The organism is Micromonospora sp. NPDC000207, from assembly GCF_040300925.1.
Taxonomy (GTDB): Bacteria; Actinomycetota; Actinomycetes; order Mycobacteriales; family Micromonosporaceae; genus Micromonospora.
Genome location: NZ_JBEPEQ010000005.1, coordinates 1 through 85,834 on the forward strand (window position 1 = coordinate 1; position 85,834 = coordinate 85,834).

The following is an 85,834-nucleotide window of genomic DNA, read 5'->3' on the forward strand; positions in this document are numbered from 1 at the left end:
CGCACGCGGACGCCGCGTTGAGCGCGGGCCGGGCCGCTCTGCTGGTGCACGCGCTGACCGCAGACGCGACCCTGCTGCTCCCGGCCACCGTCGACCGGCTGCACCAGCACTACCGTGCCGCAGGCATGCCGGAGACGTATGCCCTGGTGACAGCGTTGCGGGAAGCCGGTGTTCCGGCCGTGGTCAGTGGGGCGGGCCCGACCGTACTGGCCTTCGTCGATCCGGGCGAGGGCTTCGACCCGGGAATGGATTGCCAGATCTGGCGGTTGCCGATAGACGTCAGCGGAGCCCGGGTCCACCGGGGTAGACTGGGACACGCCGAGCGGGACCCTGTTGCCGCAGGTCGGAAGAGTTGATTACGCTCTAGGCCTAGCACAGCCGCGAAGCACGCGATCTCCTGCGGGTCGGCGCACCCCCGAAGCTCTCGGCGGTCAGCCCGTCACCCCTGCCAAAGGCCACGCCGCACCGCAGTTTCCACAGGTCGTCGCAGACGGCGAGACCCGACCACCGACGCCGGTGACCGGGGAAACCGTCCGGCTGCTGTGTCACAGACTCCCGCGACGCGTCATGCGAGGCGGGTGCACCGAGGCCGCCCGGCCACCTGGTTACGACTCCGGGCAGTCCGGCCTATCGAGGGAAGGAATCCATTGAGCGACACCACCGACGTGACGTCGGATGTTTCCAACGTCGCTGGCGAAGCCGCCGCCGCCCCCACCCGCCGCCGGCGCAGCGGTACCGGCCTGTCCGCGATGCTGCTGCCGGAGTTGCAGAGCCTCGCCGCGTCGCTCGGCATTTCCGGCACGGCTCGCATGCGTAAGGGCGAGCTGATCAGCGCCATCTCCGAGCGGCAGGGTGCCGCCGCCGGCACCCCTCGACCACGGGCCGAAGCGGGGGCCGCAGGTGCTCGCGAGGAGGCGGCGCGGGAGAGCGCTCCCCGCCCGGACGCCGACCGCGGTGCCGCCGAGGCCGCACCGGCGGAGCCGGCGCCGGCCGCGACCGAGAGTCGCCCCCGGACCCGGCGGAGCCGGGCCGCTGCCGCTGCCGAGGCACGGGCCGCCGCGGAGGCGCGTCCCGAGGAGGCGCGGGCCGAGACCCGGCCGACCGACGAGCCGACCGCCCCGGCGAACGAGCGTGGCGAGAGCCGCGACCGGACCGAGCGGACCGACCGCGTCGAGCGTTCCGACCGTTCCGAACGTTCCGAGCGGACCGACCGGGCCGAGCGTTCCGACCGGGGTGACCGGTCCGACCGCACCGAGCGGGCCGAACGTTCCGAGCGGACCGACCGGGGTGACCGGTCCGACCGCAACGAGCGGGCGGAGCGTAACGACCGGGACCGCAGTGACCGGTCGGACCGCAACGAGCGGGCTGAGCGCGGCGACCGGGACCGTAACGACCGCAGCGACCGGGACCGCAGCGACCGGGGTGACCGGTCGGACCGCAACGAGCGGGCCGAGCGCGGCGACCGGGACCGTAACGACCGCAGCGACCGGGACCGTAACGACCGGGGTGACCGCAACGACCGCGACCGCAACGACCGGGGACAGCGGGCCGAGCGGGACAACGACGGTGACGACGACGGCGACGGCAGCGGCCGTCGGGGCCGACGCAGCCGGTTCCGGGACCGCCGTCGGGGTCGGGGCGACCGTGCCGACGGTGCGGAGACCGGTGGCCGCGAGCCGCAGGTCAACGAGGACGACGTGCTCGTCCCGGTGGCCGGGATCATCGACGTGCTTGACAACTACGCGTTCGTCCGGACCACCGGCTACCTGGCCGGCCCGAACGACGTCTACGTCTCGATGTCCCAGATCAAGAAGTACGGCCTGCGCCGAGGTGACGCGATCACCGGTGCGGTACGCGCGGCCCGCGAGGGAGAGCAGCGGCGCGACAAGTACAACCCGCTGGTCCGGCTGGACACGGTCAACGGCATGGAGCCCGACGAGGCCCGGCACCGTCCCGAGTTCTACAAGCTGACCCCGCTGTACCCGCAGGAGCGGCTGCGGCTGGAGACCGAGCCGCACATCCTCACCACCCGGGTGATCGACCTGGTCACCCCGATCGGCAAGGGCCAGCGGGCGCTGATCATGTCCCCGCCCAAGGCCGGTAAGACCATGGTGCTCCAGGCGATCGCCAACGCGATCACGCACAACAACCCGGAGTGCCACCTCATGGTGGTGCTGATCGACGAGCGGCCCGAAGAGGTCACCGACATGCAGCGGTCGGTCAAGGGCGAGGTCGTCGCGGCCACGTTCGACCGTCCCCCGCAGGACCACACCACTGTCGCCGAGTTGGCCATCGAGCGCGCCAAGCGCCTGGTGGAGCTGGGGCACGACGTTGTCGTGCTGCTGGACTCGGTGACCCGGCTGGGGCGGTCGTACAACCTGGCGGCACCGGCCAGCGGCCGGATCATGTCCGGTGGTATCGACTCCACGGCGCTCTACCCGCCGAAGCGCTTCCTCGGCGCGGCCCGCAACATCGAGAACGGTGGCTCCCTCACCATCCTCGCCACCGCCCTGGTGGAGACCGGTTCGGTGATGGACACGGTCATCTTCGAGGAGTTCAAGGGCACCGGTAACGCGGAGCTGAAGCTGGACCGGAAGATCGCCGACAAGCGGACCTTCCCGGCCATCGACATCCACACCTCCGGTACGCGTAAGGAGGAGATCCTGCTCGCGCCGGAGGAGCTGGCGATCATTCACAAGCTCCGCAAGGTCCTGCACTCGTTGGACTCGCAGGCGTCGCTGGATCTGCTGCTGGACAAGCTCAAGCAGACCCGGACCAACATCGAGTTCCTGATGCAGATCGCGAAGTCGACACCGGGCGAGTAACGCAGCACGTACGAACAGGGGCACGGCCGTCGGCGGTGCCCCTGTTCGCGTACCACCCCACCGACCGGCACCCCACCGACCGGGGCGTCGGGCGGATCGACACCCCTGCCCGGGGCAAAACGGTCATTCGCCCTGTCCGGGTCGTCTCCGTCGCCGCCTACCGAGCGCCTGGCGGCGGGGGTGTGTGGCCCCGGCCGGGATGGGAATGCGGGACCGGGGACTGCGGGTTGTCAGAGGCAGCACAGGGTGCGGCCCGGTTGTCGGGTCGCTTCCCGGGCATGGCAAACTGGTCAATCGGCCACTGGTACCGGTTCACGCCCGTCACGACGTCCGTCGACACCAGGGCGACCCGGCGACCACCAAGGAAAGGACCGAGGCGACATGAAGTCGAACATCCACCCGGAGTACGTGACCACCGAGGTGACCTGCTCCTGCGGCAGCTCCTTCACCACTCGTAGCACCGCCAAGGGCGGCTCCATCCACGTCGAGACCTGCAGCGCCTGCCACCCGTTCTACACCGGCAAGCAGCGCGTCCTCGACACCGCCGGCCGGGTCGCGAAGTTCCAGCAGAAGTACGCCAAGGTCCAGCCCGGCAAGGGCAACCAGGAGAACAAGGGCAAGTAACCACGCGTAGTCGGCGCCCGCGTCCGGTCTCCCGGGCGCGGGCGCTGCTTGCATGGTCGCCGGTGCTCACTGTCGTAGTCACACCGGCACCCCGCCCGTAGCGGGACCGGCCGGTCACCCGGTCCGTTCCGCCGGTCAGATCCTGCCCGGTCCACCCCCATCGTGGTCGAAGGAGCATTACCGCATGAGCAGCGAGCGCCTCGCCGCCCTCCTCGACGAGTGCGCCGCACTGGAGAAGCAGCTGGCCGATCCGGCGCTGCACGGCGACCAGAACGCCGCCCGTCGGGTCGGCCGCCGCTACGCCGAGCTGGTGCCGGTGCACAAGGCGGCCGGTGAGCTGGAACAGGCCCGCGCCGACCTGGCCGCCGCCCGGGAGCTGGCAGTCGAGGACCCCTCGTTCGCCACCGAGGTCGAGTCCATCGCGGCGACCCTGCCGGTGCTGGAGGAACGCCTCGCGGAGCTGCTCATCCCGCGTGACCCGCACGACGCCAAGGACGTCATCGTCGAGATCAAGGCCGGCGAGGGCGGTGAGGAGTCGGCCCTGTTCGCCGGTGACCTGCTGCGGATGTACACCCGCTACGCCGAGCGGCGGGGCTGGGTCACCGAGGTGATCGACGCACAGGACTCCGACCTCGGCGGGGTCAAGGACGTCTCGTTGGCGATCAAGACCAAGGGGGTGCCCGAGGGCGGCAACGGGGTCTGGTCCCGGCTGAAGTGGGAGGGCGGGGTGCACCGGGTGCAGCGCGTCCCGGTCACCGAGTCGCAGGGCCGGATCCACACCAGCGCCGCCGGGGTGCTGGTGCTGCCCGAGGCGGAGGACGTCGACGTCACGATCGACCCCAACGAACTGCGGATCGACGTGTTCCGGTCGTCCGGCCCCGGGGGGCAGTCGGTGAACACCACCGACTCGGCGGTACGGATCACCCACGTACCCACCGGCATCGTGGTGTCCTGCCAGAACGAGAAGTCCCAGCTCCAGAACCGGGAGCAGGCGATGCGGATCCTGCGGGCCCGGCTGCTGGCCGCCGCGCAGTCCGAGGCCGACGCCGCCGCCTCCGACGCCCGCAAGGCGCAGGTCCGTACGGTGGACCGTTCGGAGCGGATCCGCACCTACAACTTCCCGCAGAACCGGATCACCGACCACCGTATCGGTTACACGGCGTACAACCTCGATCTGACCCTCGGGGGCGAGCTGGACGGGGTGCTCGACGCCCTCGCCGAGGCCGACCGGGCGGCCCGTCTGGCCGGCGATCCCGACCTCGGCCGCCGCTGACACAGTCGCCGCAGGGTCAGTCGGTACGGGGCTGGGAGCGGGTCCGCAGGATGGCCCGGCCCGCCTCGGAGAAGGCGGCGTGCAGGGCGTGGCGTACCGCCGGTCCCGCCCCGCTGACCTGGGCGAATCCGACGCTGACGCCGACCGGGGTGCCGGGGACGAGGGACTCCCAGTCCTCGGCGCGGACCGCAGCCCGGATCCGGTTGCCCACCTCCACCGCCTGGGTCATGCTCGCCCCGGGGAGCACCACCACGAACTCGTCCCCGCCGTAGCGGGCGACGAAGTCGCCCCGGCGCATCACCCGGTTGATCACCCCGGCCACCCGCTGGAGCACCAGGTCCCCGGAGTGCTGGCCGTGCCGGGTGTTCACGGCGTTGAACCCGTCGAGGTCGCAGACCCCGATCACGACCTGCTCGCCCCGGTCGACGGTCGCGGCGATGTAGCGTTCGAGCCGACGTCGGTTGGGCAGCCCGGTCAGCGGGTCGGTGAGCGCCTCGCTCTCGTAGCGGGCGGCCTCCCGGCGCATCTCCTCGTGGTCGATCCGGGCGGCGACGCCGTCGATGTAGACGTCGCGGAGCCGGTCGTTGCGCTGGGCGGCGAGGCGGAACGCCAACCTGTCGCTCTGGTGTGCCGCCGCGTGGTCGCCGGCTCGGGCGAGGGCGATGCTGCGCAGTCGGGCCGACTCGGCGGCGCCGAGGGTCTCCTGGGAGACCCGGGCCTGGTCCAGTCGGGTCACCGCCTCGGCCGGTCGGTCGGCCACGACGGCCAGGCAGACCTGCCCGAGTTGGCGCATGTCCCGGGCGCGGGCGCTGTCCCCGCCGTGGCCGAGCAACCGGGCCGGGTCGTTGTCCCCACCGGTCTCGGCGGGGTCGCCGAGGCAGGCCCGGCGGGCGGCGGCGTACCCGTACGCGGCGAGGCTGCTCGGGCGCAGTTCGGCCGCGTGGCCGTCGCGCCGGTACCGGTGCAGGTCGACGGCGATGTCCCGGAGCACCCGCAGGCAGCCGTCGCTGTCGCCGTTGTGGTCCAGCGCCACCGCGTTGCGCAGCCGGATCCCCGGCGCGGCGAAGGTGGCCTCCGGGATCCCGACGGTCCCGGCGAGCTGTCGGGCCCGTTCGATGGCACCGAGGGCGTAGCCGTGGAAGCCGAGGTACGAGTAGGCCATGGCGAGGTCGTGCCAGCCCCATGCGGCGTCCCGGTCCGGGCTCTCCACCGCCCCGAGCGACCGGGCGGCCCGGACCAGGTGGACGACGCACCGGTCCAACGCTCCCTGGTGCTGCGCGGCGACGGCGGCCAGCGCGTCCAGGTGCCCGTGCAGATAGGGTTCGGGCAGGTCACGAACGGTGCCGGAGGCCTCTTCGATGGCCCTGGTGAACTCTGCGGTACGACCGAGATTGATCAGTGCCGACAGGCGCTGCACCAGGGCGTCGGCCCGCGCGTACGGGTCACTGGTGGTGCGGATCACCCGGTCCAGGATGGCGTACGCCTCGGCGGAGCAACTTGCTTCCTGCAAAGACCGGGCTTGCCTCAGGGCATCAACCTGGTCGGTGACCCGGTCGAGCCAGCCCACCCGCACCCCTCTCGTCGGTGTGTGCCATGCGTCCGCGATTCGCCGAGGACGCTCCGGACCCATCATGATTATCCCGTGACAGCCGCTCAAGGACACCCCCGTGGGGGTACGGAACCACAACGACCCTCGGTCGCGGTGGCCGCGGCGGCTCGGCGACTCGCCTCGGCCGGCGTCGAACCGGCCCGAGTCGAGGCGGAACTCCTCGTCGCCCACGTGCTCGGAGTGCCCCGGGGGCGGCTGGCGCTTGCCGATCCGCTCGGCCCCGACCAACTCGCCCGGCTGGGGGAGCTGGTCGACCGTCGGACGGCCCGTGAGCCGTTGCAGCATCTCACCGGGCGGGCGCCGTTCCGGCACCTGGAGCTGGCTGTCGGTCCCGGGGTGTTCGTCCCCCGACCGGAGACCGAGCTGCTCGCCGGATGGGGGGTCGACCGGGCGCGAGCGGCGACGGGCGACACCCCGGCCCGGCCAGGGGGCGACGTCACCGGCGAGGCGGGCGGACCCCTGGTGGTGGACCTGTGCAGCGGCTCCGGGGCGATCGCCCTCGCGGTGGCCCACGAGGTGCCGTCGGCCCGGGTGGTGGCGGTCGAGCGGTCGCCTGCGGCCCTCGCCTGGCTGCGTCGTAACACCGCCGAGCGGGCCGCCGCCGGGGACCGGCCGGTGACTGTGGTCGCCGCCGACGTCACCGACCCCCACCTGCTCACCGAACCCGATCTGCTCGCCGACCTCGTCGGCACCGTCGACGTCCTGCTCTGCAACCCGCCGTACGTGCCCCGGTCGGTGGGCGTGCCCCCGGAGGTCGCCGGGCACGACCCGGACCAGGCGGTCTTCGCCGGGGCCGACGGCCTGGAGGTGATCCGGCCGCTGGTCGCGGTGGCCGCGCGCCTGCTGCGGCCGGGCGGGGTGGTGGGCGTGGAACACGACGACACACACGGGCTCGCGGTCCCGGAGCTGTTCGCCGCCGACCGTCGGTTCACCGCCGTCGCCGGGCATCCGGACCTGGCCGGACGCCCTCGGTACGCGACAGCGTCCCGCCGGTCGGACGCCAGGGACGCCGCAGCCGATCTGACGTGGCAGACTTTCTCCTCGTGATGCTCTACGACTGCCGGTCGCCCGCCGACCGCGACCGCGGCATCGCCGCGGCCATCGAGGCGATCAAGAACGGCGAACTGGTCGTCCTCCCTACGGACACCGTCTACGGGATCGGGGCCGACGCCTTCACGCCGTACGCGGTGAAGGCCCTGCTGGACGCCAAGGGGCGGGGCCGGCAGATGCCGCCGCCGGTGCTGATCGGCTCCCGACACACCCTCGACGGGCTGGTCTACACGCTGCCGCAGGCGGCTCGTGACCTGGTCGAGGCGTTCTGGCCGGGTCCCCTGACCATCGTCATCGAGCACTCGCCGAGTCTGCGGTGGGACCTCGGCGACAAGACCGGCACCGTTGCGGTCCGGATGCCGCTGCACCCGGTGGCCCTGGAGGTGCTTCGGGAGACCGGCCCGATGGCGGTCTCCTCGGCCAACCGGACGGGCGAGCCCGCGGCGGTCACCGCCGAGCAGGCGCGCGATCAGCTCAGCTACTCCGTCCGCACGTACCTGGAGGCCGGGCCGTGCCCGGACCCGGTGCCCAGCTCGATCGTCGATCTCACCGGCGACGTTCCGCAGCTGCTGCGGGCCGGAGCGGTCAGCCTGGAGCGACTGCGCGACGTGGTCCCGGACATCGTCGAGAGTCAGGTGGGGTAGTGCCCCCGTTCACCGTCCTGCACGTCTGCATGGGCAACATCTGTCGTTCTCCGATGGCCGAGCGGATGCTGGCGCGGGCCGTGCAGGAGCGGTTGGTCACCGCCGAGGTCGACCCGGTGCGCGCCGACGAGCTGGTGCACAGCCACAGCGCCGGCACCGGTGGGTGGCACGCGGGGGAGGAGATGAACCCTCCGGCCGCCCGGCAGGTCGTCGCGCGGGGCGGCAGCGTCGACGGGTTCGCGGCCCGGAAACTGCGCTCCGACCAGATCGAGGCCGCCGACCTGGTCCTGACCGCCACCTCCGACCAGCAGGAGTACGTGGTGGCGCTGCGTCCCGACGCCGCGTCCCGCACCTTCGTGCTCGGTGAGTTCGGTCGGCTCCTGGGGGCGCTGGACACCGCCGCCCTGCCACCGACCGGGGCGACCCCGGACGCGGTGTACGCCAGGGGGGTGGCCCTGGTCGAGGCGGTGCACGCCGCCCGCGACGGCGCCTCGGCGCTGCGCACCGACGACCTGGACGACCCGTGGGGGCGGGGTGACCAGTGTTTCGACAGGGTCGCCGACGAGATCGAGGAGACGGTGCGCCCGCTCGCCGCAGCCCTGCTTTCCTGAGCTGTTCCCAGGTCCCTCGAAAGCGTCCTTTTTACGAGCTTTCTCCAGGTTGATGGGTGATTCCCGGGCTGTCGCGCCTCCGGGACGGCCATGCTGAGCGGGTCCCAGCCACTGGCTCCTGCGGGGGAAGCTGATGATCCGGACCCGGGCCCGAACCCGACTCGACAAGGTGGTGACGGCGCTGCTCGCCGGCCTGCTGGCCGGGCTGGCGCTGGCGGTGGCCGCCCTTCCGGCCGCCCTGGTCCTCGGCATCGGGGTGCAGTCCACCATCGGGGCGTACGCGCAGCTGCCCCAGTCGTTGCGGACCCCGCCGACAGCCCAGCGGTCCAACCTGTACGCCAACGACGGGGTCACCCTGATCACGTCGTTCTACACCGAGAACCGCACCGACGTACGCCTCGCCGAGGTGGCACCGATGCTCCGGCATGCCGTGGTGGCCGCCGAGGACCTGCGGTTCTACCAGCACCGGGGAGTCGACGCGCGGGCCGTCCTGCGGGCCTTCACCGCCAACCAGCGCGGCGACGGCCCCCGACAGGGCGCCTCCACGCTGACCATGCAGTACGTGCGCAACGTGCTGCGCAGCGACCCGCGTCTGACCGAGGAGCAGCGGCAGGCGGCCACCGAGATCAGCACCGGCCGCAAGCTCCAGGAGATGCGGTACGCCCTCGCCGTGGAACGGGAACTGAGCAAGGACGAGATCCTCGCCGGATACCTGAACATCGCGTACTTCGGTGCCGGGGCGTACGGGGTCGGGGCGGCCAGTCAGCGCTTCTTCTCCAAGTCCCCCCGGCACCTCACCCTCGCCGAGTCCGCCCTGTTGGCCGGGCTGCTCCAGTCGCCCGACACCGACGAGCCGATCCACGGCGACGCGGAGGCGGCACTGTCCCGCCGGTCGTACGTGCTGGACCAGTTGGTGGCCGCCGGGCAGGTGACGGCCGTCGACGCCGACCGGGCGCGGATCGAGCCGCTGCGGCTGAACCCGAGCGAGGTGCCGAACGACTGCACGGCGGTGTCGGCGCAGCGCAACGACTGGGGCTTCTTCTGCGACTGGTTCACCCGCTGGTGGAGCACCCAACCGGAGTTCGGGGCCACCCCGCAGGAGCGGCAGCGCACCCTGCGACAGGGCGGGTTCCGGATCGTCACCACCCTCGACCCGACGGTCCAGGCCGCCACCCAGACCGAGGTGCTGCGGGTGTACGGCGTCGACCACCCGCACACCGCCCCGACGGCGGTGGTGGAGCCGGGGACCGGGCGGGTGCTCGCCCTGGCGGTGAACCGGCGCTACGGCGTCGCGGAGAACCCGGCGGGACTGCGTAACCGCCCGCACACGGTCAACCAGCTCGTGGCCGGCGGCGGGGACATCGTCGGCTACCAGGCCGGGTCGACCTTCAAGCTGTTCACCATGCTCGCCGCGTTGGAGGCGGGGTTGCCGCTGCGTACCACCTTCGACGCCCCGACCCAGCTGGTCACCGGGTGGAAGATCACCGGGGCCAACAGCTGCGGTGGCTTCTGGTGCCCGAGCAACGCCAACCCGGCCGGGCAGAACGGCCCACGGACCATGTGGGACGCCTTCGGTCTCTCCGTCAACACGTACTTCGCCTGGCTGGCCGGGCAGGTCGGGGCCGACCGGGTGGTGGCGATGGCCGAGCGCCTCGGCATCGTCCTGCGGGCCGAGGAGGACGCCCGACTGGCCCGGTACGGTGCCCGGGAGTGGGGTCCGTTCACCCTGGGCGTGGCCGCCACCACCCCGCTCGACCTGGCGGGGGCGTACGCCACGGTGGCCGCCGAGGGGATGTACTGCAAGCCGACACCGGTGCTGTCGGTCACCGACGGTACCGGCCGCCCGGTGGCCGCCGGCGGCCCCGCCTGCAAGCAGGTGCTCGACACCGAGGTGGCCCGCGCCGCCGTCGACGCGGCCCGCTGCCCGGTGGGGGACCAGTCGATGTACGCCGCCTGCACCGGCGGCACCGCGACAGCCCTGCGGGCGAAGCTGGGCCGTCCGGTGGCCGGCAAGACCGGCAGCTCCGAGGGGTACGGCACCGAGACTGTGGTCGCCTTCACCCCGCAGGTGGCGGTGGCCACGATGGCGGCCAACCCGGACGACCCCGGGGACCCGGTGGGGCTGGCGGTGCAGAGTCGCCTCGTCGACCTGGTGGGACAGGTCCTCACCACCTCGCTGCGTCACGAGCCGGTACGCGACTTCGTCCCACCCGGCGCGGTGACCGCGAACCAGGTCACCGGCCCCCGCGCCGGAAACTGAGGCCACCGCCCCCGGAGCCGTCGAGGGTCTGTCCTCGCGGCGCTCCGGGAGCGCGGGCGGTCTAGCCTCCGACGGCCCGGTCGACGCCGTCGGCGGCCTGCCCTTCGGCGCCCCGGGCGATGTTGCGGGCCATTCCGCCGAAGACCACAGCGTGGAACGGGGCCACCCCCGCCCAGTACGCGTGACCTGCCAGTCCCCGGGGAAGGAAGACGGCCCGCTGGACGTACCGGCTGTGCCCGGTGGTCTCGTCGGGTTCGACGCGCATCTCCAGCCACGCCCGACCGGGCAGCCGCATCTCGGCGCGCAGCCGCAGCAGCCGACCGGGGACGATCTCCTCGACCCGCCAGAAGTCGAGCGCCTCGCCGATCTGGAGCCGGTGCGGGTCCCGCCGACCCCGCCGCAGTCCCACCCCGCCGACCAGGCGGTCCAGCCATCCCCGCACCGACCAGGCCAGCGGGAAGGAGTACCAGCCGTGCTCCCCACCGACCCCCTCGATCACCCGCCACAGGGCCGCCGGGGGTGCGGCGACCGATCGTTCGCGTACGTCGGTGTAGACCGAGCCGCCGGACCAGTCCGGGTCGCTCGGCAGCGGCTCGGCCGCCACGTCCGGCCCGCTCGCCGTCGACCATCGGGTCTCCACGTCGGCGTCCCGGATCCGGGCCAGGGCCAGCCGTACCGCCTCGTCGAAGCCGGTCAACCCGCCCTCGGGGTCGGGGATGTGCCGGGCGATGTCGTGTTCGTGGGCGACCGCCTCGTGGACCAGGCTCTCCACCAGGGGACGGGCGATGCCGCTCGGCACCGGCGTGATCAGGCCCACCCAGTGCGAGGAGAGCCCGGGGGTGAGGGGACGGACCGGCACGATGATCCGTCGACGCAGCCCGGCGGCGCGCGCGTACCGCTGCATCATCTCGCGGAAGGTCAGCACGTCCGGTCCGCCGATGTCGAACGCCCGGTCGACCTGCGGCGGAAGGGTCGCGGCGGCACAGAGGTAGCGCAACACGTCGCGGACCGCGATGGGCTGGATCCGGTTGCGTACCCAGCGCGGGGTCACCATGACCGGGAGCCGTTCGGTCAGGTAGCGGAGCATCTCGAACGACGCAGACCCGGAACCGATGATCACCGCGGCCCGGAGCACCACCGTGGGCACCTCACCGGCGAGCAGGATCCGCCCCACCTCGGACCGGGACCGCAGGTGGGGCGAGGTCGTCGTGCCCACCGGCTCCGGCCCGCCCAGGTAGACGATCCGGCGCACGCCCGCCGCGTGCGCCGCGGCGGCGAAGTTCGTCGCGGCCTCGCGGTCGGCGGCCTCGAACCGGTCCTGGCCGAGCGAGTGCACCAGGTAGTAGGCGACCTCCACCCCGTCGAAGGCCGCCGGGAGGGTCTCCGGACGGCGGAGGTCCCCCTCGACGATCTCGGCCCCGGCAGCCCAGGGCACGTCCCGCAGTCGACCGGCCCTGCGGGCCAGGCAGCGGACCGTGTGCCCGTCGGCCAACAACCGGGGCGCCAGCCGTCCGCCGATGTACCCCGTCGCCCCGGTGACCAGACATCTCACGGTCTCCAGTGTGCGGCCCCATAGACTCGGGCGCTGTGGACATCGCAACGCCCACCTTCTGGGGGCCGGACTTCGCAGAGCTCAGCGCCGTCGACCCGGAGATCGCGCAGGTGGTCCTGGGGGAGCTGGACCGGCTTCGCGGCGGTCTGCAACTGATCGCCAGTGAGAACCTGACCTCACCGGCGGTCCTCGCCGTGCTCGGGTCGACGCTGACCAACAAGTACGCCGAGGGATATCCCGGGCGGCGCTACTACGGCGGCTGCGCCGAGGTCGACAGGGCCGAGCAGATCGGCATCGACCGGGCCAGGGACCTCTTCGGGGCCGAGCACGCGAACCTCCAGCCGCACTCGGGGGCGAGCGCCAACCTGGCCACGTACGCCGCCCTGGTGCAGCCCGGTGACACGGTGCTGGCGATGGAGCTGCCGCACGGTGGGCACCTGACCCACGGCAGCCGGGTCAACTTCTCCGGCCGGTGGTTCGACTCGGTCGGCTACCCGGTCCGGCCGGACACCGAGCTGATCGACTACGACGAGGTACGGGACCTGGCCCGACTGCACCGGCCGAAGATGATCATCTGTGGGGCGACGGCGTACCCGAGGCTGATCGACTTCCGTCGGTTCCGGGAGATCGCCGACGAGGTCTCGGCGTACCTGGTGGTGGACGCCGCGCACTTCATCGGCCTGGTGGCCGGCGGGGCGATCCCCTCCCCGGTGCCGTACGCCGACGTCGTCTGCGCCACCACGCACAAGGTGTTGCGGGGTCCCCGGGGCGGGATGATCCTCTGCCGGGAGTCGTTGGCCCAACGGATCGACAAGGCGGTCTTCCCGTTCACCCAGGGCGGCCCGCTGATGCACGCCGTCGCGGCCAAGGCGGTCGCCCTGCGCGAGGCCGCCCAGCCGGAGTTCCGGGCGTACGCCGCCCAGGTGGTGAGCAACGCCCAGGCCCTCGCCGCCGGACTGGCAGCGGAGGGGATGCGCCCCGTCTCCGGGGGCACCGACACCCACCTGGCCCTGATCGACCTGCGGGGGCTGGGCGTGACGGGTGCCGAGGCCGAGGCCCGGTGCGACGCCGCCGGCATCACCCTGAACAAGAACGCCGTCCCGTACGACCCGGAGAAGCCGACTGTCGCCTCCGGCATCCGGGTGGGTTCCCCCAGCGTCACCACCCAGGGCATGCGGGAGGGCGAGATGCGGCGGATTGCGGCGTTGATCGGGGAGGCGGTCCGCACCGACCCGGCCGATCCCGGCGGAGCGGACACTGCGACGCGGATCGCGGCCGAGGTGTCCGAGCTGGTCGCCGAGTTCCCGGCGTACCCCCGATGAGCGCGCCGGAGGCGGGTCGCCCGTCCACGCCCGAACCGCCGGCGGTCCGCTTCCCGTCGGACGCGCCGCCGGCCGGGCAGCCGGGGGCGATCCGGGCCCGACTGCCGTTCCTGCGGTTCACACTGGTCGCCTGCGCGGTGCTGGCGGTGCTGGCGGTGCCCGGGGCGGCACTGCTGCGCGGGCCGACGAGCGCGGCCGGGGTGGCCGCCGGGATCGGCCTGGTGGTCGCCAGCTACCTGATCTCCGGGCTCTCGGTCGCCTGGGCCGACGCGGTGAACCCGAAGCTGATCATGCCCTTCGGTCTGGTGACGTACGGCATCAAGATCGTGATCCTCGGTGTGGCGATGTCGGCGGTCGCCGCCACCGGATGGGCCGGGCTGACGGACATGGGAGTGGCCATCATCGCGGCTGTGATCGTCTGGACCGGAGCCCATCTGACCTGGGCTCTTCGCACCCCGCTGCCGTACACCCAGCCGGCGGCGGGCGACAGCGGGGGACCGGGTGGAGGGCCGAGGTCGGGGTCGTAGCAGAAGATCTCGGTGATGCCGGTGTGATGTCGGATTTCTGTCCGGCCGGTCGGGATGCCCTGTCGCGCGGTACAGGAGTAGTCTTGGCCGCGGTTGACGCGCCTGCCGTACGCCCGCACGCTTTTGCAGTGTGGGGGGTGCCGCACACTCCAGCGCGCCCCTGCTGATATTCTTCGCCACGTCATGGGCGATGACCTTCACTCTGGAAAATCCGATGAGCACTCGTCGGAAGGTGCGGCCGGTGCCGTCGTTGGCTACCTGCTCGCCGGAATTCTGGCGTGGGGGTTCCTCGGGTGGTTGGCGGAGCGCTTCCTCGGTCTGCCGAACGGTCTCGGGGTCGCCGCCGGCATGATCCTCGGCGCAGCCGGAGCGATCTACCTGATCATGAAGAGGCTCAGTGCTTGAAGTGCCGGCACGTGCGGGTCTGTCGAGTGCGGAGGAAGACACGGTGAGTAGAGAGCTGGTCGCAGCCGAGGGCCTACCATGGCCCCCCAGCGTCGGGGACTTCTACCCGCCGGAGCTGGCCGGTCCCTGGGTGACCAAGTTCGGCTTGATGGTCTGGTTGGCCGTCGCCCTGATCATCATCTTCTTCATGGTGACCTACCGGAACCCGAAGCTGGTTCCGACAAAGGGTCAGTGGATGGCCGAGTCGGTCTACGGCCTGGTCCGGGACAACATCGCCCGGGAGCAGATGGGCAAGGACGGCATCCGCTTCGCCCCCTACTTCACGGTTCTGTTCTGCTTCATCGCGGTGACGAACCTGTTCGGGGTCACCCCCCTGTTGCAGATTTCGCCGAACTCGCACATCGCGTTCCCGATCGTGCTCGCGGCGATCACGTTCTTCATGTACATCTACATCGGTGTCCGGAAGCACGGATTCGGCCGCTACATCAAGCAGAGCCTGATCATCCCGGGCGTGCCGTGGCCGATGCACGTCCTGTTGATCCCGATCGAGTTCCTGCAGACGTTCATCAACCGGCCGGTCACCCTCGCGGTCCGACTGTTCGCGAACATGTTCGCCGGTCACCTGATCCTGCTGGTCTTCACCGTCGGTGGCTTCGTGCTGCTGGCCTCGGACAACATCCTCATCCAGGCGACCTCCGTGTTCGCCTTCCTGATGGCGATCGTGATGGCCTTCTTCGAGGTCCTGGTCTCCCTTCTGCAGGCGTACGTCTTCGTGACGCTGAGCGCCAACTACATCGGGTCGTCGCTGGCCGACGAGCACTGATCCCCGCTCGGTGGGCCGCCCGGCCGACCAAGCTTCTGGTACCGACCGCGACGCGTGAAAGCTCACGCGCCAAACAGGAGGAATACCCGCAATGGACGTTCTCGCCGCTATCAACGGTAACGTCAACACCATCGGATACGGCCTCGCCGCCGTCGGTCCGGCGATCGGTGTTGCCCTGATCTTCGTGGCGTACATCAACTCCAGCGCCCGTCAGCCGGAGTCGGCCGGTTACAACCGGACCTGGCTGGTCCTGGGCTTCGCCCTGGTCGAGGCGCTCGCCCTGTTCGGCCTGGTGCTCGCCTTCGCCGTCAACTGACCGTCCGCTCTTAGACCCGGAGGTCCGACATGTTTCTCGCCGCCGAGGGCCACCACCCACTCGTGCCGATCTGGCAAGAGATCGTCATCGGGTCGATCGCCTTCGCCCTGCTCTGCTTCGTCCTGATGAAGTTCGTCCTCCCACGTATGGAGGACATGTACCAGGCGCGGGTCGACGCGATCGAGGGTGGCATCAAGCGCGCCGAGGCGGCTCAGGCCGAGGCGAACCAACTGCTGGAGCAGTACCGCACCCAGCTCGCCGAGGTACGGACCGAGGCGGCGAAGATCCGGGACAACGCCCGGGCCGACGCCGAGGCGATCCGCACCGAGATCCTCGGCAAGGCCCGCGAGGAGTCCGACCGGGTCATCGCCGCAGGCCGCGAGGCGCTCGCGGTGGAGCGTGAGACCCTGGTGCGCGAACTGCGTGCCGAGGTCGGCGGGCTCGCTGTCGATCTGGCCAGCAAGATCGTCGGTGAGTCCCTCGCCGACGAGGCCCGTCGCAAGGGCACTGTCGAGCGGTTCCTGACCGGTCTCGAGAGCGCGGGGGCCCGCTGATGCAGGCCGCCAGCCGGGAGTCCTACCGGGCCGCCGTCGAGCGACTGGAGACGTACGTCCGGGGCGCACAGCCCTCGGCGATCGCCGCCACCGCCGACGAGCTGCTCGCCGTGGCTGGTCTGCTCCGTCGGGAGCCCCGGCTGCGCCGGGCGCTGTCCGACCCGGCCCGTCCCGGGACGGACCGGGCCGCCCTGGTCGCCGGAATGCTCGGCGGCAAGGTCGGAGCCGCCACTCTCGACCTGGTCGGCTCGCTCGTCGCCGGCCGCTGGTCGACGTCGTCGGAACTGCTCGACGGTGCCGAGCGGCTCGGTGTGGACGCGCTGCTGGCCGGCGCCGAGTCCAACGGTGACCTCGGTGAGGTCGAGGACGAGCTGTTCCGCTTCGGCCAGCTGGTCGACGCCGAGCCGCAGCTGTCCAACCTGCTGACCGACCCGATCGCGCCGGTAGCCCAGCGCGCCGGGCTGGTGCGGGACCTGCTGGCCGGCAAGGCACGTCCGGCTACCGTCGCCCTGGTCGAGGTGGCACTCGCCGGTTTCGGTGGGCGGTCCCTGCATGGGGCGCTCACCCGGCTGGTCGAGCTCGCCGCCGACCGGCAGGACCGGCAGGTGGCGTACGTCACCGTGGCCGCACCTCTGGGTGACGACGAGGAACGCCGACTGGGCGACCAGCTGGCGCGGATATACGGTCGGCAGGTCGACGTCAAGCAGAACGTCGATCCCGCCGTACTCGGCGGGGTCAGCGTTCAGGTCGGCCCCGACCTCTACGACGGCACCGTCCTGCGTCGCCTCAGCCAGACCCGCAACGCGCTCGCGAAGCGCTGACCGGCTCAGCCGCACAGCGCCCTGAACGACAGACGCCATTCGGACCGGTCGGTACTAGGTATCCCGGGCCCCTGATACTTAAGGAAGCAGAGGATGGCCGAGCTGACCATCTCGACGGAGGAGATCCGTGGCGCCCTCGAGCGCTACGTCTCCTCCTACTCGCCCGACGTCTCCCGTGAAGAGGTCGGCACCGTCACCGACACCGGTGACGGCATCGCCCACGTCGAGGGGCTGCCCTCGACGATGACCAACGAGCTCCTCGAGTTCGAGGACGGCACCCTCGGCCTGGCGTTGAACCTCGACGTCCGGGAGATCGGTGTCGTCGTCCTCGGCGACTACTCCGGCATCGAGGAGGGGCAGCGGGTCAAGCGCACCGGCCGGGTCCTGTCGGTGCCGGTCGGCGACGGCTTCCTGGGCCGCGTGGTCGACGCGCTCGGCGCGCCGATCGACGGTCTCGGTGAGATCGCCAACGAGGGCTACCGCGAGCTGGAGCTCCAGGCTCCGAACGTGATGTCCCGTAAGTCGGTCGAGGAGCCGCTGCAGAGCGGCATCAAGGCCATCGACGCGATGACCCCGGTCGGTCGGGGCCAGCGGCAGCTGATCATCGGTGACCGTAAGACCGGTAAGACCACTGTCGCGCTCGACACCATCCTCAACCAGCGGGACAACTGGGCCTCCGGCGACCCGAAGAAGCAGGTCCGCTGCATCTACGTCGCCATCGGCCAGAAGGCCTCCACGATCGCCTCGATCAAGGGCATCCTGGAGGAGGCGGGCGCGATGGAGTACACCACCATCGTCGCCTCCCCGGCCTCTGACCCGGCCGGCTTCAAGTACCTCGCCCCGTACACCGGCTCCTCCATCGGGCAGCACTGGATGTACGGCGGCAAGCACGTCCTGATCGTCTTCGACGACCTGAGCAAGCAGGCCGAGGCGTACCGGGCGGTCTCGCTGCTCCTGCGTCGTCCGCCGGGCCGTGAGGCGTACCCGGGTGACGTCTTCTACCTGCACTCGCGGCTGCTGGAGCGCTGCGCGAAGCTCTCCGACGAGCTGGGTGGCGGTTCGATGACCGGCCTGCCGATCATCGAGACGAAGGCCAACGACATCTCGGCCTTCATCCCGACCAACGTCATCTCGATCACCGACGGTCAGATCTTCCTGGAGACCGACCTGTTCAACCAGGGCGTCCGTCCGGCGATCAACGTCGGTACCTCGGTCTCCCGGGTCGGTGGTGCGGCGCAGGTCAAGCCGATGAAGAAGGTCGCCGGTTCGCTGCGGCTGAACCTGGCCCAGTACCGGGAGCTGGAGGCGTTCGCCGCCTTCGCCTCGGACCTGGACAAGGCGTCCCGGGCGCAGCTGGAGCGCGGTGCCCGACTGGTCGAGCTGCTCAAGCAGCCGAACTACTCGCCGTACCCGGTGCAGGAGCAGGTGGTCTCGGTCTGGGCCGGCACCGAGGGCAAGCTCGACGACATCCCGGTCGGCGAGATCCGGCGCTTCGAGTCGGAGTTCCTCCAGTACCTGCGGCACAAGCACGAGGGTGTGCTGGCGACCATCGCCGACAACAAGTGGGGCGACGACGTCATCTCCTCGCTGGACACCGCGATCGCCGAGTTCAAGCAGCTCTTCCTCGGCAAGGAGGACGAGCGTCGGGTCAACGAGGCACCGGCCGAGCCGCTGGAGGGTGAGCAGGACCGCGAGACGGTCACCCGCTACAGCAGTGGCGCCCCGGCGCAGAAGAAGTAGGGCCGGGAGATGGCCGCGCAGGTACGCGTTCTTCGCCAACGGATCCGTTCGGCGAAGGGGATGAAGAAGATCACCAAGGCGATGGAGCTCGTGGCGACGAGCCGCATCGCCAAGGCCCAGGCCCGCGTGGCGGCGTCCCTGCCGTACTCCCGGGCCATCACCGGCGTGCTCTCCGCGCTGGCGTCCAACGCGCAGCTCGACCACCCCCTGCTCACCGCCCGCCCGCAGGTTCGGCGGGTCGGCGTCCTGTTGGTCACCTCCGACCGGGGTCTGGCGGGTGGGTACAGCTCGAACGCGATCAAGACGGCCGAGTCGCTGCTCGCCCGGCTCAAGGCCGAGGGCAAGGAGCCGGTGCTCTATGTGATCGGGCGTAAGGGAGTCGGGTTCTTCCGGTTCCGGGACCGGCCGATCGAGGCGAACTGGACCGGCTTCTCCGAGCAGCCGACCTTCGCCAACGCCCGGGAGGTGGGAGAGACGCTGATCAAGGCGTTCACCGCCGGCGCGGACGACGTGGTGGACGGGGCCGGGCCGGACGGGGTGCACGGGGTGGACGAGTTGCACATCGTCTACACCGAGTTCCACTCCCTGATGACCCAGAACCCGGTCACCCGGATCCTCGGCCCGATGCAGGTCGAGGAGCGGCCCCGGTCCGAGGCGAAGGCGGAGCAGTTGCCGCCGGACTACGACTTCGAGCCGGACGCGGAAGAGCTGCTCGACGCCCTGCTGCCGAAGTACATCAACACGCGGATCTACGCGGCGTTGCTGGAGTCGGCGGCGAGTGAGTCGGCAGCTCGGCGGCGGGCGATGAAGAGCGCCACCGACAACGCCGGAGAGATGATCGAGAAGTACACGCGTGAGATGAACTCGGCCCGCCAGGCCGGGATCACCCAGGAGATCAGTGAGATCGTCGGCGGCGCGAACGCGCTGGCCGCGTCGGGAAGTGAAGTGTGATGACTGTTTCCGCAGTTGCTGGTGGACCAGCTGAGACCAAGACGGCCACCGGTCGGGTGGTCCGGGTCATCGGCCCGGTCGTCGACGCCGAGTTCCCGCGCGAGGCCATGCCGGAGCTCTTCAACGCCCTGCAGGTGGACGTGACCCTCGCCGGCGGCGAGAAGACGCTGACCCTGGAGGTCGCCCAGCACCTGGGCGACAACCTGGTCCGCGCCATCTCGATGCAGCCGACCGACGGCCTGGTCCGTGGGGCCGTGGTCCGGGACACCGGCAAGCCGATCAGCGTGCCGGTGGGTGACACCGTCAAGGGACACGTGTTCAACGCGATCGGGGAGTGCCTCAACCTCACCGAGGGCGAGACCCTGAGCCCGGACGACCACTGGGGTATCCACCGCAAGGCCCCGGCCTTCGCGGACCTGGAGCCGAAGACCGAGATGCTGGAGACCGGCATCAAGGTCATCGACCTGCTCGCCCCGTACGTCAAGGGCGGCAAGATCGGCCTGTTCGGCGGCGCGGGTGTGGGCAAGACGGTGCTCATCCAGGAGATGATCACCCGAGTGGCCCGGAACTTCGGTGGTACCTCGGTCTTCGCCGGGGTGGGGGAGCGGACCCGTGAGGGCAACGACCTCATCGCCGAGATGACCGAGTCCGGCGTCATCGACAAGACCGCCCTGGTCTTCGGCCAGATGGACGAGCCGCCGGGCACCCGGCTCCGGGTCGCCCTCTCCGCCCTGACCATGGCGGAGTACTTCCGGGACGTGAAGAAGCAGGAGGTGCTGCTCTTCATCGACAACATCTTCCGCTTCACCCAGGCCGGTTCCGAGGTCTCCACCCTGCTCGGCCGGATGCCTAGCGCTGTGGGCTACCAGCCGACCCTGGCGGACGAGATGGGCGAGCTCCAGGAGCGGATCACCTCCGTCCGGGGCCAGGCCATCACCTCCCTCCAGGCGATCTACGTGCCGGCCGACGACTACACCGACCCGGCCCCGGCGACCACCTTCGCCCACCTGGACGCGACCACCAACCTGGAGCGGTCGATCTCCGACAAGGGCATCTACCCGGCGGTGGACCCCCTGGCGTCCTCCTCCCGGATCCTCGCCCCGGAGTTCGTCGGCGAGGAGCACTTCGCGGTGGCGACCGACGTGAAGCGGATCCTGCAGAAGTACAAGGACCTGCAGGACATCATCGCCATCCTCGGTATCGAGGAGCTCTCCGAGGAAGACAAGATCGTCGTGCAGCGCGCGCGGCGGATCGAGCGCTTCCTGTCGCAGAACACCTACGCGGCGGAGCAGTTCACCGGCCAGCCGGGTTCGACGGTCCCGATCGCCGAGACCATCGAGTCCTTCAAGAAGATCAGCGAGGGGGAGTACGACCACTTCCCCGAGCAGGCCTTCTTCATGTGCGGTGGCCTGGAAGACCTTGAGGCCAAGGCCGCGGAGCTGATGAAGAGCTGACCACCGGCTCGCCGAGTAGGTGGATCGAAGGCCCATGGACGAGGACCGTCCCGGAAACACCGGGGCGGTCCACGTTCATCTGGGTGGCCTATGATCCCCGGGTCCGGCTCCTCGACGCGACGCTCCCCCGAAACGCGAGGTACCGTCGACCCGCAGCGCCCGTGGCCGTACGGGCGTTGATCCGTGCAACGAACCGACTGCGTACGTCCGTCCCTCTCCGACGGCGTGACGAAGGAGATGCTCGTGGGTAAGGGCGGCAAGCGCGGTGGTAAGCGTTCCATCTGGACGGGTGTGCCGCGGTGGGCGCAGGTCTGCACCATCTTCGGCATCGTCCTGATGATGTTCAGCGGCACGACGCTCGTCGGTGCCGAGGCGTTGATGTCCCGGTACGAGGGTGCCGTCGGCAAGGGCGACCTCTTCGGTGACCAGGCGGCGGGTGCCGCCCGCAAGAGCGACATCAAGGGGCCGGTGAACATCCTGCTGGTCGGCATCGACCCGCGCGACGACACGACCCCTCCGTTGGCCGACTCGATCATGGTCCTGCACGTACCGGCCGAGATGGACCGGGCGTACCTGTTCTCGATGCCCCGTGACCTCTACGTGGAGATCCCGCCCTTCGAGAAGGCCAACTGGAACGGTGGACGGGGTCGCCTCAACGGTGCCATGTCGCACGGCAGCGTCGTGCCCGGGGAGAATCCCGACCCGGCGCGCGGCTTCGAACTCCTCGCGACCACAGTCCAGCAGATCACCGGGATCAACCGGTTCGACGGCGGCGCGATCATCAACTTCACCGGGTTCCGCAAGATCGTGGACGCGATGGGCGGTGTCACGATGAACATCGAGCGGGAGGTCCGTTCCGAGCACCGCGAACCCAACGGCAAGCACCGCAAGGGCAACCCGAACGGGCCGGGTTACATCGGGCCGCAGGCGGTCTACCCCAAGGGCGAGCAGCACCTCAGTGGTTGGCAGGCGCTCGACTACGTCCGGCAGCGGTACCCGAAGAACGGTGTCCCGGACGGCGACTACGGCCGTCAGCGGCACCAGCAGCAGTTCGTCAAGGCGATGGCGAACCAGGCGTTGAGCGCGGACGTGGTGACCAACCCGATCAAGCTCGACCGGGTGCTCCGTGCGGCCGGTGAGTCACTGATCTTCAACGGGCGGGGAAACACCATCGCCGACTTCGCCTTCGCCCTCAAGGACATCCGGCCGGACTCGATCAACATGGTGAAACTGCCCGGAGAGAACATCGGGACCGGCAGCGCGTACCAGGGTGAGCGACTGGTGCCGGAGGCCCAGGACTTCTTCCGGTCGGTGCAGAACGGGACGGTCGACGCGTTCCTGTTGGAACATCCGGACTTCCGAAACAAGGACAAGTAGCGACACGGGTGGTGTTCACCACCCGCGTACCAGGGACGCAGCCGGCGGGACTAGACTTTTCGCAATCCCCGCCGCCGCAGCAAGGAGACAGCGTGGCAAAGCAGCTTCACGTCGAGCTTGTAGCCGTCGAGGAGAAGGTCTGGTCCGGCGAGGCCGACATGGTGATGGCTCGGACGACCGAGGGGGAACTCGGCGTCCTGCCGGGGCACGCCCCGCTGCTCGGCCAGCTCGCCGAGCCGGGTCGGGTACGGATCAAGCTTCCCGGCGGCGAGCAGGTCGCGTACGAGGTGGCCGGCGGTTTCCTCTCGGTGAACGAGGGCGGGGTGACCGTGCTGGCGGAGAGCGCCACCCGGGTCTCCGTCACCGAGCAGAGTCACTGAGCCGGACCGCCGATGGAGATCGTGGAGGGCATCGGCATCGGCGTCGCCGTGCTGGTCGGCGCGGTTCTGATCCTCTTCCTCCGGCGTGCGGTGGTCACCCGGAGCGGGGGGATCATCCGGCTCAGCGTCCGGACCTCCACGATGCTCAACGGGCGGGGCTGGTCACCCGGCTTCGCCCGGTTCGTCGGTGACGAACTCCGGTGGTACCGGATGTTCAGTTTCGCCCTCCGCCCCAAACGGGTCCTCTCCCGTAAGGATTTCTCGGTGGAGCGCCGACGGCTTCCGGAGGGTCAGGAACGACTCTCCATGCCGTCCGACTGGGTGATCCTGCGATGTGCCAGTCGACATGCCCCGGTGGAGATCGCGATGGCGAGTTCCACGGTGGCCGGATTCTCCTCATGGCTCGAGGCCGTCCCTCCGGGGCCGGTCTCGTCCCGTTTCGCCTCCGAGAACTGGCCGGCCGCCTGAGACCTGACCTCCCCGGTCAGCTGGTCCGCTCCCGGTGACGGGCCCCTCCCCCGCCCGCCCGGGGCGGGGGAGGCCGACCCAGCCCCGAGCCGCCGGCCTCCCCGCGTGATCCGGCCCGGCCCGCCCGCCGGCCTCTTCGCCGTGGTTCGGGCAGGCCCGAGCCGGGACTCTCGTCGGGGTCAGCGCTTACCGCCGGGGACCCATAGCACATCTCCTGCCGGATTTGCCGTTCTTGACAGGATAAAGAGCAGATCCGAGAGCCGGTTGAGATACTTTGCCGGGAGAGTGGCGGTGCGGTCCGGGTCGTGCGCGACCAGGCCCCAGGCCGCCCGCTCGGCTCGCCGGGCGATCGTCCGTGCCACGTGCAGCAGTGCCGCTCCTGCGGTGCCGCCGGGGAGGATGAAGGAGTCGAGCTTGCTCAGGCGCGCGTTGTACTCGTCGCACCAGCCCTCAAGGCGCTCCACGTACTCCTCGGTCACCCGCAGCGGGGGGTACTTCGGATCGGGCTCGATCGGGGTGGAGAGGTCCGCCCCGACGTCGAACAGGTCGTTCTGGATCGACCCGAGGACCGCTCGAAGCTCCTCGTCGAGGTCACCGAGGGCGAGGGCCACGCCGATCGCGGCGTTGCACTCGTCGACGTCGGCGTACGCGACGATGCGCGGATCGGTCTTCGCTACCTGCTCGTTGTTGCTCAACCTGGTCGTGCCGGCGTCGCCGGCCCTGGTGTAGATGCGCGTGAGGTGGACGGCCATGTCGCACAGCCTACGGATTCCCGACCTGTCGATCCCGCCACGACCCGATCCCGCCGCCGGGGCGGGGGTGGTCGGCGACCCGGCGACGGGTGACGTCGACGTCATCCGGGTCGAGGGTGGCGCCCGGCTGGCCGGGACGGTGCACGTCGTGGGGGCCAAGAACTCGGCGTTGAAGCTGATGGCCGCCGCACTGCTCGCCCCCGGCCACAACATGATCACCAACGTGCCCCGGATCACCGACATCGCCATCATGGGCGAGGTCCTGCGTCGTCTCGGCTGTGACGTACGGTTCGACGCCGACGACCCGGTCGACCCGATGGCCGCCGCAGGTGGGGCCGCCCGGTCCCGTTCGGTGAGCATCGGGGTGCCCGAGGCCCCGGGTGTGGAGGCCGACTACGACCTGGTCCGGCGGCTGCGGGCGTCCATCTGTGTCCTCGGCCCCCTGCTGGCCCGTCGGGGGCACGTCCGGGTGGCCCACCCGGGCGGGGACGCCATCGGCTCCCGTGGGCTGGACATGCACATCGCCGGGCTGACCCGGATGGGTGCCGAGATCTCCGGTGAGCACGGGTTCGTCATCGCCGACGCCCCGAACGGTCTACACGGCGCGGAGATCATGCTGGACTTCCCGAGCGTCGGAGCCACCGAGAACCTGGTCATGGCGGCGGTGCTGGCCGACGGCGTCACGGTGATCGACAACGCCGCCCGGGAACCGGAGATCGTCGACATCTGCTCGATGTTGATCCGGATGGGTGCGAACATCTCCGGCGAGGGCACCTCGACACTGCACATCGAGGGCGTACCGGAGCTCAGGCCGGTGCGGCACGCCACTGTGGGGGACCGGATCGTGGCCGGGACGTGGGCCTTCGCCGCCGCGATGACCCGTGGCGACGTCACTGTGACCGGTGCCGATCCGGCCTTCCTGGAGGTCGCCCTGGACAAGCTGATCTCGGCCGGCGGGTTGGTGGAGACCCGGCCGGACGCCTTCCGGGTCCGGATGGACGACCGTCCGACGGCGGTGGACGTGGTGACCCTGCCGTACCCGGGTTTCGCCACCGACCTGTTGCCGATGGCGATCGGGCTGGCGGCGGTGAGCGACGGGGCGTCCCTGATCACCGAGAACATCTTCGACGGTCGTTTCATGTTCGCCAACGAGATGATGCGACTGGGTGCCGACATCAAGACCGACGGCCACCACGCCGTGGTACGCGGGCGGGCGCAGCTCTCCGGCGCTCCGGTGCAGGCCACCGACATCCGGGCCGGGGCCGGACTGATCATCGCCGGGCTCTGCGCGGACGGGGTCACCGAGGTTTCCCACGTGCACCACGTCGACAGGGGTTATCCGGACTTCGTTGCCGACCTGCGGGCCCTCGGCGTCGAGGTGCGGCGCGGCCGGGCGGCCGAGGAGCCGGTGCTGGAGATCTGAGCCGACTGAGGCATCGTTCAGGCTCGCCGACTAGGGTGCTGGGAGACATCCATTCGGGCGAGGGAGGAACAGATGACGGGTCGACTCGCGGTCGTCGGTGCCGGGCTGATGGGGTCCGGTATCGCCCAGGTGGCGGCGCAGGCGGGCTGGCAGGTGACACTGCGCGACCTGGACGAGGCGGCCACCGGGCGGGGCCTGGCCGGTATCCGTACCTCGCTGGAGAAGTTCGCCGAGAAGGGCCGGATCGAGGCCTCGGAGGTCGACGCGACGCTGGCGCGGATCACCCCGACCACCGACCTGGAGGCGGTCGCCGAGGCCGACCTGGTGGTCGAGGCGGTCTTCGAGAAGCTGGAGATCAAGCAGGAGGTGTTCCGCGCCCTGGACAAGCTCTGTGGGGCGGACACGGTGCTGGCCACGAACACCTCCGCCATCCCGGTCACCCAGATCGCGGCGGTCACCCAGCGGCCGGAGGCGGTCGTCGGCACCCACTTCTTCTCGCCGGTGCCGATGATGAAGCTCTGCGAACTGGTCCGGGGCTACAAGACCAGCGACGCGACCCTGGCCGTGGCCCGGGACTTCGCCGAGGGGATCGGCAAGACGGTCGTCGTGGTGAACCGGGACATCGCCGGGTTCGTCACCACCCGGTTGATCGCCGCGCTGGTGATGGAGGCGGTGGCGCTGGTCGAGGCCGGGGTGGTCTCGGCGGAGGATCTGGACACCGCCTGCCGGCTCGGGTTCGGCCATGCCATGGGGCCGCTGGCCACCACCGACCTGACCGGGGTCGACGTGCTCCTCAACGCCACGAAGAACATCTACACCGACACCGCCGACGGGAAGTTCTTCCCCCCGGAGCTGCTCCAGCGCATGGCCGCCGCCGGTGACCTGGGCCGCAAGAGCGGCAAGGGCTTCTACACCTACTGACCTCAGCCGTCGCGCTTGCCGGTCCAGCGGAAGGTGGTGAGGCAGAGAACCAGCCCGACCATGCACCAGGCGACCAGGACCAGGGCGACCCGGCCGAGCTCGAAGGAGCCGCCGGGTTCCTGGGCGCCGAAGCTGTCCGGCAGGAAGACCGAGCGCAGCCCCTGGCACATCCACTTGAGCGGGAAGATCGCCGCCACCTGCTGCATCCAGCTGGGCAGGCTGGTGAAGACGAAGAACACCCCGGAGATGAACTGGAGCACCAGGGCGACCGGGGTGACCACGGCCGAGCCGCTGCGGGCGGTCCGGGCCAGCGAGGAGATGGCGATCCCGAGCAGGGTGCAGGCGGTCACCCCGAGCACCGAGACCCAGCCGAAGGTCAGCCACTTCGCTGCGGTCCCCGGTAGTTCCAGGTCGAACAGGGCGACCGAGAAGGCGAGCAGCAGGGCGATCTCCGCCACCCCGATGGTCACCACCATGATCACCTTGCCGGCGAAGTACGCCCACTTCGGCATCGGGGTGCCCCGGTACCGCTTGAGGATCCCCCGGTCCCGTTCGATCGGGATCCAGATGCCGAGGTTCTGGAAGCTCACTGTCATCAGGCCGGTCGCGATCATGCCGGTGATGAAGTACTGCGTGTAGCTGACCCCGGGCGCGATGTCGTCGTTGAAGATCGACGCGAAGATCAGGATCATGATGATCGGGAAGCCCATCGTGAAGACGACGGACTCCCGGCTGCGCAGGAACTGGGTGATCTCCAACCGGCCCTGCCGCAGGGCCAACGCGACCGGGCTGGTCGTCGCCGACCCCGGGGCGGTGACCGGGGTGGCCGACTTCGTGGTGGCGGTCATCAGTGTCCGATCATCCGCAGGTAGATGTCCTCCAGGGTGGGCCGGGTGACGGTGAGCCCGGGCACCTCGCCGTCGAAGCGCCCGGCCAGCTCCGCCACCAGCGCCGTCGGCGTCGCGCTCTGCGTGCTCTGCACCACCCCGTCCGGCGTACGCCAGGAGACGGTGGCCAGGGCCTGGTGCCTGTCGCCCAGCCGGTCCGGGGTGGCCACCTCGATCACCCGACCGGCGGCGATCACCCCGACCCGGTCGGCCAGCAGCTCCGCCTCGTCCAGGTAGTGCGTGGTGAGCAGGATGGTGGTGCCACCGGCGGAGAGGTCCCGGATCAGCTCCCAGAACTCCCGACGCGCCTCCGGGTCGAAGCCTGTGGTCGGCTCGTCGAGGAAGAGGAGTTCGGGTCGGCCGACGATGCCCAACGCCACGTCCAGACGGCGCTTCTGTCCGCCGGAGAGCGTACGGGTCCGGGCCCGCTTCTTGGCCCCCAGGCCGACCCGCTCGATGACCTTGTCCGGGTCGTCGGCGTCGGCGTAGAACCCGGCGAAGTGCCGGACCACCTCACCGACGTTCAACTCGTCGAACTCGCCGGTGCCCTGCAACACGATGCCGACCCGGGACCGCCAGTCCGGGCCGGGTCGGGCCGGGTCGACACCGAGCACCGACACCTCACCGGCGTCGCGTCGGCGGAACCCCTCCAGGATCTCCACCGTCGTGGTCTTGCCCGCCCCGTTCGGCCCGAGCAGGGCGAAGACCTCACCGCGCCGGACCGCGAGATCCACGTCGGCCACCGCGACGTTGTCGCCGTACGCCTTGCGCAGTCCGCGTACGGAGATCGCCAGCTCCTCGTCCATGCGACCAAGTGTTCCTCGTACCGAACCGCTGGTGACCGTCGGGGTGCCGGCCGTCACGTCTCCGGTCCGTCCCTCGGGCCTGCGGCTGCGCCCCGGCTCACCCGCCCCCGGCCAACACCTCGGACAGCGGTGCCGGGGTGAGGCCGCGTTCGGCGAGCCCGGCCAGGATGTGCGGCAGCGCCTCGTCGGTCATCGGCGCGTTCGCCTCGGTGACGTGCAGGACGATCACCGAACCGGGGCGTACGCCGTCCAGCACCGCCTTGACGATCGGCTGCCAGGCGGTGGCGAAGGGGTCCCCGCTGACCACGTCACCGTCGACGACAGTGACCCCGAGCGGGGCCAGCGCCCGGAGTGCGGCCCGGTCGTGACAGAGCCCGGGGAACCGGAAGTACCGGGTCTGTCGGCCGCCGTAGGGCGCGATGACGTCGAAGGTCCGGCTCGCGTCGGCGGTCAGCGCCTCGGCGGGCCGGTACGGCAGTCCGTAGCAGTCCCTGACGAACGCATGGTGGGCGTACGTGTGGTTGGCCAACTCGAAGCGGGGGTTGTCGGCGAGTCTCCGGGTCACCTCGGGGTACTGCTCGACCCACATGCCGGTGAGGAAGAAGGTGGCCGGCACCCGCTCCCGCTCCAGCAGGTCGATGATGGCCAGGTTCGCGTACGACCGCACCGCCCCGCTGCGTAGCTGGTAGCGCATCGCCTCGGTCATGTCCGCGTCGAAGGTGAGCGCGACCAGGTCACCCCGCCGGGGACCGTGGTCGACCACCGGTGGCCGACTCCCCACCGGGGAGGCGCCCGGGACCGATCCCGGCTGGTCGGGGCCGCCCGTCGTCGGTCCGCCCCCGGGGCCGTCGCCGTCCGGGCCCGTCTCGCCCCGCCCGCCGTTCCCCGATTCCCCGCCGTCCGGCCCGCCGCCGCCGGGGACACCGGTCGGCAGGACGAACTCCGCCTGCGCCGCCTCCCGCTGCGGCCCCGCCCCGACGAACAGCAGGGTGGCCGCCGCCACGACCGCCGCGACGATCCCCACGGAAACGTGTGACTTTCTCACCGACACCGGCAGATCATCGCAGCGCCCCGCCCCCGGCCGGACCCCGCCCGTCCACCCGGCCGCGTCAGCAGGGCGGACACCCCGACCGGTGGGGGTATCCGGTCCTCAGCTCCGGAGGTGACCCTGCCGGGCGGCCCGGCGGTCCCGACGCCGGTCGGCGCGGCGGCGGAGGAACCAGGCGACGAAGAACACCAGACCGACCAGGAAGACGAGCACCAGTACGGGCAGCAGGATCGCGGCCAGCGAGACGATCACGCTGGTGGCGTCCTCGGCGGTGCTCGCCACCGGGGCCCCGACCCCGGCGGTCGCCGCGTTGATCACCGGCCGGGCGGCCGACTTGAGCAGGTGTACGCCGAGCGCGATGAGCACACCCACCAGCACCGGCACCCACTGGTGGGTGGAGACGAACTCGCCGGGGTCGGTGACGGTGACCGTCTCGGAGCCGGCCCCGGCACCGAAGGCCAACCCGCCGGCGGTCGGCCGGACCACCGTCTGCACCACGTCGTTGACGTGGTCGACCACCGGCACCTTGTCCGCCACCAGTTCGACCACCAGCAGCACGGCCAGGATCGCCATCACCCACCCGTTGCCGAGCCACTGCCAACCACCGGGGAGCGCGATGGCGTCGGTGTAGCGGGCCAGCAGACCCATCACGAGCAGCGGGATGTAGGCGTTGAGCCCCGCCGAGGCGGCCAGGCCGGAGCCGGTGAGAACTTCGAGCACCATCTCAGCATGGCACCGGCACGCCAGTGCTGCTCTTGGGCGAGGGGGCGGGCCCTGGGCTACCCTCCTCGGGTGCGGTTGGTGATTGCGAAGTGCTCGGTGGACTATGTCGGACGGCTCTCGGCTCACCTGCCGCCGGCCACTCGTCTGTTGATGGTGAAGGCCGACGGGTCGGTGTCCATCCACGCCGACGACCGGGCGTACAAACCCCTGAACTGGATGAGCCCACCCTGCCGGTTGCAGGAGTCGCCCGGCGTCTGGCGGGTGGTGAACAAGGCCGGCGAGGAGCTGCGGATCACCCTGGAGGAGGTCTTCCAGGACACCTCGTACGAGCTCGGGGTGGACCCGGGGTTGCGCAAGGACGGGGTGGAGGCGCACCTGCAGGAGTTGCTCGCCGCCAACCCGACGGCCCTGGGTGAGGGGTACACGCTGGTCCGGCGGGAGTACATGACCGCCATCGGCCCGGTCGACCTGCTGTGCCGCGACGCCGACTCCGGCGCTGTCGCCGTCGAGGTCAAGCGGCGCGGTGAGATCGACGGCGTGGAGCAGTTGACCCGCTACCTGGAGCTGATGAACCGGGACCCGCTGCTCGCCCCGGTCACCGGCGTCTTCGCGGCCCAGGAGATCAAGCCGCAGGCCCGGGTGCTCGCCACCGACCGGGGGATCCGGTGCGTGGTGGTCGACTACGACAAGTTGCGTGGCATCGAACGCGACGAGCTGACCCTGTTCTGACCACAGTGTCCCTCACCCGGGGGACCACAGTGTCCCTCACCCGGGGAACCACCGCCGCCCCTCAGTCAGGGGACCCGCGTCGCTCACGCGGGGGACCACCGTCGCTCACGCAAGAGACCACCGTCGCTCACGCGGGGGACCCGCGTTGCTAGGCCGCCGACCGGCGTCAGCGGCCGTAGACGGCCTTGGTGACCTTGACCAGGCGGGCGACGTCGGCGTCGGTGCGGTCGAAGGTGGTCGCGGGGAGCAGGGAACGGGCCCGGCGACGGGTGATGGCCTTGGCCCGGGCGAACTCCCGGAGTCCGTCCTCGCCGTGGATCCGTCCGAACCCGGACTCGCCGACCCCGCCGAAGGGGAGCGTGGACATGCCGGCGAAGGTGAGCGCCGAGTTCACCGACGCCATCCCCGACCGCAGCCGTCGGGCCACGGCCACCGCCCGTCGCCGCCCGAACACCGCACCACCCAGCCCGTACGGCAGGGCGTTGGCCCGGGCGAGGGCCGTGTCCGCGTCGGGTACCCGGTCGACGACGAGGGTCGGGCCGAAGGTCTCCTCCCGTACGGCGTCGGCGTCGGCGGGGACGTCGACGAGCACTGTCGGCCTGACGTAGGGCGGCTGGACCGCGTCCGCCCCGCCCAGCACCGCCCGACCACCCCGGGCCAGCGCGTCGTCGATGTGCCGCCGGATCACGTCCAGTTGGGCGGGCATGGTGATCGGTCCGATGTCGGCGTCGTCGGCGCCGACGGTCAGCCGCCCGGCCCGCTCCACCACCCTGGCGAGGAACGCGTCGAAGACCGGCTCGACGACGTAGATCCGCTCGATGCCGATGCAGGTCTGACCGGCGTTGGTCAGCCCGCCCCAGACGGCGGCCTCGGCGGCGGCGTCCAGGTCGGCGTCGACGTCGACGATCATGGCGTCCTTGCCGCCGGCCTCCAACAGCACCGGCGTGAGCGACTCGGCGCAGGCGGCCATCACCGCCCGGGCGGTCTGCGGTGAGCCGGTGAAGGCCAGCTTGTCGACGCCGCAGCGGCAGAGCGCGGCTCCCACGTCGCCGAGCCCGTGCACCGCCGCCAGGACCGGCCGCTCGGGCACCACCTCGGCGAAGCTGTCGACGAGCCACTGGCCGACCACGGGGGTGTACTCGCTCGGCTTGAGCACCACAGCGTTCCCGGCGGCCAACGCGTACGCGGCGGAGCCGACAGGGGTGAAGACGGGATAGTTCCACGGGCCGATCACCCCGACCACGCCGTACGGCTGGTATTCGAGGTGGCCGGAGAACTCGGCGAGGATCAGCCGGGACCGGACCCGGCGGTGGCCCAGCACCCGGGGGGCGTTGCGGGCCGCCCAGTCGATGTGCTCGATCGCGGTGAGTACCTCGACGACGGCGTCGGCGACCGGCTTGCCGCCCTCGGCGTGGATCAGCTCGGCGAGCTGTTCGATCCGTCGGGCCAGCAGGGTCCGCCACCGCAGCAGGTGGGCACGCCGTCCGGCGAAGCCGAGCCCGGCCCACCACTGCCCGGCCGACCGTGCGGTCTCGACGGCCCGCTCGACGTCGGCGGGGGTGGCGACGGGCACCCGCCCGGCCTCCACACCGGTCGCGGGGTTGGTCGAGACCAACCGGCCGTCGGCGACAGTGGGCACGCCCGGAACCTGAACAGCCGTCATGTCGGAAGTCTAGACCCGTTGATTACCCGTCGGTAGGAGTGTTCCCTTCGGTCGAGCGGCTTTCGTCCCGGACGAGAGGATCAGAACCCGATCACACTCACTGTCCGAACTGGCTAACGGGAGATGACCGGCTGGAGTCGCCGAGCTGACCGGTCAGTGGTGCTGGTGACTACGTTGGGCTGGCACGCTGACGCGGAGGGTGACATAGGTGGGGAGGTGGGCTGTCCATGGAGGATTTCCCGGAACTGCTGCCGCTGTTGACCGTGGCCGCTGGACCGATGCGCGGGGCGAGCTTCCGGATCCGGGCGGATCCGTTGGTGATCGGCCGGGCGCCGTCGTCGGACGTCGTCGTCGACGATCCACATCTGAGTCGACGGCACGCGGCGGTCCGGCGTACCGGAGCCGAGACGTCCCTGGTCGATCTCGGTTCCACCAACGGGACCTGGCTCAACGACCGCAGGATCGCCGACGTCGAACAGCTCGCCGACGGTGACGTCATCCGGCTGGGTCGGACCGAGCTCCGCTACTTCGACCCAGGGTTGGCCCGGACCGACCCCGTGGGGTTGCGCCTGGACCCGGCACGCCGTCCGCACCGGACGACGCTGCCGATGCCCGTACCGGCTCCCCGCCGCCCCGTCGAGTCCGGGCTGATCGAGTCGGAGGCGGCCGGAACCAGCCGGTGACCTGCCCGCCCACGCCCCCGCCCTACCCCGACGACCTGTGTTCCGTGGCAGACTCGCGGCCAGGACCTGAGGGGACCGTCGACGACGGTACGAGCGACAGGAGGGCCGGTCGTGGGGCGGGACTTCGCCAGCGTGGGCGTGGTAGGGCTGGGCACCATGGGGGCCGGCATCGTGGAGGTCTTCGCCCGCAGTGGCGTCGACGTCGTCGCGGTGGAGATCTCCGACGCCGCCCTCGACCTGGGCCGGGCGAACCTCGACCGCTCCACCGACCGGGCCGTGGCCAAGGGGCGGCTCGACCCCGCCGACCGCGACGAGTTGCTGGGGCGGGTGCACTTCGCCGTCGGGCTGGACGCCTTGCACGCCGTCGACCTGGTCGTCGAGGCCGTACCCGAGCGGCTGGAGGTCAAGCGGCAGCTCTTCGCCGAGCTGGACCGGATCTGCCGACCCGAGGCGATCCTGGCCACGAACACCTCCTCGCTCAGCGTCACCGAGATCGCCGTCGCCACCGGCCGCCCCGACCGGGTCGTCGGCGTGCACTTCTTCAACCCGGCCCCGGTGATGAAGCTGGTCGAGGTGATCCGGACCGTCGTCACCTCGGCTGAGGTGGTGGCCGACGTGGAGGGACTCTGCGCCCGGCTGGGCAAGGTCGGCGTCACAGTCGCCGACCGGGCCGGATTCATCGCCAACGCCCTGCTGTTCGGGTACCTCAACCAGGCCGTCGCCATGATCGAAGCGGGGTACGCCACCCGGGAGGACGTCGACCTCGCCATGCGGCTCGGCGCCGGCCTGCCGATGGGACCGTTCGCGCTGCTGGACCTGATCGGCCTGGACACCGCGTACCAGATCCTCGACACCATGTACCGACGTGGCGGCCGTAACCGCAGACACGCGCCGGTGCCCCTGCTGCGCCAGATGGTCACCGCCGGCCTGCTCGGTCGTAAGACCGGCCGCGGCTTCTACACCTACGAGCGGCCGGGCTCCCCGGTGGTCGTCGCCGACGACGCGACCCCGGACCCCGTCGACGGGTCGGCCGCCGACGGGGTCCCCCCGGTGGCCAGGATCGCGATCGTCGGCTCCGACGCCCGGGCCACCGGACTCGCCACCGCGTGCACCGAGGCCGGCCACGAGGTGGTGACGGTGGCCGGGGAGCCGACAGCGCTGACCCCGTTGGCCGACGTCGACCTGGTGATCGAGGCGGTGGCCGGGGAGCCCCGCGACCGCGCCGCGCTCCTCGCCGCCCTGGCCGGGGTCTGCAAGCCAGAGGCGGTGCTCGTCACCACCGCCGCGACACCCGTGATCGACCTGGCAATGGCGACCGGTCGGCCGGCGGACGTGGTCGGGCTCCACCTGCACGAGCCGACCCGGGCGGGGGCGTTCGCCGAGATCGTCCGGACCGTCCGATCCTCGGCGCGGGCGGTGGCAGCCGTGCGGGCGCTCTGCGCAGCCCTGGGCCGCAGCGTCGTGGTCTGCGGGGACCGGGCCGGTCTCGTCGTCGACGCGCTCGTCGTCGGATACCTCAACGACGCGGTACGGATGCTGGAGGCGAACTACGCCTCCGTCGACGACATCGACAACGCGATGAAGCTGGGCTGCGGATACCCCACCGGCCCCTTCGAGCTGCTGGACACCATCGGGCTGGACGTCGCCCTGACCGTCGCCAGCGAACTCCACCGGGAGCAGCGGGAACCGGGCCTGGCCCCGGCGCCGTTGCTGGAGCACCTGGTCATCGCGGGCCACCTGGGGCGCCGGACCGGTCGGGGGTTCCGCGAGCACTGACAGCGCCGAGCGAGTCGCCCGCGTCGGGACGCGCCGGCCACCCGTACGCTGGGAAGGTGAGCCCCCGTCGTAACCGTCCCCGCCAGGACGAGACCGCGCACCTGGACGCCGACCGGGTACGCCACGGCGTACCCACCGTCCAGCAGTGGCGCGACGGGGAGTGGCAGGTCCGGGGTGTCAGCGGTGGGGCGTCGGCGAAGACGTACCGGTGCCCCGGCTGTGACCAGGAGATCCGTCCCGGTGTGCCACACGTGGTGGCCTGGCCGGCCGACGAGCGCGGAGACCTGACCGACCGCCGACACTGGCACAGCGGTTGTTGGCGGGCGCGCGACCGGCGTGGACCCGGCCTGCACCGGGGCCGGGGCGCCCCTCGGTACGGCTGAGGGATCTTCGTCACCCGGTTTCGGCCCCGGCGCGCGGCGACCGACGGCCCCCGCCACACTGGAGGGGTGAGCACTCCGATCCGCGCGTCCTCCATCCTGCCCAGCCGGCGGGAGGAGATCGAGTTGCACACCGCCGACGGACTACGCCTGGTCGGCGAGCTGAGTCGACCCGAGCGACGCGAGCCGGTGGCCACCCTGATCTGCCTGCACCCGCTGCCGACCCACGGCGGGATGATGGACAGCCACGTCTTCCGCAAGGCGGCCTGGCGGTTGCCCGCCCTGGCCGACCTGGCCGTCCTGCGGTTCAACACCCGGGGCACGACGAGCCTCCGGGGCACCAGCGAGGGTGCCTTCGACAACGCCGTCGGTGAACGGTACGACGTGGCCGCCGCGATCGAGTACGCCGAGTTCGCGGAGCTGCCGAACCTCTGGCTGCTCGGCTGGTCGTTCGGCACCGATCTGGCGCTCAAGCACGGCTGCGACCCGGCGGTGGTCGGCGCGATCCTGCTCTCCCCGCCGCTGCGCTACTCCACCGAAGACGACCTCGCCACCTGGGCCGGGTCCGGCAAGCGACTCACCGCCGTGGTACCCGAGTTCGACGACTATCTGCGCCCGGACGAGGCGCGGCGACGGTTCACCGCGATCCCACAGGCCGAGGTGGTCGGGGTGCCCGGGGCCAAGCATCTCTGGGTGGGCGACGCCGAGACCGTCCTCGACGAGGTGGTCCGCCGGGTCGCTCCGGAGGCGTCGGTGCCCCTGCCCACGACGTGGGACGGCCCGATGGAGACCGGGGACGTCAGCGGGTACGCCGACCGGACTGTCGCCGCCTTCGCCGACACCCCCGTACCGGGTCCGAAAACCGAACCCACCGCCTGATCCCCGACCGGTCCGGCCCGGCGTCGGGGTCCGGGACCGACCCGACGGCATCGCCGGGCCGGTCCAGGACGTCGTCTCCGACGTCGGCGGTCACTCCGACTCGACTGTGACCTTGCTCGGGCTGGCGCTGCGCTCGTCGGTGGTCGGCTTGGTGGGCCGTTTGGTCTTCTCCCCGGTGCTGGTGATCTTGGTCGGGGTGGCACCCCGACCACCCTCGCCCGGCACCGCCGCGACAGTGGGCTCGCCGTCGACGCCGGCGCTGGGACTGCCGGCCTCCACCGTGCTGACCGGCTCGGCGACCGGCCGGGTGACAGTGGGCTCGGCACCGGACTTGGTGCCCCTGGCCGCCGCGCCGACCGGCTCGGGGGTCTTCGCCGGGGCCGGGCCGCCCGTCTTGGGGCCCTTCGTCTGGGCCGGGCCGCCCGTCTTGGGGTCCTTCGCCGTGGCCGCCTCGCCGGACGTGGGCAGGGGGTCCTGGCTCGTGCCGTTCACCGAGGCCGCCTCCACGGAGGCGACGCCCTTCGAGACGACAGTGGCGGTTCCGGTGACCTTGCCGGTGACGGGCTTCGGGTCCTCCGCCTTCGGGGCCGTACCGCTGTCGGCTGCGGCCGTCCCGGTGCCCGCCTCCTGGCGGAGGCCGAGCAGCTTCAGCTGCAACTCGTCGGACTCCTGACGGGACCGCCAGGTCTCCTGTCGCAGGTCGGCGAGCTCCTGCTGGGCCTGGGCGATCTCCAGCATCACCTTGGCGAGCTGCTGGCGGCTGGCCGCCGCCTCCTGCTGACTGGCGGCGAGATGCTGCTGGGTGGTGGCCAACGCCTGCTGGGTGGTCGCCGCGTACTCCTCGAACTGCCGCCGGGACGTCGCCACGTGCTCGTCGGCCTTACGGCGCTTCTCGGTGGCCTCGGACTCGGCGCGCTTGAGCAGCTCGGCGGCCTTCTCCTCGGCCTGCCGACGGACTGTGGCGGCGTCGCGCTCGGCGACCTCCCGGATCTGGGCGGCACCCTGCTCGACCTCTTCGCGCCGGGCCTGGTACTGCTTCTCCAGCTCGTCCTGCCGGGTCTTGTGCTTCTGCTCCAGCTCCTCGTGCCGGGCCGTGTGCTGCTGCTCCAGCTCGTCCCGGCGGGCCTTGTGCTGACCGACCAGCTCCTCGCGGCGCTTCGTGTACTCGGCCTCGGCCTCGGTCCGGCGTCGGGTCAACTCGCGGTCGGCGGCCTCACGCCGACCGTTGACCTCCTTCTCCACCCCGGCCCGCCAGGCACCCAACTCCTGCTGGGTCTGGGTCCGGGCGTGCTGGACGTACGCCTCGGTCTCGCCCCGCATCCGCTGGACGTAGTTCTCGGTCTCCGCGCGGCTGCGCGTGGCCGCCTCGGCGGCCTGGGTGGTGACCCGCTCGGCCTCCTGCCGGGCCTTCTCCCGGGTCGCCTTGCCCGCCTCGGTGGCCTCGTCGATGGCCTTCTTGGCCTCCTGCTGGGCCTTGGCGTGGGTGGCCCGCCCCGCCTCGGTCGCGGAGTCGATGAGGCGCTTGGCCTCCTGCTGGGCCTTGGCGTGCACCTCCTTGGCGGTGTCCCGCAGCCCGGCGGCCTCCTGCTGGGCCCGGGCCAGCGCCTCCTTCGCCGCCTCACGCAGCTTGGTGGCCTCCTGCTGCGCCCGGTTGTGGATCTCCTTGGCGGCGTCGCGGAGCTTGGTGGCCTCCTGCTCGGCCTTTGCCATCGCCTCCTGCGCCTGCCGACGCAGCTGCGCACCCTCCTGCCGGGCGGCCCGGACCGTGGCCTCGGCCTCGGCCCGGCGGGCGGCGCTCTGCCGCTCCTCCTCGGCGCGCCGGGCCGACAGGGCGATCTCGAAGTCCTGGAGCACCTTGTCGGCCTGCTCGCGGGCCTCCTCGATGATCCCCTCGGCCGCGTCGCGGCGGGCCTGGATCTCCTCGTGCCCGGCGAGCAGGATCGCCTCCGCCTGTTCCTCGGCGAGGGCGAGGATCTGTTCCACCCGGGGACCGAGATGACGGAACGAGGCCTGGTCCACCACGCCCACCTGCTTGCGGGCCTGGGCGAGGTCCCGCTGGAGCACCTCGACCTGACCGGCCAGCTTGTGGATCTGCGTGTAGGCCTGTTCGCGCTCGGTCGCCAGTGTGGCGATCTCGTGCTCGGCGCGAGTGACGTACCGGTCGACCTGTCGTTTCTCGTACCCCCGCAGGGCGGACTCGAAGCTGGGCTCCGTCGTCACTTCCCCGCCCAGAGAGAACAGTTCCTCGCCGTGCGACATGCACCCATCCTCACACGCGTCCGGCTTCGCTGGGGCGATACAGACGCCCCCGATGGGACCTAGTTCACTGATGCGTCCCTACGGGAAAAGACGGTACCTGATGCGCAAATACGGCGCGGGGTCACACCGGTCACCCGGTGTCACCCCGCGCCCTGTCGCATGCCCCGCAGCGGTCCCCGCGGCGGCCGTCAGTTGGACTTCTCCGCGGCGACCCGCTCCTGTCCACCCTCGGCCGGGGCGGGGGCGTTCTCCGCCTTCTCGGCCGACTGGCCCGGCGGGACGCCCGGCACGATCCCGGCGAGACCGGAGAGCATCTGGCCGAGCTGCGAGGTGACGGCGTCCTTCTGCCGGGTGAGGTCCTCGACCTCGCGGCGGGCGGCCTGGGTGGTCAGCTCCGCCTCGGTCCGCGCCTCGGTGAGCAGCCGCTTCGCCTCCGCCTTGGCCTCGTTGAGGGTCTTCTCCGACAGCGCCTTGGCCTTGTCGACGGTCTCGTTGGCGGTCCGCTCCGACTCGACCCGGCGCGCCTCGGCCCGCTGCTCGATCTCCTTGGCCCGCTCCTGGGCGGCGCGGGCGCGCTGCTCGGCCTCGCTGACCAGCTTCTGGGTCTGCGCCACCTGGGCGGCGTGCCGCTCCGACTCCTCCCGCTCGGCCTTCTCCCGACGCTCGGCGAGCTGCAGTTCGAGCGCCTGGAGGTCCTTGTCCCGCTTGTCCCGGGCGTCGGTGAGCAGCTTGGTCGCCTCGGCGCGCTTCTCCTCCGCCTCGCGGGCGGCCTTGGCCCGCTGCTGGGTGATCTCCCGCTCGGCGGTCGCCCGCAGCGTCGCCACCTCACGCTCGACGGTCGACTTGAGCTCCGCCACCTCGTGCGCGGTGACAGTGCGCAGCTGCTTGGTCTCCCGCTCGGCGTCGGAGCGCAGGGTGTCGGCCTCCCGGCGGGCCTGCACCCGGACCTCGGCGGCCTCCCGCTCGGCGGCGGTCCGGACCCCGCCCGCCTCCCGCTCGGCGGTGGCCTTCATCGCGGCGGCCTCGGCGCGGGCCTTGTCGGTGATCTCGCGCGCCTCTAGCCGGGCGGCGGAGAGGATGCCCTCAGACTCGCGCTTGGCCTCGTTGCGGTGGTCGTTCGCCTGCTCCTCGGCCAGCCGCAGGATCTGCTCGACCCGGGTGCCCAGGCCCGACAGGGTCGGCCGGCTGTTCTCCTCAAGCTGCTTGTTGGTCTCGGTGATCTTCTGCTCGAGCGCGGCCTGGCGCTGCTCGGCCTGGCGGAGCCGGCGCTGTGCGTCGTTCATCCGCTGCTCGGCCTCGGCCCGGGCCTGCTCGGACTGGGTCAGCGCGGCGGTGAGCCGCCCGATGAAGTCGTCGACCTGTCCGACGTTGTATCCGCGCAGGCCAACGGTGAAATCCGGCTGCGAGTTCGCGTTATCGAAGAACGCAAGAGGGGAGGACTGCTGCTGGGGCATTGGGACATACTCGCAGACGCCCCAGGGTGCTTCGCAAGAGTGGTCGCCGCTTTCGTGTCCTCTTTACATGGTCAAGTCCCTGGGCGATCTTGGCAGGTCCCCGGCCCGCCGGACGGCCTCGTCGGGCCGCCCGAATTGGGGCCGGGGACCGGTGGTAACGCTTTGTCACGACAGCCGGAATGGGCATCGGGTCTCCGGTGTGGAAAACAATCGACGTCCTCGGCGCAATGGCCGACGGCCGGCCGCCGAACCGGTCAGTGCTCCTCGGCCGGCTGGACCAGCTCGACCAGGACCCCACCGGCGTCCTTCGGGTGTACGAAGTTGATCCGGGAACCCCCGGTGCCCCGGCGCGGGGAGTCGTAGAGCAGGCGTAGTCCCCGCTCGCGCAGCGCCGCACCGGCGACGTCGACGTCGGCGACCGTGTATGCCACCTGCTGCACGCCGGGCCCGTTGCGGTCGAGGAACCGGGCGATGGTCGACTCCGGGGTCAGCGGGGCGAGCAGCTGCACGCAGCCGCCCTCGGCGGTCGGCCCGACCGCCAGCATCGCCTCGCGTACGCCCTGCTCGTCGTTGGTCTCGACGTGCACGCAGCGCATCCCGAAGGTACGTCGGTAGAAGTCGATCGCCTCGTCCAGGTCGGCGACGGCGATGCCGACGTGGTCGATACGGAGCAGCCCGATCCCTGTGAGATGTTCCGCAGCGGGCTCGACGGGGGTGTTCTCAGCCATGGCGCTAGTCTGGCCGAACAATCGTTCAGGCGTACAGGTCGGCACCCCCTCGGAGGCAGGTATGGCTTCGGTGATCGTCAGCGGCGCGCGGACCCCGATGGGCCGCCTGCTGGGAAACCTCAAGGACCTCTCCGCGACCGAGCTCGGCGGTGTCGCGATCCGGGCGGCGCTGGAGCGGGCCGGCGTCGCTCCCGACCAGGTGCAGTACGTGATCATGGGTCAGGTGCTCCAGGCCGGCACGGGACAGATCCCGGCCCGCCAGGCGGCGGTGGCGGCCGGTGTGCCGATGTCCGTACCGGCCCTGACGGTCAACAAGGTGTGTCTGTCCGGCCTGGACGCGATCGCCCTGGCCGACCAGCTGATCCGGGCCGGCGAGTTCGACATCGTGGTCGCCGGGGGCATGGAGTCGATGACCAACGCCCCGCACCTGCTGCGGGGCCAGCGCTCCGGATACAAGTACGGTGACGTGACGCTCGCCGACCACATGGCGCTCGACGGGCTCTCCGACCCGTGGGACGACTGCTCGATGGGGGAGTCCACCGAGCGGCACGGCGCCCGGCACGGCATCACCCGCGCCGACCAGGACACCTTCGCCGCGACCAGCCACCAGCGGGCCGCCGCTGCCCAGAAGAACGGGCACTTCGCCGACGAGATCACCCCGGTCGTCATCCCGCAGCGCAGGGGCGAACCCCTGGTGATCAGCGAGGACGAGGGGATCCGCCCGGACACCACCGCCGAGTCGCTGGGCCGGTTGCGGCCGGCCTTCGCCCCGGACGGCACGATCACCGCCGCGACGTCCTCGCCGATCTCCGACGGGGCGGCGGCGGTCGTGGTGATGAGCAAGGCCAAGGCCAAGGAACTGGGGCTGACCTGGCTGGCCGAGGTGGGCGCGCACGGCAACGTCGCCGGGCCGGACAACTCGCTGCACTCCCAGCCGGCCAACGCCATCACCCACGCGCTGCGCAAGGCCGGACTGGCCGTCGCCGACCTGGACCTGATCGAGATCAACGAGGCGTTCGCGCAGGTCGGTATCCAGTCCACCCGTGACCTCGGGGTCAGCCCCGACCTCGTCAACGTCAACGGTGGGGCGATCGCCCTGGGGCACCCGATCGGCATGTCCGGGGCCCGGCTGGTGCTCACCCTCGCGCTGGAGCTGCGGCGGCGGGGCGGCGGCACCGGCGCGGCGGCGCTCTGCGGCGGCGGTGGCCAGGGCGACGCGCTGATCATCCACGTGCCGGCAGGCGGCGAGAGCTGACCGTGGGCGGACGCGTCGAGGAGCCCGCCCCGGGCTCCGTAGCCACGGGTGGCGCACCGCCGTCCACCCCTGGTCCGGTCCGCCGGAGTCGGGACGTACCCCTGCTGGTGGCGCGGGCCCGCGACGGTGACCCGCGCGCGGTGGCCCGGCTGATCACCCTGGTCGAGTCGGGTGACACCCTGCTGCCCGAGATCGCGGCGGCGCTGGCCCCCTTCGCCGGGCGGGCCCGGGTGGTGGGGTTGACCGGGTCGCCCGGGGTGGGCAAGTCGACCACCACGAACGAGCTGGTCCGGGCGCTGCGGGCCCGGGGACACCGGGTCGGGGTGCTGGCCGTCGACCCGTCGAGTCCGTTCACCGGCGGCGCGATCCTCGGCGACCGGGTCCGGATGCAGGACCACGCCACCGACCCCGGCGTCTACATCAGGTCGATGTCCAGTCGGGGGCACCTCGGCGGGCTCTCCGCCGCCACCCCGCAGGCGGTCCGGGTCCTCGAAGGTGCCGGCTGCGACGTCGTGCTCGTCGAGACGGTCGGGGTCGGGCAGGCCGAGGTGGAGGTCGCCTCCCTGGCCGACACCACACTCGTGCTGCTCGCTCCGGGGATGGGCGACGCGATCCAGGCGGTCAAGGCCGGCATCCTGGAGATCGCCGACATCTTCGTGGTCAACAAGGCCGACCGGGACGGCGCCGACGCCACGGTCCGCGACATCCAGGGCAACCTCGCCCTGGGGGAGCGGGGGCCCGGCCAGTGGCGTCCGCAGGTGGTCCGGACCGTCGCCGCCCGCGCCGAGGGCATCGACGACCTCGTGGCCGCCCTCGACAAGCACCGGACCTGGCTGGTCGAACACGACGAACTGCGTCGCCGTCGGGAGGCGCGGGCCGCCGCCGAGGTCGAGGCGATCGCGCTCGGCGCGCTGCGCGCCCGCATCGGTTCCCTCCGCGACGGTACGCAGCTCGCCGCCCTCGCCGCGAAGGTCGCCGAGGGCACCCTCGACCCGTACACCGCCGCCGACGAACTCCTCGCCCAGCTCGGATCCTGACCGTCCACAGCGGAGGTCGCGGCCGGTACGCTCCTTGCGGTCGGGGGCTGCCGGCCGGCGACGACAGGGGAGTGGGACGTGAACTTCGAGAACACCCAGGAACTGTCCCTGAACGCTGGCACCGTGGCGGGTGGGCAGACGCGGATCTCCACCGAGGTGGTGGAGAAGATCGCGGTGGCAGCCACGAAGTCGGTGCCGGGCGTCGCGGAACTCGGTGGCGACCTCGCCCGGTTCGTCAACTCCGTCCTGGACCGGGTCGGCCTCGACCAGGTCGGTGACGCCCGGCGGGGTTGCTCGGCGCACATCACCGACGGGGCGGTGCTGATCAACCTGGTGCTGGTGACAGTCGCCGGGCACCCGGTCCCGCAGGTGGTCGACGAGGTCAGGGCGCGGGTGACCGAGGCGGTCGAGGCGTACGGACTGCGCGTCGACGAGATCAACATCCGGGTCGACGACGTCGCCTTCACCGACACGCCCGAGTCCGGCGCCTGACCGTACGCCTGTCGTCTCCATGCCGTACGCGCGTGCCCGGGGTGCTTGCGCGACGCGGAACTTAGCGATCGTTCAGTTGGGGCTCTACACTCGATGCCAGTCGAGGACTCACGGAGGACCCCCGCGCATGAACGCCGACGAGATCGCTGCCGGTCGGGCCCGCTGGCAGGCCCGGTACGACGCCTCCCGCAAGCGGGACGCCGACTTCACCACCCTGTCCGGCATGACTGTCGACCCGGTGTACGGCCCACCGGAGGGCGTGGCCCACCCCGGCTTCGACCGGATCGGGTGGCCGGGGGAGTACCCGTACACCCGGGGGTTGCATCCGACCGGCTACCGGGGGCGGACCTGGACGATCAGGCAGTTCGCGGGCTTCGGCAACGCCCGGCAGACCAACGAGCGGTACAAGATGATCCTCGGCGCGGGAGGCGGCGGGCTCTCTGTCGCCTTCGACATGCCGACCCTGATGGGCCGGGACTCCGACGATCCGCAGGCGCTCGGCGAGGTCGGACACTGCGGGGTGGCAGTGGACTCGGCGGCCGACATGGAGGTGCTCTTCGACGGCATCGACCTGGCCCGGGTGACCACCTCGATGACGATCTCCGGTCCGGCCGTGCCGGTCTTCTGCATGTACCTGGTCGCCGCCGAGCGGCAGGGCGCCGACCCGGCCCGGCTCGACGGCACCCTGCAGACCGACATCTTCAAGGAGTACATCGCGCAGAAGGAGTGGCTCTTCGAGCCGGAACCCCACCTGCGTCTGATCGGCGACCTGATGGAGTACTGCGCCCGGGAGATCCCCCGGTACAAGCCGCTGTCGGTGTCGGGCTACCACATCCGGGAGGCCGGCTCCACCGCCGCGCAGGAGCTGGCCTACACCCTGGCCGACGGGTTCGGCTACGTCGAACTGGGGTTGTCCCGGGGGCTGGACGTGAACGTCTTCGCCCCCGGCCTCAGTTTCTTCTTCGACTCGCACGTCGACTTCTTCGAGGAGATCGCCAAGTTCCGGGCCGCCCGCCGGATCTGGGCCCGGTGGCTGCGCGAGGTGTACGGCGCCACCAGCGAGAAGGCGCTCTGGCTGCGGTTCCACACCCAGACCGCCGGGGTGTCACTGACCGCCCAACAGCCGGTCAACAACGTCGTACGCACCGCCGTGGAGGCCCTGGCCGCGGTGCTCGGCGGCACGAACTCGCTGCACACCAACGCCCTGGACGAGACGCTGGCCCTGCCGACCGACGAATCCGCCGAGATCGCCCTGCGGACCCAGCAGGTGCTGATGGAGGAGACCGGGGTGACGAACGTGGCAGACCCCCTCGGCGGTGCCTGGTACGTCGAGGCGCTCACCGACCGGATCGAGGCCGAGGCGGAGGAGATCTTCGCCCGGATCCGGCAGCTCGGCGGGGACGGTACGCACCGGATCGGTCCGATGACCTCCGGCATCCTGCGGGGCATCGAGGACGGGTGGTTCACCGGCCAGATCGCCGAGTCGGCCTTCACCTACCAGCAGGCGCTGGAGAAGGGCGACAAGAGGATCGTCGGGGTCAACTGTCACACCGCCACCGTCGCCAAGGACCTGGAGATCCTACGGATCTCGCACGAGGTGGAGGCGGCGCAGCGCCGGGAGTTGGCCGAGCGCAAGACCGCCCGGGACTCCGCCGCGGTCCGGGCCGCCCTCGAACGGATGGTGGCGGCGGGGCGGACGGAGGCGAACATGATCCCGGCGATGCTGGACGCGGTCCGGGCCGAGGCCACCCTCGGCGAGATCTGTGACGCGTTGCGGGGCGAATGGGGTGTCTACCGTGAACCCGCCCGCTTCTGACCCCGCCGGTCGGCGGGGTGGTGAGCAGCGGCGGGGGAGGCGACTGTCGGCGTCGCGGCTGATCCGTGTTCCGGCGCGTACGTGCGAGACTAGATAACCATGAGCGACCCACGGATCACCTCGTCGATCTTCACCCGCGGCGCGGTCGACCTCAGCGCGCTGCGCACCCCCGCACCGGCCCCTGCCCGTCCCGCCACCCCGTCCCCGACCGGCCCGACGCCCACCGGCGCACCGACCGGATCCGACGGCGGCGTCACAGTGATCGACGTGACCGAGGCGACCTTCCAGTCCGAGGTCCTCGAACGCTCGTTGACCACACCGGTGGTGGTCGACTTCTGGGCGGAGTGGTGTCAGCCGTGCAAGCAGCTCTCCCCGGTGTTGGAGAAGCTGGCCGCCGAGGGCGGTGGGGCCTGGGTGCTCGCCAAGGTCGACGTCGACGCCAACCCCCGGCTCGCCCAGATGTTCCGGGTGCAGGGCATCCCGATGGTCTACGCGGTGGTCGGCGGGCAGCCGGTCGACGCCTTCTCCGGGGTGGTTCCGGAGGCACAGCTGCGGCAGTGGATCCAGGCGGTCCTCACCGCCGGTGGGGTCACCGCCGAACAGCCGGGCGACCCCCGGCTCGACGAGGCCGACGACGCCCTGATGCTCGGCGACCTGGACGCCGCCGAGACGGCGTACCGCAAGATCCTCGCCGAGGCGCCGACGGACGCCGCCGCCGAGGCGGGCCTGGCCCAGGTCGGGCTGGCCCGTCGGGTCGCCGGTACGGACCCGTCGGCGGCGCTCGCCGCCGCGGCGGCCGACCCGGACGCCGTGGACGCCCACCTGACCGCCGCCGACGTCGAGGTGCTCAGTGGGCAGGCCGAGGCCGCCTACGCCCGCCTGGTCGCCCTGGTCCGGCGGACCGCCGGTGAGGACCGGGAGCGGGTGCGCCAACACCTGGTGTCGCTGTTCAGCGTCGCCGGCCCGGACGATCCGGCGGTCGCCTCGGCCCGGCGGGCCCTGGCCAGCGCCCTGTTCTGAGTACGGTCCGGTCGTCGCGCACAGGATCGTCGTAGCGCGGGCCGGCGCCGCCGGCCCGCCTTCCGCAACGGGGACGGGAGGACGTAAGCCATGAGACGTCGGATCGCCGTCCTCGACGCGCCGACCAACCTCGGCCTGCGTCCGCCCACCTTCTCGTCGGTGCCCGGTTGCGGAAAGGCACCCGGGGCGCTGCGCGACCACGACCTGATCGCCCGGCTGGGTGCTCGGGACGCCGGTTGCCTCACCCCACCCCGGTACGATCCGGGCGACTGGCGGCCCGGCGACGGGGTGTGTCACGCCCGGGAGATCGCCGGGTACTCCACAGCCCTGGCCGGCCGGATCGGTTCGATCATCGACCGGGGGGAGTTCCCGCTGGTCCTCGGCGGGGACTGCTCGGTGCTGATCGGTTCGGCGCTGGCCATGCACCGGTTGGGTGAGTCCGTCGGGGGGCGGGTCGGCCTGGTCTTCGTGGACGGTCACTCCGACTTCCGGCATCCCGGCAACGCCTCCTACGTGGGTGCGGCGGCCGGGGAGGACCTCGCCCTGGTCACCGGGCGGGGGCAGGCCGACCTGGCGGCCATCGAGGGGCGTCGGCCGTACTTCCGCGACATCGACGTGGTGGTCCTCGGCACCCGACCCCAGGACGAGTACCGCCTCGACCTGCAGGCTGCCGGCATCGTCAACCGGCCCGTGCCGGAGCTGCGGGTCGAGGGGGCGGCCCGGACCGCCCAGTGGGCGCACGAGCAGCTGACCGACTGCGCCGGGTACTGGGTGCACATCGACGTGGACGTCCTCGACCCGGCGGTGATGCCGGCCGTCGACGCCCCCGAACCGGGCGGCATCGCCTTCACCGAGCTGGAGATCCTCCTTGCCGGTCTGGTGGACACCCCGCACTGCCTCGGTGTGGAGCTGACAGTCTTCGACCCCGACTACGACCCGGACGGTGGGTACGCCGCCGAGATCGTCGACGCCGTGGTCGCCGGCCTCTCCCCGGTGTCCACCCTGGACGTCGCCCCGCCGGGCGTAGCCGATCCGGAGCGGGAACCGACCCCGGGACCGGAGCCGGTGGTGCCCCGGCAACCACCCTCCCCGGACACCGACACCGACACCGACACCGACGACCGCCCGGAGCCGGTGGCGGGGGAGGCCCGACCCTGAACCGCCGGACCCGTCCCGGGACCGGTGGTGGTCACCGGGGGAGGGCGCGCAGGAAACGTCCGGCGGCAGGTACGGCGCTGTCGCCGCTGGACCCGCCCTGCTCGACGAAGACGGCGAAGGCGACGTCGCCCTGCCAGCCGACGAACCAGGAGTGGGTGTTGGCCGGGTCGTCGTCGTACTCGGCGGTGCCGGTCTTGCCGTGCACCGGGCCGCCGGGCACCTCGGAGAGCGCCTTGGCGGTGCCGACCGTCACCACCTGCCGCATCATCGTCCGCAACGGCTCGACCGACTCGGCCCGCAGCTGCGGGCCGGGGGCGGCCGGCTGCGCCGGAGCGGGATCGGTCACCAGCTTCGGCTGCTCCCACCGCCCACGGGCCACCGCCGCCGTTGCCGCCGCCATGGCCATCGGGCTGACCACTGTCGTGCCCTGACCGAAGGCGGCGGCGGCCTGCTCCGGCGCGGAGCCGCCGGTGGAGACCTTGCCGGTGAACACGTCGGTGCCCAGGTCCCAGCTGCCCTCCAGGCCGAGGGTCCGGCCGGTCTCGGCGAGGCCGTCCGGGCCGAGCTGCGGGGCGAGGGCGGCGAAGGAGGTGTTGCAGGACCGGGCGAAGTGGGTGCGGAACGGGACCGAGCCCAGGTCGAAGTCGTCGGCGTTGGAGAAGGAACGGCCGTCGACGGTGAACGTCTTCGGACAGTCCACCCGACCGTCGAGGGTGACAGCGCCCTTGTCGAGCAGGCCGAGCGTACTGACCACCTTGAACGTGGAGCCGGGTGGGACCTGTGCGGAGAGGGCGAGGTTCTCCCCGGCCGCCCCGGGGCCGTTGGCCACCGCCAGCACCGCGCCGTCGCTGATCCGTACCGCCACCAGCGCCGCCCGGCGTTTCTCGGCGCGCAGCGCCCCGTCGGCGGCGTTCTGGGTCCGTACGTCGATGGTGGTCCGCAGGGGTTGCCCCGGCTGCGGTTCCGCGGTGAACAGGGGCTCCTCGGCGGTCACCTCGGTCCCGTCGGGTCGGGTCTGCCGGACCACCACCGAAGCTCCGGGCACGCCGCGCAGCCGCTCGTCGTACCGGCTCTGGAGCCCACCGTGGCCCACCAGGTCACCTCGGGCGTACCGGTCGGGATGGGCCTGGAGGTCCTCGGCGGTCGCCGGGTCGACGGTGCCCAGCAGCGCCCGGGCGAACTCCCGGGTCGGGGCCAGGTCGAGGTCCTCGGTGCGGAACTTCGTGCCGGGCAGGTCGCGGATCCGGGCCCGGATCTGGTCGTAGGCGTCCCGGCGGAGGGTGAGCACCTCGACGAAACCCTCCGGATCGGCCCCGGAGAGGCGTTCGGGCAGGTCGGAGAGGTCGACCGCCGGGGTGATCGGCGGTTTGACAGCCTGGAACGCGGCAGTCAGGTCCCGGGTGAGTCGGGTGGCGTCGGTGACCTCGCTCGGCTGCACACCGATCCGGACCACCGGTCGGGGGGTGACGATCGGTTCACCGGCACCGTCCAGGACCGCCGACCGGGTGGGCCGTTCCCGCCGCAGCGCCAGCCGGTCACCCTTGGTGAGCTGTTCGTGCATCACCTTCGGCTCCCAGATCACCTGCCAGCCGTCGTCGGTGCCACGGCGTAGCCGGACCTCGCGGTCGTAGCCCCACCGGATGTCGCCGGGGAGGGTCCACTCGACCCGGACCCCGGCGGTGGCGAGATCCTGGGTGACCGTCGGATCGCCGGTCCGGCGCAGCTCGGGCGGGGTCTTGGCCAACTCCCCGGAGAGCTGTTGGATCTCGGCGGACACCTCCTCGGCCCGGATCCGGGCCCCCGTGGGGTCGATGAACCCGAGCTCGTGGAGGTCGCCGGAGCGCCATCCGGCGAGAAAGGCGTCCACGCTCCGTTCCGGCCCGTCACTGTCCGAACACCCGACCAGCGCCCCGCCGGCCATCAACGCGGCGGCGAACGCGGCGACGCGTCGGCGGACCCGACGACGGGGGGACAGGTGTACGCGCGCCATTGGCAGCTCCCTGGGGTCGCGGTCGCCCCGCCACGTTAGTACGACCCGACCAGCTCCCACCGGCCCGTCTGTCCTGCGGCCCGGCGAAGTGAGCACGAGACCGGTGTGATGAAAATCCCGCGACTGGGTATCCACCAGCCGTTCGCCCAGCTACCCACCAGGGGTGAAAGGACTTCAACCCCGATCCAGACGTCCGGCAGGTGGTCCACCGAGCAGCTCAGAGATCGGCGGGCCTAGGCTGGGCGGGAGAGTGACCCACAACGCGGTGGGTTGAGGGGAGTGCACCAATGGACCGGCGTCCGGCGATCAAACCGGGTCCCGACTTCCGGCTGGTTGACACCGGCCGAGGCGACGACAGCTTCGACACCGCGACCGACACCGACGGCGACGGCCGACTCGACACCGGAGTGACCGGGATGACCGGTTCGAGTGTCGACACGCTGTACGACCTCGGGTTACCCCCGGAGGCCCTGGCCGACGACGTGGAGGACGCCGAGCTCGACGAGCCGGTACCCAACGCGGAGCGGCTCGTGGCCCAGGCGGTGGCCCTGGCCGGGGAGGACCACGACGCGGCCACCCTGGTCAGTCGGTTCTGGCGGTTCGCACCGGACGAGGAGCTGATCGGCTTCACCCCGGAGGAGATGCTCGACGCGGCCCGGGCCCACCGGGACCTCGCCGAACAGCGGGTCCCCGGCGAGCTGCGGCTGCGCATCCACGCCCCCGCCGACGACCAGCACCACACGGTCATCGAGATCGTCACCGACGACATGCCGTTCCTTGTCGACTCGGTGACCGCGCTGCTCAATTCCCACCATCTCGACGTACACATGCTGGTCCACCCGCTGGTGGTGGTCCGGCGGGAACCCCTGGGTCGGCTCACCGAGGTCTCCGCCGACGTGGAACCCGACGACGCGATCGCCGGGGACCTGGTGGAGAGCTGGATGCGGATCGAGGTCGACCCGATCCGTGACAGCCGCCAGCGTGACCGGCTGCGCGGCGAGTTGCAGCGGGTCCTCACCGACGTGCGGGAAGCGGTGGAGGACTGGCCGAAGATGCGTCAGCGGGCCATGGCCCTCGCCGACGACCTCGCCTCGGCCCGGACCTCGGAGAACCGCCCTCCGGTGCCGGAGAAGGACATCACCGACTCGGTGGAGCTGCTCCGCTGGCTCGCCAACGACCACTTCACCTTCCTCGGTTACCGCGAGTACCGGCTGGTGGACGCCCCGTCCGACGGCCCGGAGGGAGCTACCGGCGGCAAGGCGCTGGAAGCGGTCCTCGGCACCGGGCTGGGCATCCTCCGTCAGGACGCCCCGGAGGCGCGGGCGCTGGCCTCGATGACCCCCGAGGCGCACGAGAAGGTGCTGGAGAAGCGCCTGCTGATCATCACCAAGGCGAACTCGCGGGCCACCGTGCACCGCTCGGCGTACCTGGACTACGTCGGATTCAAGATTTTCGACGCCGACGGTCAGGTGGTCGGGGAGCGTCGGTTCCTCGGGCTCTTCTCCACCGCCGCGTACCGGACCAGCGTCCGGGAGCTGCCTGTGGTCCGCCGTAAGGTCGCCGAGGTGCTGGACCGTTCCGGTCTGAGCCAGCGCAGCCACTCCGGCAAGGACCTGCTCCAGATCCTGGAGACCTACCCGCGCGACGAGTTGTTCCAGATCAAGACCGAGGACCTGTACCACGCGGTGATCGGCGTCCTGCGGATGGCCGGTCGTCGGCAGCTGCGGGTCTTCCTGCGCCGCGACGCGTACGGGCGGTTCATCTCCTGCCTGATCTACCTGCCCCGGGACCGGTTCACCACCCAGAACCGGCTGCGGATGCAGGACATCCTGCTGCGGGAGCTCAACGGACTCGGGGTGGACTACACCACCCGGGTGACCGAGTCGATGCTGGCCCGGGTGCACTTCATCGTCCGTACCGACCCGCACAACCCGCTCGGCGCGATCGACGCCGACCTGCTGGCCGAGGAGCTGGCCGACGCCACCCGACTCTGGGACGACGACTACCGGCTGGTCCTGGAGCGCAAGCTCGGCGACGAGCAGGCAAAACACCTGTTCAACAGGTACGCCGACGCGTTCCCTGAGGGGTACAAGGACGGGCACACGCCGTACGAGGCGATGAAGGACCTGGCCAAGCTGGAGCTGCTTGAGGAGCCCGGCCAGCTGGAGATGCACCTGTTCCGCAAGCAGTTCGCCGCCCGACCGGGGCAGCGCGGTGCGGACGTCGACGAGACGCTCAACGTCCGGTTCAAGGTCTACCGGTACGGCGAGCCGATGATGCTCTCGGCAGTCCTGCCGGTGCTGCACTCCCTCGGCGTGAAGGTGATCGACGAGCACCCGTACGAGGTGGACCGGATCGACGGCCGGATCTGGCTGTACGACTTCGGGTTGCACCTGCCCGAGGGGCACCAGGAGCTGGCCGAGGTACGCCCGCACGTGGAGAACGCCTTCGCCGCCGCCTGGCGGGGGGAGGCGGAGGTCGACGGCTTCAACGAGCTGGTGCTGCGGGCCGGGCTGACCTGGCGTCAGGTCGTGGTGCTGCGCGCCTACGCGAAGTACCTGCGTCAGGCGGGGACGGTCTTCTCCCAGGACTACGTGGAGTCGACCTTCACCGCGAACCCGTCGATCGCCGCACTGCTGGTGGAGCTCTTCGAGGTCCGGTTCGACCCGGAGGCGGAGCTGGAGGCCACCGACCGGGAGACCCGCAGCCGGGAGCTGACCGAGGCGATCGGCGAGGCGTTGGACGAGGTGGCCAGCCTCGACCAGGACCGGATCCTGCGGTCGTACCTGACGATGATCCAGGCCACCCTGCGGACCAGCTTCTACCAGAAGCGGGCCGACGGGCGACCCAAGTCGTACGTGGCCTTCAAGCTGGACCCGCAGGCCATCCCGGACCTGCCGGCCCCCCGTCCCAAGTTCGAGATCTTCGTCTACTCGCCCCGCTTCGAGGGGGTGCACCTGCGGTTCGGCCCGGTGGCCCGGGGCGGGTTGCGCTGGTCCGACCGGCGGGAGGACTTCCGGACCGAGGTGCTGGGTCTGGTCAAGGCGCAGATGGTGAAGAACGCCGTGATCGTCCCGGTCGGTGCCAAGGGTGGCTTCGTCCTCAAGCAGAAGCCGGGCGACCGGGACGAGGCGGTTGTCTGCTACAAGGCCTTCATCTCCGCCCTGCTCGACGTCACTGACAACATCGTCAGCGGGGACATCGTCCCCCCGGACGACGTGGTCCGGCACGACGGGGACGACCCGTACATGGTGGTGGCGGCGGACAAGGGGACAGCCACCTTCTCCGACATCGCCAACGAGATCTCCGCCGGGCACGATTTCTGGCTGGGTGACGCGTTCGCCTCCGGCGGGTCCGCCGGGTACGACCACAAGAAGATGGGCATCACCGCCAGGGGCGCCTGGGAGTCGGTCAAACGGCACTTCCGGGAGCTGGGTCACGACACCCAGAAGCAGGACTTCACAGTGGTCGGCGTCGGCGACATGTCCGGTGACGTGTTCGGCAACGGGATGCTGCTGTCCGAGCACATCCGGCTGGTGGCCGCCTTCGACCACCGGCACCTCTTCATCGACCCGGACCCGGACGCGGCCACCTCGTACGCCGAGCGCAAGCGGCTGTTCGACCTGCCCCGTTCCTCGTGGGAGGAGTACGACAGGGACCTCATCTCCGCCGGTGGGGGCGTGTACTCGCGTACCGCCAAGTCGATCCCGATCACGCCGCAGGCCCGGGGGGCGCTCGGGTTGTCCGACGACGTCACCCAGCTCAGCCCGCAGGACCTGATGAAGGTGATCCTCACCGCCCCGGTGGACCTGTTCTGGAACGGCGGTATCGGCACCTACGTCAAGTCCTCCGGCGAGACCAACGCCGAGGTGGGGGACAAGTCCAACGACGCGATCCGGGTGGACGGCAAGAGCCTGCGTTGCCGGGTGGTCGGCGAGGGCGGAAACCTGGGCTTCACCCAGCACGGCCGGATCGAGTACGCCCTCTCCGGCGGCCGGATCTACACCGACTTCATCGACAACGCGGCCGGGGTGGACTGCTCCGACCACGAGGTGAACATCAAGATCCTGCTGAACACGGCGGTCGCCGACGGCGAACTGGACGTCCCGGAGCGCGACGAGTTGCTCGCCGAGATGACCGACGAGGTCGCCGAGCTGGTGCTGCGGGACAACTACGACCAGGCGCGGGCGATCAACAACTCGCAGGCGCAGGCCGGTCCGCTGTTGCCTGTGCACCGCCGGATGATCAGCGAGCTGGAGCGTTCCGGTGGGCTCAACCGGGCCCTGGAGGGGCTGCCCTCGGACGAGGAGTTGGCGGTCCGGGCCGAGACCGGGCTGACCGCGCCGGAGTTCGCAGTCGTGCTGGCGTACGTCAAGATCGCGCTGGAGCGGGAGATCCTCACCGAGGGGATCGCGGACGAGGAGTGGACGACCGACGTCCTGGTCAACTACTTCCCGACGCCGATGCGCAAGCGGTTCGCCGACCGGATGGGCCGGCACCGGCTGCGCCGGGACATCGTGACCACGGTGTTGGTCAACGAGGCGATCAACAGGGGAGGCATCTCCTTCGTCTACCGGGTGGTCGAGGAGACGGCCGCCTCGGCGGCGGACGTGATCCGGGCGTACGTGGTGGTCCGCGAGGTGTTCGGGCTGCGCCGGCTCTGGGACGAGGTCGAGGCGCTGGACAACCGGATCGACCCGGAGTTGCAGACCAGCGTCTACCTGGACACCCGGCGACTGCTGGACCGGGCGGTCCGGTGGCTGGTGACCAACCGGCGTTCGCCGCTGGACGTCCCGGCGGAGATCGACCGGCTGCGGGCCGGGGTGGCCCAACTGCTGCCTCGGATGGAGACGCTCTTCTACGGCGACGAGCGGGAGTCGATCGCCGCGAAGATCGACGATTCGACCCGCAAGGGGCTGCCACGGGAGCTGGCCGAGCAGGCCACCCGGATGATGTACAGCTTCGGCCTGCTGGACGTGGTGGAGACCGCCACCGAGACCGGCAAGGACGTGGGCGAGGTGGCCTCTGTCTACTTCGTCCTCTCCGACCGGTTCCGGGTGGACACCCTGCTGTCGAAGATCTCCCTGCTGCCCAGGGAGGACCGGTGGCAGACCCTGGCCCGGATGGCGCTGCGGTACGACCTGTACGCCGCGCTGGCCGCGCTCACCGCCGAGGTGCTCGGCTCCACCCCGGAGAGCCTCCCGCCGCACGAGCGGGTGCTCCAGTGGGAGCAGTCGAACGCCACCTCCATCCACCGGGCGCAGCGGGCGATGGGGGAGTTCGACGAGTCCCGGTCGGATCTGGCAGCCCTGTCGGTGCTGCTGCGGCAGATCCGTACCCTGGTGCGGACCTCCTCGGCCGCCTGACGGACCGGTCCCGGCGCGGTCGTCACGACCGCGCCGGGACCGTCGTACCCGCCGGTCACCGGGCGGGGCTGGCGAAGACGACGGTGTTCTCGAGGTAGGACTGCGCCTTCTGGTCGAACTCCCCGCCGCAGGTGACCAGCCGCAGGCCGGGCCGGTCGTTGGGGCCGTACACCAGGTCGGTGGGGAAGGTCGCCTTCGGGTACGACCGCACCTCGTCGACCGTGAACACGACGGTGCGACCGTCCTGCCGGCCGACCTCGATGGTGCTGCCCGGTTGCAGGGCGCCGAGTTCCCAGAAGACGGCCGGACCATCCCGGTTGTCCACGTGACCGATGATCACCGCGTTGCCGGCCTCACCCGGGCTGGCCCCCTTGGCGTACCAGCCGGTGAGGTGGGACTGCTCCAGGGGCGGGGTCTGGACGGTGCCGTCCGGGTTCGTTCCGAGCTGCATCACCTGGGCCTGCACCCCGATCTGGCGGATCGACACGGTGGTCGGCTGGGACCGGGGCAGGGCGGGTGCCCCACCCTGGTCCGCCTCCTGTCCGGCGGGCAGGTCCGGGTCGACGTACGCGGTCCGTCCGCTGTCCGGCCGTGGTGGCCGGGGGTCGGCGTCGGGACTGGTCGCCACGCCCAGCAGCGCCGCACCGGCCATGGCGACGGCGAGGAGGACGGCCGCGCCGGCGGCGCGCCACGGGGTTCCGTGACGGCCGCCGGCCCGGATCATCCTCACGTCAGACCAGGGACTCATCGGTCCGACGCCGGCGCATCAACACGATGCCCCCGAGCGCCGCGGCGCCCAGCATCCCGGCTCCGCCGGCGGCCATGCCCGTGTCGGTTCCGGTGCTGCCGGCACCGGCCTCGACGCCGCCCCGCGGCAGGACCACGAGCTTGCCCTCGCCGCACGACCCCTTCAGGTCGTACGCACCCGGCTCGGCGTCCCACGGGATCTTGACCTCGGCGAAGTACACGAACTCACGCTCGTACGAGCGCTCGTCCGACTCCTCGCCCTTGTGGCCGCCCCGGTTGCCCTCGTCCTCGCGGGCCTCGTGCTTGTTGCCCTCGTTCTCGTTGCCCTCGTGCTTGTTGCCCTCTTCGTTGCGGGCGTCGTCCTTCTTGCCCTCGTCGTGCTGACCGCGGGCCTCGTCGCCCTTGCCCTCGTCCTTCTTGCCTTCGTCCTTCTTGGCCTCGTCGGCGTTCTGCTCGTTGCGAGCCTCGTCCTTCTTGGCCTCGTCCTTCTTGCCTTCGTCCTTCTTGGCGTCGTCGGCGGCGCCGCCGCCCCAGCCGCCGGACTTGGCCTCGTCCTGGCTGCTCTCCTCCCAGGAACCCTTGTCCTCCCAGGGCCGCTCGTTCTCGCCGCCCTGCTCCTCGGACCGGCCGTTCTCGCCGTCCTTCTCACCGTTGCGGCCTTCGTGCTGGCCCTTTTCGCCGTCGCGGCCTTCGTGCTGGCCCTTTTCGCCGTCGCGGCTGTCGTGCTCGCCCTTCTCGGCGTCGCGGCCTTCGTGCTGGCCCTTTTCGCCGTCGCGGCTGTCGTGCTCGCCCTTCTCGGCGTCGCGGCTGTCGCGTTCGCCCTTCTCGCCGTCGCGGCTGTCCTCGTCGCGCTGGTTACCGTGCCAGTTGCCCCGGTCCCCGCGGTCCTGCTGCTCGGCCTTGTGGAGCTTGACCTTGCCGGTCACCTTCGACCAGACGAAGGCCTCCTCCTGCGCCGTCGGGCAGACCTCGACGAGCTTGACCTTGTGCCCGGCCTTGACGACCTCGGGCTCGGCCAGCACGTAACCCTTCTTGTGGTGCTCGGCGTCCGGCTTGCCACCGTCGGCGAAAGCGGTGGCCGGCGCGAACACCAGCAGCGACGCGCCACCAAGAGCGGCACCCGCGACAACCTTCCCGAGCATCTTGTTAGCCATGACCTGAGTCACTCCATCCCATTTCGTCCTGAACCCGGCGACAGCCGAGCTACGACAGACGTTAGACCGATTCGCGAGTTATAAGAGGAAAAATTCGCGTTTTAATACCTCCTGGGTGACCGACCTCGTTCGACCCCGAGCGCTGCCTGCCGACGGGTACCTCCCCGTACGCGGCGTGCCGATCGGACCCTGCCCCTTTCGTGGTCCGCCGGTGGAGGCGTGCCCGTACGCGGCCCGCCGGTGGGGGCGTCCCGCTTCGCGATCGGCCGGTGGGAGCGTCCCCCGACGACGCCTCCGGGGTGATCGCCCTCGATCACCCCGGAGGCGTCCGGATACTCCCTGTCGGCCGGGATGTCAGTGCTCGTGCGGTGGGGTCAGCGGAAGCAGGACTGGACCGGTGCCGGGCTCCCCTGGCAGTTGGTGGGCCGGTTCTCGGTGATCCCGGTCTTGTCGTCGACGTTGACCCGCAGCTGACGGCCGAACACCCCGCTCGGGGCGTGCACCGAGCGGTTCTCGGTGACCCGGCTGCCGAAGAGGCTGAGCTGCCCGCCGGTGGCGTGGATGCCGCCGCCGGTCGAGCGCGCCCCGACGGCGCCGTTGCCGGTCAGCTCGCTGTGGCGGACCGGGACGTTCGACCTGTCGACGAACAACCCGCCGCCGTTGCCGTGCGCGGTGTTGGCCCGGACGATGCTCTGGTCGAGGGTGGCCAGGCCCCGGGACGTCCAGATGCCGCCGCCGTCGCCGGTCGCCACGTTCTCCTTGACCTGGAGTCCGCGCAGGGCGACGGTGGCGTCCCCGTTGGCGATGCCACCGCCGACCCGCGCGGTGTTCCCGACCACCTCGGTGTCCCACACCCGGGTCCGGGCCGAGAAGCTCGCCATGCCTCCGCCCTGGTCGGCGTGGTTCTGCTCGAAGCTGCTGCCACTGACGTCGGCGGCCCCCCGGAAGTTGGCGAACCCGCCGCCGAGCGACTTGGCGCTGTTGCGGGTGAACGTCGACCCGGTCATGGTCAGGACGCCGCCGTTGAGAATGCCGCCACCCCGGCCGGTACGGGCGGTGGCTGCGTTGTCGGTGAAGGTGCTGTCGACGACCCGGAGGTTGCCGTCGTTGAAGACCGCTCCGCCCCCGCCGGTCGCGGACAACGAGATGCTCTGGGCGATCGTGACCCCCTCCAACACCGCGTTGCCGCCGTGTACGACGTGCACACTGCCGCCCTCGGCGACCGAACGCCCGTTGCGCAGCGTGACGTCGGTCAGTCGCAGGTCGCCACCGTCACGGACGGTGAAGAACCGGAACTCGGCCGCTCGGGAGTCCCGGGTGATGGTGGCGCCCTCGCCCCGGATGGTGATCGGGTGGTAGACCACCGGCAGTCCGGAGCTGTTGTCCCGCCGGACCTGGGCCGGGGGCCGCTCCGGTCGGGCCGGGGCCCCGCCGTTCTCCGCCTGGTCGGCGGCTTCCCGGGCGTCACGGACGCCCCCGTCGAACCGGTCGTCGTCGAAGGCCGCCTCGGTGAGCACGTACGTGCACCGTGGCGCGAGCTGGAGGGTGCCACCGCCCTGGGTGTCGGCGTGCAGGAGGGCGGCGACGAGCTTGGCCGCGTCACAGGGCACCTTCGTCACCTCGCCCGGCCCCCGGGCGTCGGAGTCGGCCTTGCGGTCACCGTCACGGGCTGCGGTGTCCTGACCGAGCATGATCGAGGCGGGGGTGGTGAGGACCGTACCCAGCACACCGGTGCCGCCGCCGGCCAGTGCGACGCCGGCCGTACCGGCGATCAGGCTGCCTGCCACGAGCCCTCCGGCGAGCAGCTGCCGGCGGGTGGTCCGGGCGCGGGACCGGCTGAGCTTCTCGTGGCTGCCTCGGAACGTGGACATCAACTTCCTGCCTTTCGCCGATGACGCGGGCCGTGCCGCAGCGGCACGGAGTGGCTGAGCTTCTCTCGCAGTCACTCCCGCCACCGTACGGGCATAACGGACATTGCGGAGTAATACGAAGAAACTATGCAAATCTTCTTAGCGGGTCCTCCGGAGGGAGATTTGTGACGCGGAGATTTCCCCTGATCGCCGAGGTGGAGGGAATAATTAATCGAGACGTTGCCATGGAAGCGCTCCCATGCAAGAATCGCTGCACGCGGTTCCGGAGCTACACCGCGAAGGCAGATGTCGAGGGCAGGCCGGTGCGCCGGTACGACACTCCGCCGCCGGTCGGTTGCGCCGACCGTGACACCACCACCAAGCCCGTCCGGGTCGGGCACCCCCGAAATCCCGAAGGCGCCGACGGCCGTCCACAACGGATGCCGCCGGGGCCGCACCGCCGGGTCGATAGCGGATCCGGTCTCGCCCAAGGAGATCACTGGCATGAACGTGTGGAGAAGGCTGTCCGGCCAGCGCCGGGCACTCGCGCTGGCCGGCGCGGGGGCCCTGGTCGCAGGCGGACTGGTGACCCTCCCGGTCACCGCGGCGCACGCCGCGACGCAGTGTGACGTGACCTGGACGACGAACGACTGGCAGGGCGGCTTCACCGCCAACGTAACCATCAGGAACATCGGCGACCCGGTCAACGGCTGGACGCTGGGCTGGACGTTCCCCAACAGCAGCCAGCGCGTCCAGCAGGGCTGGTCGGCGGAGATCACCCAGTCCGGCAGTCAGGTGACGGCCCGGAGCCTGTCGTACAACGGTTCGATGGCCACCGGCGCGTCGACGAGCTTCGGCTTCAACGGCTCGTGGAGTGGCAGCAACCCCAAGCCGACCTCGTTCACCCTCAACGGCACCGTCTGCAACGGCGGCACCACGAACCCGACCACCCCGCCGACCACGCCTCCCACCACCCCGCCGACCACGCCCCCCACCACCCCGCCGACCACGCCCCCCACCACCCCGCCGACCACGCCTCCGCCCGGTACCCGGGTGGACAACCCCTACCTCAACGCGAGGGGGTACGTGAACCCGGAGTGGAAGACCAAGGTCGAGTCCGTCGCGGGGGGTGACCGGATCTCCAACACCTCCACCGCAGTCTGGATCGACCGGATCGCGGCGATCGAGGGTACCGACGAGAGCCAGTCCAACGGCCCGATGGGCGTGCGTGACCACCTGGACGAGGCGCTGCGGCAGAACGCCCAGTACATCCAGTTCGTCATCTACAACCTCCCCGGCCGCGACTGCTCCGCCCTCGCCTCCAACGGTGAGCTGAAGGCGGACGAGCTGCCCAAGTACAAGGCCCAGTACATCGACCCGATCAGGGCTATCCAGGCCGACGCGAAGTACAGCGCCCTGCGGATCATCAACATCATCGAGATCGACTCGCTGCCGAACCTGGTGACCAACACCTCCGGCAACCCGGGCGGGACCGTGATGTGCGACACCGTGAAGGCCAACGGTGCCTACGTCAACGGTGTCGGCTACGCACTGGCGCAGCTCGGGTCGATCCCGAACGTCTACAACTACATCGACGCCGCCCACCACGGCTGGATCGGCTGGGACAGCAACTTCACCCCCACCGCCAACATCCTGCGGGACGCCTCCCGCGCCTCCGGGGCCACCGCGGCCCACGTGCAGGGGTTCATCGTGAACACCGCGAACTACTCGGCCCTCCGCGAGCCGTACGTCAAGATCACCGACTCGGTGAACGGGCAGACGGTCCGGCAGGCCAAGTGGATCGACTGGAACCAGTACAACGACGAGCTCTCCTTCGCCCAGGCCTTCCGTAACGAGCTGGTCCGGGTCGGCTTCGACTCCAACATCGGCATGCTGATCGACACCTCCCGCAACGGCTGGGGCGGCACCGCCCGGCCCACCGGTGCCGGCCCGACCACCAGTGTCGACGCCTACGTCGACGGCGGTCGGGTGGACCGGCGGCTCCACTCCGGCAACTGGTGCAACCAGGCGGGTGCGGGCCTCGGCGAGCGGCCGAAGGCCGCCCCCGAGCCGGGCATCGACGCCTACGTCTGGGTGAAGCCCCCGGGTGAGTCGGACGGCTCCAGCCGGGAGATCCCGAACAACGACGGCAAGGGCTTCGACCGGATGTGCGACCCGACCTACACCGGTAACGCCCGCAACGGCAACAGCATGAGCGGTGCCCTGCCGGACGCCCCGATCTCCGGTGCCTGGTTCCCCGCCCAGCTCACCGAGCTGATGCGCAACGCGTACCCGCCGCTGAGCTGAGCTGACGGGTCTGGCCTGCCCGCCGCGTCGGTAGTGAGGCACCGACCGGCAGGTTCCCCCAGGGGCCCCGGTCCGACCGAAACCGGTCGGACCGGGGCCCCGCCCGGCGTGACGGTCCCGCCGGGCCGGTGTGTGACGAACTCGGTCAGGGGACGGTCCGCTCGACCGCCGCGTTGCCGTGCTCGGCCAGGTCCCGCCGGGCCCGGTCCAGGTTCTCCGCCGTGGGATCCTGCCCCCGGGCCGCTACCAGGTCCGCCGGCTCCCACTCCTGCTCACCACCGGTGCGGATGTGCCTCCCACCGGCCCCCGTCCCACCCCCGTACGGGTCGCCGACCAGGTCGTCGGTCTCCGCCGACGCGGCAGGCCGGTCATCGGGGCCGGTGAACCCGGGGTCGTTCCGGTCGGCACCGCCACCGGTCCGCAACTGCGGCACGGTGCTCTCGTCGTCGACCGCGGCGGCGGCCTCGGGAGTCTCCTCCAGCGGTCGGCGGTTCTGGTCCCGGTCGGTCATGACGCTGCCCTCCTACCCTCGTCCGCGACGGGTACCCGGTCCGCCTCCCGACATGCCCACCACGACGACGCACCGCCGGCGACCGCTTCGCGGCTCGCCGGCGGTGCGTCGTCGTACGGGTCAGCGACCGAGCACCCGGTCCAGGAAGTCCCGGTACTGGCGTACCGCGACCCGCAGGTCCTCGGTGTCGGCGGAGTCGGCGTCCTGCCAGCTGCCGAGCTTCTCCTTCTGCGCGGCGAGCGCGGCGGCGAGCGCCTGGATCGCCTCGTCGACCAGGGACTGGGCCTGCCCGGCGGCGGCCTTCGGGTCGTCGACGAAACGCAGTTGCACGTCGCGCCACCGGTCCCGGAAGCCCTGAGCGGTCTCCGGAGCGAAGAGGGTGGCCGCGCCGCCCGGGACGGTCTCGGCATCGCCCTTGGCGGCGTCACCGAGCCCGGTCCTTCCGTCACCGAGCCCGGTCTTCCCGTCGGCGTCCGGGTCGACCATCGTCGGTGCGGGGCGGCCGTAGCCGGCCGCGCCGGTGTCCTCGGTGGCGTCCCGGTCCGGGGTGTTCTCGCCGTCCCGGTCGGCGTGCCGGCCCACCGGACCGCCCTGGTGCAGCCGGTCGGCGGCGGTCGGGTCGGCCCGCTCGTCGTCGAACCTGTCGGTACGTCCCGGCGCGCCGTCTCCGGGGCGGGCGGTCTCCTCGCCGCGCGGGTCACGCTCGTCCTCGCGGCGGTCACCGGCCATCGCCGAGGCGGCCACGGCCCCGCCGACGGTGGTGGCGCCGAAGGTGGTCGGGACCGGGGCCGGCTCGTGGAAGTCCGGGCGGGCGTCCCGCCCGTCGGCGACCGTCGGGTCGTCGAAGGTGCCGCGGTCGTCGAACGCGTCCTCGGGCACGTCGGCACGGGTGCCGGGGCGGCCGTTGCTCGTGGCTTCCTCCGGCACCGGCACCGGCGTGGACCGGACGGCCTCGGGGTGGTCCTGGGTCACCTGCTGCTCGTTCTGACGCATCCTGGCTTGCCTCTCAACGGGTCGGGACGTCGTGCGGGGTCCGCTGCTGCGGGGGCGACGTCGGGTGGGACTCGGTCGGGCTCGGCTGGTCAGCCGACTCGGAGTGGGACGTCGGGGTCGTGTCCGGCTGCGCCGGCCGGGACCCGACCGGCTCGGTCCCGAGCAGGTCGGCGAAGAGCGCGCGGTAGTGCACGACGGCCTGACGCAGGTCCTCGGTGCTCGCCTCGCCTCGGGCGTTGCGCTCGTGGATCTCGTGGGCGTCCCGGTAGTGCCCCAGCGTCCGGGCGTGCTCGACGGACAGGTGGGCGATCTGGTCCGAGAAGTCCCCGGTCGGGTAGCCACGCTCGGAGATCAGCCGGGTGACCAGTTCGTGGGCGTCGGAGACCGTCTCGTGGGGCGAGTCGACGAAGCGGACCTGGAGCTCCTCCCAGGCCGCCGCGTACCGGTCCCGAGCCTCGGGGGTGAGGGGGGTGAGGGTGAGTTCGGCGTGTCGGCGCTGGCGGTCCCGCAGCTCGCGCTCGGCCGCGCTGCGACTGCTCTGTTCCGCTACCGCCCGGTCGTACTCCGGGCCGAACCGTTGGCGCAGCGCCCGCCGCCGACCGGCGATCACCAGGGCTGCGGCCACCGCCGCGACCACCAGTACGACGAGCACCAACACGATTACCTGCGTGGACGTCATGGCTCCTCCTTCGTCCTCTGGTATTCCCTGCTTCCGGTGATCGCCAATCCCGATCCGCGCACTTTCCTCAGATGGGTCGGATGGGTAAGGAGGGACAGGTGGGACGGCGGTTCCCGTCGACTGGTACCCACCGAGCAGGAGGAGACGCGATGAACGAGCAGGTCGACAAGCCGGTCCTCACCACCCGTCAGGGCCATCCGGTGCACAACAACCAGCAGCAGCGGACGGTCGGCTCACGAGGGCCGGCGACGCTGGAGAACTACCACTTCCTGGAGAAGATCAGCCACTTCGACCGGGAGCGGATCCCGGAGCGGGTGGTGCACGCCCGAGGTTTCGTCGCCCACGGGGAGTTCGAGGCGTACGGCACCATCGGCGACGAGCCCGCCTCGACGTACACCAGGGCCAGGCTCTTCCAGACCCGGGGCACCAAGACCCCGGTGACCGTACGCTTCTCCACGGTCATCGGCGGCCGGGACTCCTCCGAGGCGACCCGCGACCCCCGGGGCTTCGCTGTCAAGTTCCGTACCGAGGACGGCAACTGGGACCTGGTCGGCAACAACCTGCCGGTCTTCTTCATCCGGGACGCCGTCAAGTTCCCGGACGTGATCCACGCGCTGAAGCCGGACCCGGTCACCTTCCGACAGGAGCCGAACCGGATCTTCGACTTCATGTCCGGCACCCCCGAGTCGATGCACATGCTGACCTGGCTGTTCAGCCCGCGTGGCATCCCTGCCGACTACCGACGGCAGGATGGCTTCGGGGTCAACACCTACCGGATGGTCGACGCCGCAGGTGAGGGCGTCCTGGTCAAGTACCACTGGAAGTCGCAGCAGGGAGTCGAGTCGCTGACCGAGGAGCAGGCGGCGGCGATCCAGGCCACCGAGCTGGGACACGCCTCCCGCGACCTGTACGAGGCGATCGAACGCGGCGAGTACCCGCAGTGGGAGCTCAACGTCCAGATCATGAGCGACGACGAGCACCCGGAGCTGGACTTCGACCCGCTGGACGACACCAAGACCTGGCCGGAGGACGTCTTCCCGCTGCGTCCGGTCGGGATGATGACGCTGAACCGCAACGTCGCCAACGTCCACAACGAGAACGAGCAGATCGCCTTCGGCACCGGCGTACTCGTCGACGGGCTTGAGTTCTCCGACGACAAGATGCTGGTGGGCCGGACCTTCTCCTACTCGGACACCCAGCGGTACCGGGTGGGCCCGAACTACCTCCAACTGCCGATCAACGCACCCCGCCCCGACGTGGCGGTCGGCACCAACCAGGAGGGTGGCCCGATGTCCTACCACGTGGACGATCGGGGCGAGAACCCGCACATCAACTTCGAGCCGTCCTCGGTGGCCGGGTTGCGGGAGGCCGACGAGTCCTACCGGGAGTACCGACCCTTCGTCTCGGGGCAGGTCGTGAAGGCGCCGATCGAGCGGCGCAACGACTACGCCCAGGCCGGTGAACACTTCCGGACCATGCCCGAGTGGGAGCGCGACGACCTGGTGAAGAACCTGGTCGCGCAGCTGGAGCAGTGCGACGGGCACATCCAGGAGAAGATGGTCTGGCACCTGCGCCAGTGCGACGAGGCGTACGGGGGGCGGGTGGCCGAGGGGCTCGGTATCGGTGCGGAGTCCTGACCCCGGGGATCGGACCGGGCGTCCCGCCGTACGACACGGCGGGGCGCCCGATTGTCGACAGAGGTTCGCAGGTGGCGGTGCACGCGGTAATGGTCGGCGCGACAGCCGGTAGTGCATCGGCGGTCAATTACGTATCCTGCCCACGGTGCCCGTACCGGTGCCCGGCACAGTGGCCGGGCCACCGCCCGCCGGTGCCGGTACCCCTTCCGTCACCTTCCGGGCGAGGCTGCGATGAACACCCGTGACTGGCCGATCCGGGCCAAACTGGCCGCGCTGGTCGTCACCCCGGTGGCTGCGCTGCTGGCACTGTGGATCTTCGCTACCACCCTTACCGTCGGACCGGCCAGGAGTCTGCTCGACGCCAACACCCTCCTCGACGAGTTCGGCATCCCCGGCGAACGGGTCGTCGCCGAGTTGCAGAGCGAACGTCGACTCTCGATGGTCCACCTCGCCGGGGAGGACGAGTCGCCACCCCTGATCGAGCAGCGCCGCCGTACCGACGAGGCGATCGGCGAGCTGCGGAACCGCATCGACGGCGACTCGCTGCGCGGCGCCGCCCACGACCTGCTGGAGACCCGTCTCGACGAGTTGGTGGCGACCCTGGACGCCCTACCGGCCGGTCGGGGGTACATCGACCGGCGCGAGGTCGACCGGGCCGGTGCCTTCGGCCTCTACACCGGAATGGTCAGCTCGGCCTTCCAGGCGTTCACCGCCCTGGCCGCCCTGCCCGACACCGACCTCAACCGGCAGGTACGGGCGATCACCGACCTCGGCCGCTCCCGTGAACTGCTCGCCCAGGCCGACGCGCTGGTCGCCGGGGCGGCGACCGCCGGTCGGTACGCCGAGGACGAGCACACCCGGCTGGTCCAGATCATCGGCAACCAGACGTACATCGTCGAGGGCGCGGTGGCCGAGTTGCCCGCCACCGACCGGGCCGCCTACCGGCAGCTCACCGAGGGGCCGGAGTTCCGCCGGCTACAGGCGATGCAGGACAGCCTGGTCGCCGGCTCCGCCACCGGCCGACCCCGGGTCGAACTCACCGAGTGGCAGACCCGCCACGACGCCGTCCAGGACATCATGCGCGACTTCGAGCTCGGTCAGTCCGACGCGCTCGCCGACCGGTCGGTGCCGGTCGCTGTCGGCATCCTGGTCCGGCTCGGATCGGTCGGGCTGCTCGGTCTCCTCGCCGTGGTGGCCTCCGCGGTGGTGGCGCTGCGGGTGGGCCGTTCCCTGGTGTACCGGCTCACCCACGTGCGCGACGACGCCCGGGAGATGGCCGAACGTCGGCTGCCGGACGTGGTGGCCCGGCTCCGGCGGGGGGAGGAGGTCGACGTCGCGCGGGAGGCACCACCCCTGGAGTACGGCCGTGACGAGATCGGCGAGGTCGGTCAGGCCTTCAACGAGGTACGCCGTACCGCGCTGAGCGCGGCTGTGGACGAGGTCACCCTGCGGCGCGGCCTCAACGAGGTGTTCCTCAACATCGCACGGCGCAGCCAGGGGCTGGTGCACAGGCAGTTGGCCATCCTGGACCGGCTGGAGCGGCGCGCCGAGGACCCGGACGAGCTGGCCGAGCTGTTCCGCGCCGACCATCTCGCCGCCCGACTCCGACGCCACGCCGAGGACCTGGTCATCCTCGCCGGGGCCGCGCCCGGTCGGGGATGGCGCAACCCGGTCGCCATGGTCGACCTGGTCCGGGGGGCCACCGGCGAGGTCGAGTCGTACGACCGGGTGGACGTGACGAGCCTGGAACCGGCAGCCGCCGTCGGGCGGGTCGTCGGCGACCTGATCCACCTGCTCGCCGAACTGATCGAGAACGGCACCGCGTTCTCCCCGCCGCACACCCGGGTCGAGGTCCGCGGTCGGCGCACCCCCGACGGGTACGACGTGGAGGTGGCCGACCGGGGACTGGGCATGCCCGCCGACGCGATCGCCGAGGCCAACGCCCGACTGGCCGAGCCTCCCGACTTCGATCCCACGCAGAGCGCCCGGCTGGGGCTGTTCGTGGTGGCCCGACTGGCCGCCCGACACGGCGTACGCGTCGGACTGCGCCGGTCGGAGCACGGCGGGATCACCGCCACGGTGCACGTGCCGGCCGACCTGATCACCGACGAGACGCCCGCCTCGGGGCCGGAGGCCGACCGGGTGGCCCGGGTGACCCGCCTGCACACCCCACCCCGGCCACGGGGTCGGATCACCAGGGAGCGGCAGCGGACGTCCGCCCCGGTGCTCCCGCTCGCCACGGACCGCAGCAGCGCCGTGGACCTGTCCCCGAACACCGACGGGCTGCCCCGCCGGATCCGCCGCCGTGCCCCGGAGGCGCGGCCCCGGCCGCCGGTCGCCGAGACGCCCAGCCCTCGGTCCCCCGAGGAGGCGCGTCGGCTCATGTCGGCGCTGCAGGACGGCACCGCCCGCGGTCGCCGGGGCGTCGCCCCCGAGACCGGATCGGGCACCGAGCCGCCGTCGTCGCCTACCGGTGACGGCGTACCCAGACCCCCGACCGCGACTGAGAGGGACGCCTAGTGGTGCAACCGACGAAGCAGAGCGCAGATCTCGACTGGCTCCTCGACGAGCTGGTGGAGCGGGTGCCGACCGCCCGCCAGGCGGTGGTGTTGTCGGCGGACGGGCTGCTGCTCGGCTCCTCCGCAGACCTCGACCGTGCCGACGCCGAGCACCTGTGCGCGATGGCCTCCGGCTTCTCCAGCCTGGCCAAGGGGGCGAGCCGGCACCTCGCCGCCGGACCGGTCCGTCAGACGGTGGTGGAGATGGAGTCGGCGTACCTCTTCGTCACGGCGGCCGGGCAGGGTGCCTGCCTGGCCGTGGCCGCCGACGCCGACGCCGACATCGGCCTGGTGGCGTACGAGATGGCGATGCTGGTGACCCGGGTGGGGGAGTACCTCGCCGCGCCGGCCCGGGAGCCTTCGGAGACCGACGATGCGGGATGATCACCCCGACCCGCAGCACGAGTGGCTGGACGGGGAAGCCGGCCCGGTGGTCCGTCCGTACACTCTGACCGGCGGCCGGGTTCGGCCGGCGGTCGAGGGGTTCGACCTGGTGGCGTTCGTGCTGGCTGACCCGGCGGCCGACCTGGACGAACACCCGCGGCTGCATCCGGAACACCGGCGTCTGGTCGAGTTGGCCCGACGCCCGGTTCCGGTGGCCGAACTGGCCGCCCGCCTCGACCTCGCGCTGGGCGTGGTACGGGTCCTCCTCGGCGACCTGCTCGCTGGGGGACTCGTGTCGGTCCACGAGCCGAGGCGTGCCGCGATCCTTCCCGACGACAACATACTCAAGGCGGTGGTCAGTGGACTACGTGCGCTCTGATCGGGGTGGCCACCGGGTGCCGCTGGCCCTGAAGATCCTGATTGCCGGCGGCTTCGGGGCCGGCAAGACGACGTTGGTCAGCGCGTTGAGCGAGGTCCGCCCGTTGCAGACCGAAGAGGTCCTGACCGGGGCGGGCATCGGCACCGACGACCTGTCCGGAGTGGAGGCGAAGTCCACCACGACCGTCGCGATGGACTTCGGTCGGATCACCATCAACGAGGACCTCCAGGTCTACCTCTTCGGCACCCCGGGTCAGGACCGCTTCTGGTTCCTCTGGGACGAGCTGCATCGGGGGCCGGGGCTTGTCGACCTCCCGGCCGGAGAGGATCTCCTGCGGCTCCTGCCAGTCGGCCAGGTCGGCCTGTTTGATCAGGCCGTGCGCCACGTCCACCCGGAACCCGTCCACGCCCCGGTCCAGCCAGAAGCGCAGGACGTCCACGAACTCGGCCCGGACCTCCGGGTTGTCCCAGTTCAGGTCGGGCTGGGCGGTGTCGAACAGGTGCAGGTACCACTGGCCGGGCCGGCCGTCGGGTTCGGTGACCCGGGTCCAGGCCGGTCCGCCGAAGACGCTCTGCCAGTCGTTCGGCGGCTCGTCGCCGTCCGCGCCGAGCCCGTCGCGGAAGACGTAGCGCTGCCGTTGCGGGCTGCCGGGGGCGGCGGTCAGCGCCTCGGCGAACCACACGTGCGCCGAGGAGGTGTGGTTGGGCACCAGGTCGACGATGACCCGCAGCCCCCGCCGCTTCGCCTCGTCGATCAGCCGGTCGGCGTCGGGAAGCGTGCCGAACAGGGGTTCCACGTCTCGGTAGTCGGCCACGTCGTACCCGGCGTCGGCCTGCGGCGACGGGTAGAACGGCGAGAGCCAGACGGCGTCGACGCCGAGTTCGACGAGGTGGTCGAGGCGGGCGGTGATGCCCGGGAGGTCGCCGATGCCGTCGCCGTCGGAGTCGGCGAAGGATCGCGGATAGATCTGGTAGATGACGGCTTCGGTCCACCAGCCGGGGGTCACCCCGGTGGGGGCCTCCTGGGGCGTCGATGTCGTGTTCAGGGCGTTCTCCCGTGGGTCGAGACGTCCGGTCGCCCGTTCATTGTGCCCAGGATGACCTCCGGTGAAGCCCGTTGCGCGCGGTGGCCCCGGGCCGCGAGCCGGCAGGGGCGTACGCCGTCTGTCAACCGGCCCGGGGCGGGGCGGTGGAGTACCTGACGACCAACCGGGTGGGCAGGACCACCGACTGCTGTGCCCCGGCCTCGGCGGGACCGGACGGCCCGGTGGCCAGCGCCCCGACGATCGGGTCGAGCAGGATCCGGGCCGCCAGGGTGCCCTGGTCGGCGGCGGGTTGGGCGATTGTGGTCAACCCCAGGACCCCGGCCAGGTCGTGGTCGTCGATGCCGATCACGCTGACGTCCTGCGGCACCCGCAGCCCGGCGTCCCGCAGGGCGCTGATCGCGCCCATCGCCATCTCGTCGCAGGCGGCGAAGACCGCTGTGGGTGGGTCACCCCGGCGCAGCAGCTCCTCCATCGCCCGGGTGCCGCCGTTGATCGTGAACTGCGACTCCACGTCGAGGCTCGGGTCCGGTTCCAGACCGGCGGCGCGCAGCTCCTCCTCGTAGCCCAGCCGACGGTCGATGTGGGTGGTGAACGCCAGCTCGTCGTCGGGGTCGCCGGAGATGTGCGCGATCCGACGGTGGCCCAGGTCCAGCAGGTGCCGGGTCGCGGTCCGGGCGGCGGCCCGGTCGTCGATCCGGACCCACGGCCAGTCGGGTACGACGCCGCCGGAGCTGATGGTGATCCCGGGCAGGGTCAGCCGACCCAGCGCGGTCAGCTCGGTGTCCCGTAGCGGGGTGGCGACCAGGATCACCCCGTCGGCCCGTTTGTGCAGGTCGGCGGTACGCAGCACCCGTTGCCGGAGCTGCTCGCGCCCCCCGAGGTTGCACAACAGCAGGTCGTACCCGGATTCGTAGAGGACGTCCTCGACCGCCTCGACCACCGTGCTGAAGAACCACCTGGTGATCCGGGGGACCACCACCGCGACGGTGCCGGTCCGGCCGCCGGCCAGGCGGGAGGCGCTGGGCGAGACGGCGTACTCCAGTTGCTCGGCGGCGGCGAGCACCCGGCGGCGGGTGTCTGCGGAGACGGTCGGCAGGCCGCGCAAAGCCCGGGAGACGGTGGCGGTGGAGACCCCGGCCAGCCGGGCGACGTCGTCGATCCTCGTCATGTCAACCTTGCTCGGTAACCGACTCCGCCGCCGTCGAGGACCTCGACGGCGGCGGAGGACGTTCGATCAACCCTTCACGCTGCCCGCGAGGAGACCTCGGACGAAGTAGCGCTGCAGGGACAGGAACACGATCAGTGGTACGACCATCGAGACGAACGCCCCGGCGGTCAACCGTTGCCACTCGCCGCCTCTGGTGCCGGCCAGTTCCGCGAGCCGGACCGTCAGTGGGGCGACGTCACTGCCGCCACCGGCGAAGATCAACGCCACGAGCAGGTCGTTCCAGACCCAGAGGAACTGGAAGATGCCGAACGCTGCCAGCGCCGGGGTGATCAGGGGCAGGACGATGCTGCGGAAGATCTTCGGGTGGGTTGCCCCGTCGACCCGGGCCGCCTCCATCAGGTCCTTCGGGAGCTGGGAGACGAAGTTGTGCAGCAGGAAGACAGCCAGCGGGAGGGCGAAGCAGGTGTGGGCGAACCACACCTGGATGTATCGCTCCTCGCCGGCGAGGTTCCACGCCGGCATGAGGGTCACCCCGCCGAGGTTCACCCCCCGGGAGAAGAAGCTGAGCAGCGGCACCAGGGCCATCTGCAACGGGACGATCTGCAACGCGAAGATGCCGATGTAGAGCCAGTCCCGGCCCCGGAAGTTGATCCACGCCAGGGCGTACGCGGCCATCGCCGCGAAGGCCAGCGGGAAGAGCACCGACGGCAGGGTGATCACCAGCGAGTTGACGAAGTAGCCGGCGAGCTGCCCGGAGGACGCACCCCTACCGAAGAGCACCTGCTGGTAGTTGTCCAGGGTGAACTGCGGGTCGCGGAAGAACGTCCACCAGCCGGTGGTCTTGAGCTGTTCCTCGGGACGGAAGGACGAGATGAACAGCCCGAAGGTGGGGATGGTCCAGACCGCCGCGATGACGATCGAGACGACGGTGGCGGTGCGACTGTTGAGCCGCTTGCGGACCCGGCCGGCCCTGGTCGGGGTCCCGCGGGTGCCCTGTGTCCCGGCGGCGAGCGGGGGAGTCGAGGTGGTCATGTCAGCCCTCCCGCTGCTGGCGCAGGTTGCGGATCTGGTAGATCACGATCGGGATCACCAGGACGAAGAGCACGACCGCCAGGGCCGAACCCTGACCGCTCTGGCCGTACCGGAATGCCTGGTTGTACATCTCGTTGGCCACCACGCTGGTGTCGTAGTTGCCGTTGGTGGAGGTCCGGACGATGTCGAAGACCTTCATGGTGGCGATGGATATCGTCACCACCACCACGATCAACGCCGGCTTGATGCTCGGCATCGTGATCTGCCAGAACATCTGCCAGGGGGTCACCCCGTCGAGGCGGGCGGCCTCGACGATGTCCGCCGGGATCGCCTTGATCGCCGCGGAGAGCACCACCATGGCGAATCCGGCCTGGATCCACACCATGATCACGATGAGCAGCAGGGTGTTCAACGGCGGGTCCTGCAACCACTGCCGGGGCTCACCGCCCAGGGTGACCACGATCTGGTTGAGCAGACCGATCTGTTCCTGTTCCGGACCCCGGTACGCGTAGACGAAGCGCCAGATGATGCTCGCGCCGACGAACGAGATGGCCATCGGCATGAAGATCAGTGACTTCGCCACCGCCTCGAACCGGACCCGGTCCACCATGACCGCGTACACCAGGCCGATCGTGGTGGCCACCAGCGGCACCAGGATCACCCAGGTCAGCGTGTTCAGCAGCACCCGGACGATGGAGTCCTCACTGAACATCCAGCCGTAGTTCTGCAACCCGACGAAGTTGTCACCGGGTCCGTCCATGAAGGACAGGAGGGTGGTCCGGATGGCCGGCACCACCAAGCCGATCATGAGCAGCAGCACCGTGGGCAGCAGGAAGAAGAGCGCGAACAGGCCCTCCCGCTGCTTGGGGCGCCGGGGCAGCGGCCCGCCACCGGCGGCTGCCGCCACCAGCTGGGCTTCGCGGCGTCGGGCGAACCAGGCCGGCACCACGTCGAGCAGCGCGAGCATGCCACCGACCACGACGACGAACGCCAGCAGGCCGTAGAGCAGCATCAACAACTTGCCTTGTTGTCCGACGAAGTCGAACTCCATCAGTCCCTCCAGGGTCCACGGCCCGAGAACCTCGGGGCCCGGCCCGTGTGTCACGGACCGGACCCCAGGTCACCTCAGTTCGGCCAGCTGCTCTCGATACCGGAGAGGACGCTCGCGGTGTCCCTGCCGTTCAACCACTCGATCATGCCCTTCCAGAAGGTGCCGGTCCCGACGGCGGCCGGCATCAGGTCGGAGCCGTCGAAGCGGAACACGGTGTTGCTGTCCTGGAGGAGCTGCACGGAGAGCTTGTCCACCGGGTTCGGGACGTTCGCCAGGTCGAGCTTGTTGTTGGCGGACACCCAGTCACCGATCTTGGCGCGGCTGTTGGCGTACTCACCCGAGGCGAGGTACGTCTGCACGGCCTGGACCTCGGGACGGTCGGCGAAGGCGGCGGTGAACTCGCCACCACCCAGGACCGGCTTGCCCTTGGCCGGGTCGATCGCCGGGAGGTAGAAGGCGAAGACGTCGCCGTCCTCGGCCACCTTCGTGCCCTCCGGCCAGTTGTTGGCGTAGAAGGACGCCTGCCGGTGCAGCGCGCACTCGTCCTTCAGGATCGGCAGACCGGCCTCCTGGAACGCGGTGGAGGTGATGCTGCGGACCCCGCCGAAGCCGCCGTTGACGTACTTCTCGTTCTTCAGGATCTGCCCGGCCTTGTCGACCGCCTCGACGACCCGGGGGTCGTTGAAGGGGATCTGGTGGGTGGTCCACTGGTCGTAGACCTCGGGGGTCTGCGTACGCAGCATCATGTCTTCGATCCAGTCGGTGGCCGGCCAGCCGGTGCCCTCACCGGACTCGACCCCGACGCACCACGGCTTGGTGCCGCCGGCGGCGATGGTGTCGCTCAGCTTGATCAGGTCGTCCCAGGTCTCCGGGACGGTCCAACCCTTCTCCTGGAACGTCTTCGGCGAGTACCAGACGAAGGACTTCACGTTCGACCCGAGCGGGGCACCGTAGAAGGTGCCGTCGACGGTGCCGTACTTCAGCCAGTCGGCCGAGTAGTTCTGCTCGGCCATCGCCTTGGTGTCGGGGCTGGCCGCCTTGAGCTGACCGCCGGAGGCGAACCGCTGGATCAGCCCGGGCTGGGGGATGAACGCGAGGTCCGGAGCGTTGCCGCCCTGCACGAGGACGGGGAGCTGGGCCTCGAACTCGCCACTGCCCTCGTGGCTGATGTCGATGCCGGTGCACTCGCTGAACTCTTTCCAGGACTCGTCGAGACGGTCGGCCTCGATCTCCCGGATCGACGAGTAAATGGTCACCGTGGTGCCGTCGTGACCCTCGTACTTCTCGTATGCGGAGCAGTCCCCGGAACTGGCGTTGTTGCCGCCGCTGTCGCCGCTGCTGCAGGCGGTGGCGCTGACCGCCAGCCCGAGCACGCCGGCGATCACGAGGGCCTGGCGTGGTCTGGCAAAGACCGCCATGCCGTCCTCCTTCCTAGCCGGCGCGGTCGCGAGGGCGGCGCCGGTCCGATGGGCGTCCCAACATTTAAGCGCTTTCATCTGTGCGGGTCCACCCCTCACCGGACACGACCGAGTAACGATCCGGAAACCTGACTGCCCTCCGATGGGCACGCTCCCACGAGCGTCGCGAGTCGCCTCCGGACGGTGAAGGAAATACGACGACAGTCGATAGACAATGACGCAGATCGACCCCGGTCGAAACCGACCGGGGTCGTGCGGACAGCCAACCGACGGATCACATGTTGAGCTGCCAGATCGAGAGGTTGAGGGCGGCGGCGAAGGTGACCCAGGCCCAGTACGGCAACATCAACACCGCCGCCGGCCTGAAGATCCGCCAGAACAGGGCGACGGTGACCCCGATCGCCAACCACATCACCACGATCTCGGCGAATGCCAGACCGTATTGACCCGCGCCGAAGAACAACGGGGTCCACAGGGCGTTCAGTACGAGTTGGGCGATCCAGGCGTAGACGGCCGGACCGAAAGCGACGCGTCGCCAGACCAGCCAACCGGCGATCGCGATCGTCGCGTACAACGCGGTCCAGACCGGCCCGAACAACCACGACGGCGGGGCCCAGGAGGGCTGGCGCAGGCTGTTGTACTCACTGGCCGCCCCGCCGACGGCGAGCCCGCCGACGGCGGCTGCCACGAGCACCGCCGCCCCGAACCCCAGCAACGCCAACCAGGCCCGGGGGCCGCTGTGCCGCTGCACCGCGCTCGAAGTCGTCATGGTGTCCAGATGCCCACCCTCGGTGACGGACAAACCTCCCCGAGAGGGACGGTCGTCCCCACCGGGGGCACGAAGGCGCCGAGGTCGTCGGAGCCGGAGACTCCTGTCGGGAGGACGGAGTTCCGGATCCGACGACCTCGGCGGGTCGAAGGGAACTGCGAGAGGTGACCGGGTCAACTGAAGATGCTGACACCGCCCGGGCCCACGATCAGCCCGACCACGATGAGGACGACGCCCCAGAGGATCTGCCGGCGGAAGAGGGCCAGAACACCGGCGACCACCAGCACGACTGCGAGAATCCAGAGAAGTAGCTCCATGACCGCTGAATACCCGCTTAGGCGAATCTGGAAACCCGATCTCAGTCGAGTTGACCACCGAGTTCGAAGACGCTGTACGCCTGCTTGATCACCGGGTGGGCGACGTTGCGGACCCGGACCCCACCCGGGGTGGTGCCCCGCTCGGAACCGTGGTGCGCGTGCCCGTGCAGGGCCAGCGCCGTCGGCGCCGAGTCGATCGCCTGCCCCAGCTGGTACGACCCGAGGAAGGGGTAGATCTCCAGCGGCTCCCCGGCGAGGGTCTCCGGCACCGGCGAGTAGTGGGTCAACGCCACCAGCAGGTCGCAGTCGAGCCCCCGCAGCGCCGCACCGAGCGCGTCGGCGCTCTCGGTGGTGGTCCGGACGAACGCCTTCATCTCCGGCTCGCCGAAGTCACTGGCGCACCTGCCGGCGAACCCGCCGCCGAAACCCTTCACCCCGGCCACGCCGAGCCGGCCACCGGCGCACTCCAGCACCACACCCGTTCCCTCCAGGACGGTGATGCCGGCATCCTCCAGCACCTTCACCACCCGGGGAACCTGGTCGCACTGGTGCTCGTGGTTACCGAGCACCGTCACCACCGGGACACCCAACCCACCGAACTCGGTCGCCACACAGCGCGCCTCCGACTCGGTGCCGTGCCGGGTCAGGTCCCCGGCCAGCAGCAGCGCCTCGGCGTGCTCCGGCAACTCCTCCAGGGCGGGCCGGAACCGTCCGACCACATCCTCGTCCATGTGTACGTCGCCGACCGCGGCGATCCGGATCACCATGAAACCCTCCTCACGGCAGCTGCTCGACGTCAGTGGGTGCCTGTGCGCGGATCACCCCGATGTCGCTGCTGACCGGTACGTCCGGGAAGCGCTCGGCGACCCTGCGGAGGATCTCCTCCCGCCGGTGCGGGCTCTCCACCTCGCCGTAGAGCACCAGTCCACGCTCGGTGCAGACGACACTGATGCCCTGTTCGGCGACGGCCGGGTCCTCGGCGAGCAGCCGTTGGATCTCCGCCTCCACGTACTCGTCAGGCGGGGAGGTGCCGCTGTCGCGGTACTCGGTCACGGTGTCCCCTTCTCTCCCGATGGGCCGGCCTCCGGCACCACGTCCAGTCGGTCGAGCAGCACCAGGAACGCCTCGGCGTACGGCGAGTGCTGCGTCTCCTTCCGTACCCGTTCCCAGTCGATCTGCTCCCGCAGCGACCTGGCCAGCGGAAGTCCCCGGGCGAAGTCGCAGTAGTGCTGGGAGAAGCTGAGCAGTTTGTGCACCATCAGCTGGGTGGCCGACAGGACCGGCATGTGGATCGCGTCGACCGGTCGGATCACCGTGTCGCCGAAGGTCTCCTCGGTCACCGGGGTCTCGATGGGCCGGTGGATCAGGTCCACCATCCGGTCGTCGTCGAAGACCTTCACCAACCAGTCCTCGGGCGGGCGCTCGGCGGTGAAGCCGGCCGCCGTCAGCTCCTCCAGGGCCCGGTCGACGTCGGCCCCCCGGATCAGGAAGTCCACGTCGTGGTCGCTGGAGTGGCCGCCGTGGGCGTACACGGCGAAGCTCCCCCCGAGCGCGAACGGGATCTCGGCCTGCTTGAGCACGGCGGCGACTTTCTTCAGGGTGTGTACCAGTGTCTCGTCTCCGCGCTCCGCCATCTGCGTCTCCCGTCGTGGAACCGATTTCCTTCGTCGGTGGATGGCCGATTGCGTACCCGGCATTCCGGTCGTCCACACCTGCCCCCGGCGCGTTCGGTGACGGCGCGGGAGAAAAGCGACAAAGGCCCGAGGGAGCACGCGTCGGATAACCTGTGCAGAGTGTCCAGATCACGACGGGCGCGGCGCGACAGAGCCCGGTTGCGCGCCGTTGCTCTGATCGGCATCGACGGTTCGGGCAAGACCACCCAGGCCTACCGGCTGGCCGAGGCGCTCACCACCGCCGGTCGGCCCGCGACCTACCACCGCAACGCGGGCGGTCGCCGCTGGCTCGGCCGGTTGGCGGTCCGGCTCGGCCGACTCGACGCCCAGCGGCTCGTCGGTCGGACCGGACTGCTCACCGTCGAGTCGGTGCTGCGGTGGGTGGCGATCGCGGCGGCGTTGACCAGCTGCCTGGTGACCGGCCGTACGGCGATCATGGACCGCTACTCGGCCTGTCAGTACGTCAGCATCCGGGCACACGGTGGGCAGCGCGGGGAACGGCTGGCCCGGGTCGGGTACCGGATCTTCCCGCCCCCGCAGGTGACCTTCCTGCTCTCCCTCGACCCGTCGGAGGCGTACCGACGCATCGAGCGGCGGGGTACCGACCACGAGACGATCGGCTACCTCACCGCGGCCGACACCGCGTACCGCACCCTGCCGGAGTACCCCTCCTTCGTGGTGGTGGACGCCGGTCTGCCGCCGGACGAGGTGAGTCGGCAGATCCTGGCGTACCTCGACGGGTGGCTGCCGACCCCCGCCGGGGCGGCACCGGTCGACCCCGGCCCCCCGGCCTCGGCACTCGACACCCCGAGGCCGGTCGTCGACGACCCGCCACCCGTGCTTGCGGTCGACGAACCGGGGCCCCCGAGGCCGGTGGTCCCCGCCTGACGTCGCCCCGATCCGCGACGTCGACGTTGACTGTCGTCCATCGGCGGAAGTAGCTTTCCACAGTGCCGAAGGGGCCCCAGGATTCCACCGGGAGCGGACCACCGGACCTGGTCGTCCACATCAGCGGACTGCTGCCGTCACTGTCCCCGGCCGAGCAGCGGGTGGCTCGGCTGGTGGTGGCCGACCCGGGGGACGTCCCCCGGCGGACCATCACCGACCTGGCCACCGCCGCCGAGACCTCCGAGGCGACAGTGGTCCGGTTCTGCCGGTCGGTCGGCCTCGACGGCTACCCGCACCTGCGCATCGGCCTCGCCGCCGAATCCGCCCGACGCCGTGAGCCCCCGGACGCCCGGGTGTTCCCCGGGGACCTTCCACCCGACGCCGGCCTGCCGGAGATCATCGCGACCGTCGCGTTCCACAGTGCCCGGGCGGTCGAGGAGACCGCCCGGCGGCTCGACCCGATCGTCTGCGAACAGGTCGCGGCGGCGATCGTGGCCGCCGGTCGGGTCGACGTGTACGGAGTCGGAGCCAGCGGACTCGTCGCCGCCGCCGCGCAACGCAAGTTGCAGCGGATCGGGCGTACCACCTGCTGCTTTCCGGACGTGCACTCCGCCCTGACCTCCGCCGCCCTGCTGGGCCGGGGTGACGTCGCGGTGGGCGTCTCGCACACCGGCACGACGTCGGAGGTGGTCGAGGTGCTGCGACAGGCACGCGCCCGGGGGGCCACCACCGTCGCGCTGACCAACTTCCCGCGTTCCCCCCTCGCCGTGGTGGCGGATCTGGTGCTCGCCACCGCCGCCCACGAGGTCGGCCACCGGTACGGCCTGTCCGCCGGCGAACCCGCTCAGCTCACCGTCGTGGACTGCCTCGTCCTGGCGGTGGCGGCCCGGGACCGGGAGGGGGCCGAAAGGTCACTTTCGGTGACCGACGAAGCGGTCCGGGAATACCGGGTGGAGCAGGGGCGTCGACCACCTGATCGCGGTGAACCCCCAGGTCGGGTGCGACAGGGAACACACCCCTCGGCGGGACGGGAGACCGGCGCCTGATTGTTCCACCAGGCGTGGGGTATTCGTTAACCACCGGACGAACCGCCTGGTCCACCGGGCGGAACCGCCCGTGACGAGGATCGCAGCCGGGCGGTGACCCGGGTCGCTGCCCTCCGGAGGTACGCAATGGTGCGATTCCTCCGGCGGCGCAGCGGTGGTCCGCCGACCCGTCTACCCCCGTGGTGCCCCATCGACGAGTCACCCGACGGGGTGCTGACAGCAAATATGGACCGCGCTCTCAGCTGATACTCAGGCATTCGTGACACGTTCGACTCACGACATGGAATCCCTGATACGTCCCAACTGTTGTGTAGGTGTCAGCGAGGCGGGGCACTCAAAGGGACGGGGGAGGGCTGATGAACGTGGGGATGGCAAGGAACCGGGCAACCGGCGCGAGCGAGGGGACCGTGGGCAACGTGGACAAGAACATCGGATTGCGGACCGACGAGGTCGCCGAGGAGCGGGACCTCGTCGGAGTCTACCTGCACGAGATCTCCCGGACGCCGCTGCTGGACGCCGCCAAGGAGGTCGAACTCTCCAAGACCATCGAGGCCGGCCTCTACGCCGAGCACCTGCTCGCCGAGGACCGCGTCCCCGCCGGCGTCGACCGGGACGACCTGGAGCGCCTGGTCGCCGAGGGTGAGCGGGGCAAGGACCTGTTCATCCGGGCCAACCTGCGGCTGGTCGTGTCGATCGCCCGTCGGTACGTCCGGTCGGGGATGCCCATGCTCGACCTGATCCAGGAGGGCAACACCGGCCTGGTCCGGGCGGTCGAGAAGTTCGACTACGAGCGCGGGTACAAGTTCTCCACCTACGCGACCTGGTGGATCCGCCAGGCCATCAGCCGGGCCATCGCCCAGCAGGAGCGGACCGTACGGCTTCCCGTCCACCTCGTCGAGGACGTCAACCGGATGCGCAACGTCGCCCGTCAGCTCACCCGTGAGCTGGGCAGCGACCCGGAGCCGGAGCAGATCGCCACGGCCCTCGGGGTGACGGTGGAGCGGGTCAACGAGCTGGTCCGCTGGTCCCAGGACACCGTGTCGCTGGACACCCCGGTCGGGGACGACGGTGACACCAACCTCGGTGACCTGGTCGCCGACAGCGACGCGCCGTCGCCGGAGGAGATCGTGCTCACCGGGTTGGAGCGTCAGCGTATCGAGGGGCTGCTCAACCACCTCGACGACCGTTCGGCCGGCATCATGCGGGCCCGGTACGGCCTGGAGGACGGCCGGGAGCACTCGCTCACCGAGGTGGCCTCGCGGTTCTCGCTCTCCCGGGAGCGGATCCGGCAGCTGGAGATCCAGGCGCTGGGGCGGCTGCGGGAGTTGGCCCGGGCCGAGGGGTTGCAGGCCGCCTGAGCACGATGGGCGGCCACGAAGCGGCGCCGGTCCACCGGGACCGGCCCCCCGACCACACAGTGCACGCGAACGGCCGGCGTCCCACAGGGGACGCCGGCCGTTTCTTCTTCTGCGCTGGTAGGTCGGGTGGGTCAGCGGACCCGGCCGTACCCGTACGGTGCCATCAGGTCGACGGGACGTTTCTCCACGTGGCGGCCGAAGGTCGGCGCGTGGATCACCTGACCGTCGCCGACGTAGAGCGCCACATGGCCGAGGCTTCGGTAGAAGACCAGGTCACCCGGGCGCAGCTCGGCCCGATTGATCTTGGCCACCGCGTTCCACTGCATCTTGGTGTTGTGCGGCAGCGACTTGCCCGCCGCCCGCCAGGCCGCCGAGGTCAACCCCGAGCAGTCGTACCCGTTGGGGCCGGAGGCGGCCCACACGTACGGCTTGCCGATGGCACCGTAGGCGTACCGGACCGCCGCACCGGCGCCACCGGAGACCCGGGGGGCGTCGTTGGCGGCGCTGCCCGCCTGCTGCTTCGGCTGCTCGGTGGCCCGCCCGTACGCCGCCCGCCGCAGGTCGTACAGCTTGGCCAGGTCTCTCTCGATCTTCTTCTTGCCGGTGTTCAGTTCCTTTGCCTGCGCGGCCTGCCGGGCCAGCGTGGTGTCCAGTCGGGTCTTCTGGTCGACAAGTTGCCGCTCGTTGGCGGTGAACCCCTCGATGCTCTTCTGGCGCTGACGGGTGAGCTGGTCGAGGGTGCCGAGCCGTTCCACCACCGAACCGGAGCCGCCCTGCAGCAGGGCGTCGACGGTCTGCAACCCACCGGTCTTGTACGCGGTGACGGCGATCTCGCCCACGTCGGCCCGGCTGCGCTCGGTCTGCTCCTGCAACGGCCCGATCCGGGCCTGGAGGGTGGCGGCGGCCTTCTTGTTGTCCTTGATCTTCTCGCGCAGTTCGTTGTACGACTCGACCACCTGCGCCAGTTCCGTCGAGGACTTGTCGATCCGTCGCGTCAGCTCCGCGACCGAGGGGTCGGCCGAGGCCGGTGCCGCCGGGGCGACCAGCACCGCGACCAGGCCGGCGGCGACGAGCGGACGCAGCAGTGTCCGGAGAGACGACAAGAGCGGAAGGCTCCTCTCCCGTGGCCGTCGGGAACGTGGGGACACCCCGGACGGCACCGGACCCGGGGCCTTCCGGTCGGAGGGCACGTGGCCGGTCCAGCCTGCTCAACGTAGCTCGGGACCGCAGTGATGGGCAGTCATTGCCGAGACCAATGTTGCGGAAGTGGCAGCTTTTTGCGCCAGATCGTCACTGTCGGTAGTGAATCGAGGACCTTTCGGATCCGTCGCGGTGGCTCCGGTCAGCCGGCGACCGGCTCCGGGGTCTGCTGCGGCTGCGTCTGGTGCACCCACTGGCTGACCCGTCGCTCCGCCCAGAACGAGACGAAGGGCACCGTCCCGGCGAGCATCACCGCGAGCATCCGCTTCAACGACCAGTCCGCCCGTCGGGACAGGTCGAAGGCGGCGGCCAGGTAGACCATGTAGAGGAAACCGTGGGACGGCCCGATGGTCTCCACCACCACCGCGTTGTCGAAGCCGTACTTCATCGGCATCCCGACCACGACCAGCATGATCAGCACCACGCCCACGATCCAGGCGATCACGCGGTACCGGTTGAGGGCTGCGCCCACCGTCGTCCGTCCTTCCGCACCGGCCTCAGCCGGGATAGTCACCGGGGCGCGCCCCCGGATTGGCGTTCAACCATGACAGGTAGTGGTTGTAGGCGGCCAGGTCGCCGTCCTCGGCGGCACCGGACGTCGACGTCCGGGAGACCCGGACCGGTCGGCGGATCGCCGGTCGGGCGTCGGAGACCCCGTCGACGGCCCCCGGAAGGGCGGTCGGCCTCTCGGCGGCGGGGTCCGGGTCCGACTCGGGTGCGTTCCCGTCGGGAGACCGGCGCAGCTCGTGCCGCACCTCCCGCCACCACACGAACACCACGAACCCGGCGAAGATCGGCCACTCGAAGGCGTACGCCCAGCTCATGGCGTTCCCGCTGACCGCCCGGCTGATCTGCCACCAACCCAGGGCGAGGAATCCGACCACCAGGACGACCATGGCCACGTGGCGGAACAGCAACGCCGGTGTCCAGAGCCGCTTCATGACGTCGAGGGTACCGGCCACCCCTGCCCTCTCCGACACGGCGTCGTAGTCGGCGTGCCCCACGGGCCCCGTGGGTTTGGTCGACCCGGGCTGGGGCACACGTCTAGATGCGAGCCCATACCAGAGCAGGGGGCGATCATGAGCGATTCGGTACGCCAGAACGGAGTCGACGCGGCGACAGTCGGCGAGACCAGCCCGGAGCAGCGGGTCCCGGAGTGGGACACCTCCGCCCCCACACCCGGTGGTACGAGCGGCACCGGTGACCTGCTCGACGAGGACGTGGTGGGGATCGATCCGGCCGAGCTGGACGACGACGACCTGCTCCGGGAGGTGCACAGCCTGCACCGCACCCGGCTGGACACGCTCCGGCACGCCTCCGACTCGGCCCTCGCCAACCACCTGCGGCGTACCGCCGAACTGGAGACGGAGTACCTGGCCCGGCATCCCGGCCGGGAGGTCGACCCGAGTCGGCTGCGGAGCGCGTGATGTCCGGGCACGCCGCGCGGGGCATGTCCGCGCCACCCGAGGTGGTCTTCAGTACGGCAACCGACCCGGACCGCTCCTCGGCCTGGCTCCCGGAGCCGCTGCGGGCCGCCGGTGAGCAGCGCTCGCAGGTCGACGCGGCCGAGCTGCACGCCCGCTGGAACGAGACGGACGGCGGATGGGCCGCCGAGATCCGCGTCGAGCCGGGGCCCAGCGGCGGGGCCCGGGTCCGACTGGAACTGCACGACGGATCCGACGGGTCCGGCCTCGACGACCTGGCCGAGAAGAGCCTGGCCAACCTCGCCGACGCGGTGGCCGACAACCTGACCGCCGGATGACCGACCGATCCCCACGACCGAGACTGACCGAGGAGACTCCGGTGACCCAGGGCGGCCTGAAGGAGAAGGTGGCGCGGTTGCGCCGGTCGTACGCGCCACACGAGCATCGGCCGTTGGGCGGCTACCTGGTGGCGATGGGCACGTACGCCGGGGTGACAGGGGCACTGGCCGCGCTGGTCCGGGCCACCCGACGCCCGGTCCCCGAGCGTCCCGCCACGGCCGACGTGATCCTGCTGTCGATCGCCACCCACAAGCTCAGCCGACTGCTCTCCAAGGACGCGGTGACCAGCCCGTTGCGGGCCCCGTTCACCCGTTACGACAAGCCGATCGGCAGCGGCGAGGTGATGGAGCAGGTACGCGACTCGGGCAGCCCCACCCGGCACGCCATCGGTGAGCTGCTCAGCTGCCCGTTCTGCCTGGCCGTCTGGGTGGCCACCGGGCTCACCGGGGGTCTGGTGCTGGCACCCCGGACCACCAGGCTGGTCGCCACGGCGCTGACCGCGGTGGCCGCGTCGGACTTCCTCCAGATGGCGTACGCCATGGCGCAGCAGAAGGCCGAGGGCGGCGGCCCCGACGAGAAGTAGGAAGCAACGAAACGGGTGGGGCCGGTGCTGGCCCCACCCGTTTCGTCACGTCCGATCGTCTTGGGCGACGGTCACCGTTCCATTCCGGACCACCCGCGCGGTGCCTCCGGTTCGCGCTCGTCGGCATCTGCGTCGGTGACCACGTCCCGGTCCACCGCGGTACGATCGTGCTCGTTGGCGAAGTCCGGGTCCTTCTGCGGTGTCGTGGCCCGTGGCGGTTGGCCGAGCGCCGGCAGGTCCCGTTGTTCGTCGTCGCGATCGCTGCTCATCTCGTCCTCTTCTCGGCCGACCGGGACGGCGGCCCTGCGGGGGCGGGTCGGTCAGCCCGGTGTCGCGCCGAGCAGGTCGGCGACCTCGTCCAGGGCGTACTCCCCCTCGGGGAGGGCGCTGACCTTGATCAGGAGTTCGGCCGGCAGTTCGGCGGCCACCGCCCGGCGCTGGATCTCCGCCTGGCTGAGCCGTTCCTGCCCGTGGTAGAGATCGTCGAGCAGACCGTCCAGCTCGCTGCGGGTCGGTGTCTCGATCAGCGGCTCGCTGGTGGTCACTGGTTCGTCGGTCACGTCACTTCGGCTACCCGTCACCGAACCGGTCAAACGTGGTGCCTCCGGTGGCGGTCGGGACCACCACCCGAAGGCTGCGACTGTGACGTGGGCCACGACCGATACCGGAACACCGAGGCGGGTGGGCCGGTTGAATGGGGTGTCGGTGTGTCCAGTGTCCCCGGGCCTCACCTATATAGCCTTCGCGGAATACCGTTCGGCTGGAGCCGCGTCGTGCCACTCGCCGAGAGGCGACCTGCACACCGACGCCAGCGGCCCCGGTCACCACCGGGGCCGCTGGTCTTCTCACCTCAGGAACTTCGCGTAGGGCTGCGGGCGTGCCGCCCGCTCAGGGCTGGGCGGGAGTCGCCAGGGTGGTCCGTCGGGCGCGGGTGGCAGCGGCCAGCTCGGTGAGGACCTCGGCGGTGCTGTCCCAGCCGATGCAGGCGTCGGTGACCGACATGCCGTACTCCAGCTCCCGGGTCGGGTCCAGATCCTGCCGGCCGGCCTGCAGGAAGCTCTCCAGCATGATCCCGGCGATGCCCCGCTGGCCGTCGGCGAGCTGCCGGGCCACGTCGGCGGCGACCTTCGGCTGGTTGCGGTGGTCCTTACCGCTGTTGGCGTGGCTCGCGTCGACCACCACCCGCTCGGGCAGCCCGGCGGCGCGGAGCAGGCCCAGCGCGGCGGCCACCGAGGCGGCGTCGTAGTTCGGACCGTCGTTGCCGCCGCGCAACACCAGGTGACAGTCGGCGTTGCCCCGGGTGTGCATGATCGCCGGGGTGCCGGAGACGTCGATGCCGGGGAAGACGTGCGGTACGCCGGCCGCCCGGATCGCGTCGACGGCGGTGCCGATGCTGCCGTCGGGCCGGTTCTTCATCCCGATCGGCATGGACAGCCCGGAGGAGAGCTGCCGGTGCACCTGGCTCTCCACGGTGCGGGCACCGATCGCCCCCCACGCCACAGTGTCGGCGATGTACTGCGGGGTGATCGGGTCCAGGAACTCGCACCCCACCGGCAGGCCGAGCCGCAGGACGTCGAGCAGGAGGGCCCGCGCCGTGCGCAGACCGGTGTTGACGTCACCCGAACCGTCCAGGCCCGGGTCGTTGATCAGGCCCTTCCAGCCGACGGTCGAGCGCGGCTTCTCGAAGTAGACGCGCATCACGATCAACAGGTCGTCGGCGAGCCGGTCGGCCAGCGACCGGAGCCGCTCGGCGTACTCCAGGGCAGCGGCCGGGTCGTGCACCGAGCACGGCCCGACGACCACCAGGAGGCGGTCGTCGTCCCGGTCCAGCACTGCGGCGGTGGCCCGTCGCCCGGCCAGCACGGCCGAGGTGAGGCCGGCGTCCAGGGGGAGATGGTGGTGCAACAGGGCAGGGGTGGTCAGCGGGACGACGCGGTCGATCCGCTGGTCGATGACCCGATCGGTGTCCGGGTTCGGCACGGTGGGGTTTCCTTCCGCCGACCGTGCCCAGGGCCGGCGCCCGGGACGAGCCGGCTGCTCGTACGCGAAAGGGGCGGGACCCTGTCCCGCCCGGCCGGCTCGAAGTGAGGTGACGTCAGTTCACGATGAGGTCACCGGCTCCGGAGCCGGCTGCATAAACCATCGATACCACTGCGTCACGCCGACAACCCTACCCGAGGATCCCGAAAACCCTCACCCGCTCACCACATTGTGAGCAGGGCCCCGCCGACGACCCCGTTTGCCGTGCGGACTGGCGCTGTCGCGGTGCGGTGGCGGTGCGCGCCTCGGCGGGCTGCCGGGCCTGGTGGTGGTACGGGCTGCCGGGCCGGGTGGTGGTGCGGGCTTGGCGGGCTGCCGGGTTGGGTAGGAGAGGTGCCATGACCGAACGAATCCAGGACCAGGACCGGGTGGAGTCCCGGGCGCACCTGCTGCCGGAGGAGGCCGCCGCCGGCAGCGACGACGCCCGGGCGCAGGCGGCGGCGATCCTCGCCG

77 protein-coding genes and 4 pseudogenes are annotated in these 85,834 nt (G+C 71.0%); 47 read left to right on the plus strand and 34 right to left on the minus strand.

Annotated elements, in window-relative coordinates; genetic code table 11:
* From ABT336_RS02785 to prfA, 4 genes and pseudogenes are all read left to right on the plus strand, one after another.
* Positions 1–356, plus strand: a pseudogene (locus tag ABT336_RS02785) (homoserine kinase); the annotation flags it as partial.
* 291 nt (positions 357–647) lie between these two features.
* Positions 648–2,825, plus strand: coding sequence for a transcription termination factor Rho (gene rho, locus ABT336_RS02790; RefSeq protein ID WP_350894757.1), 2,178 nt, complete (start codon positions 648–650; stop codon positions 2,823–2,825).
* Between the two features lie 381 nt (positions 2,826–3,206).
* The gene (gene rpmE / locus ABT336_RS02795) at positions 3,207–3,449 is read left to right on the plus strand and encodes a 50S ribosomal protein L31 (protein WP_350894758.1); all 243 of its coding nucleotides are present in this window, start codon (positions 3,207–3,209) and stop codon (positions 3,447–3,449) included.
* Positions 3,450–3,633: 184 nt separating this feature from the next.
* On the plus strand, positions 3,634–4,722 hold the full coding sequence (prfA, locus tag ABT336_RS02800) for a peptide chain release factor 1 (protein ID WP_350894759.1): 1,089 nt from the start codon (positions 3,634–3,636) through the stop codon (positions 4,720–4,722).
* 16 nt (positions 4,723–4,738) lie between these two features.
* On the opposite strand, the gene ABT336_RS02805 is transcribed toward prfA, so the two are convergent.
* Complete coding sequence (locus ABT336_RS02805; protein WP_350894760.1) at positions 4,739–6,289, minus strand: GGDEF domain-containing protein; 1,551 nt, start codon at positions 6,287–6,289, stop codon at positions 4,739–4,741.
* A gap of 135 nt (positions 6,290–6,424) precedes the next feature.
* Between ABT336_RS02805 and prmC the strand changes: the two genes are divergently transcribed.
* From prmC to ABT336_RS02825, 4 genes are all read left to right on the plus strand, one after another.
* On the plus strand, positions 6,425–7,378 hold the full coding sequence (gene prmC, locus ABT336_RS02810; protein WP_350894761.1) for a peptide chain release factor N(5)-glutamine methyltransferase: 954 nt from the start codon (positions 6,425–6,427) through the stop codon (positions 7,376–7,378).
* Positions 7,378–8,025: an L-threonylcarbamoyladenylate synthase gene (locus ABT336_RS02815; protein ID WP_350894832.1), complete on the plus strand. Its 648-nt coding sequence runs from the start codon at positions 7,378–7,380 to the stop codon at positions 8,023–8,025. The genes prmC and ABT336_RS02815 overlap by 1 nt, the downstream gene beginning before the upstream one ends.
* On the plus strand, positions 8,025–8,636 hold the full coding sequence (locus ABT336_RS02820; RefSeq protein ID WP_350894762.1) for an arsenate reductase/protein-tyrosine-phosphatase family protein: 612 nt from the start codon (positions 8,025–8,027) through the stop codon (positions 8,634–8,636). Before ABT336_RS02815 ends, ABT336_RS02820 begins: the two co-directional genes overlap by 1 nt.
* A 133-nt stretch (positions 8,637–8,769) precedes the next feature.
* Positions 8,770–10,896 (plus strand): transglycosylase domain-containing protein, encoded by a 2,127-nt coding sequence (locus tag ABT336_RS02825; RefSeq protein ID WP_350894763.1) that lies wholly within the window; start codon positions 8,770–8,772, stop codon positions 10,894–10,896.
* 61 nt (positions 10,897–10,957) lie between these two features.
* Here the strand turns inward: ABT336_RS02825 and ABT336_RS02830 are convergent, their stop codons facing one another.
* On the minus strand, positions 10,958–12,448 hold the full coding sequence (locus ABT336_RS02830) for an SDR family oxidoreductase (protein ID WP_350894764.1): 1,491 nt from the start codon (positions 12,446–12,448) through the stop codon (positions 10,958–10,960).
* Positions 12,449–12,483: 35 nt separating this feature from the next.
* On the opposite strand from ABT336_RS02830, the gene glyA reads away from it, so the two are divergent.
* From glyA to ABT336_RS02895, 13 genes are all read left to right on the plus strand, one after another.
* Positions 12,484–13,770 carry a serine hydroxymethyltransferase gene (gene glyA, locus ABT336_RS02835; protein WP_350894765.1) on the plus strand — a complete coding sequence of 429 codons (1,287 nt, stop codon included), beginning with the start codon at positions 12,484–12,486 and terminating at the stop codon, positions 13,768–13,770.
* On the plus strand, positions 13,767–14,297 hold the full coding sequence (locus tag ABT336_RS02840; protein ID WP_350894766.1) for a hypothetical protein: 531 nt from the start codon (positions 13,767–13,769) through the stop codon (positions 14,295–14,297). Before glyA ends, ABT336_RS02840 begins: the two co-directional genes overlap by 4 nt.
* A 183-nt stretch (positions 14,298–14,480) precedes the next feature.
* Positions 14,481–14,702, plus strand: coding sequence for a hypothetical protein (locus tag ABT336_RS02845; RefSeq protein WP_350894767.1), 222 nt, complete (start codon positions 14,481–14,483; stop codon positions 14,700–14,702).
* A gap of 1 nt (position 14,703) precedes the next feature.
* On the plus strand, positions 14,704–15,525 hold the full coding sequence (gene atpB / locus ABT336_RS02850) for a F0F1 ATP synthase subunit A (RefSeq protein WP_350894768.1): 822 nt from the start codon (positions 14,704–14,706) through the stop codon (positions 15,523–15,525).
* Positions 15,526–15,616: 91 nt separating this feature from the next.
* Positions 15,617–15,841 (plus strand): ATP synthase F0 subunit C, encoded by a 225-nt coding sequence (gene atpE / locus ABT336_RS02855; protein ID WP_350894769.1) that lies wholly within the window; start codon positions 15,617–15,619, stop codon positions 15,839–15,841.
* 29 nt (positions 15,842–15,870) lie between these two features.
* On the plus strand, positions 15,871–16,395 hold the full coding sequence (locus ABT336_RS02860; protein WP_350894770.1) for a F0F1 ATP synthase subunit B: 525 nt from the start codon (positions 15,871–15,873) through the stop codon (positions 16,393–16,395).
* Positions 16,395–17,216 carry a F0F1 ATP synthase subunit delta gene (locus ABT336_RS02865; protein ID WP_350894771.1) on the plus strand — a complete coding sequence of 274 codons (822 nt, stop codon included), beginning with the start codon at positions 16,395–16,397 and terminating at the stop codon, positions 17,214–17,216. Before ABT336_RS02860 ends, ABT336_RS02865 begins: the two co-directional genes overlap by 1 nt.
* A 93-nt stretch (positions 17,217–17,309) precedes the next feature.
* Positions 17,310–18,956, plus strand: coding sequence for a F0F1 ATP synthase subunit alpha (gene atpA, locus ABT336_RS02870; protein ID WP_350894772.1), 1,647 nt, complete (start codon positions 17,310–17,312; stop codon positions 18,954–18,956).
* A gap of 9 nt (positions 18,957–18,965) precedes the next feature.
* Positions 18,966–19,907 (plus strand): F0F1 ATP synthase subunit gamma, encoded by a 942-nt coding sequence (locus tag ABT336_RS02875; RefSeq protein ID WP_350894773.1) that lies wholly within the window; start codon positions 18,966–18,968, stop codon positions 19,905–19,907.
* Complete coding sequence (atpD, locus tag ABT336_RS02880; protein WP_350894774.1) at positions 19,907–21,361, plus strand: F0F1 ATP synthase subunit beta; 1,455 nt, start codon at positions 19,907–19,909, stop codon at positions 21,359–21,361. Before ABT336_RS02875 ends, atpD begins: the two co-directional genes overlap by 1 nt.
* 237 nt (positions 21,362–21,598) lie before the next feature.
* Positions 21,599–22,738: an LCP family protein gene (locus ABT336_RS02885; RefSeq protein WP_350894775.1), complete on the plus strand. Its 1,140-nt coding sequence runs from the start codon at positions 21,599–21,601 to the stop codon at positions 22,736–22,738.
* Between the two features lie 92 nt (positions 22,739–22,830).
* Entirely contained in the window at positions 22,831–23,118 is a 288-nt protein-coding gene (locus ABT336_RS02890) for a F0F1 ATP synthase subunit epsilon (RefSeq protein ID WP_350894776.1), read from the plus strand.
* 12 nt (positions 23,119–23,130) lie between these two features.
* Positions 23,131–23,586, plus strand: coding sequence for a DUF2550 domain-containing protein (locus tag ABT336_RS02895; protein WP_350894777.1), 456 nt, complete (start codon positions 23,131–23,133; stop codon positions 23,584–23,586).
* A gap of 179 nt (positions 23,587–23,765) precedes the next feature.
* Here the strand turns inward: ABT336_RS02895 and ABT336_RS02900 are convergent, their stop codons facing one another.
* The gene (locus ABT336_RS02900) at positions 23,766–24,338 is read right to left on the minus strand and encodes a cob(I)yrinic acid a,c-diamide adenosyltransferase (protein WP_350894778.1); all 573 of its coding nucleotides are present in this window, start codon (positions 24,336–24,338) and stop codon (positions 23,766–23,768) included.
* On the opposite strand from ABT336_RS02900, the gene murA reads away from it, so the two are divergent.
* Both murA and ABT336_RS02910 read left to right on the plus strand, forming a co-directional pair.
* Positions 24,337–25,761 (plus strand): UDP-N-acetylglucosamine 1-carboxyvinyltransferase, encoded by a 1,425-nt coding sequence (gene murA / locus ABT336_RS02905; protein ID WP_350894779.1) that lies wholly within the window; start codon positions 24,337–24,339, stop codon positions 25,759–25,761. The genes ABT336_RS02900 and murA overlap by 2 nt on opposite strands.
* Before the next feature lie 72 nt (positions 25,762–25,833).
* On the plus strand, positions 25,834–26,682 hold the full coding sequence (locus ABT336_RS02910) for a 3-hydroxyacyl-CoA dehydrogenase family protein (RefSeq protein WP_350894780.1): 849 nt from the start codon (positions 25,834–25,836) through the stop codon (positions 26,680–26,682).
* A 2-nt stretch (positions 26,683–26,684) separates the two neighbouring features.
* Here ABT336_RS02910 and ABT336_RS02915 read toward each other — a convergent pair whose 3' ends face one another.
* The 4 genes from ABT336_RS02915 to ABT336_RS02930 all read right to left on the minus strand — a co-directional run bounded on the left by ABT336_RS02915 (position 26,685) and on the right by ABT336_RS02930 (position 30,143).
* On the minus strand, positions 26,685–27,530 hold the full coding sequence (locus tag ABT336_RS02915) for an ABC transporter permease (protein WP_350894781.1): 846 nt from the start codon (positions 27,528–27,530) through the stop codon (positions 26,685–26,687).
* Entirely contained in the window at positions 27,530–28,375 is an 846-nt protein-coding gene (locus tag ABT336_RS02920; RefSeq protein WP_350894782.1) for an ABC transporter ATP-binding protein, read from the minus strand. Before ABT336_RS02920 ends, ABT336_RS02915 begins: the two co-directional genes overlap by 1 nt.
* A 97-nt stretch (positions 28,376–28,472) precedes the next feature.
* The gene (locus tag ABT336_RS02925) at positions 28,473–29,399 is read right to left on the minus strand and encodes a polysaccharide deacetylase family protein (protein ID WP_350894783.1); all 927 of its coding nucleotides are present in this window, start codon (positions 29,397–29,399) and stop codon (positions 28,473–28,475) included.
* A 126-nt stretch (positions 29,400–29,525) separates the two neighbouring features.
* The gene (locus tag ABT336_RS02930; RefSeq protein WP_350894834.1) at positions 29,526–30,143 is read right to left on the minus strand and encodes a DUF4126 domain-containing protein; all 618 of its coding nucleotides are present in this window, start codon (positions 30,141–30,143) and stop codon (positions 29,526–29,528) included.
* 72 nt (positions 30,144–30,215) lie between these two features.
* On the opposite strand from ABT336_RS02930, the gene nucS reads away from it, so the two are divergent.
* A complete protein-coding gene (gene nucS / locus ABT336_RS02935; protein WP_350894784.1) occupies positions 30,216–30,875 on the plus strand; it encodes an endonuclease NucS in 660 nt (219 codons plus the stop codon).
* A gap of 166 nt (positions 30,876–31,041) precedes the next feature.
* Here the strand turns inward: nucS and ABT336_RS02940 are convergent, their stop codons facing one another.
* Positions 31,042–32,538: an aldehyde dehydrogenase family protein gene (locus ABT336_RS02940; RefSeq protein WP_350894785.1), complete on the minus strand. Its 1,497-nt coding sequence runs from the start codon at positions 32,536–32,538 to the stop codon at positions 31,042–31,044.
* A gap of 227 nt (positions 32,539–32,765) precedes the next feature.
* Here ABT336_RS02940 and ABT336_RS02945 point away from each other — a divergent pair, with 227 nt between their 5' ends.
* The 4 genes from ABT336_RS02945 to ABT336_RS02960 all read left to right on the plus strand — a co-directional run bounded on the left by ABT336_RS02945 (position 32,766) and on the right by ABT336_RS02960 (position 36,256).
* Positions 32,766–33,221: an FHA domain-containing protein gene (locus ABT336_RS02945; protein WP_350894786.1), complete on the plus strand. Its 456-nt coding sequence runs from the start codon at positions 32,766–32,768 to the stop codon at positions 33,219–33,221.
* Between the two features lie 111 nt (positions 33,222–33,332).
* Complete coding sequence (locus ABT336_RS02950) at positions 33,333–34,997, plus strand: 3-hydroxyacyl-CoA dehydrogenase family protein (protein ID WP_350894787.1); 1,665 nt, start codon at positions 33,333–33,335, stop codon at positions 34,995–34,997.
* A 56-nt stretch (positions 34,998–35,053) separates the two neighbouring features.
* The gene (locus ABT336_RS02955) at positions 35,054–35,380 is read left to right on the plus strand and encodes an Rv1322 family protein (protein ID WP_350894788.1); all 327 of its coding nucleotides are present in this window, start codon (positions 35,054–35,056) and stop codon (positions 35,378–35,380) included.
* Positions 35,381–35,446: 66 nt separating this feature from the next.
* Positions 35,447–36,256: an alpha/beta hydrolase gene (locus ABT336_RS02960; RefSeq protein ID WP_350894789.1), complete on the plus strand. Its 810-nt coding sequence runs from the start codon at positions 35,447–35,449 to the stop codon at positions 36,254–36,256.
* A gap of 90 nt (positions 36,257–36,346) precedes the next feature.
* Here ABT336_RS02960 and ABT336_RS02965 read toward each other — a convergent pair whose 3' ends face one another.
* From ABT336_RS02965 to mce, 3 genes are all read right to left on the minus strand, one after another.
* Positions 36,347–38,515, minus strand: a complete 2,169-nt coding sequence (locus ABT336_RS02965; protein WP_350894790.1) for a coiled-coil domain-containing protein — start codon at positions 38,513–38,515, stop codon at positions 36,347–36,349.
* Between the two features lie 188 nt (positions 38,516–38,703).
* The gene (locus ABT336_RS02970; protein WP_350894791.1) at positions 38,704–39,969 is read right to left on the minus strand and encodes a cell division protein DivIVA; all 1,266 of its coding nucleotides are present in this window, start codon (positions 39,967–39,969) and stop codon (positions 38,704–38,706) included.
* Between the two features lie 254 nt (positions 39,970–40,223).
* Entirely contained in the window at positions 40,224–40,697 is a 474-nt protein-coding gene (mce, locus tag ABT336_RS02975; RefSeq protein WP_350894792.1) for a methylmalonyl-CoA epimerase, read from the minus strand.
* Positions 40,698–40,758: 61 nt separating this feature from the next.
* On the opposite strand from mce, the gene ABT336_RS02980 reads away from it, so the two are divergent.
* The 6 genes from ABT336_RS02980 to ABT336_RS03005 all read left to right on the plus strand — a co-directional run bounded on the left by ABT336_RS02980 (position 40,759) and on the right by ABT336_RS03005 (position 47,475).
* Positions 40,759–41,952 carry an acetyl-CoA C-acetyltransferase gene (locus ABT336_RS02980; RefSeq protein WP_350894793.1) on the plus strand — a complete coding sequence of 398 codons (1,194 nt, stop codon included), beginning with the start codon at positions 40,759–40,761 and terminating at the stop codon, positions 41,950–41,952.
* Between the two features lie 101 nt (positions 41,953–42,053).
* A complete protein-coding gene (gene meaB, locus ABT336_RS02985; RefSeq protein ID WP_502891089.1) occupies positions 42,054–42,989 on the plus strand; it encodes a methylmalonyl Co-A mutase-associated GTPase MeaB in 936 nt (311 codons plus the stop codon).
* 78 nt (positions 42,990–43,067) lie between these two features.
* Positions 43,068–43,481: an Asp23/Gls24 family envelope stress response protein gene (locus tag ABT336_RS02990; protein ID WP_350894795.1), complete on the plus strand. Its 414-nt coding sequence runs from the start codon at positions 43,068–43,070 to the stop codon at positions 43,479–43,481.
* Positions 43,482–43,608: 127 nt separating this feature from the next.
* A complete protein-coding gene (icmA, locus tag ABT336_RS02995; RefSeq protein ID WP_350894796.1) occupies positions 43,609–45,297 on the plus strand; it encodes a coenzyme B12-dependent isobutyryl-CoA mutase large subunit in 1,689 nt (562 codons plus the stop codon).
* Between the two features lie 99 nt (positions 45,298–45,396).
* Entirely contained in the window at positions 45,397–46,317 is a 921-nt protein-coding gene (locus ABT336_RS03000) for a tetratricopeptide repeat protein (RefSeq protein ID WP_350894797.1), read from the plus strand.
* 90 nt (positions 46,318–46,407) lie between these two features.
* On the plus strand, positions 46,408–47,475 hold the full coding sequence (locus ABT336_RS03005; protein ID WP_350894799.1) for an arginase family protein: 1,068 nt from the start codon (positions 46,408–46,410) through the stop codon (positions 47,473–47,475).
* Between the two features lie 31 nt (positions 47,476–47,506).
* Here ABT336_RS03005 and ABT336_RS03010 read toward each other — a convergent pair whose 3' ends face one another.
* On the minus strand, positions 47,507–49,465 hold the full coding sequence (locus ABT336_RS03010) for a penicillin-binding transpeptidase domain-containing protein (RefSeq protein WP_350894800.1): 1,959 nt from the start codon (positions 49,463–49,465) through the stop codon (positions 47,507–47,509).
* A 287-nt stretch (positions 49,466–49,752) separates the two neighbouring features.
* Here ABT336_RS03010 and ABT336_RS03015 point away from each other — a divergent pair, with 287 nt between their 5' ends.
* Entirely contained in the window at positions 49,753–54,831 is a 5,079-nt protein-coding gene (locus tag ABT336_RS03015; RefSeq protein WP_350894801.1) for an NAD-glutamate dehydrogenase, read from the plus strand.
* A 55-nt stretch (positions 54,832–54,886) separates the two neighbouring features.
* Here the strand turns inward: ABT336_RS03015 and ABT336_RS03020 are convergent, their stop codons facing one another.
* The 3 genes from ABT336_RS03020 to ABT336_RS03030 form a co-directional block, all read right to left on the minus strand.
* Positions 54,887–55,561, minus strand: a complete 675-nt coding sequence (locus ABT336_RS03020; RefSeq protein WP_350894802.1) for a class F sortase — start codon at positions 55,559–55,561, stop codon at positions 54,887–54,889.
* Between the two features lies 1 nt (position 55,562).
* Positions 55,563–56,732, minus strand: coding sequence for a putative sodium/potassium/calcium exchanger (locus ABT336_RS03025; RefSeq protein WP_350894803.1), 1,170 nt, complete (start codon positions 56,730–56,732; stop codon positions 55,563–55,565).
* Positions 56,733–57,106: 374 nt separating this feature from the next.
* Positions 57,107–58,603, minus strand: a complete 1,497-nt coding sequence (locus tag ABT336_RS03030) for a right-handed parallel beta-helix repeat-containing protein (protein WP_350894804.1) — start codon at positions 58,601–58,603, stop codon at positions 57,107–57,109.
* Between the two features lie 483 nt (positions 58,604–59,086).
* Between ABT336_RS03030 and ABT336_RS03035 the strand changes: the two genes are divergently transcribed.
* Positions 59,087–60,889: a glycoside hydrolase family 6 protein gene (locus ABT336_RS03035; protein WP_350894805.1), complete on the plus strand. Its 1,803-nt coding sequence runs from the start codon at positions 59,087–59,089 to the stop codon at positions 60,887–60,889.
* Between the two features lie 145 nt (positions 60,890–61,034).
* Here the strand turns inward: ABT336_RS03035 and ABT336_RS03040 are convergent, their stop codons facing one another.
* The 3 genes from ABT336_RS03040 to ABT336_RS03050 form a co-directional block, all read right to left on the minus strand.
* A complete protein-coding gene (locus ABT336_RS03040; protein ID WP_350894806.1) occupies positions 61,035–61,400 on the minus strand; it encodes a hypothetical protein in 366 nt (121 codons plus the stop codon).
* Positions 61,401–61,520: 120 nt separating this feature from the next.
* Positions 61,521–62,393, minus strand: a complete 873-nt coding sequence (locus ABT336_RS03045; protein WP_350894807.1) for a hypothetical protein — start codon at positions 62,391–62,393, stop codon at positions 61,521–61,523.
* Between the two features lie 13 nt (positions 62,394–62,406).
* Positions 62,407–63,072: a hypothetical protein gene (locus ABT336_RS03050; RefSeq protein ID WP_350894808.1), complete on the minus strand. Its 666-nt coding sequence runs from the start codon at positions 63,070–63,072 to the stop codon at positions 62,407–62,409.
* 149 nt (positions 63,073–63,221) lie between these two features.
* Here ABT336_RS03050 and ABT336_RS03055 point away from each other — a divergent pair, with 149 nt between their 5' ends.
* The 5 genes and pseudogenes from ABT336_RS03055 to ABT336_RS03075 form a co-directional block, all read left to right on the plus strand.
* Entirely contained in the window at positions 63,222–64,709 is a 1,488-nt protein-coding gene (locus tag ABT336_RS03055) for a catalase (RefSeq protein WP_350894809.1), read from the plus strand.
* A 231-nt stretch (positions 64,710–64,940) separates the two neighbouring features.
* Entirely contained in the window at positions 64,941–67,229 is a 2,289-nt protein-coding gene (locus ABT336_RS03060) for a sensor histidine kinase (protein ID WP_350894810.1), read from the plus strand.
* A complete protein-coding gene (locus ABT336_RS03065) occupies positions 67,229–67,651 on the plus strand; it encodes a roadblock/LC7 domain-containing protein (RefSeq protein ID WP_350894811.1) in 423 nt (140 codons plus the stop codon). Before ABT336_RS03060 ends, ABT336_RS03065 begins: the two co-directional genes overlap by 1 nt.
* Positions 67,641–68,030, plus strand: coding sequence for a DUF742 domain-containing protein (locus ABT336_RS03070; protein WP_350894812.1), 390 nt, complete (start codon positions 67,641–67,643; stop codon positions 68,028–68,030). Before ABT336_RS03065 ends, ABT336_RS03070 begins: the two co-directional genes overlap by 11 nt.
* Positions 68,011–68,403 (plus strand): annotated as a pseudogene (locus ABT336_RS03075) (GTP-binding protein); the annotation flags it as partial. The gene ABT336_RS03070 and the pseudogene ABT336_RS03075, both read left to right, overlap by 20 nt.
* Here the strand turns inward: ABT336_RS03075 and ABT336_RS03080 are convergent.
* From ABT336_RS03080 to ABT336_RS03125, 10 genes and pseudogenes are all read right to left on the minus strand, one after another.
* A pseudogene (locus ABT336_RS03080) lies at positions 68,317–69,075 on the minus strand (alpha-amylase family glycosyl hydrolase); the annotation flags it as partial. The pseudogenes ABT336_RS03075 and ABT336_RS03080 overlap by 87 nt on opposite strands.
* Before the next feature lie 121 nt (positions 69,076–69,196).
* Positions 69,197–70,243: a LacI family DNA-binding transcriptional regulator gene (locus ABT336_RS03085; RefSeq protein ID WP_350894813.1), complete on the minus strand. Its 1,047-nt coding sequence runs from the start codon at positions 70,241–70,243 to the stop codon at positions 69,197–69,199.
* 66 nt (positions 70,244–70,309) lie between these two features.
* On the minus strand, positions 70,310–71,275 hold the full coding sequence (locus ABT336_RS03090; protein ID WP_350894814.1) for a carbohydrate ABC transporter permease: 966 nt from the start codon (positions 71,273–71,275) through the stop codon (positions 70,310–70,312).
* Between the two features lies 1 nt (position 71,276).
* Positions 71,277–72,326 carry a carbohydrate ABC transporter permease gene (locus ABT336_RS03095; RefSeq protein ID WP_350894815.1) on the minus strand — a complete coding sequence of 350 codons (1,050 nt, stop codon included), beginning with the start codon at positions 72,324–72,326 and terminating at the stop codon, positions 71,277–71,279.
* A gap of 74 nt (positions 72,327–72,400) precedes the next feature.
* The gene (locus ABT336_RS03100; protein ID WP_350894816.1) at positions 72,401–73,744 is read right to left on the minus strand and encodes an ABC transporter substrate-binding protein; all 1,344 of its coding nucleotides are present in this window, start codon (positions 73,742–73,744) and stop codon (positions 72,401–72,403) included.
* A 274-nt stretch (positions 73,745–74,018) separates the two neighbouring features.
* Entirely contained in the window at positions 74,019–74,513 is a 495-nt protein-coding gene (locus ABT336_RS03105) for a TspO/MBR family protein (protein WP_350894817.1), read from the minus strand.
* A gap of 173 nt (positions 74,514–74,686) precedes the next feature.
* Entirely contained in the window at positions 74,687–74,830 is a 144-nt protein-coding gene (locus ABT336_RS03110) for a GPGG-motif small membrane protein (protein ID WP_350894818.1), read from the minus strand.
* A 41-nt stretch (positions 74,831–74,871) separates the two neighbouring features.
* Positions 74,872–75,597 carry a metallophosphoesterase family protein gene (locus tag ABT336_RS03115; RefSeq protein ID WP_350894819.1) on the minus strand — a complete coding sequence of 242 codons (726 nt, stop codon included), beginning with the start codon at positions 75,595–75,597 and terminating at the stop codon, positions 74,872–74,874.
* 10 nt (positions 75,598–75,607) lie between these two features.
* Positions 75,608–75,883, minus strand: coding sequence for a BON domain-containing protein (locus ABT336_RS03120; RefSeq protein WP_350894820.1), 276 nt, complete (start codon positions 75,881–75,883; stop codon positions 75,608–75,610).
* A complete protein-coding gene (locus ABT336_RS03125) occupies positions 75,880–76,527 on the minus strand; it encodes a nucleotidyltransferase family protein (protein WP_350894821.1) in 648 nt (215 codons plus the stop codon). Before ABT336_RS03125 ends, ABT336_RS03120 begins: the two co-directional genes overlap by 4 nt.
* Positions 76,528–76,623: 96 nt before the next feature.
* Between ABT336_RS03125 and ABT336_RS03130 the strand changes: the two genes are divergently transcribed.
* The 3 genes and pseudogenes from ABT336_RS03130 (at position 76,624) to ABT336_RS03140 (ending at position 79,795) form a co-directional block, all read left to right on the plus strand.
* Positions 76,624–77,391, plus strand: a complete 768-nt coding sequence (locus tag ABT336_RS03130) for a dTMP kinase (protein ID WP_350894822.1) — start codon at positions 76,624–76,626, stop codon at positions 77,389–77,391.
* Between the two features lie 62 nt (positions 77,392–77,453).
* A pseudogene (locus ABT336_RS03135) lies at positions 77,454–78,359 on the plus strand (MurR/RpiR family transcriptional regulator); the annotation flags it as partial.
* 446 nt (positions 78,360–78,805) lie between these two features.
* A complete protein-coding gene (locus ABT336_RS03140) occupies positions 78,806–79,795 on the plus strand; it encodes a sigma-70 family RNA polymerase sigma factor (protein WP_350894835.1) in 990 nt (329 codons plus the stop codon).
* A 131-nt stretch (positions 79,796–79,926) separates the two neighbouring features.
* Here ABT336_RS03140 and ABT336_RS03145 read toward each other — a convergent pair whose 3' ends face one another.
* The 3 genes from ABT336_RS03145 to ABT336_RS03155 all read right to left on the minus strand — a co-directional run bounded on the left by ABT336_RS03145 (position 79,927) and on the right by ABT336_RS03155 (position 81,936).
* The gene (locus tag ABT336_RS03145) at positions 79,927–80,898 is read right to left on the minus strand and encodes a C40 family peptidase (RefSeq protein WP_350894823.1); all 972 of its coding nucleotides are present in this window, start codon (positions 80,896–80,898) and stop codon (positions 79,927–79,929) included.
* A 239-nt stretch (positions 80,899–81,137) separates the two neighbouring features.
* Complete coding sequence (locus ABT336_RS03150; protein WP_350894824.1) at positions 81,138–81,467, minus strand: DUF3817 domain-containing protein; 330 nt, start codon at positions 81,465–81,467, stop codon at positions 81,138–81,140.
* Positions 81,468–81,492: 25 nt separating this feature from the next.
* Positions 81,493–81,936 carry a hypothetical protein gene (locus tag ABT336_RS03155; RefSeq protein WP_350894825.1) on the minus strand — a complete coding sequence of 148 codons (444 nt, stop codon included), beginning with the start codon at positions 81,934–81,936 and terminating at the stop codon, positions 81,493–81,495.
* A 138-nt stretch (positions 81,937–82,074) separates the two neighbouring features.
* On the opposite strand from ABT336_RS03155, the gene ABT336_RS03160 reads away from it, so the two are divergent.
* The 3 genes from ABT336_RS03160 to ABT336_RS03170 are packed head-to-tail and all read left to right on the plus strand — an operon-like array spanning position 82,075 to position 83,341.
* Complete coding sequence (locus tag ABT336_RS03160) at positions 82,075–82,422, plus strand: DUF6158 family protein (RefSeq protein WP_350894826.1); 348 nt, start codon at positions 82,075–82,077, stop codon at positions 82,420–82,422.
* A complete protein-coding gene (locus tag ABT336_RS03165; protein ID WP_350894827.1) occupies positions 82,422–82,757 on the plus strand; it encodes a hypothetical protein in 336 nt (111 codons plus the stop codon). The genes ABT336_RS03160 and ABT336_RS03165 overlap by 1 nt, the downstream gene beginning before the upstream one ends.
* Before the next feature lie 41 nt (positions 82,758–82,798).
* On the plus strand, positions 82,799–83,341 hold the full coding sequence (locus tag ABT336_RS03170; RefSeq protein WP_350894828.1) for a DUF1360 domain-containing protein: 543 nt from the start codon (positions 82,799–82,801) through the stop codon (positions 83,339–83,341).
* 71 nt (positions 83,342–83,412) lie between these two features.
* Here the strand turns inward: ABT336_RS03170 and ABT336_RS03175 are convergent, their stop codons facing one another.
* The 3 genes from ABT336_RS03175 to ABT336_RS03185 all read right to left on the minus strand — a co-directional run bounded on the left by ABT336_RS03175 (position 83,413) and on the right by ABT336_RS03185 (position 85,321).
* Entirely contained in the window at positions 83,413–83,610 is a 198-nt protein-coding gene (locus ABT336_RS03175) for a hypothetical protein (RefSeq protein WP_350894829.1), read from the minus strand.
* Positions 83,611–83,661: 51 nt separating this feature from the next.
* On the minus strand, positions 83,662–83,901 hold the full coding sequence (locus tag ABT336_RS03180; RefSeq protein WP_350894830.1) for a hypothetical protein: 240 nt from the start codon (positions 83,899–83,901) through the stop codon (positions 83,662–83,664).
* 328 nt (positions 83,902–84,229) lie between these two features.
* Positions 84,230–85,321, minus strand: coding sequence for a 3-deoxy-7-phosphoheptulonate synthase (locus ABT336_RS03185; RefSeq protein ID WP_350894831.1), 1,092 nt, complete (start codon positions 85,319–85,321; stop codon positions 84,230–84,232).
* Between the last annotated feature and the right edge of the window lie 513 nt (positions 85,322–85,834).

Excerpts from the sequence above, each read along its gene's own strand:
- rpmE (WP_350894758.1), top strand. The coding sequence starts at position 3,207 with ATGAAGTCGAACATCCACCCGGAGTACGTGACCACCGAGGTGACCTGC.
- prfA (WP_350894759.1), top strand. The coding sequence starts at position 3,634 with ATGAGCAGCGAGCGCCTCGCCGCCCTCCTCGACGAGTGCGCCGCACTG.
- ABT336_RS02815 (WP_350894832.1), top strand. The coding sequence starts at position 7,378 with ATGCTCTACGACTGCCGGTCGCCCGCCGACCGCGACCGCGGCATCGCC.
- ABT336_RS02825 (WP_350894763.1), top strand. The coding sequence starts at position 8,770 with ATGATCCGGACCCGGGCCCGAACCCGACTCGACAAGGTGGTGACGGCG.
- ABT336_RS02840 (WP_350894766.1), top strand. The coding sequence starts at position 13,767 with ATGAGCGCGCCGGAGGCGGGTCGCCCGTCCACGCCCGAACCGCCGGCG.
- ABT336_RS02845 (WP_350894767.1), top strand. The coding sequence starts at position 14,481 with ATGGGCGATGACCTTCACTCTGGAAAATCCGATGAGCACTCGTCGGAA.
- atpE (WP_350894769.1), top strand. The coding sequence starts at position 15,617 with ATGGACGTTCTCGCCGCTATCAACGGTAACGTCAACACCATCGGATAC.
- ABT336_RS02860 (WP_350894770.1), top strand. The coding sequence starts at position 15,871 with ATGTTTCTCGCCGCCGAGGGCCACCACCCACTCGTGCCGATCTGGCAA.
- ABT336_RS02865 (WP_350894771.1), top strand. The coding sequence starts at position 16,395 with ATGCAGGCCGCCAGCCGGGAGTCCTACCGGGCCGCCGTCGAGCGACTG.
- atpA (WP_350894772.1), top strand. The coding sequence starts at position 17,310 with ATGGCCGAGCTGACCATCTCGACGGAGGAGATCCGTGGCGCCCTCGAG.
- ABT336_RS02875 (WP_350894773.1), top strand. The coding sequence starts at position 18,966 with ATGGCCGCGCAGGTACGCGTTCTTCGCCAACGGATCCGTTCGGCGAAG.
- atpD (WP_350894774.1), top strand. The coding sequence starts at position 19,907 with ATGACTGTTTCCGCAGTTGCTGGTGGACCAGCTGAGACCAAGACGGCC.
- ABT336_RS02885 (WP_350894775.1), top strand. The coding sequence starts at position 21,599 with ATGCTCGTGGGTAAGGGCGGCAAGCGCGGTGGTAAGCGTTCCATCTGG.
- ABT336_RS02895 (WP_350894777.1), top strand. The coding sequence starts at position 23,131 with ATGGAGATCGTGGAGGGCATCGGCATCGGCGTCGCCGTGCTGGTCGGC.
- murA (WP_350894779.1), top strand. The coding sequence starts at position 24,337 with ATGTCGCACAGCCTACGGATTCCCGACCTGTCGATCCCGCCACGACCC.
- ABT336_RS02900 (WP_350894778.1), bottom strand. The coding sequence starts at position 24,338 with ATGGCCGTCCACCTCACGCGCATCTACACCAGGGCCGGCGACGCCGGC.
- ABT336_RS02910 (WP_350894780.1), top strand. The coding sequence starts at position 25,834 with ATGACGGGTCGACTCGCGGTCGTCGGTGCCGGGCTGATGGGGTCCGGT.
- ABT336_RS02915 (WP_350894781.1), bottom strand. The coding sequence starts at position 27,530 with ATGACCGCCACCACGAAGTCGGCCACCCCGGTCACCGCCCCGGGGTCG.
- ABT336_RS02920 (WP_350894782.1), bottom strand. The coding sequence starts at position 28,375 with ATGGACGAGGAGCTGGCGATCTCCGTACGCGGACTGCGCAAGGCGTAC.
- ABT336_RS02940 (WP_350894785.1), bottom strand. The coding sequence starts at position 32,538 with ATGACGGCTGTTCAGGTTCCGGGCGTGCCCACTGTCGCCGACGGCCGG.
- ABT336_RS02945 (WP_350894786.1), top strand. The coding sequence starts at position 32,766 with ATGGAGGATTTCCCGGAACTGCTGCCGCTGTTGACCGTGGCCGCTGGA.
- ABT336_RS02965 (WP_350894790.1), bottom strand. The coding sequence starts at position 38,515 with ATGTCGCACGGCGAGGAACTGTTCTCTCTGGGCGGGGAAGTGACGACG.
- ABT336_RS02970 (WP_350894791.1), bottom strand. The coding sequence starts at position 39,969 with ATGCCCCAGCAGCAGTCCTCCCCTCTTGCGTTCTTCGATAACGCGAAC.
- mce (WP_350894792.1), bottom strand. The coding sequence starts at position 40,697 with ATGGCTGAGAACACCCCCGTCGAGCCCGCTGCGGAACATCTCACAGGG.
- ABT336_RS02980 (WP_350894793.1), top strand. The coding sequence starts at position 40,759 with ATGGCTTCGGTGATCGTCAGCGGCGCGCGGACCCCGATGGGCCGCCTG.
- icmA (WP_350894796.1), top strand. The coding sequence starts at position 43,609 with ATGAACGCCGACGAGATCGCTGCCGGTCGGGCCCGCTGGCAGGCCCGG.
- ABT336_RS03000 (WP_350894797.1), top strand. The coding sequence starts at position 45,397 with ATGAGCGACCCACGGATCACCTCGTCGATCTTCACCCGCGGCGCGGTC.
- ABT336_RS03005 (WP_350894799.1), top strand. The coding sequence starts at position 46,408 with ATGAGACGTCGGATCGCCGTCCTCGACGCGCCGACCAACCTCGGCCTG.
- ABT336_RS03010 (WP_350894800.1), bottom strand. The coding sequence starts at position 49,465 with ATGGCGCGCGTACACCTGTCCCCCCGTCGTCGGGTCCGCCGACGCGTC.
- ABT336_RS03015 (WP_350894801.1), top strand. The coding sequence starts at position 49,753 with ATGGACCGGCGTCCGGCGATCAAACCGGGTCCCGACTTCCGGCTGGTT.
- ABT336_RS03025 (WP_350894803.1), bottom strand. The coding sequence starts at position 56,732 with ATGGCTAACAAGATGCTCGGGAAGGTTGTCGCGGGTGCCGCTCTTGGT.
- ABT336_RS03030 (WP_350894804.1), bottom strand. The coding sequence starts at position 58,603 with ATGTCCACGTTCCGAGGCAGCCACGAGAAGCTCAGCCGGTCCCGCGCC.
- ABT336_RS03035 (WP_350894805.1), top strand. The coding sequence starts at position 59,087 with ATGAACGTGTGGAGAAGGCTGTCCGGCCAGCGCCGGGCACTCGCGCTG.
- ABT336_RS03040 (WP_350894806.1), bottom strand. The coding sequence starts at position 61,400 with ATGACCGACCGGGACCAGAACCGCCGACCGCTGGAGGAGACTCCCGAG.
- ABT336_RS03045 (WP_350894807.1), bottom strand. The coding sequence starts at position 62,393 with ATGCGTCAGAACGAGCAGCAGGTGACCCAGGACCACCCCGAGGCCGTC.
- ABT336_RS03050 (WP_350894808.1), bottom strand. The coding sequence starts at position 63,072 with ATGACGTCCACGCAGGTAATCGTGTTGGTGCTCGTCGTACTGGTGGTC.
- ABT336_RS03055 (WP_350894809.1), top strand. The coding sequence starts at position 63,222 with ATGAACGAGCAGGTCGACAAGCCGGTCCTCACCACCCGTCAGGGCCAT.
- ABT336_RS03060 (WP_350894810.1), top strand. The coding sequence starts at position 64,941 with ATGAACACCCGTGACTGGCCGATCCGGGCCAAACTGGCCGCGCTGGTC.
- ABT336_RS03070 (WP_350894812.1), top strand. The coding sequence starts at position 67,641 with ATGCGGGATGATCACCCCGACCCGCAGCACGAGTGGCTGGACGGGGAA.
- ABT336_RS03085 (WP_350894813.1), bottom strand. The coding sequence starts at position 70,243 with ATGACGAGGATCGACGACGTCGCCCGGCTGGCCGGGGTCTCCACCGCC.
- ABT336_RS03090 (WP_350894814.1), bottom strand. The coding sequence starts at position 71,275 with ATGACCACCTCGACTCCCCCGCTCGCCGCCGGGACACAGGGCACCCGC.
- ABT336_RS03095 (WP_350894815.1), bottom strand. The coding sequence starts at position 72,326 with ATGGAGTTCGACTTCGTCGGACAACAAGGCAAGTTGTTGATGCTGCTC.
- ABT336_RS03100 (WP_350894816.1), bottom strand. The coding sequence starts at position 73,744 with ATGGCGGTCTTTGCCAGACCACGCCAGGCCCTCGTGATCGCCGGCGTG.
- ABT336_RS03105 (WP_350894817.1), bottom strand. The coding sequence starts at position 74,513 with ATGACGACTTCGAGCGCGGTGCAGCGGCACAGCGGCCCCCGGGCCTGG.
- ABT336_RS03110 (WP_350894818.1), bottom strand. The coding sequence starts at position 74,830 with ATGGAGCTACTTCTCTGGATTCTCGCAGTCGTGCTGGTGGTCGCCGGT.
- ABT336_RS03115 (WP_350894819.1), bottom strand. The coding sequence starts at position 75,597 with ATGGTGATCCGGATCGCCGCGGTCGGCGACGTACACATGGACGAGGAT.
- ABT336_RS03125 (WP_350894821.1), bottom strand. The coding sequence starts at position 76,527 with ATGCCGGGTACGCAATCGGCCATCCACCGACGAAGGAAATCGGTTCCA.
- ABT336_RS03140 (WP_350894835.1), top strand. The coding sequence starts at position 78,806 with ATGGCAAGGAACCGGGCAACCGGCGCGAGCGAGGGGACCGTGGGCAAC.
- ABT336_RS03155 (WP_350894825.1), bottom strand. The coding sequence starts at position 81,936 with ATGAAGCGGCTCTGGACACCGGCGTTGCTGTTCCGCCACGTGGCCATG.
- ABT336_RS03160 (WP_350894826.1), top strand. The coding sequence starts at position 82,075 with ATGAGCGATTCGGTACGCCAGAACGGAGTCGACGCGGCGACAGTCGGC.
- ABT336_RS03165 (WP_350894827.1), top strand. The coding sequence starts at position 82,422 with ATGTCCGGGCACGCCGCGCGGGGCATGTCCGCGCCACCCGAGGTGGTC.
- ABT336_RS03175 (WP_350894829.1), bottom strand. The coding sequence starts at position 83,610 with ATGAGCAGCGATCGCGACGACGAACAACGGGACCTGCCGGCGCTCGGC.